Origin of the sequence: Methylophaga sp. UBA3192, assembly GCA_002363955.1 — a bacterium.
In the GTDB taxonomy this organism is placed as follows: Bacteria; Pseudomonadota; Gammaproteobacteria; order Nitrosococcales; family Methylophagaceae; genus Methylophaga.
Genome location: DEXE01000003.1, coordinates 424,316 through 536,579 on the forward strand (window position 1 = coordinate 424,316; position 112,264 = coordinate 536,579).

A 112,264-nucleotide genomic window follows, 5' to 3' on the forward strand; every position below is an offset into this window, starting at 1 on the left:
GGAATAGGGTAGCGTGATATGCAAATCCCCGCCGCCGCCATCCAGCTCAATATGAAAGGTGGAAATAACCACTACTTCGCTGGGGCTGACAATATTGGCAAACTGGGGATTAACCTCATGATTCACAAATTCGAATTTTACCGGCATCACCGGAGACCAGGCTTCAGTGAGATCGTTAAAGCATAAATTCAGCACCATGCGAATAACACGCAGTTCGGTTGCGGTGAACTCCCGGCCTTCAATACGTGCCTGAAAGCGGCCCTCGCCTCCAAAATAATTGTCTAATATAGTGAATACCAGTTTTGGTTCAAACACGATGAGTCCGGTACCACGTAACGGATGTAACTGAATCAGATTGAGACTGGTAGGTACAAACAGGGTATGCACATATTCGGAAAACTTCATCACCTGCACGCCACCTACGGAAATCTCAGCAGAACGGCGCAACATGTTGAATAAATTAATGCGAAGATAACGGGCAAATCGCTCATTGATCATTTCCAGCGTTGGCATGCGTCCACGGATAATGCGTTCTTCATTTCCGAAGTCATAACGCCGTGGTTTGCCATGTTCATCTAATTCTGGCTTATCTTGCTTGATCTCGTCGCCGCCAAGACCATTCAGCAGTGCATCGACTTCATCCTGCGACAATATATCGTGAACGGCCATAACTATTGCATTACCAAACTGGTGAAATAAACGGCTTCAAGGCCGGTGATGGCGTTGTCCTGCTGCTTGAGGAACGTATTGATGGTTTCCAGTGATTCCTGCTGCAAAGCCTGTGTTCCCTCAGTGGTACTGAGAACGTCATAATTTTGACTGTAAAACAACATTAATAACTCATGTACCAGAGCAGGTTCATGCAAGGCAAACAGATTAATAGATGCCTGATCGCGCGCCATTACTTTCATCTTGATTTGCAGATAGCGAACCTGATCATTACTTTGCTCTGCGAAGTTAACAATAAAAGGCGACGCCACTTCATGATAGATTGGCGTGGCTTTCGGCGCAGTCGTGGCTTCTGCCGAATCGGCTGATGCTGCATCTTTATTCAACCACCAGTAAACACCGGCACCAATCGCAGCCAGCAGTACTACAATGCCAATAATCAGAATGATTTTGGTTTTTTTACTCATACCCTGTTTCAGTTCGATATCTTTCTGTATTTCTGCCATGTTGTTTACGTCCTATCGATAAAATGTGTTAAGCAAATACCATGCCTGATCATTGCCAGAGAAAGGTGGTGAAATAAACCGCTTCAAGATTGCTGTTACCGGTTTCCTCTTCAAAAATCGCTTTGATACGTTCGTAGGCTTCTTGTTGAAGCCGGCTGCGACCTTCAATACTTTTCACGGTATTCATATTCTGCTCTGCAAATAGGATACGAAGTGAATCCTGAATCATCGGCAGATTACTATCTGCACTATTAAGAATGGCGGGGTCATTGGACTTTAATGCCACTTTGATTTGCAGGTAGCGAGCTTTTTCTTCACTTTGCCGCAAAAAGTTAATGGTGAAAGGTTCTTCAATAACGTAATACAACGGTTTCGTTGATTGGTCACCTGCCGCATAACTGGCAAAGCTGGTGAAACTGAGCAATGTGATCATCAATGCTTGCAGCAGATTCTTCATGACTTGGTATACTCCTATATACGATAGAGGCTAGTGATATCAGTGTTTGATTATGACAAGCTTGGGTAATGCGTGAAAGGGGGCAATTTGTCTAATAACAATCTACAGCGAACTGAGGCGGCCGGGACGAGTAAAAAAGATTTCTGGCTGACGTTGCCTCAATACTGTCTGCCACAACATTTATTATCACGATTGATGCACCGACTTTGTCGATGCCGGAGCACCTGGCTGAAGAATCGCATGATCTCAATCATTATTCGCCAGTACAAGGTGGATATGACAGAAGCCGTAAATCCCGATATCAATTCATATGAACACTTCAATGCTTTTTTCACGCGCAAGATTAAAGCTGAAACCAGACCCGTTGCGATTGGTAGCGATGTTATTGTTTCTCCGGTAGATGGCTGTATCAGCCAACTAGGAGCTATTGATTCAGGCAGAATAGTTCAGGCCAAAGGACATGATTATTCAGCACTGGAGTTACTCGGTGGAGATCAGGAGTTAGCCGAAAAATTTGATAATGGTAAATTCGCCACGATTTATCTGTCGCCACGTGATTATCATCGAATCCATATGCCGATTTCCGGAAAACTGACGCGGATGCGTTATGTCCCCGGTAAATTATTTTCTGTGAATCCACTGACTGTGCGTGGTGTTCCACGATTATTTGCGCGTAATGAGCGTGTGGTAAGTATTTTTCAGACAGATTTTGGGCCTGTGGCGTTGATTCTGGTGGGTGCTATTTTTGTTGGCAGTATGGAAACTTTGTGGCACGAAGGTGAGATTACACCGCCTTACACGAAGGATATTCTGGACTGGTATTATGCGAACGAGAATATTCGTCTGAATAAAGGAGAGGAGATGGGCCGTTTCAATATGGGCTCTACGGTGGTGTTATTGCTTCCAGCGGATGCACCGGCCTGGAAAGATGAATGGAAAGCTGAGATGAAGATAAAACTGGGTCAGGCTCTGACCTGAATTCTTTACAAAATTCAATGCTAAAAAAAACCGGACAATGTCCGGTTTTTTTGGCTTATCATTTAAACGTTATTACGCCATGCATGGCATGGATTGTCCTGTAAACATTTCACTTCTTCAGGGCCCCAGGTACCAGCTTTGTAAGTGTGGACAAAGTCCTGTTCTTCCGCCCATTTTTCCAGAATCGGATCAACAGCTTTCCAGGCCAGATTGACTTCATCGGCACGCAGGAACAGTGAACGGTCACCCTGGATAGCGTCCAGAATTAAGGCTTCATAAGCGTCAAGCTTGTGCTTGTTGTCGTCAGATTCCATTGTTTCCAGGCCAACGGTATGCGCCTTCATTTCCAGTCCGGGCTGTTTGGCCTGTAATTCAATACGCAAGGTGTTGTCCGGTTGCAGCCCCATGACAATCCAGTTGGCGTGACTTTCACCCACTTTGGTGTCTTTAAACAATTCCAATGGCGGTTTTTTAAAGCGGATGGCTATCATCGCTTTGGATTCAGGCATACATTTGCCGGTACGTAGATAGAAAGGCACACCATGCCAGCGCCAGTTATCAATATAGACTTTCATCGCAGCATAAGTCTCAGTCACACTGCCGGCCGGCGCATCATCTTCTTCCAGATAACCTTTCACCGGTTTACCGTTGATTTCGCCTGCTGCATATTGGCCACGGAAAGCATGCTGGTCGACGATATCTTTGGTAATTGGACGAATCGATTTCAGGACTTTTACCTTTTCATCACGTAACGATTCGTCATCCATATCGGCAGGAGGTTCCATTGCCACCAGTGCCATCACCTGTAACAAGTGACTTTGAATCATGTCACGCAATGCACCGGATCCATCATAGTAACCGGCACGTCCACCGACACCTTGCTGTTCGGCATGCGTGATTTGTACGTGATCGATATATTTATGATTCCATAAAGGCTCTAGCAACAGATTGGCAAAGCGGAATACAAAGATATTCTGAACCGTGCCTTTACCCAGATAGTGATCAATCCGGTAAGTCTGCTCTTCAGTGAAGTTTTTGCGCAGGATGCGTTCCAGTTCGGCCGCACTTTTCTGATCGTAACCAAACGGTTTTTCAACGACTAAATGACGCCAGCCATCAGTTTCCTGATTTAAACCAACGGCAGAGAGCTGATCGCCAACCACGCTGAATAAAGAGGGACTGATGGACAGGTAAAAAACGATATTTTGAGAGAAACCATTTTCCGGCGTAGTAATCAGCTTTTTCAGTTCGTGATAGCTGAAAGCTTCATTGATATCACATTTGAAATAGTGCACTTTCTTCAGGAAGTTTTGCAGTAAGTCGTCATTGATACCGCCGCGAACTCGCGGACTAACGTATTCTGTGACCAGGTCTTGCCACTCCTGTTGAGTGCTTTCTTTACGACCCATACAAATGATACGGGTATCATCCGTCAAACGATTTTCAGCTTGTAAATGATACAAAGCCGGAAGCAGTTTTTTCTGGGATAGATCGCCGGTGGCGCCGAAAATAACAATAGTACAAGGTTGCATGGTTTCTCCCGTTACAAGGCTGTGACTGTGCCTTTGAGCGTATATAATTGGGTAATTGTACAATTTTGGGAGCGCAACGTGCGAAAAATTCTGTTTGCCAGCAGTGAAGTCTATCCGCTGATGAAAACCGGTGGGCTAGCAGATGTGTCAGCCAGTCTGCCATTTGCCCTGTCACAAATGCAGCAGGATATTCGTATTATCATGCCGGCATATCGCGCTACGCTGAATCAGTTAGGGGAATGTCCGCTGGTCGCTACCCTGAAACTGGACGGTTATCACCAACCGATAAATATTCGACAAACACAACTACCCGACAGTGACGTAACCGTATTACTGGTGGATTCAGCCGAACATTTTGACCGCGATGGTGGACCTTATTGTGATGCAAATGGGGTGGACTGGGCTGATAATGCGGCGCGGTTTGCTTTATTTTGCCGTGCTGCTGCGGCAGTTGCTGCAAATCAGGCAGGATTGGACTGGCAGCCGGAAATAGTGCATTGCAATGACTGGCAAACAGGTCTGATCCCAGCGTTACTCAGTCTGCAGAGTCGTCGTCCTGCCAGCGTATTTACCATTCATAATATGGCCTACCAGGGCCTGTTTTCCCGCCAGGTCTTTGAGATGCTCGATTTACCGGAGCGTTTATGGCAGGTAGAGGGTATTGAGTTTTACGGCATGATGTCGTTTATGAAAGGTGGTTTGATCTATGCCGACCACATTACGAGTGTCAGTCCGACTTATGCTCAGGAAATCTGCCATTATGAATATGGTTACGGGCTGGAGGGGTTATTGACATTACGCGCAGATCAGTCACGGCTCAGTGGTATCGTGAATGGCATAGATACTAATGAGTGGAATCCCCAAACAGATAAGTTCATTAATCATCAATACAGTGTTAAGAACCTGAAGCCGAAGACACTCAATAAAAAAGCATTGCAGCAACATTTCTTTCTTCCCGAATCAGCTGACACCTTAATGTTTGGCATGATCAGCCGTTTGGTGTCACAAAAAGGGGTGGATCTGACTATTGATGCTGTTAATCGTTTATTAAATGAAGGTAAAGACATTCAATTGGTTTGTCTTGGCAGCGGTGAAGCAGGATTAGAGCAGGATCTGCGGGTTTTGCGGGCCAGATTCCCAGACAAAGTGGGCATACAATTTGGTTATGATGAAGTATTGGCACACAAAATCGAAGCGGGTGCAGATGCCTTTCTGATGCCATCCCGATTTGAACCTTGCGGGTTAAACCAAATGTATAGCCTGCGTTACGGCACCTTGCCCGTTGTCAGGAATACAGGTGGTCTGGCCGATACGGTGGTGGACGCCACCGAAGAAAATCGTAAGCAAATGCTGGCAACCGGTTTTAAGTTTAGCGAGCCCACAGTGGAGGACTTTTACGATACCCTGTTAAAAGTAAATGAATTATTTTCACATCCCCGTCTATGGCGACGGATGATGCTGACTGCAATGGTGCAGGATTTTAGCTGGATCAACAGCGCGCAAGCGTATCTGCATCTCTATCAGCAATTAGTGGATAACTCATGACAACAAAACAAGTTGACTTGACCAATGTAGTGGAACTGGAACTGCTCACCGATAAAGATCTGCGGGCGCATGTTCGTTTTCTGGTGAATTTATTGGGCGAAGTTATTGCGGAACAATCTGGCCAAGAGGTATATCAGGCGGTTGAACAACTGCGCAAGGGGTTTATCCGTCTGCGAAAGGAAGAAGATCCCGAACTGCGCCAGAGCCTCAAAGATAAAATTGAATCGCTGGATGAACTGACCTTACGGGAAGTGATTCGTGCTTTTAATTTATATTTCAGTCTGGTTAACACGGCTGAAGAGGCTTATCACCATCATAACCGTCAAATCCAGCTGCGTAATGGCGGCAATCTCTGGCATGGTTCGTTTCTGGATACGCTGACTCAGTTTAAAAATGAAGGTGTCTCGGTAGACCAGCTACAGGCTTTGCTGGAAAAACTGGTTTTTATGCCTGTGTTCACTGCCCACCCGACAGAATCCAAACGCCGTACCGTAATGGAAATGTTGCGCCGGGTGTTCTTGCTGGATGAGAAACTTACCGCAGGATTATTAACTCCCTTTGATCAGCAGCAGATTCGTACTGACTTGAAACGTCAGATACAGCTGCTCTGGTCAACCGATGAGGTGAGGGCGGTTAAGCCATCGGTGCGCGATGAAATCAAAAACGGTCTGTATTATTTTAATGTGAGTCTGTTTGATGCAGTGCCAAGAAGTTACCGTAATCTGGAAAATGCGTTGCGCCGCGTGTATGGCGATGAGCTGGATCCCGAAACCCCAATCGTCGTGCCGGATTATTTGCGTTTTGGTTCATGGATTGGTGGCGACCGTGATGGCAATCCCTACGTGACCGCTGAAACAACTGAAATGGCGATTGCTTTGCAGAAACGCACTGTTATCCGCCGCTATCTGGAGGATGTGACCAAGCTCAGTTTTATTCTGACTCAATCGCAACCACTCTGCCACATCAGTAAAGAGCTCTCTGCGGATATTGAACAGAGTGAACAGCGGTTTGCTGGTGCTTTTGTGACCAACCCACAACGCTTTGTGAATGAACCTTATCGTCGCAAACTTTATATGATGCGTTATCGGCTTAAGGATAATCTTGCCGTGCTGGAAGAGTTTTTCCGCCCGGATCTGCAAATTGAAAGTCTGGGTGTAGCTTACCACAATGAAGATGAATTTCTTGCTGATCTGCACCTGATACATAAATCACTGGTCGACAATGGTGATATAGCGATTGCAGCTGCTGAGCTTACTGATCTGATACGACTGGTCAAAACCTTCGGATTTTATCTTTATAATCTGGATATACGTCAGGAATCCTCCAAGCACACCGACGCGGTCGCCGAAATACTTGCTCTCACCGGACTTAATCGTCATTACCTGCAAATGAATGAAGCCGAGCGGCAGGCCTTGTTAAGTGATTTACTGGCGGCGCCAAGATTGCCAGAGATTTATGGCGATTTGCAGCCAGACTCTCTGGAAATACTCAATGTATTCAGACTGATTGCCCGACTGCGGGTAGAGGTCAGTGAAAAAGCGTTTGGCAATTATGTGATTTCGATGACGCACCAGGCCAGTCATATTCTGGAAGTGATGCTGCTGGCCAGATTTGCAGATTTGATTGGCGAAGATGAACACGGCTGGTATTGCCATATCCGGGTTTCACCATTATTCGAAACCATTGAGGATTTGGAACATATCGAGCCGGTAATGTCTGCCTTGCTGGAAAACAGCCAATATCGAACTCTGTTAAGCGCATCCGGCAATATGCAGGAAGTGATGCTGGGTTATTCAGACTCCTGCAAAGATGGCGGCATTCTGGCCTCGGCCTGGAATTTATATCAGGCTCAGAAAACCGTCAGTCGGCTATCCGAACAATATGCGATTGGCTGCCGCATGTTTCATGGCAGAGGCGGTACCATCGGTCGGGGTGGTGGCCCAACCCATGATGCGATCCTGGCCCAACCGGTAGATACTGTACACGGACAAATTAAATTCACTGAACAGGGCGAAGTATTGTCTTTCAAATATGGCAATACCGAGACAGCCGCTTATGAACTGGGTATGGGCGTGTCAGCCCTGATCAAAGCCAGCAGGGGACTGGTCACTGATTCAGCACAGGAAAAACCGGAATATTTGCATATCATGCAGCAACTGGCGCAGTTGGGCGAACAGCAGTATCGGCGACTCACTGAGCAGACTCCCGGTTTTCTGGATTATTTTTACGAAGCCTGTCCCATCAGTGAAATTGGTTTGATGAATATCGGTTCACGACCTTCACATCGCAAAGCCGGTGATCGTTCTAAATCCTCGGTCAGAGCAATTGGTTGGGTATTTGCCTGGGCGCAATCCAGACATACGTTGCCGGGCTGGTATGGCATAGGCAGTGCGATTGCTCAGTGGGTTGCTGATGATCCAGGTCGTCGCGATACGTTGCAAAAAATGTATTTTGAATGGCCGTTTTTCCGGGCGATGGTCAGCAACACCCAAATGTCACTGTCCAAGGCCGATATGGAGATCGCCGCAGAATATGCTGATTTGTGTATAGATAAACAACAGGCAGCAGAAGTCTTACAGGTGATTCGTCAGGAGTATCAGCAAACAGTCAATCAGTTATTGCAACTGACTGGAGCCGAAAAGCTGATGGCCGAAAATCCACTATTGGCATTGTCTCTGCGTCGCCGTCAGGCCTATCTGGATCCGTTAAATCATATTCAGTTGCTGTTATTAAAGCGTTACCGGTTTGGTGGTTATACCGAAACTGAAACCGCCAAATGGCGGGATCCGCTGTTACGCAGTATCAGTGCTATTTCTCAGGGTATGCGTAATACCGGTTAACTATCTTCTGATGGCTGGCGGTCTTTTTTCGGAATATAACGGGCTTTTTCATCTTTTGTTTTGGAGCGCGCCTTGTTGGCTTTGGCTTTAGGCGCTAATCCTTTTAATTTGCGAATCGGCAAACCATGTCCCAGGTGATATTCAATGCGTTCCAGATTTTTCAGATCATGCGGTTCGACCAGATTAATCGCCGTGCCGTGTTTGTCTGCACGACCGGTGCGACCAATGCGATGAATATAATTATCGCCGCGAAACGGTAAATCATAGTTAATAACGTGCGTGATATCAGCAACATCCAGTCCGCGGGCAGCGACATCGGTAGCGACCGTGACTTTGATTTGGCCAGCTCGGAATTTACGGATGCGTTCACGACGTATTGATTGATCAAAATCACCGTGCAGTAACTGAGCTGAGATATTTTGTGACTGTAACCAGTCGCAGACTTCTTCGGCGCGGATTTTTTTATTGCAGAACACTAAAGCGCGTTGACAGGCAGGTGCGTTGATAAAGGCCAGTAACAAGGCTTGTTTGTGTTCACGGTTATCCGCCAGATAAACCTGCTGCGTAACATTCTCTGCCAGTTGATTGGCCGCATTAATATGGATTTCCTGCGGATCGTTAAGCAGTTCTTCGGCAAAAATTCTGACACCACTGCCTGCTAAGGTCGCTGAGAAAAGTCCGGCCTGAAATTTGGATTTAATGGTGGCCAGCGCCATCAATACATCGGGCCCCTGACCCATATCCAGCATGCGATCGGCTTCGTCAATAATGACCAGTTCAACGGCCGATAAATCAACCGACTCATCTTCAACCAGACCTAAAAGTCGGCCCGGTGTAGCAATAATAATGTCGCATTGGGCTTGAGCATGTTGTACCTGGGCCCAGGGCGATGCACCGCCGGTCAACATGGCGATTGTTGGTTTGAACGCTTTACCTAATTGATGAAACACATGCTGGATCTGAAATGCCAGTTCTCGGGTGGGGGCCATAATCAGAATACGCGCCTGATCATGTTTATGCCGTTCATCATTGAGGCGTTGCAGGATAGGCAGAATAAATGCAGCGGTTTTTCCGGTACCGGTAGCGGCGCAGGCCAGTACATCCTGACCGGCTAATAATGCCGGAATGGCCAGTTGCTGGACTTCAGTCGGTTTTTCAAAACCGCTGTCGCGAACGGCAGCAATCAATTCATCATCAAGGAACAGATCGTCAAATGTCATGGTGTTTATCTTATCAGTCGAAAGCGCCTGAAGGATCACAACAGGCATAGAAGTGGCGGGCAATATACCACAATATTAATCGTTAGCCCGAAAGAGGCGGTAGTCAGTTAAGTGGTTAACACAAGCAAACAGCCCGCAATCATCACTCCACAGGCAGATAATCTTCGAAGTATATGTTTCTCATGAAAAATCCGATAGCCGAGAAAGACCTGTAACACCATGCTGAGTTGGAATAATGCCAGTGAATACGCCACCAGTAATTGTGAAAATACCAGCATGGTGGTGTATTGCATTAAAAAGATAAAACTGCCGAGCCAGAGAAAATGATGCCGATGTTGGTTGGCGGTTTGCCAGTCTTTTTGCCAGCGCTTACCACCAAACCGGTAATACAAGCCCACTGAGAGCGGTAAACCAAACAAACACCAATACAAGGTAGTTGCTAAGGCTCCGCCACTGAGCACGGCATTTTTTAGCGGTAAAGTACCAATTGAAAATAACAATATGGATAAAAACCGGTATTGCACACCGCGCTGTCTGAACAAATGCCACAGACGATTTGATGAGGTACTGGCAACCGGGGGAAATAATAAAAAGCTGCCGAGTAAGATGATGATAACACCGGTGAAACCCTGAAGGTTAGGTACTTCGTCCAGAAATATCAGCGCCAGTATCATCGAAAAAACGACTTTATAAGCATTAAGAGGCCCGAAAACAGACAGATCAGTTTTGGATAAAGACAGCACCAGAAACAGCGTACCGGCCATATCCAGCAACGCTGCCAGCAGAATATTGAGCCAGAAGCCGTCTTCAATAGCGTTATGTTCAACCAGTATTAATAACGGCAGGCTGATGGATGCTAAAACGACATAGGAAAGCATCACGATAAACAGTGAATGCAAACCTTTATGAGTGAATTGTTTCTGAAAAACGTTAGCTGCAGCGGAAGAAAAAACCCGCCCAAGGACGATCAGTAATTCCATTACTCAGCGTGGTTTAATGGCAGATAGTTATTTTCAGCGTTGGTTTGATAGGCATTAAACAATTGGTACTGCGTATCATCATCGAAGCTGAACACAATAAAATGATCTTTACGCAATCCCATTTCCATCCCCGGTGTGCCCACCGGCATCTGCGGTACTGACAAACCTTTGATGTGAGCCGGTTTATCGAGTAATAGTTGTTTTATATCATCTGCCGGCACATGACCTTCAATTACATAATCATTGACAACTGCGGTATGGCAGGACGCCATCATATTGGATACGCCCAGTTTTTCTTTAATTTTGGACATATCATTGCTGATGATGTCGATCACCTCAAACTGATGTATTTCAAGATGTTCAATCCATTTATGGCAACACTGGCAGTTGGCGTCACGATAAACGGTAATGGTTTGTGGTTGTTCCAGTTGCAGACGTGCATGATCCCATTCGCTGGCAAAGAGCGTGGATGCGAAAGCCAGATTCAGCAGTAAAGCCAGACCGAAGTTGATAGTCTTATTAAAGGCACTCAATCATTATCTCCTGATCGGGGCTGTTTTTTTCGACGTATTCCAAGGCCCACAAGGTTGACTTGTTGTTTTCAACATCAATTATCTGCGGTAATTCCAGACAATTGATGCCACGGTTTTGAAACAGCTCGCATTCAGCCTCTGTCAGCAGTTGCGGGTTATGCCAGATAGCTGAAATATCATCAATGATTTCGGCTTGAAACGCTTCCAGTCCTTCACGAGTGAAAATAATAAGTACCATGATTACGGGATATCCAGATAGGCTTTTTCAGAAATGGTCGCCCAATCTTCGTCCTGTTCACGGAAGTCTTTATAAGCTTCATGGACGCGTTTGAACTTGGGGTTCTGGGCCGCTTCGTCAGCCAACGTCTGCTCAGTAATTTGTTTAAGGGTATTAAGTACTTCTGCAGGGAAAGGGACAATGTTGATATCATCACGCTGACGTAATTCTGCCAGCGCTACCACATTTTTCTGTTCCATTTCCGATGCCATGAGCAGATTTTCTGCTTTAGCTGCGTTTTCAATAATAGCTTGCAAATCAGGTGGCAATAAATTCCAGGCACGTTTATTTATGCTGAGTTCCAGCACGGCGCCAGGTTCCTGCCAGCCGGGATAGTAATAATTTTTCGCAGCACGATGCAGGCCCAGACGTTGATCATGATACGGAGCAATCCATTCGGTGGCATCAATAGTATTGCGTTCCAGTGCGGTATAAACTTCACTGCCTGCCAGCAGGATAGGATTACCACCAGCCTTGGCAAATACTTTGCCGCCCAGGCCGGGGATTCGCATTTTCAGCCCCTGCAAATCGGCCATCGAATTTATTTCTTTATTAAACCAGCCGCCCATTTGAATACCGGTATTCCCCAGCGGGAAAGGTATGACATTGTAGGGTTGGTAAACTTCACGCCACAAATCCAGGCCACCACCATGATATAACCAGGCATTCATGCCTCGCGGCGTCATACCGAAAGGTACAGTTGAGAAAAACTGAGCTTCAGGGACTTTCCCCGCCCAGTAGTAGGCGCTGCCATGGCCCATTTCCACTGTGCCTTGTGAAACGGCGTCAAAGGTCTGTAAAGCCGGGATCAATTCACCGCCGGCAAATACCTTAACCTTGAGTCGTCCGTTGGACATGGCTTCCAGATTGGCGGCAAAACGTTCTGCACCTTCCTGCAAAACGGGAAAACCCGGCGGCCAGGCGGTGACCATTTTCCAGCGATAGACTTTGCTGGTATCAATTTCTTCGGAGAAAGGACTACTGTCATCTACTCCACAAGCTGACAGTAAAGCGATGCTGACCAAAAGTGCCAAGCGTCGTATAAATACGGATAAATGCATTATCGTTTTCCTGAATTACAAGGTTTCAAGCTTGGCATAGGCCAGGACCAGCCATTTACTGCCCGCTTGTTTGAAATTCACATGAACCCGAGCGTGACTGCCATTACCCTCGGTGTCAATAATGACGCCTTGACCGAATTTCTGATGCATCACCTGTTGCCCGGTTCTGAAACCCGTATCATCAGCTGATTGTGTTCGACTGGCAAGTGCTGTCAGCCCGGCGGCAGCCATATTTTGCTGTGAACGAACCTGATGCACTCGCTCGATGGGGAGTTCACTCAGAAAACGTGAAGGGCGGGGATGCATTTCCTGGCCGTATAAGTAACGTGATTCAGTATAAAGCAGGTACAGTGTTTTACGCGCCCGGGTCATGCCGACATAACAGAGACGGCGTTCTTCAGCGAGTCTGAGCGGATCGTCAGAGGATTTCTGGCCCGGAAATAAGCCTTCTTCCATACCGACCATAAACACAATTGGAAACTCCAGGCCTTTCGCTGAATGCAAAGTCATTAACTGAACACAATCCTGCCATTGATCGCCTTGATTTTCACCGGCTTCCAATGCAGCATGCGCAAGAAAAGCATCCAGTAGCGGCATTTCCTCTTCATCGTCAGCACGCATAAACTCACGGGTGGCGTTAATCAGCTCATCCATATTCTCAATACGGCCCTGACCTTTTTCAGTTTTATCCTTGGCGAAGTGCGTGCGGAGTCCACTCTCATCAATGACCAATGCCGTGAGCTCATGTAACGACATCGTGTTGTCTTCTGGTGTTAATGAATCAATCAAGGTCAGAAAAGCCGACAAAGCATTGGCAGCGCGTGCAGGTAAGATTTTTTGCTGCAGAAAATCCACGGCAGACTGCCACATGGTCTGGTTGGTTTCACGGGCATATTGGCGCAACTGGGTTAATGTTGCAGCCCCAATACCTCTGGTAGGCGTGTTCACTACCCGTTCAAATGCCGCATCATCACGACGATTACTAATGAGTCTTAAATAGGCAAGCACATCTTTAATTTCAGCGCGTTCAAAAAAACGCAGGCCGCCATAAACCCGATAGGGCACGGCAGATTGCATCAGCGCTTCTTCAATGACCCGTGATTGGGCATTGGATCGATATAACACGGCAACATCACTGCGTTGCCCCCCCTGATTCATCCAGTTGCGAACTTCCTGCACCAGATAGGCGGCTTCATCGCGTTCGTTATAGGCGTTATAGAGTTGTATCGGCTCGCCATCAGCATCTTCGGTCCACAATTCTTTGCCAAGGCGTTCACTGTTATTGGCGATAACCGCATTGGCGGCGGCAAGAATATTACCGGTAGAACGGTAATTCTGTTCCAACCTCACAGTGCTCGCATCAGGATAATCTTTATGAAATTTCTGGATGTTTTCAATTTTCGCGCCGCGCCAGCCGTAAATGGACTGGTCATCATCGCCGACAATAAACAGATGTCCGGTCTGACCGGCCAATACTCTGATCCAGGCATACTGGATAGTGTTGGTATCCTGAAACTCATCGACCAGGATCTGTGAAAACCGTTGTTGATAGTGCGCCAGAATATCCGGACGTTTCAGCCACAATTCATGACTGCGCAACAATAATTCGCCAAAATCCACCACACCGGCACGTTCACAGGCTTGTTCATATGCCAGATAAATGGCCAGCATGTTTTGTGAATAAGGATCTTCTCCAGCCTGCAGATGCGCAGCGCGCAGGCCTTCGTCTTTCTGGCCGTTGATATACCACTGCGCTTGTTTGGGTGGCCACTGTGCTTCATCCAGCGACATGCTGCGGATAATGCGTTTGATCATTCTGAGCTGATCATCACTGTCAAGAATCTGGAAACCTTGGGGTAAACCGGCTTCCTGCCAATGTGAGCGCAGCAGCCGATGCGCCAAACCATGGAAGGTGCCTACCCACATACCACCAATCGGGTAACCGAGCATCTGTTCAATCCGGCCACGCATTTCAGCCGCCGCTTTATTGGTAAAGGTGACGGCGAGAATATTGGCAGGTGATAAAGCTTCCGCCTGAATCAGCCAGGCAATCCGATGTACCAGAACCCGTGTTTTTCCGCTCCCGGCCCCGGCGAGAATACGAGTATGCCCCAGCGGTGCGGCAACAGCTTCACGTTGTGGTTTGTTCAGATCGTCAAGTAGTTCAGATACATCCATCAGTTTCGTAACAGTTCGGAGTGGTGGCCCACAGCAGTATTTGCCAGGAGGAGCGTGCGGCTTTGTCTTTGAGGCATCTCAGATACAACTATCCCCACGCGTGGTGGGGATAGTGCAGCAAGAATATTAGATGTTGCTGTCGAGAAACGCAGCCAATTGTGATTTGGTCAAAGCGCCGACTTTAGTCGCTTCCACTTCGCCGTCTTTAAACAGCATCAGAGTAGGAATGCCACGAATACCGTAGCGCGGTGGGGTATCTGGATTTTCGTCGATGTTGAGTTTGCAGACTTTTAATTTGCCTGCGTATTCAGCGCCGATTTCTTCCAGCACGGGTGCAATCATTTTGCAGGGACCGCACCATTCCGCCCAGTAATCAACCAATACAGGCATATCAGACTGTAGAACCAGGCTGTCAAAGTCGCCATCGGTCACACTAGTGACGTTTTCGCTCATGTTTTATCTCCAGTGGTATCTAAAGTATTGGACCGCTATACTCGCAAGCCAACATTGAGTAACATTTTTTCTTATCAGTAAAGGTAATGCAAGTATTTATATGAGTGCTCACCTCACCGACACGGCATTTTCATCGCTGCCACTTCATCCGCTCCTGCAGAAAGGCCTGCAACAAGCGGGCTTTGAATTCTGCACGCCGATACAGGCTAAATCTTTACCTCTATTGCTGGCAAACCACGATGTCGCGGGTCAGGCCCAAACCGGTACCGGTAAAACCATCGCCTTTTTATTAGCGACATTTCAGCGCCTGTTAAATACTCAGGATGCGCAAAATTCATCTTCAAAACAACCTCGCGCATTGATTCTGGCACCCACTCGAGAATTGGCAATTCAGATTGTTAAAGATGCCGAATTGTTAAATAGTCATGCCGGATTGCGCATTGTGATCGCGCATGGCGGTAAAGATTATCAACGTCAGCGTGATGCCATCACGGACGGTTGCGATGTGTTAATCGGCACGCCGGGACGGCTGATGGATTTTCATAAGCAACGGGTGTTTAACCTTAATAAAATTGAAGTGGTGGTATTGGATGAAGCCGACAGAATGTTTGATCTGGGCTTTATCAAGGATGTACGGTTTTTTCTGCGTCGCTTGCCGGAACCTGGAAAACGCTTGGGTATGTTGTTCTCCGCGACATTGAGTTACAAAGTATCTGAGCTGGCTTACGAGCATATGAACAACCCGGAAAAAGTGCAGGTCGAGCCGGAAAAAATGATGGGTGATCGAATCGAAGAGTGGGTCTATTACCCGTCTAACGAGGAGAAAATCCCATTATTGCTGGCATTGATTAAACGTATCCAGCCGCTGCGCAGTATCGTGTTTGTGAATACCAAACATGTGGCTGAACGGGTATGGGGATATCTGGAAGGCAATGGTTATAAAGCGGCGTTATTATCCGGCGATGTCCCGCAGAAAAAACGGGAAAGTTTATTGAAGCATTTTCAGGATGGTGAGTTTCCGTACCTGGTTGCCACTGATGTGGCGGCGCGTGGTTTGCATATCCCGGAGGTCAGTCACGTATTCAACTTTGATTTGCCACAGGATGCGGAAGATTATGTGCATCGTACGGGACGTACTGCACGGGCTGGTGCCAGCGGGATTGCCATTAGTCTGGCCTGTGAAGAATACGCATTTTCATTACCGGATATCGAGCAGTACATCAAACACAAGCTGCCGGTAGCACAAAGTTCAGATGAACAGCTGGAGACGCCCAAGCCGAGAATAAGAGCTGAACGTCATCCGGCTCCCCGCCACCAGAATAAGGCTCGCGGCAACAGCAAAGATAATCGCTCTCAGCGTAATAAACATTCCAAGGGCCCCAAAAAACCGGTAACTTCGGATGCAAATCAATAGCAATCTACCGGTACTTTTTACCCCAGTAAAGCCTCCGGAGGAGTTATCTGTTCGACTCCCGGTGGTGTTTGATAAACAATCAGAATTCAATAATGTAAACCGCCAACCGGTTATCAGTCGTCCGGTTATTGGCGTAAATGATAATAATGATAGTCAACAGGCCAGGTTCATACGTAACTTCAGCCTGACCAATCGTGAAACTGAGCGTGACGACACTCAAGCCAGACTGCCAGCTCAAGTTCAAGCCTATCTCCAGGTAGAAGGCTTAAAGGACGTTCAACCTCAGGAGAGATTATTTGATGCGATGGCATAAGCTTTTGCTGATATGCGGTGTTTTTTTTGTTTTACCAGGCTGTGCGACGGATTCGACTGCAGGATCACCGAATATTTCCAGCTTCGCCAAAAGTAATATTGACGATGTCATTGAACTGCACCAGCAGCGGCTGATGCAGGATCTTAAAACGTTGACCATCAAACTGTATCAGCGTAATCCCAATCAGCGTCATGATCGTCATTTGCGTACATTGGAAGATAGTGTAGCCAGATTATTCATCTATCCGGCGAATGTCGGTTTTGACAAATGGGATGGTTTTGAACCGACCGAGATCATTCGTCTGGCATTGACCGAAGATTACGATGGCGACAGGGTACTGGCATTTACTGTGGGTATGCGACGGATGTTAATGGCGTCGTATAACAATCAGTCCGAATTTTACTATCTGTCCTCTGTCGATCAGCAAAAGCTTTACAACAGTGCCCGTAACATTGAAATTGCTGCCTGGATGCTGGCGGAAAAACGTGATGAAAATGGTAAACGTTTATTGTTAAGTGACAGTCTGCAGGAAGAATCACGTAATTTAAGCTTTCAGCGCATTATCGGCGGCATGATTGCAACGCAGGATAATCTGGCGGCGATCATCGCGCAAAAAAATGGCCGTTTGGTGAAAACCGTAGTGGTACAGGCAGCATCGATGATGTTCCTGCCCATTTAACCACGAGTTTATTTAGTGCCAATCGCTTGAAGCATAAAGCAGTTTTTCAGCCATTGTGATTTATTCACCTGTTGCATACCGGTTGTTCTTAACCAGCTGATTGGGGAAGCTGATTGGGTAAACAGACGGTGAAAACCATCCATACTGAACTGCATCAGCAGGTTTTCTGCCAGTCTGCGTCGTTGATATTTTTTCAGTGTGTGCAGGCTGCCAATCTGTCGTTGGTTTGCTTCAGCCCAGACAATAACGTCAGCCAGTGCTTTGGCATCCTGTAAACCGATATTCACCCCTTGCCCTGCCAGTGGATGGATGGTGTGAGCTGCATCACCCAATAAGGCAAAACCGGGTTTAACGTATTCTTTGGCATGTGCCAGTGCCAGCGGAAAGCTGGCGCGTTCTGATACCAGTTCAACGTTGCCCAGGCGATATTCAAAAGCTTCAGCCAGCTGTAATTCAAAATCGGATTTATCCAAAGCTTTCATCTGTTTGGCTGCTTCAGTCGGTAAAGACCAGACAATCGAGCACAAATGCCCATCATGTAACGGTAAAAATGCTAATGGACCGCCCGGCAAAAAACGTTGCCAGGCGGTTTTTTGATGGGATTTTTCCGTACGGATGGTTGCAACCAGTCCATGTTGCTGATAGGCCCAGCCACGGCTTTGAATACCGGTTTGTTCACGTAACATGGAACGCGCACCATCAGCAGCCACAATTAATCCGGCAGTTAATTTTTTGCCATTTTCCAGTCTGATCTGACCGGCCTGATACTGTTCTGGCTGAGCAGGACAGATAAACGTAATTTGCGGATGTTTGCGGATTTCGGCAATAGCCTGTTGCTGAATATGCCGGTTTTCAACAATATGACCCAGATAGGCAGTACCAATCTCAGCCGCATTAAAGTACAGATTACTATCCGCTGTTTCCCAGACTTGCATCTTGTCAAATGGGCCGAGTCGGGAAGGGAAGAGGGATTGCCAGATATTGACTGCAGAAAGGATCTGTTGACTGGCAGGATTAATCGCACTGACACGTTGCAATGGTGCATCTTCAAGAGCGAGTTTTTCTGGTTGATGGGCTTCAATCAAAGCAATCTGTAACTGAGTCTGTTGGGCCAGTAACAGAGCAAAAGTGGTGCCGACCATGCCACCGCCGACAATAATCACATCATAATCATGTTTCATAATGGCAGGCCTCGGCTCAGTTTGCTTTGTTTACCGCTCAGACCCATACTGGTTTTAGCCAGACGACTTTTAACGGAAGGTAAACCGTTGAGCAAGGCCAGGCTTAAAGAACGACCATGACCCAGTAAAAAGGCGTTATTGCTGAAGGTCTTCACTAGGAAATCGGTTGCTCTGATTACTTTATCCTGATCCTGCTGCTGCCAGTCAGCATAATCATGTAACACCTGGGGGTGACCACAGTCTTCGGGATGCAGTGCTATCAGCTCTGCCAGAACCGCTGCATCACGTAAGCCAAGGTTAAAGCCCTGTCCGGCAATCGGGTGCAGGCTATGGGCGGCATTGCCAATCAATACAACCCGTTGCTGAACAGGTTGATGGGTTTGCATTAAGCCCAGGGAATAACTGCTGCGCTGGCCAACTTTTTGGAAATAGCCAAGGCGATAGCCGAAAGCTTGTTGTAATTGTTCAGTAAACTGTTGTTCATCGCATTCCAGTAAGGCTTTTTCTTCACCGGATTGAACGGTCCACACTAAACTGCAGCGGCCTTCAGACATCGGCAATAACGCTAAGGGTCCATTTTCGGTAAAGCGTTCATAAGCCCAGTTCTGATGGGCGCGTTCCGGAATAACATTCGTGGTAATGGCTGTTTGCTGGTATTCGCGTTGCCAGCTTGATAAACCTAATAACTGACGGATAGTGGAAAATTGACCATCGGCGCCGACCAGTAATTTGCAGGTGAGATGCTGACCATCAGACAATCTCACAGCCACAGCTTTATTATGTTGCTCAAGTGTCTGGACTTGCAGCGGTGTGAGAATAGCCAATGTCGGGTGAGAATGCAGGGCCTGATTTAACTGAATACCGAGATGTTTTGCGGTCATTACCTGACCCAGAGCTGGCACACTTTCTGTTTCGGCGTTAAGGCGGGTAACACCAAAATGACCCCGATCGGAAATATGAATGCCTTTAATCGCGGTGGCCTGATGAGCGAGCTGTGGCCACAGTTGCATGGTTTCAAAAATCCGCTGTGAACCATGCGACAGCGCAATGCCACGGTCATCAAACCCCGGTTGATGATCAGCAAGCAGATCCTGTGCTTCAACGATGGCAATGCGTAAGCCAGTGTTTTTGAGTGCGAGAGCCAGACTTGCCCCCACCATTCCGGCCCCGACAATCAACAGGTCAAAATCGGTTTCCACAGTCTTATAGGTTTCCCGCCATCAAGGTTTCAATCGCATCAATTTCTTTGGGCGCGCCAGCCGTTAATACCTCATGTCCATCTTTGGTGACCAGGACATCATCTTCGATTCGAATACCGGTGAAATGCCATTTTTTATCAATATGCTCCGGATCGCGGATGTATAAACCGGGTTCTACCGTCAACACCATACCGGGTTCCAGTAACCGCCATTCACCACCGACTTTGTAATCACCAACATCATGGACATCCATGCCCAGCCAGTGTCCGGTGCGGTGCATATAAAATTCACGATAGGCCTGATCTTCAATTAACTGATCGACATTACCCTGCAACAAACCCAGTCTGACCAGACCTTCAGTAAGTACCAGAACAGCTGCTTCATGCGGCTGATTCCAGTGATTTCCTGGTTTGACCGCCTCAATGGCGGCATATTGGGCATCCAGCACAATCTGATACAACGCTCGCTGAGCTGGCGTAAATTTGCCATTCACTGGAAATGTTCGGGTGATATCTGCCGCGTAACATTGATATTCGGCGCCAGCATCAATCAATAGCAAATCATTGTTTTTCAGTTTACTGTCGTTTTCAATATAATGCAGGATACAGCCATTTTCGCCACCCCCGACTATTGATGGATAGGCCGGGCTGCGGCAGCCATGTTTCATAAATTCATGAATCAGTTCGGCTTCGACTTCATATTCAAATTTACCCGGCTGGGTAAACTGCATTGCTCGGATATGCGCTTTGACTGAGGCTTCAGCAGCAAAACGCATGTTTTTGATTTCCTGGCTGCTCTTAAATAGCCGCAATTCATTAAGGCAATGTTCAAGTTCAATGATCTCAGTGGGCGAATGTTTACCCGAGCGGGAAGCCTGACGCAGATGATTGAGCCAGCCGACCATGTGCTGATCAAACGCGGGTTGATTTCCCATGGTGTAATAGACTTTTTCCTTGTCTTCCATCAATCCCGGCAAAATATCATCCAGATCGGCAATGGGGTAGGAGTCATCTGCGTCATACATGCCGATGGCACCTTCCTGACCTGCGCGGTAACCATCCCAGATTTCCTTATCCAGATCGCGTTCCCGACAGAAAATAATAAATTCACCATGTTCGCGGCCAGGAATCAGCACGAGTACTGATTCGGGTTCATCAAAACCACTCAGATAGTGAAAATTACTATCACTGCGAAATGGAAAGTCGACATCGCGGTTGCGCGGATGGACCAGAGAGTTTGGTAATACAGCAATGCTGTCCGGTCCCATGATATCCATCAGTTTTTGACGGCGTTTGGCGAATTCTTTTTTAGTCATCAATGCTCAATTTTTATGTCTTCAGGGGCGACGGGATGCAATTCGCCATAAAGTAAAAACAGACCCATTCGAAGATATTCCACTAATTCTTCATAATTATTGTCATCATCGTCACTGGTTTGCAGTTCAATATCATCGATTTGACTGATCTGTAATACATCGGTCAGATATTCCTGACAATCTGCGGCTAATTCAGTTTCATTGGTCAGACCTGAAACGCCCAGCCCAAATACCAGACCCTGACACCAATCGCTTAGCGCTGCAAGACGGGAGCCTATTGGCGCATCATCATCGGGCAGTTCCAGCTGGAAATCAAAGTCCAGGCTGTTGAGTGACTGAATGGTTTCATCAAACAGGCCCAGCAGGTTCTGTTTTTCCTCTTCACCGGGCTGGTAGTCTTCAAACAAGTCGCTATACCAGGTATTGCGATTGGCCTGAGCATCCATGCATAACAAACCACATAACGCGCCTTGCAGTTCGGCTGTGCTGGCAGGTCCGTCGGCGGTCACGTTTTCCGGTGACAGGGATGGAAAATATAATTGAGACATAGAGATACAACCTGAAATTAAAAAACACATCATGCAGTTGTTGACCGAGTCAACGGCGCACGTCTATAGTTAGGCATTATTCTCGCATAGCCAAGACGCATATTAATGGATAAAAACCCGATTCAACAATTGGAACAGCAGCTGGATGAGTTGCTAAGGGCCAGCAGACGCTTGCGTGAAGAGAATATGTTACTTCGTTCTCAGCAGGCAGCCTGGTTAAGCGAGCGCGCGCAATTAGTTGAAAAAACTGAAGTTGCTCGTAACCGTATCGAGAATATGGTCAACCGTCTGAAACAGCTGGATGAAGAACTATGAATGTACCTGTTCACGTCACGATTCTCGGTAAGGAATATCAGGTTGCTTGCCCTGAAGAGCAGCAAGATGCGCTAATGGCATCTGCACGCATGGTGCATCAGAATATGGAAAAGATCCGTAACAGTGGCAAAGTCGTGGGTGTGGACCGTATTGCGGTCATGGCCGCGTTAAATATTGCGCACGAGTTGCTCATATTGCAGCAGGATGAAAGCCACGACCTGGAGAAAGTGAACGAAAAAATTTCTCAGCTTAAAGAGCGGGTTAGTGCATTTATTAATGAAGATAGACAGTTGGAATTATAAAATTCTGGCGACTTGGCAAGTAAAGTTGCGTATCATTTAGTTAACCCTGCGGTGAGCGATAGCGACATGTGTTGTCTTGAGCCGATAAGCAAATGCTTTAGGAAACCAAATTTACGGGGTTGAAAAACAAGCCCGCTCCGACGGGAAGTTTGCCATCCCCTTGCGGTTTCCCACTTGAACCAACAGGTTCAAGAACCCCGTTCGTAACGCCACTGTGGGGCCTTTCTTTTTAATTGAAAACAATACTTTTCTTAGTGGCGAAGACCAGACTGATTTAATTTCATCAACAGCATATTGAGCGTCTCCCGCTCTTCTTTGTTTAAGGCATTGCTAAGTTGTTTTTCATGTCTTGCCAGCACTATCTCTAAAGCATCATTGATTAATTTTTTTCCGTTATCCGTCAGTTTGACCAGACGACTACGCTGATCGTCTGCACATTGACGACGACTGATTAGCCCGTTTTTTTCAAGGTTATTCAACACCTTGGTTAATCCACCTGAACTTACCAGATTCGCCTGACAGATGTTGGATGGAGTTTGCTCGTAGGGTTCCCCTTGCAGACGCAGAGAAGCCAGTGCATCAAATTCGCCTACACTAAGATCAAATTGTTCCATGACAATTTTTGCATCAGAGAAAAACAATTCCCGTGCACGAAACAGCCGCTTTACTGTTTCAGCTGCTGCAAGATCTCCCTGCCAGCAGCACCGCATCTGGTCGAGAATTTCTTCAATATTTTTCATCCGCTCTGCCAAGTTATATCCTCCAATGTGTCAGAATTATGACAAAAAAATTAACTTGCACCTAAAACAATCTTGCATTAATCTTTCCAGAAACCTTTCTAGAAAGAATTATAGTCTATTCCACTCGCTTTTATTGGCGATTAACAAAGGATCTGTCATGCGTGCTATTTCATTTGCCGCCAAACCCGCATTTCTGCCGGTTTTTGCAATTATCTTTTTTTTCTCGTTAAGTATTTTGGGTCAGACCGCCAGGGCTGAACAAAACCTGCCCAGAGTTCAGGTAATACAACCGGAAATCCGTGCATTGACGGAGTGGAAAGAATTTACCGGTCGTTTTGAAGCCGTTGAAATGGTTGAATTGCGTGCCAGGGTAACGGGATATCTGGATAAAGTTCATTTCCAGGATGGCCAGATGGTTGAAAAGGGCGATTTACTCTTTGAAATTGACCCACGCCCCTATGAAGCTGCAGTGGCCAGAGCGGAAGCCGAACTGGCCAGAATGGATAGTCAATTGAAACTGGCCGATTTGGATACCAAACGTGGTGAGCGTTTATTAACCCAGAGTGCGATTTCTCAGGAAGAAGTGGATACGCGTCGCGCCCGCTTTCAGGAAGCTAATGCTAATGTCGCGTCAGCTGCGGCAGCGTTGAAAACAGCCAAGCTGGATCTGCAATATGCGAAAATTACAGCCCCGGTCAGTGGACGGATTTCAAATCGACGAGTTGACGTTGGTAATCTGGTTGGTAGTGGTGATGCCGGTCAGGCACTGACCACCATAGTTTCTCTAGACCCGTTACATTTTGTATTTGATGTTTCCGAAACAGAGTATCTGGAATTGATACGATTGCCTGAAGGACAGGAGCAACTTGCCAATGGCAGAACCATGCCCACTCAGCTCAAATTAATTGATGAAAAAGAATGGACACGCGAAGGACGTATCGACTTTGTTGATAACCGACTTGATGAAAATACCGGTACGCTGAGAATGCGCGTGGTGGTGGATAATGCTGATGGTGTTTTACGACCCGGCCTGTTTGCCAGATTGCGGCTTCCGACCAGTCAGAATGATGAAGCCATGCTGATTCCGGATAAAGCCATTGTCACCGATCAGGCGGCCAAGGTGGTGATGATAGTAAATGATGAAGGCAAGGTTGTACCCAAACCGGTTGAACTTGGCACATTGCAGGGTGATATGCGGGTGATACGCTCCGGTTTGAGTCAATCAGATCGAATTATCGTTGAAGGTTTATTGCGAGCTCGTCCGGGAACAGAAGTCAATGCGGTTCCCTATCAGGCTGATGAGCTGGCACAAAACAATGGGCAAGACTCATGAAATTCACACATTTCTTTGTTGAAAGACCCATTTTTGCAACCGTAATTTCGGTTCTGATTGTACTGGTTGGTACGATTGCCTATAGCAATCTGCCTGTTGCACAGTATCCTGAAATTGCGCCACCAAGTATTTCTGTCACCGCCACCTATCCCGGTGCGACAGCCGAGACCGCTGGTAATACGGTAGCGACAGTGTTGGAACAGCAGATTAATGGTGTAGAGAACATGCTCTACATGAAATCTGAAAATACTGCAGATGGGCGTACATCGTTAAATATCACCTTTAAGCCGGGTACTGATTTGGATACGGCACAGGTTCTGGTGCAAAACCGTATTGCCATTGCTGAGCCGTTGCTGCCAGAAGAGGTCACCCGGCAAGGTATCGATATACGTAAAAACTCGCCCGACCTGATGATGGTTATCCATATCCTGTCTTCCGATGGCAGTCGCGATAACCTCTATGTTTCAAACTATGCCAGAACCCAGGTAGTTGATCGTCTGGCACGAATTGATGGCGTAGGTGAGGCACGTATTGTTGCAGAGCGGGCTTATGCCATGCGGATCTGGATTGATCCGGAACGGGCTCAGGCATTTGGTATGACAGCTAGTGAAGTTGTCGCAGCATTACGTGAGAATAATACCCAGATAGCGGCTGGTACTATCAATAGAGAACCGATTGAAACCAAAGGCGGTTTTGAATTGAGTGTGGAAACTCAAGGGCGTCTGCTGGAAGAGGATGAGTTCAGCAATATCATTGTCAAACGTGGTACGGATGGCCGAACCGTAAGGTTACGTGATTTAGCCAGAGTAGAGCTGGCAGCGCAGGACTATAACAACATCGGTTATTTGGATGACAACTTGGCATTACCGGTCGTTATCTTTCAGCGTCCCGGTTCCAATGCATTGGAAACCGCCCAGGCATTACGGGCAGAAATGAAAGATATCGCCCAGAGCATGCCTTATGGCGTTGAATATCAGATTATTTATGACCCAACCGAATTTATCGCCAAATCGATAGAGAAAATTTATCACACCATCCTGGAAGCCATTGTTCTGGTTATTCTGGTAGTAATGTTGTTCCTGCAAAGCTGGCGTGCTTCGATTATCCCGATTCTAGCCATACCGGTTTCGTTGATTGGTACCTTTGCAGTCATGTCGATGTTGGGCGTTTCACTGAATAACCTGTCGTTATTCGGTCTGGTATTGGCTATTGGTATTGTGGTGGATGATGCCATCGTGGTTGTTGAAAACGTTGAACGATACATCCGTAATGGTTTTAGTCCACGTGAAGCGGCGCATAAAACCATGGATGAGGTTGGCGGTGCATTGGTTGCCATAGCGATCGTACTAACGGCCGTATTTATTCCAACAGCTTTTATTACCGGTATTTCCGGAGCGTTCTATCAGCAATTCGCCTTGACCATTGCTACCGCAACCATTATTTCGCTGATCGTTTCATTAACCCTGTCACCGGCCTTGTCAGCACTGTTATTAAAACCGCACGTCGATGGTCACCAGCCCAGCGGAGTCTGGGGCAAAATAAGTTATCCATTTCGCGCTTTTGGTAATGGCTTCAACCGTGCGTTTGAATGGATGGGCGATCGCTATTCGGTGATGACACGCAAGTTGTTACGAATGCTGTCGATCATGCTATTGATTTATGTCGGCCTGATTATGTTCACGGGGTATCAGTTTAATAAAGTCCCAACAGGTTTTATTCCTGAGCAGGATCAAGGCTATTTAATCAACGTATTACAGTTACCCCCCGGGGCAACGCTGGAAAGAACAGATGCGGCGGCACGTGAAGCCTCTGCGCGTTTAAGAGATGTTCCGGGTGTGGCACATGCTGTGCTGTTTGTTGGCCTGGATGGCCCAACCTTCACTAATGCCTCGAACTCAGCAGTTATCTTTACACCGCTTGATTCATTTGAAGACAGGATCGCTGCCGGTATTAGTATTGACGATATTGTGGCAGGTTCACAGCAAGCCTTATCACAGGTGGATGCGGCAATGGCTTTTGCTATCAGACCACCACCAGTTCGAGGTATGGGTAACTCCGGTGGCTGGAAACTTTATGTTCAGGATCGTGGTGGGCTTGGTCTTGAAAGGTTACAGGCCGTCACCAATGAAGTGATCGGCGCAGCCAATCAAACGGATGGGTTATCGGCCGTGTTTACCTTTTTTAATTCTGGCACCCCCAGAATTTATGCCGATATTGATCGCACCCGTGCAGAAATGCTCAACGTACCGGTCGGTAATGTGATCGATACGCTGGAGATCTATCTTGGCTCTCGATATGTTAATGATTTTAACTTCCTGAATCGGACGTATCGTGTGGTAGCACAGGCGGATGGTCCTTATCGTGATGAGATTGAGGATATCGGAAAACTACGTACCCGTTCCAATAATGGCGCGATGGTGCCAATTGGAACTATCGCGACGTTTGAAAACATTACGGGACCAATCCGGTTGCCACATTACAATCTGTATCCGGCGATTGAAGTGCAGGGAAATACCGCTCCGGGTTATTCCAGTGGTGAATCACTGGCCATTGTTGAACAATTATTGAGTGATACGTTACCCGAAGGAATCAGTTTTGAATGGACTGAGCTGGCCTTACAGGAAAAACTGGCAGGTGATACGGCATTTCTCAGCTTTTCACTGGCAGTAGTGTTTGTCTTTCTGTTGTTGGCTGCCTTGTATGAAAGCTGGTTGTTGCCATTGGCCGTTGTGCTGATTGTGCCTATGTGTTTGCTGGCCGCAATTCTTGGGGTCAGTTTACGCGGTATGGATAACAATATTCTGGTTCAGATTGGCTTTGTGGTGCTGATTGGTTTGGCATCAAAAAATGCTATCTTAATCGTTGAGTTTGCCAAGCAGGCTGAAGATCGCGGTTTAAATCGTCTGGATGCAGCAGTTGAAGCCGCAAGAACGCGTTTGCGTCCAATCCTGATGACCTCGTTTGCCTTTATTCTGGGCGTGGTACCATTGGTACTGGCTTCCGGTGCTGGTGCAGAAATGCGTCAGGCTCTCGGTACAGCAGTGTTTTTTGGTATGTTGGGTGTAACTTTCTTCGGGCTGATATTTACACCGGTCTTTTATGTGTTTTGTCGCTGGCTGGCATCGTTAAGAGATAGGCGTAAAGTAGAAACAGGCAATGATACTGACCCTTCAGACAAGGATGATAAGCTGGTTGTTGATCATTGAAACTTCATGTATTCAACCGAGTCCGACCAGATGTCACCTTTATTCAGGAGTAAATGATGAAAATACTGACGAGCATCATAGTTGCGCTGGCTTCTTCTGCGGCAATGGCAGAGACCCAAATCGAGCTGTTTGAAGTCGATAAGCAGGGAACGGGTAAAAGTCTGGGCAGTGTAGAAGTACATCAATCTGCTTTTGGCTTAGTCTTTACGCCGGACTTAAAAGCCTTAACCCCGGGCTTGCATGGGTTCCACGTTCATGAGAACCCGAGTTGTGATGCGGCTGAAAAAGACGGTGAACTGGTTCCAGCCCTGGCTGCTGGTGGACATTATGACCCTTACAATACCGGTAAACATGATACTCCTTGGGGCAGCGGTCATGCAGGTGACTTACCGCCGCTATATGTCGCTGAAGACGGCACGGCGACACACCCTGTTTTGGCTCCGCGGCTTACATTGGCTGATTTACAGGGTCGTTCCTTGATGGTACATGCTGGTGGAGACAATCACTCTGATTATCCCAAACCACTAGGTGGTGGTGGAGCAAGAGTGGCCTGTGGGGTCACAAACTAACTTTTTAAAATAATTTACTCGGCTTCAGGCGGGAAGCACAATGGCTATTTTGAGTCCACCTTCCTGCCTGTTTGCTGCCGTAATTTCACCACCATGAATTTCAATTGCACGATGAGCGATGGTCAGTCCCAAACCAATGCCATTATGATGTTGGTTATCCCGGCTGCGAAAGAATGGCTGGAAAATCTGTTGTAAATCCTGCTCTGCAATGCCCGGCCCCTGATCTTCTATTTTGATTGAAATGTATTTTGATGATTTCTCAACAGTAAGTTGAATAATTCCGTTTTCCGGTGAATATTTAATGGCATTTCGTAATACATTTTCGATAGCGCTATGTATCAGTTCAACCCGTCCAAACAGGTTGATATGGTTAAACGTATTATGCTGGATTTGAATAGCTTTGTTTTGTGCCTCGAAACGCGCGTCTTCAATAATATCCGTTAGTATCCCGGTGAGATCGAAGTGTTGCCGCTCATCATTTTCACTGGTCGGATTTTCTATTCTGGATAAATTCAGCAGGTCACCAATTAGATGATCGATGCGTTCTGATTCACGTTCTACGCGATCCAGCATTTTGGCTGTTTTATCGGGGCTTTGCTGAGCCAGTCCAATAGCCGCCTGCATACGTGCCAACGGAGAACGCAACTCATGTGAAACATCATGTAACAAGCGCTTCTGGGCATTAAGTAACTGACCGATACGACTGGTCATGCGGTCGAAGTTTTGGCCGAGTTCCGCTAATTCATCACGACGTTTGCCCATTGCAGGACGGATACGGGTATCCAGTTTGCCATCAGCCACATCATCGAAGGCATTGCGTAGAATGCGGATCGGCTTGGTGAACCACCAGGCCAGCAAACTGCTGAATAACAATCCCGAAAGCAGCCACATACTCAATAACAATATAAATGGCGGCGGTTTGGGCCGTTTAGGCGGAGCAAACTGCTGGCCAAGTTTTTCTGGTGAAGGTATGAATATTAATATTGCCCGGCCATCTTCGGATATCGCCTGGCGAACAGAACGGATTCTCTGGTTTTCAAAGAGTAATTGTCGTGTCGATGCGAGCAGATTTTCATCAACTTCCCGGCCCAGAATATCATTATTATCTTGAGTGATTGCAAAGATAGTAATGTTATTAAACTGTTGATCGCGAAGATATTTCTTCAGAGGTTCGATGCCTGCATATCGCACTATATCGGAGGCGCTATCAACCAGATCTGCCGCTTTCCAGCCGACTTGTACCGGAATAGCTTCAAAAGACTGACGCTCTGCATTGTGACGTAACCACATGCCGCTGGCCACCCCGATACTGGTCAGCAGTAAGGCCAGCAAAAAAGCAAAAAAGAATTTCCAGAATAAACTACGCATTATTTAATCAGTTGATATCCTTTGCCACGAACTGTCTGAATATAGGAATGGCCATCTTCTTGCTGACCGAGCTTATGCCGGATACTGCTCATATGCACATCAATACTTCGATCAAAACGTGCTAATGGCCGACCCAGTGCCGCTTCCGATAAAGCATTTTTACTGACCACCTGTCCGGCATTTCTGGCCAGTGTTTCAAGCAGACTGAACTCGGTACTGGTCAGCTCCAGCGCACTATCAAACCATAATGCTTTACGAAGTTGCGGCCAAAGCTGTAAGGGCCCGGTTTGAATGACAGATTCATCCTGTTGCTGCTGTCGGGTAATTTCGCTGCGGCGTAAAATGGCCTTAATGCGGGCAATTAATTCTCTTGGTGTGCAGGGTTTGGGAACATAATCATCAGCACCTGATTCCAGTCCCATAATGCGATCCACATCGTCACCTTTGGCGGTGAACATCAATATAGGAACATGACTCTGTTTGCGTATGGCTTTTAATACTTCGGTACCACTCATATCCGGCAACATCACATCAAGAATCACAATGTCGAACTCACCTTGCAAAGCAAGCTGCAGACCTTCGGTTGCTGTATCTGCAGTACGAACCTGAAATTTTTCTTCCTCAAGATAGTCTTGAAATAGGCCAGAAAGAATCACATCATCATCAATTATTAATACTTTGCTCACAGATATTTCCTGTTATTTTTAACGTAATAATACGTTCACAAAATTTAATCAGCTATTTGTAAATCAGTGTTTTACCTGAATTTACATATCAAAACAGTCATTAACAGTTTATCCGTCAATACTGTCTGCAACCTGTCAGTTGACAGTATTTTTTAAACTAACCGTCTCAGGAGAAACTAAATGCGTATTAAATTAATAACGCTCAGCTTGATTCCAGTTTTATTTTTAGCAGCCCCTGCCATGGCCGATAAACATAAAAGTTGTGGTGAAGGAGAGAAATATGCCGAGATGAAGAAGCATAAAGAGCATGATGGCATACCACGCATGTTACAGGGCGTTGATTTATCTGAAGCACAAAAATCTGAAATTAAAGAATTAGTTGATGCCCAGCAGACAGATAAAAGAAATGAGATGAAGGCACACTGGGAGTTGCAAAGGAAATTAAATCGATTGGCCTTTAATGATCGTCTGGATCAAAACAAGCTTGAAGCCATAATCAACGATGCTACAGAATCTCATGCAGAAAAATTAGCTAAAAGAGCCAAATTAAATAATGCAATTTTCAATGTGTTAACAACAGAGCAAAAGCAGCAGTTGCAAGACAAAATAGCTGAGTACGAACAAAGAAAGCAGGATTAAAATATCAATCTATCCTCATCCTGTAAGTTTATGCAGGATGAGGTTTTAGGGAGCTTCTCTCAGCAGTGCTATCACGGAAGCTGTTTGTGGACGCACGCCACGCCAGATATGAAAAGCTTCTGCAGCCTGCTCAACCAGCATACCCAGTCCATCAATTGTTTTGGCGGCAGAATGTGCTTTGGCCCATTGAATAAATGCCGTGTCTTTATCACTGTACATCATGTCATAACAACAGGCGCCTTTTGCCAGCACTGAGTCAGGCAACGGTGGGACCTCGCCTTGCAGACTGGCGGCAGTGGCATTAATCACCACATCAAATTCACTTTGAATATCGCTGAATCCGCCACCTTTTACATTGCCAGCCTTATCAAACTGTTCTGCCAGATGTTTGGCTTTTTCCGCGGTTCGATTGGCAATAAATATAGTGGCAGGTTGAAATTCCAGTAATGGGGCAATCACGCCACGTGAAGCACCACCGGCACCAAGCAATAAAATCCTTTTACCATCAAGTGAAATCTGATGATTGACCGTTAAATCACGGCATAGGCCTACACCATCAGTGTTATCACCAAACAGAGAGCCATCAGTATTAAAGATAACGGTATTTACGGCACCAGCCAGTTCGGCTCGGGCTGAACGATGATCGGCCATTGCCCATACCTGTTCCTTAAATGGTACGGTGACATTGAGACCTTTTAATTTAAGAATATCACGCAGCTGTTGCAGACTGTTCTGTAAATTTTCCAGTGGGACTTCAATCGCCGTGTATTCAATATCTTCAGCCGTTTGTCTGGCAAACTCAGCATGAATCAATGGTGATTTACTGTGATGGATCGGGTTGCCGATTACCGCATATTTATCTGTCATGATTGGCGTTGTAATTTGTTCGCAATATCTTTGGCAAAGTAGGTGAGAATACCGTCGGCGCCAGCGCGTTTAAAAGCCAGCAGACTTTCCATGATCACCTCTTCACTGAGCCAGCCTTTGAGTGTAGCCGCTTTGAGCATCGCGTATTCACCGCTGACCTGATAAACAAAGGTGGGTTTCTGGAAGGTCTGTTTTACCCGATACAACACATCCAGATAGGGCATGCCCGGTTTGACCATTACCATATCTGCGCCTTCCTGAATATCCAACGCGACTTCATGCAGGGCCTCATTCGAATTGGCCGGATCCATTTGATAACTGAATTTGTTGCCACCGGCCAGGTTACCCGCACTGCCTACGGCATCACGGAAAGGTCCATAAAAACTGGAGGCATATTTGGCTGAATAAGCCATGATACGGGTATGAATATGACCGGCATTTTCCAAAGCATTACGGATCGCTCCGATTCGCCCATCCATCATATCGGAGGGAGCAACCACATCGGCTCCAGCTTCTGCGTGAGAGAGAGCTTGTCTGATTAATACGTCAACAGTCTCGTCATTCATAATGTAACCATTGTCATCTATCAGACCATCCTGACCATGAGTGGTGAAGGGGTCCAGTGCAACATCTGTCATCACACCTAAATCCGGAAAGGCTTCTTTCAGCGCTTTAACTGCGCGTTGTGCCAACCCATCCGGGTTAAATGCTTCGGCAGCATCAAGTGATTTTTGCTCCAACGGGGTTACGGGAAACAATGCCATCATTGGTATGCCCAATTTATGAATGGTTTCTGCTTCCTTAAGCAGTAAATCAATACTCAGTCTTTCCACGCCAGGCATTGAGGTAACTTTTTCCCGCTGATTTTGCCCTTCAAGCACAAAGCAGGGATAAATCAGATCATCGACAGTTAATTTATGTTCGCGAACCAGCCGCCGGGAAAAGTCATCTTTGCGCAAACGGCGCGGTCTTTGCTGTGGAAAACCGGAAAAATTAAAAAACTGTTGGGTCATAAGTTCTGCCAGGTGAATAAGCTGCGCTTCATACTACCGCTGGTAAGATAACTTGTCATCGTTTTTAGCGTGGACGCATTGGCAGCAGATGGGCTAAAATTGCAAAGATTTTGTCTGGGGAGAACGTCCTTTCCCCTGTTCCTTTTTTATCTGGTGGAGGTTCCCCTTGCGTACAACTGCGCTACTTGCTCTTGAAGATGGCACGGTCTTTCACGGCGAATCGATCGGTGCTGTGGGTCAGTCAGTTGGTGAAGTGGTTTTCAACACCGCGATGACAGGATATCAGGAAATTATTACCGATCCGTCATACTGCCGCCAAATTGTGACTCTGACTTATCCGCATATCGGCAACGTTGGAGTCAACAAAGATGATGAAGAATCTGACCAGGTGTATGCCAGTGGTCTGATTATTCGTGAACTGTCCCCGGTAATGTCCAGCTGGCGTGGTGAAGAGGCTTTGGATAAATATCTGGGGCGCCACAATGTCGTGGGATTAGCCGGTATTGATACTCGCAGCCTGACACGTCTGTTACGTGAAAAAGGTGCACAAAAAGGCTGTATCGTTGCCGGTGACAATATTGATGTCGATGCCGCTATTGCTGCTGCCAGAGACTTTGCCGGATTGAAAGGCATGGATTTGGCCAAAGAAGTTTCTACCAAACAGGCTTATGAATGGACTGAGGGTGTCTGGCATATCGACAACCAGTCGCGCAAAGCTGAATCGCGTTTTCATGTGGTTGCCTATGATTACGGTATCAAGAAAAATATTATGCGTATGCTCACTGAACGTGGCTGCAAATTGACCGTTGTACCAGCACAAATGCCAGCTGAAGAAGTGATGAAACTTAATCCGGATGGTATTTTCCTGGCCAATGGCCCAGGTGACCCGGAACCTTGCGATTACGCTATCAAAGCCATCCAGTATTTCCTCGACAAAGAGATGCCGATTTTTGGTATCTGCTTAGGTCACCAGTTACTGGCTTTGGCCTGTGGCGCAAAAACCGAAAAAATGAAATTCGGCCATCACGGTGCCAACCATCCGGTACAGGAGTTGTTGGCAGGATTGGTGATGATTACCAGTCAGAATCACAGCTTTGCAGTAGATGAATCCACCTTGCCGGATACGGTTGAAACCACGCACCGTTCTCTATTTGATGGTAGCTTGCAGGGTATCCATCATAAAACCAAACCGGCATTCAGCTTTCAGGGACATCCGGAAGCCAGTCCTGGACCGCAGGACGCATCCCCTCTATTCGATCACTTTATCGACCTACTCGAACAAGCGACAGGTAAATAACACACCATGGCGAAACGTACTGATATTCAAAGCATTCTTATTCTGGGTGCTGGTCCGATTGTTATCGGTCAGGCCTGCGAGTTCGATTACTCTGGCGCACAGGCTTGTAAAGCGCTGCGTGAAGAGGGGTACCGGGTTATTCTGGTCAACTCCAATCCCGCGACCATCATGACTGACCCCAATATGGCGGATGCGACTTATATTGAACCGGTTACCTGGGAGGCCGTCAGCAAGGTCATTGAAGTGGAACGTCCTGACGCCATTCTGCCGACCATGGGAGGTCAAACAGCCCTCAACTGTGCATTGGCCTTGGAAAAACATGGTGTGTTGGAAAAATACGGCGTTGAAATGATTGGCGCTGACAGTGAAGCGATCAATAAAGCCGAAGATCGTGACTTGTTCCGGGCCGCAATGCGCAAGATCGGCCTGGATATGCCGCAATCTGATATTGCACATTCATTGGATGAAGCGCTGGAAGTCCAACAGAAGTTCGGGTTTCCAGTCATTATCCGTCCGTCATTCACCATGGGTGGTAGTGGTGGCGGTATTGCGTATAACCGCGAAGACTTTATCGATATCTGTCAGCGTGGCTTATATCTCAGTCCGACTTCCGAATTGTTGATCGAAGAATCAATTATCGGCTGGAAAGAGTACGAGATGGAAGTGGTGCGTGACAAAAAAGATAACGCCATCATTATCTGTTCTATTGAAAACCTGGATGCAATGGGGGTTCACACCGGTGATTCAATCACCGTGGCTCCGGCACAAACATTGACCGACAAAGAATACCAAATCATGCGTAACGCTTCGCTGGCCGTTCTGCGTGAAATTGGCGTGGAAACCGGTGGTTCGAACGTACAGTTTGCAGTGAATCCGGAAACCGGGCGTTTGATTATTATCGAAATGAATCCGCGGGTTTCACGCTCTTCTGCATTGGCTTCCAAAGCAACCGGTTTTCCGATTGCCAAAGTGGCTGCCAAGCTGGCGGTCGGCTATACCCTGGACGAATTGCAAAACGACATTACCGGTGGTGCAACGCCTGCGTCGTTTGAACCGACAATTGATTACGTGGTGACCAAGATCCCACGTTTTACCTTTGAAAAATTCCCATTGGCAGATAATCGTCTGAGCACACAGATGAAATCTGTCGGTGAAGTTATGGCGATTGGCCGAAACTTCCAGGAATCCCTGCAAAAAGCGTTACGCGGTCTGGAGACGGATCGGGATGGCTTTAACGAAATTCTGGATCTGAAAGCGGAAAATGCCGCTGAAGTGTTACGTCGTGAGTTAAGCCTGCCGGGTTCGGATCGTCTCTGGTATGTCGGTGATGCGTTTCGTTATGGGATGAGCTTTGATGAAGTTCAGCAACTGACACATATCGATCCATGGTTTCTGATTCAGATTCAGGAGCTGGTGGAAATTGAAAATCAGCTTAAAGAACGTTCATTGAACGATATCGATGAAGTGGAAATGCGTGCGCTGAAACGTAAAGGTTTTGCGGATTCACGACTGGCCAAATTGCTGCATAAAACCGAAAAACAATTCCGCAGCCATCGTCATGCGATGGGCGTACGGCCCGTCTACAAACGTGTTGATACCTGTGCGGCAGAGTTCTCAACATCTACGGCGTATATGTACTCATCTTATGATGAAGAGTGCGAAGCCAATCCGAGCGATCGTGACAAGATTATGATTTTGGGGGGCGGACCAAATCGTATCGGTCAGGGGATTGAGTTTGACTATTGCTGTGTTCATGCGGCGCTTGCACTTCGCGATGATGGTTATGAAACCATTATGGTCAACTGTAATCCGGAAACCGTTTCCACCGATTACGACACATCAGATCGTCTGTATTTTGAATCGCTGACGCTGGAAGATGTGCTGGAAATTGTTGCACTGGAAAAACCTAAAGGTGTGATTGTGCAATTTGGCGGGCAAACACCATTAAAACTGGCTCGTGCTCTGGAAGCGGCAGGTGTGCCGATTATTGGTACGTCTCCGGATGCGATTGACCATGCGGAAGATCGCGAACGTTTCCAGCAAATGGTCGAAAAACTTGGTTTGCTGCAGCCGCCAAATCGTTTGGCGCATTCAGTCGATACTGCTGTTTCACTGGCTGCCGAGATTGGTTATCCGCTCGTGGTTCGTCCTTCTTATGTTTTGGGCGGCCGTGCGATGGAAATTGTTTACAACGAAGAAGAACTGCAACGTTACATGCAGACCGCTGTATCGGTTTCCAACGATTCACCGGTATTGCTGGACCGTTTCCTGGATGATGCGATTGAAGTTGATGTGGATGCGATATGTGACGGTAAGGAAGTGCTTATCGGCGGCATTATGGAGCATATTGAACAGGCTGGTGTGCATTCAGGCGACTCTGCCTGCGCGTTACCACCATTCAGCCTGAGCCGGGAAATCATGGACCAGTTACGGGTTCAGGTAAAACAAATGGCGCTTGAGCTTGGTGTAGTTGGTTTAATGAATACGCAGTTTGCTATACAGGGCGACCGCATCTTTATACTGGAAGTGAATCCACGTGCATCGCGTACCGTGCCCTATGTGTCAAAATCCATCGGTGTGCCTTTGGCGAAAGTGGCTGCACGTTGCATGGCGGGCATGAGTCTGGCAGAGCAGGGTGTTACTGAAGAGGTGATTCCGTCTTATTATTCTGTCAAAGAAGCCGTTTTCCCATTCATTAAATTCCAGGGTGTTGACCCGATTCTGGGGCCGGAAATGAAATCCACTGGTGAAGTCATGGGCGTTGGACGGACCTTTGGCGAAGCCTTTGCCAAATCACAGCTGGCGGCTTCTGTCAGCCTGCCAGTGGGTGGTAAAGCCTTTATCTCGGTTCGCGACGCAGACAAACAGGCGGTTATCAAGATTGCCAAAGATTTGTTAGGCTTAGGCTTTTCGTTGCTGGCGACTCGTGGAACACAGCAAACGTTGATGGAGGCTGACGTGCCTTGCGAACGAGTGAAGAAAGTCGCAGAGGGTCAACCGCATATCGTGGATATGATCAAAAACGATGAAATCGCTCTGATTGTGAACACAACTGAAGGTCGCCAGGCCGTAGCCGATTCCAGAGAGATCCGCCGCGCGGCATTGCAACATCAGGTGAATTACACCACGACTCTGGCTGCTGCTCGTGCCACGATTCTGGCCTTGCATTGTGAAGACAGCGTTTCGGTGAATCGTTTACAGTCATTACATGGAGAATTGATTTAATGGCCGTTCCAATTACCCAGCGTGGTGCCCAGGCACTGAAAGATGAACTACATGAACTGAAAACCATCAGGCGTCCAGCTATAGTCAATGCGATTTCTGAAGCGCGCGCTCATGGTGATTTAAAAGAAAATGCTGAATACCATGCCGCACGTGAGCAGCAAAGCTTCACAGAAGGTCGTATTCAGGAGTTGGAATCAACGTTGGCTGATTGTCAGGTAATTGATCCAACTGCCCTGCCAAAAGACGGTCGTGTTGTGTTTGGTGTGACAGTGGATTTGTTGAATATCGATACTGATGATGAAGTGCGTTATCAAATTGTCGGTGATTACGAGTCGGATATTAAATTGAACCGTATTTCCATTTCATCACCGATTGCCCGTGCTTTGATTGGTAAAGAAGTCGATGATATTGCAACCGTTCAGGCTCCTGGTGGGGCGATTGAATATGAAATTATCGGCATCCATTATCTGGATTAAATGTTGAACCTCTCTGAAACCATCGGCGAACGCCTGTTACTGACATTGTGGGTAGGTGCATTATGGTCTATTGGTTATCTGGCAGTTCCGCTTGCTTTTGTCAGCCTTGAAACACTGGTTGCTGCCGAATATGCCGCTAAACTGTTTTTTGCTGTCAATGTAATTGGTCTCATCAGTGGAACATTAATTTTACTCGGTAAACTGAGTATCCAGCGGGGCTGGGCGATACATTCATGGCGCTTTTGGGTATTGATTGTCATGCTGATGATTACGTTGATATTCAGTATGTATATTCAACCTGAAATGGCCAGTATCAAAACCATCGATAATTGGCGTATGAATACAGAGCTTGCCGGGAGTTTCGAACGTCTGCATATGCTGAGTCAAAATTTGTATCTGATGTTAAGCATTGCCGGTTTGTTGCTGGTATTGAGTACCGATAAACAACATACTGCACGGCAGACCTGATATGGCGCGAAGTAAATCCAGTCATAATTGGCTTAGAGAACATTTTGACGATCCTTATGTCAAAAAAGCTCAGCAGAAAGGTTATCGTTCCAGAGCGACGTTTAAGCTGGAAGAAATCGATCAGAAAGATAAGTTAATCCGTCATGGCATGTCGGTTGTCGATTTGGGTTCTGCTCCCGGAGGATGGTCTGATTATGCTTTGCATCGTGTCGGTGACAAAGGTAAAGTCATTGCATTGGATATTTTGCCAATGACGCCACTGAGCGGAGTGCATTTCATTGAAGGTGATTTTCGTGAAGACCATGTACTGGATCAGTTGAATGAAGTATTGGCCGGACAATCGATAGACCTTGTATTATCGGATATGGCCCCCAATATGACAGGTGTGGATGCGATAGATCAGCCAGGCAGTATGCATCTGGTTGAGTTGGCCTTGGATTTTGCAATTAATAACTTAAGTAAACAGGGCGATTTTCTGGTCAAAGTTTTTCAGGGTGAAGGCTTTGATGATTTTTTGAAGTCCATGCGTACTCACTTTACTAAAGTGACTACCCGTAAACCAGATGCCTCACGCGCACGGAGCCGTGAAGTATATCTACTCGGACGTGGATTGAAATGACAGTAAAAAGACTAACGTTACTAGGGGTAACAAACATTGAGTGACATGATGAAAAACATTGTTTTATGGGTCGTCATCGCGATGGTATTGATGTCGGTATTTAACAATTTCGGTCCGCAACAAACTAAGCAGAGCGAAATGGATTATTCGACATTTATCAGTAATGTGAAAAACGGTGCGGTCTCCAGTGTCGATATTCAGGGACGCACCATAACCGGTAAATTAACTGATGGAAGCCAATTTACCACCTTCAGTCCTGAATATGATCCCGGTCTAATTGGCGATCTGCTGGATAACGGTGTTGCTATCAAAGCAGAGCCAGTCGAAAAAACTGGACTGTTGATGCAGATCTTCATTTCCTGGTTCCCGATGCTTTTACTGATAGCCGTGTGGATTTTCTTTATGCGTCAGATGCAGGGCGGTGGTGGCAAAAACCCTATGTCATTTGGTAAAAGCAAAGCCCGCATGCTCAATGAAGATCAGGTTAAAGTGACCTTCAAAGATGTTGCTGGTGTTGAAGAAGCCAAAGAAGAAGTACATGAGTTAGTCGATTTCCTGCGTGATCCTGGTAAATTCCAGAAGCTGGGTGGTCGTATTCCTCGCGGTATTTTGATGGTGGGTTCACCAGGTACGGGTAAAACTCTGCTGGCTAAAGCCATTGCCGGTGAAGCAAAAGTGCCTTTCTTTACCATTTCAGGTTCTGATTTCGTCGAAATGTTTGTGGGTGTTGGTGCATCACGCGTTCGTGATATGTTCGAACAAGCCAAGAAACATGCTCCCTGCATCATCTTTATTGATGAGATTGATGCGGTTGGTCGGCATCGTGGTGCCGGTTTAGGTGGCGGTAACGATGAACGTGAACAAACCCTGAATCAGTTACTGGTTGAGATGGATGGTTTTGAAGGTAATGAAGGTGTCATTATTATTGCCGCAACTAACCGTCCTGACGTATTGGATCCGGCATTGTTACGTCCAGGTCGTTTTGACAGACAGGTAGTCGTGCCATTGCCTGATATTCGTGGCCGTGAACAGATCCTTAAAGTACATTTGGGTAAAGTACCCGCTGATGAAGATGTAAATCCAAGCGTCATCGCGCGTGGAACACCTGGCTTTTCCGGTGCGGATTTAGCCAATCTGGTCAACGAAGCCGCTTTATTTGCAGCACGCACCAATAAACGCCTGGTTTCCATGAACGATCTGGAGTTGGCAAAAGACAAAATCATGATGGGTGCAGAGCGCCGTTCCATGGTCATGAGTGATAAAGAGAAAGAACTGACCGCATACCACGAAGCTGGCCACGCTATTGTTGGTCGTAGCGTTCCGGGTCATGATCCGGTCTATAAAGTCAGTATCATCCCGCGTGGTCGTGCATTAGGTGTCACCATGTTTCTGCCAACGGAAGATCGTTACAGCTATACCAAACAACAACTGGAAAGTCAGATATCCAGTTTGTATGGCGGTCGACTGGCTGAAGAAATGATTTTTGGTGCTGAAGCGGTGACTACAGGTGCGTCGAATGATATTCAACGCGCAACCGAGCTGGCACACAATATGGTTACCAAATGGGGACTTTCTGACAACATGGGACCTTTATCGTATGGTGAAGATGAAGGCGAGGTGTTCCTTGGTCGTAGTGTCACTCAGCACAAAGCAGTATCTGATTTAACAGCCAAGCAGATTGATGAAGATGTTCGTGCCTTGATTACCCGTAACTATGATCGGGCAAAAAATATTCTGACGGAAAATCTCGATAAATTGCATACCATGGCCAAACTATTGATCACTTATGAAACCATCGACAGTGATCAGATCGATGCCATTATGGAAGGCCGTGAACCAGGTGCACCAAAAGGCTGGGATGACAAATCATCAACGCCGCCACCATCGGCCAAACCTGATGAAGATGGCCCGGAACCGACGGGTAAACCTGCTGATCAATTAAACTGAGATAGTTAAACCATGATCATGGACTTTGCGGGAAAATCACTGGATTTGTCCGCCCCGCAGGTTATGGGCATCGTCAATGTAACGCCCGATTCCTTTTCGGATGGCGGGCGTTTTTTTTCTGCTGACAAAGCCCTGGAACAAGCCCGCAAGTTAGTTGCTGATGGCGCCACCATTATTGATATTGGTGGCGAATCGACTCGTCCCGGCTCTGAACCTGTTGGCATTGAAGAAGAAATCCACCGTGTTGTTCCTGCAATAGAAGCTATTCATGCTGAGCTTGATGTGGTTATTTCTATCGATACTATGAAAGCCGATGTCATGCGAGCTGCAGTAGCGGCCGGTGCAAGCCTGATAAATGATGTCAATGCGCTGCGTGGCGAAGGTGCGCTTCAGGCCGCCGCGGACCTGGGAGTACCGATATGTTTGATGCATATGCAGGGCACACCTCAAACCATGCAACAACAGCCCCACTATGTCGATGTGGTCAATGAAGTGAATAACTTTCTGTCTGAGCGGGTTGCTGCCTGTGAAGCAGCGGGAATCTCGCGTTCAGGAATTATTCTGGACCCTGGATTTGGCTTTGGTAAAAATGCCCGCCATAATCTGCGCTTAATGAAACATTTATCGGTATTCACCGAATCGGACCTTCCGGTTTTGGTTGGTGTCTCTCGTAAATCCATTATCGGTGCTATGTTGAAGGTTTCGGTTGATGAACGCTTGGCTGGAAGTCTGGCTTTAGCCTCAATAGCGGTTTGGCAGGGTGCAAAAATTATTCGCAGTCATGATGTGCGTGAGACGCTACAGGCAATACGATTGTGTGAACATGTAATGCAGGTTAACGATTTTGATTGAACAAAAACGACGTTATTTTGGTACTGATGGCATCCGAGGCCGGGTGGGCGATGGTGCTATTACTCCGGATTTTGTATTAAAGCTCGGTTGGGCGGTGGGAAGGGTTCTCGCCAAAGAGCGAAATAGCAAAGTACTCATCGGTAAAGACACGCGTATTTCAGGCTATATGTTTGAATCAGCATTGCAGGCAGGGCTTTCAGCTGCCGGCGTAGACGTTTATCTGATGGGGCCGATGCCTACCCCGGCTGTGGCTTATTTAACCAGAACATTTCATGCCCAGGCCGGTATTGTGATCAGTGCGTCGCATAATCCTTATCATGACAACGGCATTAAGTTTTTTTCTGATCAGGGGACAAAATTACCGGACTCAGTAGAACTGGCAATTGAGGCGATGCTGGATCAACCTATTAAAACGGTGGATTCTGCTCATTTAGGCAAGGCACATCGGATAGCCGATGCGGCAGGTCGTTATATTGAGTTTTGCAAAAGTACTATCTCCACTGGCGTCGATTTATCGAATCTGAAGATTGTGGTGGACTGTGCTCACGGTGCCACTTATCACATTGCGCCAAATGTATTTCGTGAGTTGGGTGCCGAAGTTATTTTAATGGGGGCCGATCCGGACGGACTGAATATCAATCAGAATTGTGGCTCAACCGAACCACGCTTGTTACAAGCCAGTGTTTTAGAGCACAAGGCTGACCTAGGTATTGCCCTTGATGGTGATGGCGACCGTCTCATTATGGTTGACCATCAAGGTGAACTGGTGGATGGCGATGACATTCTGTTTATCATTGCACGTGGCAGACAGCGTATGGGATTGGGAAGAGGGCATGTCGTCGGCACCCAGATGTCGAATCTGGGGTTGCAACACGCACTTGAAAAACACGACATCACATTACATCGCGCCAATGTGGGTGATCGGTATGTCATGGAGAAGTTACAGCAGGTCGATGGCCTGATAGGTGGTGAAGCATCCGGACATATTATCTGTCTTGATAAAACCAGTACCGGAGATGGTATTGTGGCGGCATTACAGGTGCTGGCTGAAATCCAGCAGACTGGCAGCAGTTTGCATGAACTGCGTTCAGCGGTGATTAAATATCCGCAGCGACTGATAAATGTGCGGATTAATAAACTGGTGAATTTACAGGATTATCCGGAAATTCAAACAGCAGTAGAAAGTGTTGAGGCCGAGCTCGGTAATGAGGGCCGAGTGTTGTTGCGAGCCTCTGGTACCGAGCCGGTTATTCGGGTCATGGTCGAGGGACATGATGCGACACGCACAAACCAATTATCCAAGTCACTGGCAGAGCAGATTGAGACAATTCTGCAGGGATAATGCGGTAACGTTTCAGGCCAAAAAGATAACGGGCGATGACATTGCTTTATCAACGGCCAGTCGGTAACCTTTATGATTAATCCTTAAATAAGAGTAGGTGTCTGTGCGCAAACCGCTGGTCGCTGGTAACTGGAAAATGAACGGCTCTAGCGCAAGTAACAAACTGTTGCTTGATGCGATACTGGCGCAAAGAGACTCCTTTGCATCGGTTGATGTTGCCTTATTTCCACCCGCACTTTATGTACAACAGGTACAGTCTGCCTTAACGGGCACGGGCATGTATTGGGGCACTCAAAACGTCTCTCAGTTTGATTCCGGTGCTTATACGGGTGAAATCTCGGCGGCCATGTTGCGGGATTTTGGTTGTCAGTATGTCTTGATTGGTCATTCGGAACGACGTGGTTTATATGCCGAACTGAACCTGGATCAGGTATTTCTTGATCACATCATCGCAGAAAAATACGAGATGACGTTACGTCATGGGATCACCCCGATTATCTGTATAGGTGAAAGTCCTGAAGAACACTCAATGGGCCGCACAGAAGAGATGGTGGCACGGCTGATGGATATTGTGATTGCGCAACAAGGCGTCGAAATGTTGTCAAAAGCGGTACTGGCTTATGAACCTGTTTGGGCCATTGGTACCGGTAAGACAGCCAGCCCGGAATGGGCGCAGGATGTGCATTCTTTCATGCGTCAGCGAGTGGCAAAACATGATGCGAAAATTGCCGCATCGCTCAGAATACTTTACGGCGGCAGCGTAAAAGGTAATAATGCTGCCCCATTATTTGCCAAGCCGGATATTGACGGTGGATTAATCGGTGGCGGTTCACGTGATGCCGATGAATTTGTTCAAATCTGTCAGGCTGCAGCTCAAAATTAGGAAATTAAATGGATGCGTTGATTCTTGGGATTCACGTTGTGATCTCGCTATTGTTAGTAGGTTTGATTTTAATCCAGCACGGTAAAGGTGCGGATGCCGGCGCTGCTTTTGGCGGTGGCGGTGGCGGCGGTGCTTCTGCTAGTCTGTTTGGCAGTCAGGGGTCAGCTTCTTTTCTCAGCCGTAGCAGCGCGATTCTGGCGACAGTGTTTTTTATCACCAGCCTGACGCTGGCTTATCTGGCAGGTAACACCGATCGGGTACAAAGTGTTACGGATTCAGTGGTGATTGAACAACCGGTAGAAGAAAGCCCTGCGGATCTTCCAGAGTTTCCGTAAAATATCCCTCAGTTAATTGCCGTCGTGGTGAAATTGGTAGACACGCTATCTTGAGGGGGTAGTGCCTTAGGGTGTGCCGGTTCGACTCCGGCCGACGGCACCATATTAAGAAGTAAGCCCGTAAAGGGCTTATTTTTTATCTTAAATCAATAAGTTAACCAGTTAGCTGTAACCATGCTATATCATCAGGTGGTACAGCTGGGTGGTACATACTTTCTCTGTAAATTCTCCTGCTAAGTTTTTATTAAATATTTTCGTGCGCTCATTTGCATATATGTAAGCAGGGTATTTACCCCATCGACTTTGTTATTTCCTCTGTTAGAGTGTCTCCCCTTTGTTTGAATTTAAAGGAGACAATTACCATGGATGACAATCAAGTCGACAAGAGTCACCAGCAAGATGACAAGAAGCCAACAAGCTACTGGAAACTGTTCCTATACGCTATGGCTGGTATTGTGGTGGTGGAAGCTATCCAGCAGATAATGCGGATGGTTTAATTCTCACGGGGGACTTTTAAAGACTTATAGGTTTACTGCTTCATTGCTTTTTAACTTATGCAAAAGAACTCGCCTAGATGCTCATTTAAAGCTCACCGTTATATTGTATCGGGGTCTTATTCAGTCCGATGTCACGGCGCATAGAGTTGATTAATTTTAATGCGAGGCCTCGTATTGTGATCCAGTCAGTTTGCTTGTTTTGATGAACTACCTCTAGAAGTAAGTCCGTCAGATTGTCATTCGCATCCATGACTTCTTGAGGCGCTAACATTGCCAAATAAGCGTATATCCTCAGACGCTCAGCCTCGAATGTTTCCAGTTCAATATCTGTCAGTGGTGGACGTTTCTCCATCACAATTAGCTCCAACTTAGCAAGCATTGTGGCAACCAATTCCATAGCTGTTCGATAGATGATTAATTTATCGCTGTGTTCTCGTAGGTGGGTGTTTTTCAGTATCTCAAACTCGTGAGTGATTGAAGTCAGTTTCTCATCACTTTCCCTTTGTAACTCTTTCGTTATTTTTTCCAGTTCGATAGCGTGGTTGTGCTTCAACTTTTCAATTAGGTTATTGGCCCACATCTTGCCGATAGCACGAGAAAATCCAAATAGGATCATAACCGCGACTCCAGATGTAATGAGCGTGTCGCGTAAAAAAGTTACTAAAGCTTCATTCATTTTTTACCTTCCTTAGTTTTGATTTTGCCACAATTATATTAGCTCATTACCACCGCTACTGTTTCAGTTTGGATGTGTTTTCTTTTAACTACACCCTATGAACACAGTCGAGGTGAATACAATAACTGTGTCCAAATGAGTTGTTTTTGATTTATGAATACGGTAGCCTTTCCACTTCTTAAACTTAAATGAATACAGGAGCGTCTCCGAATGAAGCGGATTGGTTACATCAGGGTGTCGACAGTAGACCAGAACTCAGAGCGTCAGCTTGACGGTATTGAGCTTGATGAAGTGTTTGAGGATAAGTGTTCAGGTAAAGACACCAACAGGCCAAACCTTCAGGCATTGCTCAAGTACGTCAGAAAGGGTGATGAGGTACATGTCCATGATATAAGCCGCATGGCGCGGAACCTTGAAGACTTGATTAGCCTAGTGAAGCTGTTAAACAGTAAAGGCGTAAGCATCCAGTTTCATAAAGAGAGCTTAACTTTCACTGGCGAGCAGAATGCCATGCAGGAGTTATTGCTGGGTGTTCTTGGATCTGTCTATCAGTTTGAGCGTTCGATGCTATTAGAGCGCCAGAGGGAAGGCATTCAGAAAGCCAAGGAAGCAGGCAAGTATAAGGGCAGGCCTCAAGAAGTTGATCAAGCCGTCATATTGAAGCTGTTGGCGAGTGGTGTGTCGATTAGGAAAACAGCCGCAGAATTGGGCGTGTCAGTTTCCACTGTTCAACGGGTTAAGGCCAAAGCGCAAGAGAGTGCTGCCATACCTTGAACCAGCGGGGGATATTAACGGCAAGGAACAAGCAATGGCATCAGTCAACGGTGTCCAACCTTCTCAAGCGGTTAAACATGCAGTAACCACCAGCAAGCTCCTTGCCGTGAATCAGTTAAGCACCCCTTAAGTTATCGAATGTGAACTCACCGTCAGGAGATAGGCATAGCTCGAACCAGCCGGATAGGCTCATGAAGAAGTGTGACCTTCTTAGTTCGATGGTGAAGGTGTGTATGGTGATTGTCATTGGTTTGTCTCCTCAAGTTGGGAGACATAAGGTAATCAAAAGCTTCCCACTGTATAAACCCCCTGTTAATCTGGATTAGGTGGTGTCATGGGTGTATGTTCTCACTTGTGGGACTATTGATGCCCCCTCACTGCTACGGAAGGGTGTCTCTACAAGACTCTCTTAAGTTATCCCTTGTAGTCCATCTATAGATATCTCTTGTAGTCAACCTCTTGGAGTAAGTAATCTCACTCATTCCAGAATATGCTTGGATGGTCGCTTAATTGTGTCGACCTCATAGAAGGCTGTCTGGGCGCTTGTAAGACCATGGCGGGTACTATCGGGTATCTGTCGTGGCAAAGTCCTCTCAGAGGATCACACAGATCCATTGAGGATCATTCTCGCTGGTGGTCTTCTGTGGACTGGATGATTAGCAGAAATTTATGGTGTCGTTAGGTCGGCTGTATCTAGTCTTTTCGAAGTCATGTTAATGCACACAGGTTTGTTGATGTCGATCCCTGTAAAGCCGAATGAGCGCCTTTGTTACCTCACCCAGTACCATTGGGTATACATGATGCTGAAATCCCGTCAGAGGATCACACAGATCCATATAGGATTATTCGCGCTGGTAGTCTTATGTGAGCAGGATGATAGTCATCCGTTAATGATGTGGTTGCGAGGGGGACTGTATCTAGTCTTTTCGAATTCTAATTTTTTATCTTCTCAATGAGTTCACTCACCAATTCATTAACTTCTGTTCTGTAGTCCAACTTCTCGATGACTTTAATTGCCTCTGAGCTTTCCAGTTCATCTGCGTACGTGTGTACTGTGAAGTTCAAATCCTCGATGTGACCAATTGCTCCGCCTATCCGGTCAGGAGTTTCACCAGCATTACGTAAGCGTGTGACTAGCGTGTGTCTGAATGAATGGAAGACTTTAGTTCGATTGGGGAATCCCATCTTTTGTTTCATGTCACTGAATGCTTTCCCGATGTAATGAAAGCGCTTATTGTCTTGGCCTCCTGTTTTCAGTCCTGAGATTAGATATCCGTCTTTACTTGTCGCGGCTAGTTTCTCGACCAAGGGCTTAATGAGCGAGTGAATGGGCACATTCCTCTGGGAGTTTTCGTTTTTAGTTTCGCTACGAATCTTTAAAGACCAACTTGTCACGTCATCAGTTTTAAGCTGGGCGAGTTCTTCACTTCTTGCTCCCGTGAACATTGCCAGCAGTGTGATACTTGCGAGTTTGTTGTCGTTTTTCGACTTTATTTTTTCAAGGAGTTTGATTACCTCACTCTCGTTCCATGCTCTGACTTTTATCTCCGAGCCACCAGTAGTTTTCTTTGGGAGTCTGTCTGCTGTTTTATTGAATGGATTTTTATCCACTAAGCCCATGCTCTCAGCCCAGCTAAAGAATGCTTTAAAAATGTTTAAGTGTTTCTTTAGTGTTCCACTTGATACTGGCGTATCTAATTTTGTCGTTTGTCTCATCAAGTGGACGGTTAGGTAGTTTCCAGCGTCTTTGGCTGATATTTCAGCTATTAAAGTATGTCTTCCAATCCATCCAGCAAAGTGTTCAAGGTGGCGTTTTTTCTCGTGAAATGTGGACTCTTGAATTGTTCCATTCTTTTGATCAAGGTACTGGTTAATAGTGTCGCCAATGTTATTAGCGTCTGGGTCGATAGCCAGCTTGTGTAAATTCGCTATTTCCTCTTGGTGTTCATGGGGAACGCCGTATCCATTTGCATCTGGATGTAACCGGTAATAAAGACTATCAAGTGCAATGTCTGCTAATTCCTCGGGAGTAAGCTCCTGCTGCCATACTTTCCGTTGTTCTTCCCTTAGCCAACGAGCAGTGCCTCTGAATGATTCAAGCCGTTTGTCGCTCGGGTTTCTGATTTGTTCAAACTCTCGTTCAATCTCGCCTAGGATAATATTTCTTTTTGAAATAGCCAGCTTGAGGTCTCGTGTTCCTGTAGTCATGACGATGACTTTCTTGTTCAGTATTTGCTGGAGTTCTTTGGGGACTTTCTTTTTAACAAACCAAGTTTGGTGACGAAGGAAAAGGTATTCGGGGTAGCTCACTAATTAATGCCTGGGGATACATGTTGGTGGTACAGGTTATAGGCCGCTAAGCCTTGAAGTCAATGCGGTTGCGGTTTTATAGTGATCAAAGTACAGACTCCGGCCGACGGCACCAATTTCGAAGCCAGGTATTTGTAAAGCAGATACTTGGCTTTTTTGTATCTGGCTGCTTTGGAACAAATTACCGTTTACAGATCTCATGGGCTTTTACCCGTTGGTTAATCGGTCTTGTTTTGATGTGGAAACATTCTCAGTGACATTTGGTCACAGGCGTTACGAATAATACAGAGAAGGGACTTTTATGCTTAAGCTGTTTTTTCAACACTATCAAAAATTATCTGCTGCATTGTTGGCCAGTGGGATGTTGGTTACTTCCGGAATGAGTTATGCCGACTGGGATCTTGACCAAACCGATTCGCAACTGCATTTCATGTCAGTCAAGTCAACTTCCATTGCCGAGCTACATACTTTTAAAACCATCACCGGCAGTTTGTCAGATAGTGGTAAAGCCGAACTTGTCATTGATTTGAATAGTGTCAATACCAACATTCCCATCCGTGATGAACGTATGCAGGCTATGCTGTTTGATACCGTTAACTTTCCGCTGGCAAAGTTAGCGGCAGATGTTGATATTATTGCTGTAAAAGCTCTCGAGACTGGACAGACAATCACTCAGGATGTTGAGCTAAAACTCGATTTGCATGGTCAAACACAGACATTTCCCGCGCAGTTACAGGTTACGGTACTGGAGTCGGGTAAACTGATGGTCGCCACGACGGCGCCTGTGGTGATCAAAGCGGAAGATTTTAATTTGGTTGAAGGCGTCAATGCATTGCGCGATGTGGCTGGTTTGCCGTCAATTACACTTGCCGTACCAGTGACTGCTACTCTGTTTTTTAATCCGTAACAGAGTAAGGTCTGTAGACTTTTATATCGACACGGCTCGAAAGCATTGTTTTAAAAATTACCGGCCGCTAAGAGCGCTGTCGATGTTTTTTCCACATACCAGCGATAAAGAATATTAAAGCAATCCAGATCAGGCCAAAGGTAATCAGTCTTTCCGGCGGATAGGCTTCTTTGAGTACAAATACACCAATAACAAATTGGATGCTAGGATTAATGTACATGATGAAGCCCACTACGGATAAGTCGACTCGACTGGCCGCCATGGCAAACAATACAAGCGGTAAGGCGGTGAGCAGACCGGAACCAATAAGTAGTAGAGTTAATTGGGCAGAGTCACCAAACGCCAGGTTATAATCAGAGTTGGCTGCCTGCCACAAAATCCAGGCTAAGGCTACAGGTGCTAACCATAAGGTTTCTAACGTCAGGCCATTTACGCCATCCACCGGATGTTTTTTTCGGATGAGCCCGTACAAGGCAAATGCCAGAGCCAGTGATAACCCCACCCAAGGCAAACTACCCAAGCTGAACCATTCCCATAAAACAGCAATGGTCGCCAGAACCCCGGCCCACGCCTGTAACGGATGTAATTGTTCCTTGAGCAACCATCTGGCCAATAGCAGACTCATTACCGGTGTAATGAAATAGCCGAGACTGGCTTCCAGTACTCGGTGTTGTGAAACAGCCCAGATAAATATCAGCCAGTTTATGGCAATCAGGCATGAGGATAATGCCAGCCACAACAGCAATTTTTTATCTGCAAAGGTCTTGATCAATTTGCGTCCACGGCCGAGTAATAATCCAACCAGAGTGGTGGCAAGCAAAGACCATAGGATTCGGTGCGACAATACTTCAACTGCTGAAACGCTGTTCAGATAACTGAAATAAAGCGGGAAGCTACCCCATATTACATAAGCAGCAATAGCGAATATCAGGCCATACATAAATTACTTTGCTTTGAAAAAGTGTTATCGGAATCCATTGTAAATTGGCCAGGGTCTTGCGGCCTTGCACACAGTAATACAATAGCTATGCAAAATGGACAGTTTACGTAATTATTTTATGTAAACGATTTTTTAAAGCATTATTGTGTCAAAAGTTCATATCGATGAAAGTACTGGTTGGAGTAAACAGGGAGGTCAGGTGATCAGAACAAGGCTTAACCAATTGCAAAACCGGCTGGTTCAGTTGCGAAAAGCCGGCTTTTTTGCACCGCTGAGGATAGCCTTGAGTTATGCCCTTTTTGCCACACTTTGGATAATTTTTTCTGATCAACTGATGCAACGCATAACCGATGATAGCCAGTTGTTGTCTCGATTACAGACTTATAAAGGTTTGTTTTTTGTGACTATTACCGCCTTTCTGGTCTGGCTGTTGATACAACGTTTGTGGCTGTCGCAAAGCAAACTTATCGATGCTTTGCAGGATAGTCAGTCAAAGTTGTGCGTTATTTTCGATAATGTGCCGTGTGGTATTCAGGAATGTGATCTGCAGGGACGTGTAACTTTCAGTAATCAGGCACACCATCAGATCCTTGGCATTCAACCTGATAAGCTGATTGGACGATATATATGGGATTATCAACCCGATGAAAATGCCAAACAACAATTTAAACGTATATTTAATGATCTGGTCACGAATCAACCCAAGCCAGAGCTGTTAGTCACCATCAATCTTGCAGCTGATGGCCAGCAAAAAATCCTGGAATATAACTGGGATTATATCTATGACGATAAAGATGAGTTAGTGGGGCTTATTGCCGTCATATCTGACATTACGATGCGCCAGCAGCAGGAAGAAAGAATACTTCGTCTGGCGCATTACGATACGTTAACTGGCCTGCCAAATCGTTTCCTGTCCATGGATCGTTTAGCTCAATTATTGGAACTGGCTCGCCACAATAATGATCTGGTGGGGGTTTTATGTCTGGATTTGGATGATTTTAAAAAAATCAATGAATCAATGGGACATGAAGCTGGAGACGCCTTACTGATACAGATTGCACAGCGTATTCAATCACATATTCGTCATCGCGATATTCTCGGTCGGCTTGGTGGTGATGAATTTATCGTGTTACTGGCAGATATGCATTCTACGGAAGAGATTACGCCCATTCTGGAAAATCTGGTCCGACAATTCCGCCAGCCATTTATGATTGATGAACAGACAATAACACTGACCTTAAGCATCGGTGTGGCTACCTATCCTTTAGATGGCCATCATGCTTCACAATTGCTGCGACAGGCCGATACTGCTATGTTTTATGCCAAAAGCAGTGGCCGAAACACTTTCGTAAATTATACCGAATCGATGAACCGTGATGCGGCGCGAAAATTGCTCATAGAACAGTACATGTACGGGGCATTGGAGCGGGGTGAGTTTTATCTTCTCTATCAGCCGCAAATTGAATTGGCAACCGGCAAAATGACGGGGGCAGAGGCTTTATTACGTTGGCAAAATGAACAATTGGGACCTATTGGTCCGGATGAATTTATCCCGGTAGCGGAGCAGACGGGATTGATTGTTCCCATTGGTGAGTTTGTGATGCAGTCGGCGATAAAAAAGACTGCCGAATGGCAAAAACATCAGATGGGTTTCCGGATGGCTATCAATCTTTCTCCCTGCCAGTTTCGTGATCCGGGATTATTGGGGTTTGTTGAACAGCAATTACAGAAATACCCAGTTCATCCTCATACACTGGAACTGGAAATTACCGAAGGTGTGTTATTAAGCGGATACCTGATGACCGATGAGTTATTCAAGTCGTTTACGGCAATGGGCATTGATATGGCGATGGATGATTTTGGTACTGGCTACTCTTCACTCAGTTATCTTCGAAGCTATCCGTTTGCCATTGTAAAAATTGATCGTAGTTTTATTAACGATATGACTACTGATTCAGCGGATCGGGAACTGGTTAATGCCAGCATAGCCATGGCACATGGACTCGGTTTGAAAGTGGTGGCTGAAGGCGTGGAAACAGAAGAGCAGGCCATATCACTCAAGGCAATGAAATGTGATTACGTACAAGGTTATTATTACAGTAAACCCGTTCATCCTGACCAATTACTGTTGAAGCTCGTCGGGTAATCTGTAATAAACGATCTAAATACGCGCTTCAAATGCTGCACGTTAATGTGTACTATCGGGAGTTGATCAAATAAGTTTGAATGAACAAAAACAATAATAACTATCAGGTGTCACAAAGACACTAAATCTCGAGAGAGTGGAAGGGCGACATGTTAGAGGGATACCTCCCCATTTTGTTGTTTATCATTATCGGCATCGGCTTTGGTGTAATGCCGCTGATCGCAGGTTTTATTATCGGGCCGCAGCGGCCTGATGCCGAAAAACGCTCCAGCTATGAATGTGGTTTTGAACCTTTCGAAGACACGCATGGCAAATTTGATGTGCGTTATTATCTGGTCGCCATCCTGTTCATCATTTTCGATTTGGAAATAGCCTTTTTATTCCCCTGGGCCATTGTGCTTGATGAAATCGGGGTGTTTGGTTTGCTGGCCATGTTCCTGTTTCTGGGCATTCTGGTGGTGGGCTTTATCTATGAATGGAAGAAAGGAGCCCTGGAATGGGAATAGAAGGCGTTCTCCACGAAGGGATTGTGACCACCTCGGCAGATAAGTTGATCAACTGGGCGAGAACAGGCTCCTTGTGGCCGATGACCTTTGGTCTGGCCTGTTGTGCTGTTGAAATGATGCATGCCGGGGCTTCACGTTATGATCTGGATCGTTTCGGTGTGGTGTTTCGACCCAGTCCGCGTCAGTCAGATGTGATGATTGTCGCCGGTACGCTGGTCAACAAAATGGCACCGGCACTGCGTAAAGTCTATGACCAGATGTCAGAGCCACGCTGGGTCATTTCAATGGGCTCCTGTGCCAATGGTGGGGGCTACTATCATTATTCCTATTCGGTGGTTCGTGGATGTGATCGCATTGTGCCGGTGGATATTTATGTGCCGGGTTGTCCACCAACGGCTGAGGCCTTGCTCTATGGCATTATTCAGTTACAGAAAAAAATTCAGCGAACCAATACCATCGCTAAAAGCGTGCAGGCATAAGGTTGTTGCATGGAATCGCTTAAACATAAACTGGAACAGCATTTTGCCAATCAACTGGTGGAATGTGAGTTTAATCGTGGCGAAGTGACGATTCATGTTGAGGCGGAGCAGATTATTCCGGTATGTACAGCTTTGCGCGATGAGTTTGCCTTTACTCAGTTAATTGATTTATGCGGAGTGGATTATTCGGCTTACGGTAATAGTGGCTGGGAAACCAAACAGGCGACTGAACATGGTTTTAGCCGGGCTCGTGAAGCATTTTCGCAGATTGATAATGTTGACGAGGGCTTTCGTTATGCCGTGGTTTATCACCTGCTGTCCGTAAAATACAATAATCGACTGCGTCTGAAAGTGGATTTAATTGCTGAAACTCCGATTATCGATTCGGTGACCAGTATCTGGTATTCAGCAGACTGGTATGAACGCGAAGCTTTTGATTTATTCGGTATCCTGTTTAAAGGCCACCATGATTTACGACGCATTCTGACCGACTACGGTTTTGTGGGACATCCGTTCCGCAAGGATTTTCCATTGATTGGTAATGTGGAAATGCGTTATGACGCTGAGCAGAAACGGGTGATATATGAATCCGTCAGTATCGAGCCTCGAACTCTGGTGCCACGGGTGATTCGAGATGATAACCGGTATCTGCAACCTCATAATGAGGTCAAGAAATAATGGCTGAAATTAAAAATTACACCCTGAATTTTGGTCCACAACATCCGGCGGCACATGGTGTATTACGGCTGATTCTGGAAATGGACGGCGAAGTGATTGTGCACGCTGATCCACATATCGGTTTATTGCATCGCGGTACGGAGAAACTGGCCGAATCCAAACCCTATAACCAGAGCATCGGCTATATGGATCGGCTGGATTATGTGTCGATGATGTGTAATGAACATGCTTATGTCATGGCTATCGAAAAACTGTTAGGGATTGAACCTCCAGTCCGGGCACAGTACATCCGGGTCTTGTTTGATGAAATGACCCGGGTGTTGAATCATTTGATGTGGCTGGGAGCACATGGTCTGGATATCGGTGCCATGACTGTATTCCTGTATTGCTTCCGGGAACGTGAAGATTTGATGGATTGCTATGAGGCGGTATCCGGAGCCCGCTTGCATGCTACCTATTACCGTCCCGGCGGAGTGTATCGTGATTTACCCAACAGCATGCCGCAGTATCAAAAATCCAAATGGCATTCTGATGCCGAAGTCAAAAAGTTAAATCAAAGCCGTGAAGGCAGTTTGCTCGATTTTATCGAGGATTTTTGTCAGCGATTCCCAAAATGTGTCGATGAATATGAAACACTGCTGACCGATAACCGTATCTGGAAACAACGCACGGTGGGTATTGGTGTAGTGACACCGGAACGTGCATTGCAACTGGGATTCACCGGGCCAATGTTACGTGGCAGTGGCGTCGAGTGGGATTTACGACGTAAGCAACCTTATGAAGTTTATGAAAAACTGGACTTTGATATTCCGGTGGGCAAAGAAGGCGATTGCTATGATCGTTATCTGGTGCGGATCGAAGAAATGCGCCAGTCCAATAAAATTATGCAGCAATGTGTTGACTGGCTGCGAGCCAATCCGGGGCCGGTGATTATTGATAACGTTAAAATTGCCCCGCCCAGCCGTGCCGATATGAAAGATGATATGGAAGCTCTGATTCATCATTTCAAACTGTTTACCGAAGGCTATTGTGTACCGGAAGGTGAGGTCTATAGTGCTGTGGAACATCCTAAAGGCGAGTTTGGCATTTATATGGTGTCGGACGGTGCCAATAAACCCTACCGGGTCAAAATCCGTGCACCGGGCTTTCCCCATCTGGCCGCAATGAATGAAATGGCCAAAGGTCACTTGCTGGCAGATGTGGTGGCGATTATCGGCACCATGGATATTGTTTTCGGAGAGATTGACCGATGACAGCAGAATTGCAACTCACAGGCCACCGGGATCAATTATTCAATGAGACGTTACGTCAGCAGTTGGATAAATGGATCAGCAAATACCCGCCCGGGCAGTCCCAATCTGCGGTCATACCGGCGTTACATATTTTGCAGGATGCCCATGATGGCTGGCTTAGCGAGGGGGTGATGCGAGCGCTGGCTGAATACCTGGAACTACCCGCTATCAGTGTGTTCGAGGTTGCGACGTTTTATACGATGTTTGAACTCAAGCCAGTGGGTAAACACAAAATCAGCGTCTGTACCAATATTTCATGTTTGCTTTGTGGTTCTGAAGATATCGCCAATCATTTACAAAAACGACTTGGTATTGGTTTTGGCCAGACCACTGCTGACGGAAAATTCACGTTAAAAGAAGTAGAGTGTCTCGGTGCTTGTGTCGGCGCGCCGATGCTATTGCTGGATCGGGATTATCACGAACATCTGACACCGGAAAAAGTCGACGCGTTACTGGGCGGGGTAAAATGATGCAGCTGAATCAGGTTTGTTTTCGTACCATGCATCTCGACCAGCCCTGGTCGATGGAATCTTACCGCAGCGTTGGTGGTTACCAGATGCTGGAGAAAATCCTCCGCGAGAAAACCCGCCAGGAATCCATCATTGAGACCATCAAGAATTCCGCATTACGCGGACGTGGTGGCGCGGGCTTTCCTACCGGCTTGAAATGGAGTTTTATGCCGCGGCGTATGCCGGGTGATAAATATATCGTCTGCAACTCGGATGAAGGTGAACCAGGCACCTGTAAAGATCGTGACATTATGCGATTCAACCCGCATCAGTTGATTGAAGGCATGATCATCACCGGATATACCATTGGTGCCCAACGCGGCTACAACTACATTCGCGGCGAGTTTTTTGAACCGATAGAGCGGTTTGAACAAGCGTTAATTGAAGCGCATGAAGCGGGGTACCTCGGTAAAAATATCCTGGATAGCGGCTTTAATTTTGAACTGCATACCCACCCCGGAGCCGGTGCCTATATCTGTGGAGAAGAAACAGCATTACTGGAATCTCTGGAAGGCAAAAAAGGCCAGCCACGCTATAAACCCCCATTTCCTGCCGGTTATGGCTTATATGGTCGGCCGACAACCGTAAATAACACTGAAACACTGGCCTCGGTGCCGGTGATTTTGCAGCATGGTGCAGACTGGTTCCATGAGTTGGGAACGCCCAATAACGGTGGTCAGAAAATTTTCTGTATGAGTGGCCATGTTAACAAACCGGGGAATTATGAAGTGCCCCTGGGGATGCCGTTTGCCGAATTACTGGAACTTGCTGGTGGTGTGCGTAATGGTAATAAATTAAAAGCAGTGATTCCCGGTGGCACCTCGACGCCAGTGGTGCCAGCGGATGTGATGATGCAGACTGCGATGAGTTATGACGGTATCGGTAAAGCCGGCTCGATGCTGGGTGCTGGCTCGGTCATCGTGATGGATGAAACCACCTGCATGGTCAAGGCGCTGGAACGCATTGCCTATTTCTATTACGAAGAGTCCTGCGGTCAATGCACTCCCTGTCGTGAAGGTACCGGCTGGCTGTACCGGGTCATCAAACGTATTGAAGAGGGCGAAGGTCGCCAGGAAGACCTGGATCGATTAGTGGATGTTGCCAACAATATTAACGGCAATACTATTTGTGCCTTGGGTGATGCGGCTGCGGCACCGGTTATCAGTTTTATCAAGCATTTCCGTGATGAATTCCAATATCACATTGATCATAAATCGTGTCTGGTCACTGAACCGGAATTGAAGCTCAACTATGGTTAATATCGAAATTGACGGCATTCCACTGAAAGTGGATTCGGGCAAAATGATTATTCAGGCTGCTGATGAGGCAGGCATTGATATTCCGCGTTTCTGTTATCACAAAAATCTGTCGATAGTCGCTAACTGTCGTATGTGTCTGATCGAAGTGGATAACGCTCGAAAAGCATTGCCGGCCTGTGCCACGCCTGTTGCTAATGGCATGAAAGTCTTTACCCAATCAGAAACTGCGCTGGCCGCTCAGCGTGGGGTAATGGAATTTCTATTAATCAATCATCCACTGGATTGCCCGATTTGTGATCAGGGCGGGGAGTGTGAGTTACAGGATTTATCGCTGGGCTATGGCAGTGGTATCAGCCGATTCAGCGAGAAGAAACGTGTTGTCAAAGATAAGGATATCGGACCGCTGGTACAGACCGATATGACACGCTGTATTCACTGCACCCGTTGTGTAAGGTTTGGTCAGGAAATTGCCGGTATAAAAGAGCTTGGCGCGACGGGCCGTGGCGAACATATGGAAATTGGCACCTATGTTGAACACAGTCTGGCTTCAGAACTATCCGGCAATATTATTGATTTATGTCCGGTTGGAGCCTTAACCTCCAAACCATTCCGATACAAAGCCCGTGCCTGGGAAATGACTTCACATCCGTCAATTGCCCTGCACGATGCCGTGGGATCCAGTATTGACCTTCATACCCGGCAAAATGATGTGATGCGTGTAGTTGCCCGGGATAATGAATCCGTCAACCAGAGCTGGATCTCGGATCGGGACCGATTCAGTTATCTGGGATTAAAACACCCGGATCGCTTGCTGAATCCGATGATTAAACAAAATGGTGAGTGGCAGACCACTGACTGGCAGACAGCATTGGAATTTGCGGTTGATGGTCTCAAACACGTTAAAACCAAAAATGGTGCTGATCAGATTGCTGGATTGATCTCGCCAACGGCTACCCTGGAAGAGGCCTATCTGTTTCAGAAATGGTTACGGGCATTTGGCAGTCAGAATATTGATCATCGTTTACGCCAGCTGGATTTCAGTGATGCAGCACATGAGCAGTTCGCACCAATAAGTCTGGCTGATGTTGAAGACAGTGATGCAATTGTTTTGCTGGGCTGTAATGTTCGTAGTGAGGCGCCAATGCTGGCACATCGGATTCGTCAGTCCGCGTGTGCCGGTGGCTTGGTCAGTGATATCAACTTCTTCAAGACCGATTTATTGATGCCGGTAGACCGCCAGGTTGTGGTCAATTCAGCACAGTTATTTACGCTGTTAAGTGGCATTGCTAAAGCCTTGTTACACCTTGATGCCAATGCGGCTAAAACATGGCAGCATCTGATGCGGGAACAGGCGGCTTCAGCGACCGAACAGAATATTGCCATGCAACTGGCTAATGCCGAGAAAGCTTTAATTGTGGTTGGAGCTTTAGCCAATCAACATCCTCAGGCATCGATTATTCGTGCATTGGTAGCTTTGATTGCCAATCTAACAGGAGCACGTTTATTAATTCTGCCGGAAGCCAACAGCCGGGCATTGCATCAGGCGGGCGCTTTGCCACATCATGAAATGGCTAAGGACGTTAAGGATGGCCTCGATGCAAAAGCGATCTGGGAAGAACAGTTACGTGCTTATGTGTTATTTAATGTTGAGCCGGAGTTTGATTGTGCCAATCCGGCCGCTGCCCAGCTAGCATTGCAACGGGCAGGGTTTGTGGTGGCGATGAATAGCTTTCAGTGTGACAGCCTGCGTGAATATGCCGATGTGTTGTTACCCTTGGCGGCGTTTGCCGAGACTTCCGGTACGTTTGTCGGGCTGGATCATCAATGGCAATCTTTTACCGGCGCGGTTGCACCTCCCGGAGAAAGTCGTCCCGGCTGGAAGATTCTCCGCGTGCTTGGCAATATTTCGAAATTCACCGGTTTTGATTATGTTTCCTCAGAAGGTGTGCGTCAGGAATTGCAGGATCAGCTAAACCGTCAATCCACAGTCAGAAAGTCACTTTATATACCAGCTGAAATAAATACTTTCAAAGGTTTGCAGCTTATTTCAGAGGTACCGATTTATCGTACTGACAGTCTGGTCAGACACAGTAAAGCGCTTCAACTGACGCCGGAAAATCAGTTTCTGGATTCCTTACGTATACATCCGGCACAGGTTGAGAAATTCGGTTTGAATCAGGGAGATCAGGTACAGATTCAGCAAGGTGAACTCTGTATAACCGCGAGTGTATTGATTGATGAGCAGATTGCTGAAGACATGGTCTATCTGGCAGCTGCTTCACCACTTAGTGCTCGGTTGGGCCCGTCATTTGGCAATGTGGATTTATCCGCGATGCTGGAGACAGCTGATGCTTGATATTGTCACTCAGCATTTATTACCCAATATCGGCAAAATTTTGTTGATAGTGTCGGTATTGATGGTAGCCGTAGCTTATCTAACGTTGGCTGAACGCAAAGTAATCGGGTATATCCAGATGCGGATCGGCCCCAACCGGGTTGGACCAAGAGGCTTGCTGCAACCTATTGCCGATGGCCTGAAGTTATTGCTCAAAGAAATCATTGTACCAACCCGGTCCAATCTGTACCTGTTTGTATTGGCACCGGTATTGGCAATTGGCCCGGCTTTGGCAGCCTGGGCGGTGATTCCTTTTGATGCAGGCATGGTGCTGGCTGATATCAATGCCGGTTTGTTATATGTTTTAGCAATTACCTCAATGGGTGTTTACGGCATTGTGATTGCCGGTTGGGCATCAAATTCACGTTATGCGTTTTTAGGTGCGATGCGCAGTGCTGCTCAAGTTGTGTCTTATGAGATAGCCATGGGGTTTGCCCTGGTCGGGGTGTTGATTGCCGCAGGCAGTCTGAACCTGAGTGAGATAGTTCTGGCACAACAAGGCGGTATTTTTTACTGGTACTGGTTGCCATTGTTACCGTTGTTTGTCGTGTACTTTGTCTCAGGTGTTGCGGAAACCAATCGTGCGCCGTTTGATATTGCTGAAGGCGAGTCCGAAATTGTTGCCGGCTTTCATGTGGAATATTCCGGCATGGCATTTGCGATATTTTTCCTCGCCGAATATGCCGATATGATTTTGATTTCAATTCTGGCCGCTACCTTGTTTATGGGAGGGTGGCTGTCGCCCTTTGAAGGTGTTCCGGTGCTGGAGCCGATGTTTGCCTGGGTGCCGGGGTTGGTATGGTTATTACTGAAAACCAGCTTTTTCCTGTTTGTTTATCTGTGGATCCGCGCCACCTTCCCTCGTTATCGATATGATCAGGTTATGCGCCTTGGCTGGAAAGTATTTATCCCGGTGACGCTGGTGTGGTTGGTAGTGATTTCGACCATGCAAGTATTTGATATTGGTCCCTGGTTTAATGATGTTGTGGAGGTGTCCACCTCATGATGGATTCCATACGTCACTTTTTTAAAAGCTTTTTATTGTGGGAGCTGGTTCAAGGCTTACGCTTGACCGGCCGGCATTTGTTTTCCCGAAAAGTTACGGTGCAATATCCCGAAGAACAGACACCGCAATCCCCACGTTTCCGTGGTTTACATGCATTGCGACGCTATCCGAATGGCGAGGAACGCTGCATTGGTTGCAAGTTGTGTGAAGCGGTTTGCCCGGCATTGGCTATCACCATTGATACTGAACCACGCGAAGATGGTACCCGTCGGACCACACGCTACGATATTGATTTATTTAAATGTATTTATTGCGGGTTTTGTGAAGAATCCTGTCCTGTGGATTCAATAGTTGAAACCCGGGTATTCGCCTATCACTTTGAGAATCGTGGCGAAAATATTATCGACAAACAACAGCTATTGGCCATTGGTGATAAATATGAAGCTGAAATTGCTGCTGATCGGGAGGCTGATGCGCCTTATCGCTAGCAACTAGCCTTGGCCTGAGGATTATGGAAAAAATACTGTTTTACTGCTTTGCTGGAATTTTGTTATTTGCTGCCACCATGGTGATTACGGTAAGAAATCCGGTACGTGCTGCCTTATTTCTGGTACTGGCATTTTTTACCAGTGCGGCAATCTGGCTGATGCTGGAAGCTGAATTTCTGGCGATTAGTCTGGTGCTGGTTTACGTCGGTGCAGTACTGGTCTTGTTTCTGTTTGTAGTAATGATGCTGGATATTGATACCAGCACACTTAAGGAAGGTTTCACCCGTTATTTGCCGTTGGGCTTGTTTGTCGCGGTGCTGATTGTTCTGGAGTTAATTGCGGTTTTGGGCGCAGCGAATTTTGGTCTGGATCAATTTCCAGCCCCGGAAAGTTCAACAGAAAGTAATACCAAAATGCTCGGCCGATTGCTTTACACGGTGTATGTATATCCATTTGAAATTGCATCCGTGATACTGACAGTGGCGATTGTGGCTGCGATTATGCTGACCTTGCGACCCAATAAACGCAAAACTCAGGATCCGGCTGAGCAGGTCAAGGTGCGTAGTACCGATCGCGTGCGTCTGGTCAAAATGGCTTCGGAGAAACGTCAGGATGGGAAAGACAAATCATGATTGCTTTATCTGACTACCTGATTGTTGCGGCTATATTATTCAGCCTGTCAGTAGCGGGTATTTTTCTTAATCGTAAAAACATCATTATTCTGCTGATGTGTATTGAATTGATGCTGTTAGCAGTGAATCTCAATTTTATCGCTTTTTCCCACTATGCCGGCGACGCTGCAGGTCAGGTATTTGTATTTTTTATTCTGACTGTTGCTGCCGCAGAAGCGGCGATTGGACTCGCCATACTGGTGGTGCTTTTCCGTAATCTCAGCACTATCAATGTTGATGATCTCAATCGGTTAAAGGGCTGATGGCATGACGCAGTCCTTATTATTAACCATCGTTTTAGCGCCATTACTGGGCAGTATTATTGCCGGTTTGTTTGGCCGCAAGATTGGCCGTAACTGGTCACATCGTGTAGCAATTGCCGGAGTCAGTATTGCGTTCTTTTTATCACTCTGGGTTTTGAAGCTGGTGGTGATGGATGGCGCCAGTTATAACCAGGCGGTCTATCAGTGGCTACAGGTTGGCAGCCTGAGCATAGAAGTCGGTTTTATGGTTGATTCACTGACAGCAGTGATGATGACAGTGGTGACGTTTGTGTCGCTGATGGTGCATATCTACACGATTGGCTATATGCATGACGATGATAGCTACAGCCGTTTCTTCAGTTATATTTCGCTGTTCACTTTCTCCATGCTGATGCTGGTCATGGCCAATAACTTTATGCAGCTGTTTTTTGGCTGGGAAGCGGTTGGTGTGGTGTCATATCTGCTTATTGGTTTCTGGTATAAAAAGCCCACGGCAATTTATGCCAATCTCAAAGCATTTCTGGTCAATCGTGTGGGTGACTTTGGCTTTTTGCTGGGTATCGCTGCAGTACTGATGTATTCCGGTAGTCTGGACTATCTGAAAGTGTTTAATCAGGCACCGGTGATGGCTGGGCAGACCATCTCAATATTTGATAACTATACATGGTCGTTAATGACTGTTATTGGCATTCTGTTATTTATCGGTGCGATGGGTAAATCGGCCCAGGTGCCATTGCATGTCTGGTTACCGGATTCGATGGAAGGTCCGACCCCGATATCAGCCTTGATCCATGCGGCGACAATGGTCACGGCCGGTATTTTTATGGTGGCAAGAATGTCGCCATTATATGAATATTCTGAAACAGCACTGTCGTTTATTCTGGTGATTGGTGCGATTACCGCTTTGTTTATGGGCTTTCTCGGTCTGATTCAAAACGATATTAAACGGGTTATCGCTTATTCCACCCTATCACAACTTGGCTATATGACAGTGGCTCTCGGCGTATCAGCTTATTCTGCCGCAATTTTCCATTTATTCACTCACGCATTTTTTAAAGCTTTGCTGTTTCTGGCGGCGGGATCGGTGATTTTAGCTCTGCATCATCAGCAGGATATCCGGCAGATGGGCGGGCTGAAGAAATATCTGCCCATTACTTATTGGACCAGTCTGATTGGTACGCTGGCGTTAATTGGTTTTCCTGGTCTGGCAGGCTTTTTCTCCAAGGACGCCATTATCATGGCGGTACATGAATCGACCATCCCGGGCAGCAGCTTTGCGTTATGGGCGGTAATGATTGGAGTGTTTGTCACCAGTCTGTACAGCTTCCGGCTTTTGTTTCTGGTGTTCCATGGCAAGGAACGCTTTGATGCACATGGTCATCCGCCTCATGAATCCCCAAAAGTCGTTACCTGGCCATTAGTCCTGTTAGCGGTTCCGTCAGTCTTGTCAGGTTATCTGATTGGCAGTCTGGTGTATGACAAATTCTTTGGCGATGCAATAACGGTTATGCCGCAGCATGATGTATTGGCAGCAGCTGATTATCATGGGCTTGCTGGCTTTATTTTACATGGTTTGATGACAGCACCGTTCTGGCTGGCAATGGCCGGTTTGGTAACCGCTTGGTATTTGTATCTCAAACGTCCGGATCTCCCCGCCAGGATTCAGCAAAGATTGATGTGGTTGTGGCGAATTCTGGATAACAGATATGGCTTTGATACGTTTAATGAAAAAGTCTTCGCCGGTGGATCACGAGGATTAGGCTGGTTGTTTTCCCGCGTTGGCGATCGCGTGTTGATTGATGGTTTGGTGGTGAATGGTGCGGCGCGGACAGTGGGCTTAATTTCGCGGGTAGGCCGCAAAATGCAAACCGGCTATTTGTACCATTATGCCTTTGTGATGATTATCGGGGTGTGGCTACTGCTCACCTGGTTTGTGGTTTAACAGGAGCAACAGCGTCAGATGATGGATTTTCCACTTCTCAGTGTGTTGATTTTGCTGCCGATTATCGGTGGCGCTGCACTGTTGCTGTGCAAACAAAATAATAAGCTGGCACGGCAATTGGCCTTGCTTGTCAGTGTGGCGACCATGTTGTTGTCTTTTTTACTATATATCGGTTTTGACAGCACTACTCATCAAATGCAGTTTGTTGAACGCCTGTCATGGGTGGCGACATTTAATATTGAGTATTACCTGGGGGTTGACGGTTTTTCAATGCCGCTGATGATCCTCACAACAATTTCAACAGTGTTGGTTGTCATTGCCGGCTGGCAGGTGATTGAGGATAGAGCCGCTCAATATATGTCGGCTTTTCTGATCATGGAAGGACTGATGTTAGGCGTGTTTGCGGCACTCGACGCCATACTGTTTTATCTGTTTTTTGAAGCGATGCTGATCCCGTTGTTTCTGGTAATTGGTATTTGGGGTGGCCCTAATCGGGTTTATGCCACCATCAAGTTTTTCCTCTATACCTTTTTTGGATCGGTATTTCTGCTGATAGCATTGCTGTATCTGCAATTTCAGGCAGGTAGCTTCTCGATTCTGGATTTTCACAATGTCAGCTTGAGTTTGACGCAGCAAATCTGGATTTTCCTGGCTTTTTTAATTGCCTTTGCGGTGAAAATTCCGATGTGGCCGGTACATACCTGGTTGCCTGATGCTCACGTGGAAGCACCTACAGGTGGTTCGGTAATTCTGGCGGCGATCACGCTGAAAATTGGTGGCTATGGTCTATTACGTTTTGCTCTGCCGATTACCCCGGATGCCAGTATGACGCTGGACTGGCTGGTGATTGGTTTGTCATTGATTGCCATTGTGTATATCGGTTTTGTCGCTTTGGCACAGTCGGATTTAAAAAAGTTGATTGCCTATTCGAGTATCGCCCATATGGGGTTTGTCACATTAGGGCTGTTTATCGTGTTTCGTATTACTGCCAATGAAGCGATTACTATTGGTATCGGTAATGGACAGGTGTTGGCGATCGAGGGGGCGATGGTGCAGATGATTTCGCATGGTTTTATTGCTGCCGCGATGTTCCTCAGTGTCGGTGTGTTATATGACCGGATGCATACACGCGAAATCAGCGCCTATGGCGGAGTTGCCAACAGCATGCCGAAATTTACTGCTTTGGCCGTATTCTTTGCCATGGCCAACGCCGGTCTGCCAGGTACTTCCGGTTTTGTCGGCGAGTTTATGGTGATCCTGGCGGCATTTCAGGCCAACTTCTGGTACGCCTTTTTGGCGGCAACAACATTGATTCTGGGCGCGGCATATACTCTGTGGATGGTGAAACGGGTGTTTTTCGGTGAGGTTGCCAATGCTGAAGTGGCAAAATTGAAAGATATTACTGCACGTGAAATGTGGCTGCTGGCAAGTCTGGCAACCATCGTATTATTGATTGGCGTCTGGCCCGATCCATTGCTTAATGTGATGCACGCATCAGTAGATCATTTGCTGATGCAAATCAGCCATTCAAAGATTTAGGGGAAAACACCACATGGCGTTTGAGGTTTCGAATATGCTGTTTGCCTTGCCAGAGATGCTGATGCTGGCAATGTGCTGCATCGTGCTCTTGGTGGTGGCATTTACCGGTAACCGTCGAATTATGATGGTACATGCGTTAAGCCAATTAACGCTGTTGATGACCTTTCTGACCGTTTTCTGGATGATGGGGGACGGTGGTCTGACATTTTCTGAAAGCTATATCAAAGATCCGCTAAGCGACTTACTCAAGCTGGCGATCTGTCTGGTAAATATGCTGGTATTAAGCTATTCCTACCGCTATTTGCAGGACCGGAATTTATTACAGGGTGAGTTTTATGTGCTGGCTCTGTTTGCCACTCTGGGAATGCTGGTCATGGTATCCGCTCATCATTTTCTGACCTTGTATCTGGGATTGGAGCTGATGTCACTTTGCCTGTATGCGATGGTGGCGATGCACAGAGATTCTTTTGCCGCCACAGAAGCAGGTATGAAGTACTTTATTCTCGGGGCGTTGGCATCAGGCATGTTGTTGTATGGCATGTCGATTATCTACGGTGCCACCGGTGAGTTAGGGATAGAGGCTATTGCAGCTGCCTTGACTAATGAAGAACTGAATCAAACCGTATTGAGTCTGGGCATCGTATTTCTGGTGATCGGAATCGGTTTCAAATTTGGTGCGGTACCGTTTCATATGTGGTTGCCGGATGTCTATCAGGGCGCGCCAACGGCCATTACCTTATTTGTGGCCAGTGCCCCCAAGATCGCCGCATTTGCCATGCTGATACGCATATTGACTGAAGGGATGGGCGATATGCTCAGTGTGTGGCGCGATATGCTGATTATGCTGGCGGTATTGTCTATTGTTGTGGGTAACCTGCTGGCAATCGCGCAAACCAATTTGAAGCGCATGTTAGCGTATTCCACTATTTCGCATGTCGGCTTTTTACTGTTAGGCGTATTAGCTGGAAGTCAGGCGGGTTATGCCGCAGCCCTGTTCTATACTTTGGTCTATGCGCTGATGACATTAGGTAGTTTTGGCATGATTCTGCTGCTCAGCCGGGAAGGTTTTGAGGCCGAAGAGATCGATGATTTTAAAGGTCTGGGGCAGCGTCATCCCTGGCATGCATTGATGATGCTGTTACTGATGTTTTCCATGGCGGGCATTCCACCTTTGGCCGGTTTTTATGCGAAATTAAGTGTGATTAAATCGGTGGTCGATGTTAACTTACTGGCCGTGGCAATAGTTGCAGTCGTGTTGTCGGTGATTGGTGCTTATTATTATTTACGTGTCGTCAAAGTCATGTTTTTTGATAAACCAACACAACAACCGCATATTCAAGCGCCAGTCTCAGTGCAATATTTACTGAGTGGAAATGTGTTGGCGGTACTATTTCTCGGATTATTTCCGGGGGCTTTATTTGCGCTTTGCGCGAGAATATTCAGTTAGGTTATAAAGATGTCGATTTGGTTAATGCTGTTCATTATGTTTGTACTGGCGAATCTGCCCTGGGTAAATTCACGCCTGTTTTTATTTATACCGTTAAAAAATGGCAAAAATGCCTGGCTGAGACTGTTTGAAGTAGTGGTGTATTATTTTGTGGCATTATTGGTGGCCATTGCCTTTGAACAGCAGTATGCGGGGAATATTTATCCCCAGCAGTGGGAGTTTTTTGTCACCACCCTAAGCTTGTTTCTGGTGTTTGCCACCCCGGGTGTAGTGTATCGGCACCAATGGTTACCCTTACAGAAAAAGCTACGATAGCAATCGCAAAAATGCGCCCGCCGAATGCATTGTAATATTAGCCTGAAACTCTAAAGACCGCTATCAGGGCGCTTACAGGCCCTAACGTTAATTCAGGATGCATCCCGAAGGATAGTAGTTTAGAATTTGCGGGTTTAACTCCCTGATGATGTAAACAACATCAGTTATTCACACAATAGAGACAGGATTTATGGCTTCCGATTTATCCAAATACAGAAATATTGGTATTTTCGCCCACGTTGATGCGGGCAAAACCACCACAACCGAACGTATCCTTAAACTGACCGGCAAAATCCATAAGTCTGGTGAAGTACATGATGGTGAATCCACCATGGACTTTATGGATCAGGAAGCCGAACGCGGTATTACTATCCAGTCAGCGGCGACAACCTGTGAATGGAAAGGCCACCGGCTGAACGTTATCGATACCCCGGGTCACGTTGACTTCACTATCGAAGTTTATCGTTCACTGAAAGTGCTTGACGGCGGTATCGGTGTTTTCTGTGGTAGTGGTGGTGTTGAACCACAATCCGAAACCAACTGGCGTTATGCGAATGACTCAGAAGTTTCGCGTCTTATCTATGTCAACAAATTAGACCGCATTGGTGCTGACTTCTACCGTGTTGTTAAACAGGTTGAGACGGTATTGGCGGCAACTCCACTGGTCATGGTTCTGCCAATCGGTATTGAAGATGAGTTTACCGGTGTTGTTGATCTGCTGACCCGCAAAGCGTGGATCTGGAAAGATGATAAGAGCGCTGAAGATTACACCATCGAAGAGCCACCAGCAGATATGGCTGATGCTATTGAAGAATGGCGTGAAAAACTGATCGAAACCGCTGTTGAGCAAGATGACGATCTGATGGAAAAATATCTGGAAGGTGAAGAGCCTTCTGTTGAAGATCTGAAAAGATGTATCCGTAAAGGTACATTACAACTGGACTTCTTCCCGACTTACTGCGGTAGCTCATTCAAAAATAAGGGTATGCAGTTAGTTCTGGATGCCGTTGTTGATTACCTGCCAGACCCAACGGAAGTTGATCCTCAACCAGAAGTTGACCTGGAAGGTAACGAAACCGGTAAACACGCTATCGTTGATATCAAAGGCCCGTTACGCGCCTTGGCATTCAAAATCATGGATGACCGTTTCGGTGCTTTGACTTTCGTTCGTGTCTATTCTGGCGAGCTGAAAAAAGGCGACACCATCCTCAATACTTTCACCGGAAAAACAGAGCGTGTAGGTCGTATGGTGGAAATGCATGCCAATGACCGTAACGAACTGGATTACGCTCATGCCGGTGATATCATCGCCATCGTGGGTATGAAAGACGTACAAACTGGTCACACCTTATGTGACCCGAAAAATCCGGCCACATTGGAACCAATGGTATTCCCGGATCCTGTTATCTCAATCGCGATTGCGCCTAAAGATAAAGCCGCCGCTGAAAAACTCGGTGTTGCACTGGGTAAAATGATTAAAGAAGATCCTTCATTTCGTGTTGAAACCGACGACGATAGCGGTGAAACCATTATGAAAGGTATGGGTGAATTACATTTGGATATCAAAGTTGATATTCTGAAACGTACCCATAACGTTGATGTAATTGTTGGTGAGCCGCAGGTTGCTTACCGTGAAACGATTACGCAAAAAATCGAAGACAGTTACACCCACAAGAAACAATCGGGTGGTTCTGGTCAATTCGGTCGTATTGACTACATCATTGAACCAGGTGAACCAGGCAGCGGTTTCAACTTTGAATCAACCGTAACCGGTGGTAGTGTTCCTCGTGAATACTGGCCAGCAGTTGAAGCTGGCTTTAAGAAAATGATGGGCCGTGGTGTGTTGGCTGGCTTCCCATTACTTGATGTTAAAATTAACCTGTTCGATGGTGCATTCCATGCTGTGGATTCATCAGCAATGGCCTTTGAAATTGCTGCGATGGGCGCTTTCCGTCAAACGATTCCAAAAGCGGGTCCACAATTGCTGGAACCTATCATGAAAGTAGACGTGTTCTGCCCGGATGATAACGTCGGTGATGTTATCGGTGACTTGAACCGTCGTCGTGGCATGATCAAATCGCAGGACGCGGGCGCTACTGGCGTACGTATCAAAGCTGAAGTGCCACTGAGTGAAATGTTCGGTTACATCGGCACTCTGCGTACTATGACTTCTGGTCGTGGTCAGTTCTCTATGGAGTTCCTGCACTACCTGCCATGCCCACGTAACGTGGCAGAAGAAGTTATTAAAGAAGTTAAAGAGCGTGAAGCTGCTGCGAAAAAATAAGCAGTTTGCTAAAAGTTCGATTGAGAAAGGGGCGTTTATCGCCCCTTTTTTTTGGCCAGAATTTGACCTTAACTCAGGTTAGCCCTGACTTGAAATAAGTAGGCTATGCTGAGGTTTACTAATAGTGGTCAAGGCTGAAAAAAATGGATCTGAAAAGCGGTTATCCCTTCTGGGCGATTAAAAATGGATTAATGCGAACCTTTCCGGCACTGGACCATAATATTGTGTGTGATGTGGCCATTATCGGAGGGGGGATTACCGGCGCATTGATTGCTGATGATCTCAGCTCAAATGGTTATGCAGTGGCGATTATCGAACAGCGTGATATCGGCTGGGGCAGCACCGCTGCCAGTACGGCATTACTGCAATATGAAATAGATACCCATCTGACCGAGCTTGCCGCTTTATATGGCGAGGTTGATGCATTAAAAGCCTATCGGGCTTGTGCAGAGGCTATTACCGATCTGCAAACACTTGCTGAAACAGTCGGTGATGTTGATTTTGAAATGCAGGACAGTCTGTATTACGCCAGTCGCCGTCGTGATAAACAACCGCTCAAAGATGAATTTTTGTTACGACAAAAACATGGATTTGATGTTGAATGGTTGGAACCTGATGGCATTAAAAAACAATATGGTTTTAAATCTTCTGGCGCCATACTTAGTAAAAAAGCCGCTCGAATTGATCCTTATCGCTTAACCCATAAATTGCTCGACAGAATGCAAAGCAGTGGACATCACGTCTATGATCGGACGGAAATAAAAAATTTGAAGCCTTCTGCTGAGCAAGTTGAGTTAACGACTACATCGGGATTTAAGATTAGCTGCCAGTCTGTGGTGATGGCAACCGGTTACTCCAGCCAAAAATGGTTAAAACAAAAGGTAGCTTCAAATCGTAGCAGCTATGCTTTTATTACCGATCCGATAGATCCTGAGTTATTGGGCGAATTAAATAGAACCATGATGTGGGAATCCGCCAGGCCTTATCTTTATATGCGAACGACCGGCGATGGTCGTTTGCTGGTCGGTGGGGAAGACGATGATATCGATATTTCAGCAAAACGGGATAAACGGGTTGATAAAAAAGCCCGGACGCTGGCTAACAAAGTCGAAAAGTTGTTCCCCAAACTACCCATGAATCCAACATTTTCCTGGGCCGGCACCTTCGCTGAAACCGAAGATGGTTTGCCGTTTTTTGGTCCGCATAAGCAATATGGCGAGCGAGTTCAGTTTGCCATGGCCTATGGTGGTAACGGTATTACCTACAGCATGATTGGTGCTGGCTTGTTAAGAGCCAATATCGAACAGCGTGAGCATCCGCTGGCTGAGCTGTTCTCTTTTTCCAGATTAGATTAATGCAACAGCAACTGAGGCTGCGACACAGAACAGCACCGTCCATAAAGCGGAGCGTTTCAGCACAAAAATAATCAGAAAACCACCAAGTGCAATCAGTAAATCCAGCCAGTGATTCACACCTTCGGTAAAAATAGGATCGTATAAAGCCGCGGCTAACAAGCCCACTACTGCCGCGTTGATTCCAGCTACTACCGCACCGGCGTTTGGCAGATGAGCAAGTTGTTGCCACAGGGGTAACATCGCCAGCAGTAATAAAAATCCCGGGACAAAAATAGCGAGAGTAGCGAGCAGGGCATTCCAGCCCGGGGGCAATTGTGAAGGAATTTCAGCACCGAGATAAGTTGCCAGCGTGAACATTGGGCCTGGAACGGCCTGAGCAGCACCATAACCGGTTAAAAACTGATCGGTAGTGAGCCAGCCAGTGGCAACCGTCTGCTGTTCAAGCAGCGGCAGCACAACATGGCCGCCACCAAATACCAATGCACCGGCCTGATAGAAGCCGGCCAGCATATTAGTGGTATTAAGCTGACTGCCTGCAAACAGACTGAGAATAAGCAATAGCAGAAACAGGCTGAACAATAGCCAGGCAGTTTGTTTGCCGTAATTAACCGGAAATTTAAAATCTGCTGACAATTGTTGCTGACGACATAAAAACCAGCCGGCGAGACCACCCAAGATAATCACTGCGATTTGCATAATCGCTAATTTGAACAGCAGCAAGAGGGCTAAAGCCAATAAGGCAATCAGAATGCGTTGCCAGTCTGGAGTCAATTTCTGAGCCATGCTGATAACCGCATGCGCTACTACGGCAACGGCTACCAGTTTTAATCCATTAATAATGGCTATACCGATCGCATTATCCAGCTGGTGGGCAATGGCAGCAAAAGCAAACAACAGCAATGCAGAAGGTAGGGTAAATGCAATGAATGCCGCAATGGCGCCAGGCCAGCCGGCACGAAATAAACCAATGGAAAAGCCCATCTGGCTGCTGGCCGGGCCGGGCAGAAACTGTGTCACAGCAAGTAACTGAGAAAACTGTTGTTCAGAAAGCCATTGGCGTTTGCTGATAAATTCAGTTCGGTAATAACCAATATGAGCAATGGGGCCACCAAATGCCGTTACACCAAGTTTGAGAAAGGCCAGAAACACGTCCACTACGTTCTGCAGATTGTTTGTTGCCTTCACAGTTATTTCCTCTGGTTAATCGGTATGACTGGCCGCATCGATTCGTAACAGTTCCAGTAATCGTTGCATATCATCGGGTAAGGGAATCTGCCAGCTCACGGCTTCACCCGTAGTGGGATGATCAAAACCTAATAAACCGGCATGCAAAGCCTGGCGACGCGTATTCTGCAAAGCGGCCAGGCAGCTATCCGTCATACCTTTTGGTGTTTTAAACCGGCCACCATATAAAGGATCACCTAATAACGGATGTCGAATATGCGCCATATGCACTCGGATTTGGTGCGTGCGCCCGGTTTCCAGTTTGCAACGAAGATGGGTATGCGCCCGAAAACGCTCTTCAATCCGGTAGTGTGTCACGGCAGGTTTACCGTTCTGTGACACCGCCATTCGTTTTCGATCAATGTGATGTCGACCAATCGGTGCATCAACCGTTCCGCCTGCGGTAAACACACCACAGGCAATGGCCTGATATTCACGTACCACAGTACGTTCCTGTAATTGACTGATTAATGAATGATGCGCCTGCAAACTTTTGGCGACCATCAATAAGCCAGTGGTGTCCTTATCAATACGATGCACAATACCGGCACGTGGAATATGCGTCAGTTGTGGCGCATGCGCCAACAGCGCATTGACCATGGTGCCGTTCTGATTTCCTGCACCGGGATGCACCACCATGCCAGCCGCTTTATTGATGATTAACACATCGTCATCTTCATAAATAATATCCAGGGCGATGGATTCGGCCTGCCAGTTATCATCATGGATGATTTGCTGTGCGGCAATTTCAATCTGATCCCCGGTTCGTACCGCATCTTTTGGCCGACATGTTTGCTGATTCAGTAATACATCGCCAGCTTTAATCCATTTGGTCAGCTGGCCACGGGAGTATTCTGAGAACAGCTGTGCCAGAGCCTGATCAACACGCAGGCCAGTTAATGACTCGGGAATAGTGGCATCTAGTTTAATAATTTCAGTCATCAATGGCTTTGCATAAAATAGGGAGGGTATTATAACGTAGCTGGAATCATCGCCGTGAAACGGGCGAAAGGGAAATTATGAAACGATCACTGAGCTGCCTTATTTTACTGCTGGCTTCAACCACGGTTTACGCAGAACCGAATATGGCATTAATGGCATCATCCTGCGCAGGTTGTCATGGAACTGATGGACACAGCAAAGGTGATATGCCAAAGCTGGCTGGCTTAGCGCCGGAGTACTTTATTGAGCAGATGCAGGATTTTATCAGTGGAGAGAGAGAATCCAGCGTTATGCGGCATCATGCCGGGGCTTACAGCGAAACTGAAATTCGTTTACTGGCAAAGTATTTTTCGGAACAATAATCTAGATTTACCGTTTTTGGCATTGTGGGCAAAAATAGGTGGCTCGTTGTGACTGGCGAATCAGCTCAATCGGATGACCACATTGTTTACAGCCCATGTTCTGCCGCGCATATACCCATAATTCCTGCGCAAAATAACCTGGTTTGCCTTCACTGTCTCGAAAATCCCGTAAGGTTGTGCCGCCGGCGGCAATGGCTTTTTGCAGGGTCAGTTTAACGGCATCAACCAGTTTTTCAGCCTGTGATTTTTTTAATTTTGCTGCCATTAATTGTGGATGAATACCGGAAAGAAACAGCGATTCACTGGCATAGATATTTCCTACACCGACTACGATTTCGGCATTCATAATAAAGGTTTTGATGCTGACCTGACGTTTACGGCTGCGTTGTAAGAGATATTCAGCATCAAATGCATCCTCCAGAGGTTCCGGTCCTAAATGGTTTAACAGTGGATGTTGCATGGGCGGTTCACTGGTCCACAATACCGCGCCAAAACGGCGAGGATCGGTAAAGCGCAGAATAATGCCGTCGGCAAATACGATATCCACATGATCATGTTTTTCGGGTGGTTGGAAAACCGTCAAAATACGTAAGCGACCGGACATGCCCAGATGAATGAATAAAGTGCCAGTGGCCGTCGTGAACAGTAAATATTTGGCACGGCGGCTGACTGACTGAATAACCTGACCGGAAATTTTTTCATCGAGGTTATCCGTGATGGGCCAGCGCAGACGTGAGTCTCTGATGACTACCCGTTCTACAGTGTTATTTTCAACGTAAGGTGTAATACCACTGCGGGTGGTTTCAACTTCAGGTAATTCGGGCATATATCAGTCGTTTATTGAAAAAAGGGCGGAGATCATGGCTGCAGGAAATTGATACTGCAGCTGCACTTCTGGATCTGTCAGAGTGAGGCCATCATTATTGTGCGTTACGACAAAATTACGTTGTGTATTATCGGATAATTCCATCACTACCTGTGGCTGATTTTCAGTGACCATTTCATCTGGATCGACAATGATAACCACCTGCATGGCATAAGCCTGTTGCCAGTTCTGCAAAAGACTTAGCAGTTTGTCCTGTTCGTGGTTTGCCGGTTTAGAATGCCAGCTGGAGTTTTGCTGATAGACAGACAGTCCGGCAGATTGCAGTTGAGCATTTTTATCAAGCAACTCAGGTAAATGAATTGCCTGAATGGTGCTGGCAGGATCCAATAGGCGATTATCGACAAAACTGCTGGCGCTGGCACCGAGCAGCGGTGAAATATCATCGTTAATCAGATATATCTGCTGATGATGCAGAATATAACGATAACCACTGAGAGACTCAGTATTACCAAAAACAAAAGCTTGTTGATTAAACAGTAACGTTAAATTTGGCTGCTCTAAACCAAACTCAGCAAGATTAGTATTATCTGTTACCGGGATCGGCGATTGTACCGGTTGATCTAACAGGCTTAACAACAGCTTGATACGGGTTTGATTGGCTCGCGCTTTGACGGGCTGGACTAACTGCCATTGTTTATCCAGTTGCAGTTGAACGGTTTGTTGCTGGCGACGCTGAATTTCAATTTCGCTTACTTGAGATTGGGTAATACTGTCAGTGATATAGGTGTTTGGTTTTTGCACCTGTGACTCGGTCATCAGCCATACTAAAAAAACGGCGACCACCAATAACAACATGTTTGTCAGATAGGTACTTTTCATCGGCGTCTTCTAATCCACCACACACTAATGCCAATAATCAGCAAAGTTAACGGTAATCCCAGTAAAAAGCCGATACCGATAAACAATGATTGCCCATCCGATAATATCAGTTGATTATCGCGCGTTTTGATGAGCGGGATTTCTATTGAATCATCTTCAGCGACCAGCCAGTTCATCAGCGCCATGGCCAGCTCCAGATTAGCAGCTGTGCCGAGGTATGAGTTAGAGACAAAGTCGCCGTCACCCATGACGGCAATCCTCTGTCTGTGGTTGTCTGGAAATAATTTTTCCAGTAAGACATCCAACATTAGCGGGCCCGGAATATCCAGCTCATCATCAAACTGTAATGTATCCAGATTTGCAGCATTAATATCGCCCAGTTCGGACCAGCTTTCACTCTGGGACTGCATCAGTTGGGTAACTTGCCAGTCAGATTCTGCAGCAGAAAATTGGATGGCATGCGCTCCAGGCATCAGAGTGACGCTGGAGGTCGCGGCGGTAACGGGATGATTGGCGTAATCGGTCACAATCACAAAACGGGGATCTTCCAGGCCTAATTTGCCAGCATTCGGATCCACCATCGTACCGGGTACAAAGTTCAGATTTAGCTGCTCAGCAATAACGTTCAGACCAATATCCGTCTCCGGTTCGCTGAGCCAAAGCAGATTGCCACCTTGCTGTAGATAATCCTCTAACTGGACAATATCACTCTCTGGCCAAGGCTTTTGAGAGCTGGCAATAACTAACACAACGTTATCGTCAGGACTAATGTTTTGCATGGATTCAGCCATGGAAAGTGTCTGCACTTCAAAGCCGGTGATGGTCAGTTGATTGCGCCATTGCGCCATATCAAAGGCTGCATCACCCACAATATCGCGTTCCCCGTGACCGGAAATAAATATCAGTTTCGGCAAGCTGCTGCGACTGACTTTTATAATAGCGTTGCTAAGTGATTGCTCGGATAAATCAAATACATGCTGTTGGCCCTGCTGACCTGAAACCACCATTTCTGCCTGTTGTTGGATATTCAGTTCACGAACCCGCTGCGGCTGACTGACAGGATCAATAAAGGTGATCGTTAACTGCTCACTATATTGCTGATAGCGTTTTAATAAACTTTCAGCTGCGGGTTGGTATTGATGGCCCGGGCTGACAAATACTTCGACGGTTACCGGACTATCAAGAGACGTTAATAAGTTGGTGGTTGCAGAGGAGAGGGTATGTCGCTGATTGACCGTCCAGTCTGATTCAAAAGTGTAACGGTGTGACAAAACCGCTACGGCGATAATGATCACCAGTAATAAAATATAAAAGATGATCTGTTGCAGACGGTGCTGATATTTAAACTGTTTTGACATCTTCATTGACTCAGCCTCGCGGCATCAAGACGTCGAATAGTCATCAAGAGAAAGACAATACAAAACAAGGCAAAAAAACTCAGATCGACGCTGTTGACCTGTCCTGCCAGCATGGGTTGAAAATGCCCCAGCAGTGAGATCCAGCCCAGCCAGTTTATCTGACCGGAAAGCGTACTGGCGGCGGCAAAATCAATTATCCATAACAGAAACAGTAAACAGAACGTTATTACGGCCGCAATAATCGGCTGTGTAGTAAGCGAGGAAATAAAGGTTCCGGCAGCGACAAAACTGGCTACCAGAAATAATAAACCAAACATTGCGGCCCCAAGCTGGTAAAGATCGATAGCAGCGCCAGTCATCAGTGATAATGGCATGAATGCAATAAGCAGTAATTGCAGCAGAAAAAAACTGAGATAACCGAGGTATTTTCCTAAAACAATCTGACTGGCAGAAAGTGGTGCAGAGATTAATAATGGCAGACTATGATTACGATGTTCATCGGCAAAAGCCCGCATGGTGATAAACGGAGCGATTAATAGCATCACCAGAGCAGCATTATTTAATAACGGTGCGATAACCAGCTCCGTGACACCGGGGGCACCGGGTATAGCCGAAATCTGTCCCTGGATCTGCGCAAAATACTCAATATGACTGAGAAACAGATAAGCCAGTAAAAACTGTACTAAAGCCAGCATCACCCAGGCGAAGGGCGATAAAAACAAACGCGATAATTCCAGTCTTGCCACACACCACATCAGCTGTTGGCTCCCACTGTCGAAGGATCAGTATTTATCAACTGCATAAAAATATCTTCCAGCGAATCCTGTTCACGCACCAGTTCCTGCATTTGCCACTGTTGTGATACGGCATTGGCTAACAGACTTTCAGTAGGATCCTGCTCCGGGTGAAAGATGATTCTGAATTGGTTGGATGATAACGCTTCAACCGACGAAACCTTGTCCAGAGTATAAAGCTCATTGAGTGACGGAGGATTAGATAAAATGACACGGAGGCTGCTGTGATGTCGTTGCTGATGCAACGTGCTCAGACTATCAGCAAACACCACCTGACCCTTACTGATGATTTGTACCCGATCACAGAGCATTTCCACTTCCGGCAGAATATGCGTCGACAGGATAACGCTATGCTCGTTGGCGATTTCACGGATTAATTCTCTGATCTGACGGATTTGCTGCGGATCCAGACCGGAAGTGGGTTCATCAAGTATCACCACTGCCGGGGTATGCACAATGGCTTGTGCAATGCCGGTACGTTGTTGATAACCTTTCGATAATTGGCCGATCAAGCGACGACTGACGTCACCCAAACCACAGCGTTCGATCACGGTGGCAACTGCCAGTTTTAATGGTGTACCTGTCAAACCATTGAGTCTGGCGCAATGCTGCAGATATTCGCGAACCGTCAATTCGCGATACAAGGGTGGGGTTTCCGGCAGATAGCCCAATTGGGCTTTGGCCTGTTTGGGTTGGGACAATAAATCAAATCCATTAATACGGATTTCACCTTTATCCGGTGCCAGATTGCCGCTGAGCATTTTCATGGTGGTACTTTTACCGGCACCATTGGGACCAAGGAATCCAAGGACCTCTCCGCGTTTTACCGTGATATCAATATCCTGGACCGCGATATTGGGGCCAAAAAAACGAGACAGGTTTTGTGCTTCAAGCAATATAGTCATAGCGCACTATAATACGGTTTTGGCCGGAATCGGCCAATCTTGTTTCAACAAAAATTTCAATCGAATTTAATTTATTTTAGCCATAAAAAAACCCGCGTTAAATTGCGGGTTTTCTTAGAAGCAGTTATCAGTAAAATTATTTGATTTTTGCTTCTTTATACATCACGTGCTGACGGATAACTGGATCAAACTTTTTGATCTCCATTTTTTCCGGCATGGTGCGTTTGTTTTTATCAGTAGTGTAGTAGTGACCTGTACCTGCTGATGAAACTAATTTGATTTTATCGCGCATGTCCTGACTCCTTAGATTTTTTCGCCGCGGCTACGGAGATCAGATAAAACGGTATCAATACCTCTTTTATCAATGATACGCAGACCATGATTGCTGACACGCAATTTTACCCAACGATTTTCAGACTCAACCCAAAAACGGTGTGAGTGAAGATTAGGTAGGAAACGGCGTTTTGTTTTGTTGTGAGCGTGTGAAACGTTGTTACCGCTCATAGGGCGTTTGCCCGTTACCTGACATACTCTGGACATGTTAATCCTGCTCCTGATGCATTTTTAGTGACTGACGCGTCCTGCCAACGCATCATTCTGAATAACTAAGCCGGACTTTATACCATATGTGCTATCTGATGTGTAGCAGTTTTGCGCTATAAATCAGCTGAGGCCCATTTTGACAAGTTGTTCTGAAACGCTCTCTTTATTCAATACGCCGATTTTGCGCATCACAATTTTGCCCTCGGGTGAAATCAGGTAATGGGTAGGTGTGACTCGGACATTATTAAATGCACTGGAAATTTCACCTTCACTGTCCCAGATAAGTGTATAGGGCAAACCCCGGGCTTCACGCATTGCTTTAATATGTGATGGGGTATCATGCGGCAGTGAAACGCCGAGCATCACTAGCCCTTTTTCGGCATATTCTTCATGCAATGCAATCAGCTCCGGCAGCTCCTGCACGCAAGCAGGACAATCAGTCGCCCAGAAAATCATCAATATCGGCTGGCCGGCATAATCGGAGAAATGATGTATTTCTCCGTCGACATCTTCAAATTTTAGATCCGTATAGACAGGTGCAGTTGCGTTCTTGTATAAAAACACAATAAACAGTAACGCAAACAAAGCGGCTATAAAGGCAATAAAACGTTTTCCAGACTTCATTTTTACTCTCAGGTTGGCTGGGTCAATTGACTCAGAGATTCGGTCAGTTTCAGGTTTTCCCGATAATCCACCGGGCAGTCAATGACGGTAACGGTATGACTGTCTAATGCGGTTTTTAGCGCAGGCATCAGCTCTTCAGTCTTGTTGATTCTGACACCGGTAGCACCAAAAGATTGCGCGTATTGAATAAAATCAGGGTTATTGAATTTTACATTACTGGTACGGCCAAACTGGTTTTGCTGTTTCCATTCAATCAGGCCATAACTCGCATCATTCCATATCAGAATCACAATAGCGATATTCAAGCGCATCGCGGTTTCGATTTCCTGCGAGTTCATCAAAAAGCCGGCATCACCGGTAACGGCAACCACTTTGCGTTCGGGATGTGCCAGTTTGGCTGCAATTGCGCCCGGTACAGCAATGCCCATGCTGGCAAAACCATTGGAAATGATGCAGGTGTTTGGATATTCGCAACGAAACATACGCGACATCCACATCTTGTGGGCACCGACATCACAAATCACGATATCCTCAAGATGCATGGCCGTGCGCAGATCCCAGATAATTTTTTGGGGTTTAACCGGGAATTCGGTATCACGGCGGTGCTGATTCATTTCGGTAATCAAACTGTCACGTAAAGTACGCATGGCTTTGCCTTTATGGGGCGTAGTTAGCGCAGCGATGCGATTTAAACTGTGATTGATATTACCCACTACACCAAGCACCACACTGTAATAAGCATCAACCTCAGCGTGGGTTGAGTCGATATGAATTAAGATTCGATCCCGTGAAGGATGCCATAAGTAGGGATGGTATTCGACCATGTCGTAACCGATACAGATAATGACATCGGCATTGGCGAATCCGGTATTGACATAATCATTGGACTGCAAACCCACGCTGCCTAACGACATCGAATGACCAAACGGGATAACGCCTTTGGCCATAAAGGTATTAGCGACAGGAATCCCCAGTTTTTCCGCGAAATCGGTCAGGGCTGCTGAGGCATGCGCCCGCACCACGCCATTACCGGCCAGAATAATAGGATTCTGGGCATTGGAAATTAATTCCGCTGCCCGTTCAATATGCTCTGCGGCCGGTTCTGGAGGCGTGGCATGTTTAACTCGCAGCGGTGCATCGTCAATTTCCATTTCAGCAATATTCTCGGGAAATTCGATAAAGCAGGCACCGGTTTTTTCAGTCTGCGCCACTTTGAAGGCTTTACGCACAATTTCCGGAATCACCTCGGGGCTGACAATGCGGGTGGAGTATTTAGTGATGGGCAGAAACATCGCTTCCAGATTAAGCACCTGATGCGATTCTTTATGTAAACGATTGGTGGACGCCTGACCGGCAATAGCCACCAGCGGAGCATGATCCATATTGGCATCTGCGACACCGGTAATAAGATTGGTTGCTCCCGGTCCTAATGTTGCCATACAGACACCGGCACGGCCGGTTAGTCGACCATAAACATCGGCCATAAATGCTGCACCTTGCTCATGACGGGTGGTAATAAAATGAATTGGCGAACTGAGCAAAGCATCCATAACATCCAGATTTTCCTCACCGGGAATTCCGAATACATACTCGACACCTTCATTTTCCAGAGTACGGACAAATAGCTCTGCTGCTTTCATTTAAGATGACTCCGTTAAATTGCCTTGGCGCAAGCATACCCTGTTTTATTTGCGGCATGCGAGAGGCTGATTTGATTATTATTGAAGTGAATAATGACCATTAAATTTCTTGTGAGTTTTTTATAAAAAAACTCCCTAAAAAAGGGGCTTTCGCCCCTTAATTTTTACTGAAATGCTGTGGGAATTTGCTTATGCCAATCGGTAACCTGTTGATAGCGATGAGCAACATTAAGTAAACGTGCTTCATCAAAATAATTACCAATAATTTGCAGGCCTGCAGGTAACCCTCCGGCAAAACCTGCCGGAACAGACATGCCTGGCAGTCCGGCAAGATTGGTATTGATGGTATAGATGTCTGCCAGATACATAGCCACCGGATCATCTGTTTTATCACCCAATTTAAAGGCTGTTGTTGGTGCAGTAGGGCCCATAATGACATCTACTTCTTCAAAAGCCTGCTGAAAGTCATCACTGATCAAACGGCGGCATTTCTGAGCTTTCAGGTAATACGCATCGTAATAACCGGCAGACAGCGCATAGGTGCCGATCATGATGCGGCGTTTAACTTCGTCTCCGAAACCTTCACCGCGTGAACGTTGATAGAGATCCAGCAAGTCTTTTGGATCGTCACAGCGATGACCGAACCGTACCCCATCCATTCGCGATAGATTGGATGAACATTCCGCTGGAGCGACAACATAATAGGTTGGTATTGCCAGCGCTGTATTCGGCAGGCTGATTTCTTTAACGGTTGCGCCGAGTTTTTCAAATTCTTTAATGGCAGCCTCGATAGTTACAGCCACTTCAGGTGACAGGCCTTCGCCAAAGTATTCTTTCGGCAGGCCAATGCGCAAACCTTCCAAAGAATCATTCAGATTGGCGGTGTAATCTGGAACATCGCGTTCCACACTGGTGGAATCACGCTCATCAAAACCGGACATCACGTTTAATAACAATGCCGCATCTTCGGCATTGGCCGCCATCGGTCCTGCCTGATCCAGACTGGAGGCAAAGGCAATCATGCCGTAGCGGGAAACGCGGCCATAAGTTGGCTTCAATCCGGTTAAATTACACAAAGAAGAAGGTTGACGAATCGAACCACCCGTATCTGTTCCGGTAGCAACCGGCGTTAAACGTGCAGCGACTGCTGCTGCAGAACCACCTGATGAACCACCCGGAACACGCTCGATGTCCCAGGGATTTTTTACCGGACCATAGAAGCTGGTTTCATTGGATGAACCCATGGCGAATTCATCCATATTGGTTTTACCCAGCATGACCATGCCGCTGGCAGCAATTTTTTCAACCACGGTGGCATCATAGGGCGCGATAAATTTATCAAGCATTTTCGATGCACAGCTGGTGCGGACACCTTTGGTGCAGAAAATATCTTTATGCGCCATCGGGATGCCGGTCAATTTACCGGCGGTTTTTTCCGCAAACTGTTTATCGGCAGCGGCGGCCTGCGCCAGCGCACTTTCCTCAGTAATGCTGATAAAGGCATTCAAATTACCGTTATGCGTTTTGATGCGATTTAAGAAATGTTTGGTCAGTTCCACACTGGTGATATCACCGTTGTGCAGCAACGCCGAAAGTTCAGATAAAGTTTTGTTATGCATGAGCTTGCCTGTGTTGGAATTTATTCGATGACTTGCGGAACCAGATAAACGCCAGCCTCGGTTTTGGGTGCGATAGACTGGAATAATTCACGCTGATCGGTTTCTGTCACAACGTCTTCACGAAGTCTCTGGTGAGCATCCAGAGGGTGTGCCATCGGACTGACCTCATTGGTATCCACAGCGCTCATCTGTTCAACCAGAGTAAGGATATTGTTCAGATCCCGTGCATAATCAGGAATGGTGCTTTCATCAATGGCGAGTCGCGCAAGATGCGCGATTTTTTCAACATCGGATTTATCTAAACTCATCAGTCGTCCCGTAAGTTAATTGATTTCACAAAGTTGAAGTTTAAATCATTAGTTGCTTGCCCAACAGACCTGAGCATTGCTAAAGTACTCATTTTACCTCTTCCGGATGTGGTTTCTTAAATGTTTGAACGTTTACGCGGGATATTCTCTAACGATCTGTCTATCGATCTGGGTACAGCCAATACGCTGATATATGTGCGGGGACGGGGCATCGTTTTAGATGAACCTTCCGTAGTGGCAATTCGACAGGATAAGGGGCCGGGCGGTCCTCGCTCGATTGCCGCCGTTGGTGCAGAAGCAAAAAGAATGTTGGGGCGAACCCCTGGAAATATCACGGCGATTCGACCATTGAAAGATGGGGTGATTGCTGACTTCACTGTCACCGAAAAAATGTTGCAGCATTTTATTCGCAAAGTGCATGAAGGGCGCTTTTTAAAACCAAGTCCGCGCGTTTTAGTCTGTGTTCCTTGTGGATCCACTCAAGTTGAACGTCGGGCCATTCGTGAATCCGCTGCCGGTGCCGGAGCGCGTGATGTGTTTTTGATTGAAGAACCGATGGCAGCAGCCATTGGCGCTGGTATGCCAGTTGAAGAAGCCAGTGGTTCGATGGTATTGGATATCGGTGGTGGTACGACGGAAGTGGCCATTATTTCATTAAACGGTATTGTTTATTCAGCTTCTGTTCGTATCGGTGGCGATCTTTTTGATGAAGCAATTGTGAACTATGTGCGTCGTAATTACGGCACATTAATTGGTGAAGCCACTGCGGAAAAAATCAAAAAAGAAATTGGTTCAGCTTACCCGGGAAATGAAGTCAGAGAGATGGAAGTGCGTGGTCGTAATCTGGCCGAAGGCATACCTCGCAGTTTCACTTTGAACAGTAATGAAATACTCGAAGCTTTGCAGGATCCGCTTGCCGGTATTGTGGCTGCAGTGAAGACTGCTCTGGAGCAGACACCACCTGAACTGGGTGCTGACGTTGCTGAACGCGGTATTGTTTTAACGGGTGGTGGGGCGCTGTTAAAAGATTTAGATCGCTTGCTGATGGAAGAAACTGGCTTGCCAGCCATTGTCGCAGAAGACCCGTTGACTTGTGTTGCCAGAGGTGGTGGCCGGGCGTTAGAACTTATCGACGAACGCGGGAGCGATGTATTTACGTTTGAATAGCCTTCAGTAAGATTGATGTTGGTATTTGACCTTTACAAATAACACGCTTGTTTGTGAAGGTCTTTTCATTTTCGGAACTGAGCCATTAAACCGCTATTTACCCATACACCGTCGTTAAATACACGAATGCTACTTGCCGTAGTCGCTTCTGTATTGCTGTATTTTCTCGATACCCGGCTGGATTATTTCAAGCCCGTCAGAGCCACACTATCGACTGTTGTCTATCCGGTGCAGAAACTTGCCTCGATGCCGGATGATTTCGTCACTTGGTTTAGTGAGTTATTTCAGGGACATCAGCAGCTTCGCGAAAAAATCATGACACTGGAAGCGCAAAACCTTACCAATAGTGTGCGGATGCAAAAAATGCAGGCACTGGAAAGTGAAAATATGCGTTTGCGAGAACTGCTCGGCTCATCATTTCGTTTACAGGAACGTGTTCAGGTCGCTGAATTGTTGAGTGTCGATTTAGATCCTTTTTATCAACATGTCATTATCGATAAAGGCGAATCGTTCGGTGTTTATGAAGGACAGCCAGTACTCGACTCATTAGGGGTCATGGGGCAGGTCGCTGAGGTGAGTCAGTTTTCCAGTCGCGTCGTATTGCTGACGGATCCAAGTCATAGTATTCCGGTACAAATTGTCAGAAATGGTTTACGTGCCGTGGTCACGGGACGGGGTTTGGGCGAAGCCTTACAGATGGAGTTTTTACCCCACAATGCCGACGTGCGTGTCGGTGATATGCTAGTGACTTCCGGTTTAGGTGGCCGTTTCCCGGTGGGGTATCCTGTTGGAACGGTAACCGCCGTTGATTTCCCACAAGGTAAATCTTTTGCTGAAATTGCGGTTGCACCAGCCGCACGTTTGTCGACCAGTCGAGAAGTCATGCTGGTATTGCCCGGTGAAAAAATTGACTTCGGCATTACTTACCCTTTGCAGATTGAAGAAGATGATCTGCCACTATTGGAACAGCCGCCTGCCACTGATGAAGTGGTGACGCCAGCAGAGGGAAATGACTGATGGTATTGGTGAGACCACAGCATAGTAGTGTGATTTACATTACCTTATTATTCGCCATATTGTTAATGCTGGTGCCAATACCGGATAGCCTGCGTTATGCACGGCCGGAATGGGTAGCAATGACATTGATTTATTGGGCTATGGCGTTACCGCAACGCGTTAGCATTGGTGTTGCCTGGTTAACCGGGCTGGTCATGGATTTGATTACGGGTGGTGTTCTCGGCATTCATGCGTTTGCCTATGCTCTGGTGATTTATCTGGTAGGCCGACTGCATTTACAGCTCCGCCAATACCCCCTATGGCAGCAAGCATTCACCATATTATCTCTGGTTTTTCTGGTGCACTTTATCGTCATGTTAAATGCGCCCAGCAGCTTTAGTTTGACTAATTGGATGACTGTTCTGACAAGTACGCTGGTCTGGCCGCTGGTATATGCCGTATTAAGGAAAATACGTCGTAGTTTTCAGGTGAGCTGATCGTGATCGATCCACGGCACCGACTTAAAGATCATTTTCGTGAAAGTCGTCTGGTGAGCAACCGGCTGATAATTGCCGGGCTTTTCTTTCTGGTATTGTTCGGCATTATCATTTTTCGGCTGGTGATGTTGCAGATTGTTGACTTTGAACATTTTGATTCACTGTCAAATCGTAATCGTGTTGCTATTGAACCCTTACCACCTCAACGTGGACTGATTTACGATCGTAATGGGGTATTGCTCGCTGAAAATATTCCAACTTTCAGTTTGGAAGTCATTCCTGAAAAAGTGACGAATCTGGATGAGACCATCGCCGAACTGGCGGAGTTACTGTCTTTAACCGAAGAGGATGTTGCTGCTTTTAACGAGCGACGTAAACGTCACAGGGCTTTTGAAGAAATCGTTGTTCGTAATCAGCTGACGCAAAAAGAAGTTGCGCTGTTTTCAGTGAATCGGCATCGATTCCCTGGAGTTGATGTTGTGGGCCGACTGATTCGTCATTATCCCCAAGGGACACTTTTCGGCCATGCGGTGGGCTATGTTGGCCGTATCAATCAACAAGAGATGCAGGTTATTGATCGGCAGAATTACAAAGGCACCCTGCAGATTGGTAAAAATGGTGTTGAAAAGCAATATGAAGATCTGTTGCATGGCACAGTAGGCTATCGGCAGGTGGAAACGAATGTTCAGGGACGTACAGTCAGAGAACTGTTCAGTGAACCAGCCACGGCGGGCCAAGATCTCTATCTGCATTTAGATATACAGCTGCAAAAAGCCGCTTCAGAAGCATTAGGAGAATACAATGGCTCTGTCGTGGTGCTGGACACGCGCAATGGTGGTGTTCTGGCCATGGTCAGTAAGCCTGAGTACGATCCCAATGCATTCGTGACCGGGATTAGCACCACAGACTATGCAGCGTTAAGAGATAATCCTGAGCAACCTTTATTTAATCGTGCCTTGCGCGGTCATTACCCTCCGGGTTCTACATTTAAACCCTTTGTTGCATTAGCGGGACTGGAGTTGAATGTGGTCACTGAGCAAAGCCGGACTTATTGCCCCGGTTTTTACAGGCTTCCAGGACATGAGCACCGTTATCGTTGCTGGCGGCGACAGGGACATGCCCATGTCGATCTGAAAAGCGCCATGGCAGAATCCTGTGATGTCTATTTTTACGATTTGGCTCATGCCCTGGGCATTGATCGGCTGCATGGCTTTCTGGATTATTTTGGTTTTGGTAAACGCTCAGGAATTGATGTGCCTGGGGAGAGTGCGGGACTGTCACCTTCAAGGGAGTGGAAACGGGCCCAACGAAATCAGGCCTGGTTTCCGGGGGAAACGTTGATTTCAGGCATTGGCCAAGGCTTTAATCAAACAACACCTTTGCAGTTGGCTCATGCCACTGCGACATTGGGTATGTTAGGTACTGTATATAAACCGCAGCTGGTACGTGCCACAAAATCAGATAGTGATGATGGTATGCAATTGATTGGGGGACAACAGACTGACAGTCTGCCAATTCAGAAATCGAGTAATTGGCAGGCTGTCATTGAATCCATGGTTGAAGTGGTGCATGGCAAACGCGGAACGGCACGGCATATTGGAGAAGACTTGCCATTCAAAATTGCGGGTAAAACCGGCACAGCTCAGGTATTTGGGATTGCACAGGATGCAAAATATGATGCAGAAACCCTGGCGAAAAAACTGCATGATCATGCTTTGTTTGTCGCTTTTGCCCCTGCAGATGCCCCTGAAATTGCTATTTCGGTTATTGTCGAAAATGGTGGCAGTGGCAGTGCCGTCGCAGCACCCATCGCCCGAAAACTGATTGATGTGTATTTTGGTATAGAAACAGAGAAAGAGAGCGATGAGCCAATTACTGAATGATCGTCGCAATCCACCCAGAACGATAAGCCCGTTGTTGCAGGATCGTCGCAAGGTCTCCAGAGTTCACTGGACTTCTATACTGCAGCGTATTCATCTGGATGGTTTATTGGTGCTGGGAATCGTGGCGCTGATGGTATTTAGTGCTGTGGTATTGTACAGCAGCGGCGGTGAAGATATCAGCTTGTTAATTCGCCAGGGTGTGCGTATGGCGATCGCCATTGCTGCCATGATTATTCTGGCACAAATCCAACCTGACAGATTTAAGGATATGGCTTTTTGGGTGTATGGCATCGGCGTTTTAATGTTGGTTGCAGTATTGCTGTTTGGCACGATTGGCAAAGGTGCACAACGCTGGCTTGATTTAGGATTTTTTCGCTTTCAGCCATCTGAAATAATGAAGTTGGCAGTGCCTCTGGCTGTCGCCGTTTATCTGGCCGAGCGACCTCTGCCCCCCAGTTTTGCAAGATTGTTTATGGCTTTGCTGATGATTGCCATTCCGGTGGTGCTCATTGGTAAGCAACCGGACTTGGGAACTGCATTGTTGATCGCCAGCTCAGGCCTGATTGTGGTGTTTTTGTCGGGTATGTCGTGGCGATTGCTCATGAGTTTTATAGTACTTTGCGCTTCCGCTGCCCCGGTATTATGGTATTTCATGCATGATTATCAGCGGCGACGGGTGATGACCTTGTTTAACCCTGAGTCAGATCCACTTGGCGCCGGGTATCACATTATCCAGTCAAAAATTGCGATTGGTTCCGGTGGTTTGCATGGACGGGGGTGGTTGCAGGGAACACAGTCACATCTGGAGTTTTTACCGGAACGATCCACCGATTTTATTTTTGCTGTGATTGCAGAAGAATTCGGTTTGATTGGTCTGGTGATGTTAATCACAGTTTATCTGTTGATTACGGCAAGAGGTCTATATATTGCCGCTCAGGCGCAGATGAGTTACATGAAATTATTGGCGGGCAGTATTGCCATTACTTTTCTGGTCTACGTATTTGTTAATGTAGGAATGGTTACTGGTTTATTACCCGTTGTCGGGGTGCCGCTGCCACTTATCAGCTATGGAGGCACATCAATGGTGACCTTGCTGGCAGGCTTCGGTATCCTGATGTCTATACACACCCATCGGAGGATGATGTCACCGTGAAGAAGCATATTGTAGCCACACTTATGGGCCTGATGCTGACGCCAGCTTATGCCAATCCAGAGTTACCTGATTTGGATAAATTTATTGACGAAATGGTGCAGGAGCACGATTTCAATAGAGCTGAACTTGAAGCATTGTTTGACCAGGTGGAAGTCAAGGACAGTATCCTTAAAGCGATTTCAAGACCAGCGGAGAAAAGTAAGCCGTGGTATGAATATCGCGAAATTTTTCTGGACCAGGCGCGTATTAATGCCGGTGTTGCCTACTGGAAAAAACACGAAGCGGCTTTGACGCGGGCGGAAGAAGAGCTGGGTGTGCCGGCAGAGATTATCCTGGCTATTCTTGGTGTAGAAACGCGTTTTGGTGGCAATATGGGAAGTTTCCGGGTGGTAGATGCTTTATCAACACTGGCGTTTCGTTACCCGCCGCGTAGTCCGTTTTTCCGTTCGGAATTGAAAAACTTCTTAATCCTGACGCGTGAGGAGGAAATGTCACAGCTGGAGCCAGTAGGGTCTTATGCCGGTGCGATGGGTCTTGGGCAATTTATGCCAAGCAGTTTCCGAGAGTATGCAGTGGATTTTGATGGTGATGGTCATCGCGATATCTGGAAAAACCCGACGGATGCCATTGGCAGTATTGCCAATTATTTACGTCGCCACGGTTGGCAGCCTGGCCAGACAATAGTTCACGCGACACAATATCAAGGTAACGATTTACCTCAGGATTTGGTTGATCGTGGGTTAAAGCCCAGCATAACCCGTGAAGAATTACGCAAGTCAGGATTGTCGACTGCCGATTTACCAGAAGGCGATGATGCTATTACTGTTTTCAGTCTGACTCAGCCGGGTGGCGAAGAACTCTGGTTAGGACGGCAGAATTTTTATGCGATTACCCGTTACAATCACAGTCGTATGTATGCCATGGCGGTTGTGCAACTGTCCGAAGAGATTCGTAATACTTATGAGTCCTCAAAATGAAACGCCATATAGTTAGGCATTTAAGTTTATCGTTGGTGCTTGTTAATCTGTGGTCCTGCGGAACGATCACAGAACAACAGGATGGTGCGCCCAGAGTCAAACCGGATGTGGCAAATATTCCGGATGCCGTACCGCGAGATGAGCCCCGCAGTAAATATGGAAATCCCGCTTCTTATGAAGTATTTGGCAAACGTTATTACACACTTGCCAGCAGTGAAAATTATGTGGAACGAGGTAAAGCGTCATGGTACGGCACCAAGTTTCATGGCCGGCGAACTTCCAGTGGCGAGCCTTACGATATGTATGCCATGACAGCAGCACATAAAACCTTACCATTACCAAGTTATGCTGAAGTGACCAATCTGGATAATGGACGTAAAATCGTGGTTAAAATTAATGACCGAGGTCCATTTCATGATGATCGGCTGATTGATTTATCCTATAGTGCTGCCACGAAATTAGGCATTATCGATAAAGGCACTGGCAATGTTGAAGTCCGCGCAATCACTAAAAAGAATGTGACGGCATCTGCTAACATCAGAGCGACTGAAAATGTTGCCAAAGCCGCCTCTGTTTCCAATGCGGTGGCACCAACCAGCACAATTGGAAAAGTAGTATTGTTCCTGCAGGTCGGGGCTTTCAGCACGATGAGTCGTGCGGAACAAATCAGACAGCAAGTTCAACAACAGATCGAAGAACGGGTGCATATTTCCCCTGTTGAACGTGCTCAAACGCCACTATATCGAGTCAGAGTCGGACCACTGGAAAGTGCTGAGTATGGCGAACGCATTGCCAGCAGGCTAGTGGATATGGGATTTTCCGATACCCGTATTGTGACCGAATAACGTTTTTACACTTGAGAGTAACTAATGATTAAATTGTTAAAAATGAGTCTGGCAGGTTTGCTATTCAGTGTTTCAACACTGACAGCAGCCGGCATGATTACACCGAATCCAACTGCACCATCTATCGCTGGCACTGCTCATATTTTGCAGGATTATGACAGTGGTCATATTCTGATGTCAGAAAATGCTGACGAACGCCTTCCACCCGCCAGTATTACCAAACTGATGACATCTTATGTGGTGTCACAGGAAATTCATGACGGCAACATTAATCTTGATGATGAAGTGTTAATTAGTGAAAAAGCCTGGCGAATGATTGGTTCGCGGAGTTTTATTGAGGTGAATACCAGAGTCACTGTAGAAGCTTTATTAAGAGGCATGATCGTACAGTCTGGCAATGATGCTGCGGTAGCACTGGCTGAACATGTCGCAGGCAGTGAAGAAGTCTTTGCCCAGATGATGAATCAATATGCTCAAAAACTTGGTATGTTCAATACCAATTATGAAAATGCCACCGGGTTACCCGGGCCGGAGCACTATACTACAGCCCATGATATTGCGATCCTTTCTGCGGCATTGATTCGCGATTTTCCCGAGCATTACAAATGGTATGCCGAAAAGGAATATACCTATAACGGTATCACCCAACACAATCGTAATAAGTTGCTATGGCGTGATAATACTGTCGATGGTTTGAAAACCGGTCATACCGAAGAAGCCGGTTTTTGTTTGTCTGCATCAGCCAAGCGCGATGGTATGCGTTTAATTGCTGTTGTAATGGGAACTGCCAGTGAGAACGCTCGTGCTCAGGAAATCCAGAAGATGTTTAATTTTGGATTTCGTTTTTTTGAAACGCATCAACTCTATGCTGCCGATGAAGCGATTACTCAGACTAAAGTCTGGAAAGGTGAAACCAAACAATTGAACCTGGGTTTGGCTCAGCCGTTATCGATTACTGTTCCGCGCGGCCGCTATAAAGATTTACAGGCCTCCACTAATATTCAGCAACCGGTTGTAGCACCGATAGTCAAAGGTACTGAGCTGGGTGAAGTTGAGATCCGTCTGGGAGACGAAGTGGTTGCTCAGCAAAAGCTGGTGGCTGTAGAAAATATTGAAAAAGGCAGCTGGTGGAGAAGAATCCTGGACAGCTTGTTAATGCTGATCTGGGGTTAATAAGACGTGGCAATTGTTTATCTTAATGGCGAGTTTCTATCCGCCGATAAAGCACAGGTTTCTGTTTATGATCGCGGGTACTTACTAGGTGATGGTGTTTATGAGGTGATTCCGGTGTATGCCGGAAATGCCTTTTTACTGGATCGTCATTTGCAGCGATTGCAGAACAGTCTGGATGGCGTTCGCATTGAAAATCCGTTCTCCGGTAAGCAATGGACTGACATTGTAAATGAGCTGATCGCCCGGAATAATGCGGGTAATCAATCCTTATATTTACAGGTTACCCGTGGCGTTGCACCCCGCGATCATATTTTCCCAATCGGTGTTGCGCCTAGTGTGTTTATGATGAGTAATCCTTTGCATCCGGTTGCTGAAAGCTGGAAAACCGAAGGCATCAAAGCGATTACTACAGCAGATATTCGCTGGATGCGTTGTGACATCAAAGCGATAACCTTGCTGGCAAATAGTTTGATGAAGCAATTGGCGCAGGATGCGGGGGCGCAGGAAGCATTACTGATTCGTGACAATTATCTCACTGAAGGCTCGGCCAGTAATGCCTATGCGGTGATCGACGGCGTTATTTTCACGGCACCGAAAGATGAAAAAGTCTTGCCCGGTATTACCCGTGATCTGCTCATCGAATTAGCAGCGAAAGCCGATATTCCCTTACATGAAAGAGCGATCAGCGAATCCGCTTTACGTATTGCTGATGAAATATGGATCAGCAGTTCGACGAAAGAAGTTGTGCCAGTCACATTATTGGACGGTGAGATTGTCGGTAGCGGTAAGCCCGGTCCGGTCTGGCAGCAAATGGATGCGTTGTTTCAGCAATATAAAAATGAGGTAGCTTGATGAGTGAAGCAAGCGGAGAAGATACTTTACTGGAGTTTCCCTGCGAATTTCCGGTAAAGGCAATGGGGGAGACACACCCGCAGTTGGATAATATTGTGGTGGAGATCGTGCGCAAGCATGCTGGTGATATTGCTGAGGGGGCAGTCACCAGTAAACAAAGTTCGGGTGGCAAATATACTTCCATCACCGTGGTCATTGAGGCGACCAGTAAAAAACAACTGGACGCCATCTATCAGGAACTCAGTAGTCACGAAGCGGTTAAATACGTGCTCTGATGAAAATTCATGATCTCGGTCTACGAGATTACCTGCCTACATTGATCGCCATGCAGCAGTTCACGCTGCAACGAGATAACCGCACGGAAGACGAGCTTTGGTTGCTGGAACATTTTCCTGTCTACACACAGGGTTTTAATGGTCAGGATGCACATCTGCTGCATAAGAATGCTATTCCAGTCGTAAAAACCGACCGTGGCGGACAGATTACCTACCATGGCCCGGGACAATTAATTGTCTATCCATTGATTGATTTACGCCGCCATAACCTGGGGGTGCGCAACATGATCAGTTGTCTGGAAAACTCAGTCATCGCATTATTAGCCCAGTATGGTATTGATGCTTATGCACGTAAAGATGCTCCGGGGGTATATTGCAATGACGCTAAAATTGCCTCGCTGGGATTACGAGTTAAACGCGGTGCCTGCTATCATGGGCTGAGTTTGAACATTGATATGGATCTGCAACCTTTTGCCGATATCAATCCCTGCGGTTATCCGGGAATGCAAATGACCGACATGAAAACATTAGGTGTAAAGGTAAATATGGCCTCAGTAAAACAACAATTTGTGTCTGTTTTTCTGTCACACATGCAACTGGGTGATAAGTAATGAACGACACGGTTGAAACAGTAAAGCGTGATGTAAAAGCCCTGAAAGGCGCTTCTAAAGTTGCGCGGATTCCGATAAAAATCGAGCCCAGTGATCCGAAACGTAAACCGGAATGGATTCGTGCCAAGTCTCAAGGTGCTCCAGAGGTACAGCGCATCAAACAAATGTTGCGTGATCACGATCTGCATACCGTCTGTGAAGAAGCCTCCTGTCCGAATCTCGGTGAATGTTTTGCTCATGGCACGGCGACGTTTCTGATTATGGGTAATATCTGCACCCGGCGTTGTCCTTTCTGCGATGTGGCACATGGCCGGCCGGATGCGTTGGATGAAAATGAACCGAATCATCTGGCCAAAACTATTGCTGCAATGCAGCTCAAACATGTGGTGGTAACCTCGGTAGATCGCGATGATTTACGCGATGGTGGCGCGGCGCATTTCAGTCGCTGTATCAGTGAAATTCGTCAGCAATCGCCGCAAACCCGTATTGAAGTGCTGGTGCCTGACTTTCGTGGGCGTATGGATGTGGCACTGGAGATTCTGGCGGACAATCCACCGGATATCTTTAATCATAATCTGGAAAGTATTCCACGGCTTTATAAGGCCGTTCGACCGGGTTCGGACTACCAATGGTCACTGGACTTAATCAAACGTTTTCAGCAAATGCATCCTGAAGTGCCCACCAAATCCGGATTGATGCTGGGTCTGGGTGAAACGATTGATGAAGTCAAACAGGTGATGCAGGATTTACGGGACCATGGTTGCCGTATGCTGACACTGGGCCAGTATCTGCAGCCCAGCCGCCATCATCTGGCCGTTGAACGGTTTGTTACTCCTGCTGAATTTGATGAACTCGCTGTGGCAGGCAAAGCAATGGGCTTTGATCATGTGGCCAGTGGACCCATGGTGCGTTCTTCATATCACGCTGATTTACAGGCACAGGGTGAAAAAGTATCTTGAGTCAGTGAATTAGCCGCTGAGGACTTTGATATGACTATCAAACGGCGTCAATTGTTAAAAAATGCAGCCTATCTATCTGCAGCAATGGCCATGCCTTTAGGCTTATCTACCGCGTGTTATCGCGGACAGAAACAGCGTGTTGTCATTGTAGGTGGCGGGTTTTCCGGTGCGACTGCTGCCCGATATCTGTCACTGTGGGCTCCTGATATTGATATCACTTTGATAGAAAAAAACAGTCAGTTTATTTCCTGTCCGCAAAGTAATCTGATGCTTAGCGGTAATCGTAATCTGCAGCAGCTTACCCATGAATATGTGAACTTACAGGCAGATAAGGCTATTCGATTTATTCAGTCTGAAGTAACCGCTGTTGATGTGGATAAGCGTCAACTGTGGCTGGCGGATGATAGCCGTGTAGATTATGACCGGTTGATTATTGCGCCGGGAGTGGATTTTATTTATGACCAGTTTCCTATTTTGGCTACGGCAGAAGCTCAACAACATGTCCCCCATGCCTGGAAAGCGGGTGCCCAGACCGAATTGATGGCTAATCAGTTAAAGTCGATGCGCCAGGGCGGGCTGGTCATCATGACGGTGCCTGCAGCCCCTTTCCGGTGTCCACCTGGCCCGTATGAAAGGGCCTGTCAGATTGCGTTATATCTTAAAAATCATAATCCATCTGGCAAATTACTGATATTGGATGCCAATCCGGATATTGTTTCCAAAAAAGCGTTATTTACCGAGGCCTGGCAACAGCTTTATGATGGCTTTATCGAGTATCAACCGATGAATCCAGTTGAATCGGTCAACGTCGCTAATCTTGAAGTTGAAAGTTTTTTCGAAAGTTACAAAGCTGATGTTTTAAATGTTATCCCCCCTCAGAGAGCCGGGAAAGTAGCTGCGATGGCGGGGGTGATTAATATTGATAACCGTTGGTGTGATGTTGATTATCTGACTTATGAATCCACGGCGGTTGAGCGGGTGCATGTGATCGGTGATGCAGTGGCAGCTAAAGTCCCCAAATCGGCACATATTGCCAATCAGCAAGCCAAGGTCTGTGCGGCTGCGGTAATTGCTTTGTTACGCGATGAATTACCCGAACAGCAACCCGTATTCAGCAATACCTGTTACAGTTTTGTTGATGGACAGCAAGCGGGGCATGTTGCCGCTGTTTATCGTTATGATAAAGATAGCCGGGATATGCTGCCTCATCCCAGCGGCGGGGTTTCCGAATCCGCCAGTGAACAGGAAGGTCTCTATGCCCAAGGCTGGGCGGAAAATATCTGGGCTGATACATTAGGCTGACATTCAGCTTTCTCTGCACTGGCCTGGTCGGGGTTTCGGTCTTTTCCCTTTGCAGTATAATGAGCCGCATTTTCAATAACTCCACCAGCTGGATTTAAACACGAGGTAGTAGATGAGCGATTTTTTACCCGGCCTGGAAGGTGTGCCTGCCACGAAGTCAGCCATTTCATTTATTGATGGCGAAAAAGGCATCCTTAGTTACCGTGGTTATCCACTGGAAACACTGGCAACCAACAGTACTTTTGAAGAAACCACGCTATTGTTACTCGATGGCGAATTACCTACCAAAGCTGCACTGAATCGCTTTTCCAAACAACTGCGCAGCAGCTACCGTATCAAATATCATATCCGCGAAATGATGCGGCATTTTCCGCATACCGGTCATCCGATGGATATGTTACAAACTGCGGTTTGCAGTTTGGGCATGTTTTATCCCGGAACCGAATGTCTGACCGATGCGGATAGCTGTAAAGATATCGATTATGTCCGCAATATGACGGTCAATATCATTGCGCAGATGGCGCCTCTGGTGGCGATGTGGGAACACATGCGTCAGGGCTACGATCCAATCAATCCTCGCGATGACTTATCGGTAGCCGAAAATCTGTTGTATATGTTTACCGGTAAAGAACCGGATAGTCTGATGGCGCGCATTATGGACGTCTGTCTGATTCTGCATGCTGAACATACGTTGAATGCGTCAACCTTTGCCGCCCTGGTTGCGGGTTCCACATTGGCATCACCTTACAGCGTTATTTCGGCAGCAATTGGTACACTTTCTGGCCCGTTACATGGTGGAGCTAATCAGCGTGTCGTCGGCATGCTGCAGGAAATTGGTTCGCCTGATAATGTTGAAGCCTGGGTTGATAAGAAACTGGCCAATAAAGAAGTTATCTGGGGCATGGGGCATCGGGAATATAAGGTTAAGGATCCCCGCGCCACTATCCTGCATAAACTGGTGACCAAGCTGGTGGAAGAACGCGGTGGTTCACTGGATAAGATGTTTTCTACCGCAATGAAGCTGGAAGAAGTCTGTGTGGATCGTCTGGGCCATAAAGGCGTGTATCCGAATGTAGATTTCTATTCCGGTATTCTGTATTCGGAAATGGGCATTCCAGAAGATCAGTTCACTGCCTTGTTTGCGGTTGCTCGTTCAGCCGGTTGGCTGGCACATTGGCGCGAACAGATTTCCAATAACCGTATTTATCGTCCAACGCAGATTTATGTGGGACATGAACAGCGTGAATATATTCCGATGTCTGAACGGAAAAAAGCGCCTAAGCAATAATGGTTTTACTGGCTTCACCTTGTTGCTCGCGTACCAGCCGCGGCACAAGGTAGCCGGGTAATTCACGGCGCATCTCAGCGGTTAAGGCAATGCCTTTAGCTTCGTCTACATCAAAATGACTGGCACCTTGCACTTTATCGAGTAAATGCAGGTAATAGGGCAAGACCTGAACCTCGCTTAATTTTTCACTTAGTGCGATTAAGCTCTCAGCATCATCATTAACTCCCCGTAACAGCACCGCCTGGTTCAACAACTCACACCCGGCATCGCGTAACAGTGATAGTGCATCAGCGGTTTCAGCATCAATTTCATTGGCATGATTAGCATGGATGACCATTACTACACGTAAGGAGGATTTACTGACCCAGCTCAATAAGCTTTTATTGATTCGCTTAGGCAGCACTAATGGTAATCGGGTATGAATTCGCAGCCGTTTGATATGGGGGATTTTTTGTAAGTTTTCTACCATAGCGGCTAATTTTGCATCGGTTAACGCCAGCGGATCACCGCCACTGAAAATAACTTCACGAATACTGTTATCACTTTGCAGTGCAGCGATTGATTGTTGCCATTGACTCGCTAATGGATTGCTTTCACTGTACGGAAAATGCCGGCGAAAACAGTAACGGCAATGAATGGCACAGGCTCCGGTTGTCAGCAATAATGCCCGGCCCTGATATTTATGCAAAATACCGGGTGAGCTGATTGCCAGATGATCTCCCACCGGATCCGCTGAAAAACCTTCGACCTCAATATTTTCATCAATCAGCGGGAAAACCTGACGCAAAAGGGGATCCTGAGGATCGCCATAGCGCATTTTATTGATATAACTTTGCGTTACGCGTAGCGGGAAGTTTTTTAAGCTCTCGGCATCAATCGCTTGCAGACGATTCTCCAGCCCCAGCATTTGCAGCAAGACTGTTGGGTTTTTAATGGCATGACTTAATTCATCCTGCCAATCAGCAAAGATTACGTCAGCTTGCGATTGCGGTATCATAGTGGGCTTTGATTTTGTGAACAGGCGACGATCGTCCCCCAAAAGAGGTAAGCATGGCAAGTTATAGTACAAATGAGTTTAAAGCCGGACTGAAATTCATGATGGATGGCGATCCTTGCAGCATCATCGAAAATGAATTTGTGAAACCCGGTAAAGGCCAGGCGTTTAATCGCGTAAAATTCCGTAACCTGAAAACAGGTCGTGTTAACGAACGTACTTTCAAAACCAATGAATCCGTTGAAAGTGCCGATGTCGTTGAGATTGATTTGGAATTTTCTTATACCGACGGTGAATTCTGGCACTTTATGGATCCGACCAGCTTTGAACAATATGCTGCCGATGCCAATGCCATTACGGACAGCAAAGACTGGCTTAAAGAACAATATACCTACACAGTAACTTTGTGGAATGGCACGCCGTTGCTGGTCACACCACCTAACTTTGTTAATCTGACTGTGGTTGAAACCGATCCAGGTGTGCGTGGTGACACCTCTGGTGGCGGCGGTAAACCGGCAACGTTAGAAACTGGCGCTGTGGTTCGTGTACCGTTATTTATCGAAATCGGTGAAGTGTTACGGGTTGATACCCGTTCAGCATCTTACGTTGAACGCGCCAAGAAAGATTAAAACAATTTTGTTTTTTGCGCTGTTGATGTGCCATTTGAATGATGACAGGCCCTAGAGCATAACTCATGCTGCAAGGCCAACAATTACAGAGCATATTAAAACGGCGGGCAGAGCTTTTAGCAAATGTCCGCCGTTTTTTTTCGACACGTGAAGTGTTGGAGGTCAGTACACCGATCCTGTCTTCGGCGGCACCAACGGCGCCTTATCTCGATAGTTTTCATACGCTGTTTGAAGCTGGAAATCGTTCGAAAACGCTTTATCTGCATACCTCCCCTGAATTTGCGATGAAACGCTTGCTAGCGGCCGGTAGTGGTGGGATTTATCAGATTGCCACGGTATTTCGCAATGGCGAGCTAGGACGGCAACATACACCCGAGTTTTCTATGTTGGAATGGTACCGCCCAGGATTTACGCTGGCGGATTTAATGGCAGAAGTTAATGCCTTTATACAGCAGGTTATCGGAACGCCTCCAGCAGTAACCTGCGCTTACAGTGATTTATTCGCCAGGTATCTGCAGCTGGATATTTATCAAACTGATGTTGATACACTCAAAGCCGTGGCTTTAAAGCATATTTCAGCTTTACCTGCCGATTGGCAGACGGATTATGATGGCTGGCTGGAAATGCTGATGAGTGAAGTGATTGAACCAGAGTTAAAAGCTTTAAATACGCCGGTGCTGGTCACCGAATTTCCTGCATCACAGGCACAGCTTGCCAGAATTCAACCAAATGCAGCCGGTCAGCCAGTGGCAATGCGTTTTGAACTGTACGCTGGTGGTATGGAACTGGCGAATGGTTATGACGAGTTATGTGATGCCACTGAGTTAAGGCAACGCTTTGAACGCGATAATATCGCACGTCAGCAGCAGGGAAAACCTGTCATGCCCATAGATGAAAATCTGCTGGCAGCGATGCAGTCCGGTTTGCCCCAATGCAGTGGTGTGGCTTTAGGGCTGGATCGTTTAATGATGCTGCACCTGGCTGAAGATAATATCTCCAAGGTACAAAGCATCAGTTTTGCAGATAACTGATTTATTCCATCATCCCCGGCAACCACAACGTAATGCCCGGAACCGCAATCAATAGTCCCAGAACCAGCAACTGAATCATCACAAACGGTCGAATTCCACGGTAAATATCCATTAGTTTTAATGTCGGTGGTGCACTGGCTTTCAGATAAAACAATGAAAAACCAAATGGTGGCGTCAGAAACGAGGTTTGCAGATTAATCGCGATCAGCAGGGCAAACCACAACGGATCAATTCCCATATGTATTGCCACTGGCGCAATAATTGGCACGACGATAAAGCAGATTTCGATAAAATCCAGAAAAAATCCTAAAACAAAAATCAGTAACATGCTGAGGAGCAGAAACGTCCATTTGCCTCCAGGCAGTTCGGAAAATATATCCAGAATCAGACCATCACCACCCATGCCGACAAAGACCAGACCAAACGCCGTGGCACCGATAAATATTAAAAACACCATGCTGGTCAAGCGTGCTGTTTTTTGCATCGCATCATTAAGATTAGCGATACTCAGACGGCGATGCAGGGCGGCCAGAATCAACGCCCCTAATGCACCCACTGCAGCAGATTCAGTAGGTGAGGCAATACCGTAAAAAATCGATCCCAAAACGGCAATGATAAGAAATAAAGGCGGCAGCAAGCTTTTTATAACACTGATCCATAGTGCAGCAAGTTCAGGATTGTCATCACGCACGGCGGGTGCCAGATGCGGGTGGCGCCATGCAACAAACGCAATATAAAGCATATAGGCCATGATCAACATCATGCCCGGGACCACGGCACCGATAAACAATTCACCTACCGGTACGCCAATTACATCGCCTAATAGAATCAGAATAATGCTTGGTGGAATAATCTGTCCCAATGTCCCGGAAGCAGCAATGGTGCCACTGGCTAATGACGGTGCATAACCGCGTTTGAGCATGGTAGGTAAAGCAATGACGGTCATGGTCACCACCGACGCACCCACGACTCCGGTTGTTGCTGCCAGCAGCGCACCAACCATGACAACTGAGATAGCCAGGCCTCCACGAATACGGCCAAATACCCGGCCCATGGTATCGAGCAATTCTTCCGCGACACCGGATTTTTCCAGCACAACCCCCATAAACACAAAAAGAGGGACAGCCAGCAAGGTGAAGTTGGTCATGATGCCCCAGATGCGAAACGGCAACAGCTGGAAGAAATCAAAACCCAGATAGATACTGCCAAATAACAACGAAATGGCACCCAGCACGAAGGCGACCGGATAACCGGTCAGTAACAGCAGGATTAACAGTCCAAACATCAGCAGAGCAATATATTCCATTACTTTTGCTCCTGATGACTGCGAATAATGCGGATATTACGAATTAGCTCAGCCACCGCCTGAATCATTATCAACAGGAAGCCCAATAACAGTGCTGATTTGAGAATAAACCGATAGGGCAGGCCGCCCGGGTCTGGTGAGCCTTCCTGATAGAGAAACGAATTGTAGGCAAATGGCCAACTGCTGATCAGAATCAGCAGACAGAACGGCATCAGAAACAATACAATGCCAAGCGTATCTATCCAGGCGCGATGCTTATCCGTCAGGCGCTGACTGCGATATAAAATATCCACCCGCACATGGGCGTCGTGCTTCAAGGTATAAGCGCTGCCGAGTAGAAATATGAGCGCGAACAGGTGCCATTCCAGTTCTTGCAGTCCTACAGAGCCTTGTTGAAACAGATAACGCATCATCACGTCGTAACAGGTTAACAATACCAGCAGTAATACCAGCCAGCTACTGAGTTTGCCTGTGTATTCGGTAAAACGGTTTATCGAGGTTTCCAAAGTGATAAAAAATCGGTCCATGGTGGTTTCGGTCATCAACAGGAATAAACGCCAAAGTTTCCCACAAACCAGCTGATTGCTCCAGTAATTGCTCAGTTTATGAAATTTATGTTTTGACTATCCGCAATGCGTAATGGAAGTGTTAAAGTGATATGGACTTATCATTAATCAGGAGACACGACATGGATAACACTGGTCTTAAAGATAGTGGTGAAAAGCAGCAACTAATCCGCTTACTGTATATGTTGCTTTATGGTTTTGTGCTGTATCTGACCATGACTGTTTTAGCCATAGTGGTCATTGTGCAGTTTGTCTTTGCATTATTTAGCGGTAGTGCCAATGAATCAATCCGGGGTTTTTCAAAAGATTTGGCCCGCTTTATCCAGCAAATTGTTTTATTTCTGACATACAATGATGAAAGAAAACCTTTTCCGTTCAATCCTTTATATGATGAGGTAGAGGTTGAAGCGGTGTATGATAACGATGATTATATTGCGGATTATGAAGATATTAGCGACCGAGATGATCCGAACAAACCTAAACCATAAATCTGACTGAAGGAACCTTAAATTTCTTATGCTCACTGTAATCTCACCAGCGAAGACGCTCGATTTTGATACACCTTCGCATACCGATAAATACACTGAACCACGGTTTCTGACACAATCACAGCAATTGATAGATCAATTGAAAAAGCTGTCTTCTCAGGAAATTGCCGGCCTGATGAAGATCAGTGACAAGCTGGCTGGTTTAAATATGGCACGGTTTCAACAATGGGAAACGCCTTTTACCGAGAAGAACGCCAAACAAGCGATCCTGGCATTTAAAGGAGATGTGTATACCGGTCTGAACGCTGAAACCCTGAATGAAAATGGGTTGGCGTTTGCACAGCAACATTTACGGATCTTGTCCGGCCTGTACGGTGTATTAAGACCTTTGGATCTGATACAGCCCTATCGTTTGGAGATGGGTACGCCATTTCAGAATGATGCTGGCAGAGATCTCTACAGTTTCTGGGGAGAGAAATTGCAGGAATCGTTGCAAGCAGAACCGGCGTTAAGTGATGGCGTGTTAATCAACCTTGCATCGAATGAATATTTTAAAGCAGTGAATGCTAAAAAACTTAATGTGACCATTATTACACCGGTTTTTAAAGACTGGAAAAATGGTCAGTATAAAATGATCAGTTTTTATGCCAAAAAAGCACGGGGACTGATGAGCCGTTACATTATTGATCAACAAATTAATTCGCCGGAAAAACTCAAGCAATTTGACTTGGATGGTTATCGATACAGTGACGAAATGAGTCAAAAAAATGATTGGGTATTTATCCGGGATCATGATTAACTAAGGTGAGCTAGTGAAGGCAATGGAGCCAAGGACGGTATGTCGATACATAGCATTTATGCTGGTTTGGATTGGCTTTTTGGTGTGCCTCCCTGTTAGAGCAGAAGTGGTTCTGAGTTCAGACGAGCAGGACTATCTCACCAAAAAACAATCGATAACGCTATGTACGGATCCCGACTGGCTCCCGTATGAAGGTATCGATGAAAAAGGCCGGTTTACCGGCATCATGTCTGACTTTTATGACTTATGGTCCGACAAAATAAAGACACCAATAGAGTTGGTTACCACATCAAGTTGGGAACAGTCACTGCAATTTGTGCAGGCTGGTCAGTGCGATATTCTTGCCAGTGCTCAGGATGTTCCCAGTCGGCGTGAATGGCTCAACGTAACGCGTCCCTTTATTTTTTATCCATTGGCTGTTGCCACACAGCCGGACCATGAGTTTGTGGTGAAATTCGAACAGATTCGCGAGCGTGATTTTGTCATGGTGGAGGGGTATGCCGGTGTTGAAATGCTGCGTAATCGTTATCCGGATATCAATATCCGCATTGTCGATACGCCACGGCATGGTTTGAAACAGGTCGAAACGGGTCAGGCTTATGGATATATCGATACCGTCCCGACGATAAATTACCAGATGTTACGCTGGGGAATTTCCCACCTGAAAATCAGTGGGGTGCTGGATCAGCAATATGCAATGTCGGTGGGGGTGAGCACCAGAGAGCCGCAATTGCTTGATATTTTCAACAAGGTGATTACTGATACCACTGAGATGGAACGTCAGAGAGTGCTGGCTAACTGGTTGTCAATCGATTATCCGCAACCCGCAGATAATGCTTTGTTCTGGCAGTTACTGGCTGGCATTTTGTTGGTACTGCTGGTGCTGGTTTATCGTTATTGGCAGATGCATCACCATAACCGGAATTTATTGCATTTAAATACCAGGCTTGAACAAATTTCCCAGCATGACCATCTGACAGGGCTGGCCAATCGCTATGCATTGTATCAGCGGTTTACTCTGGAACTGGATGCGGCCAATCGATCACAACAGGCCTTTTCGTTAATCCTGTTGGATGTGGATTATTTTAAAACGATTAATGACGAGTATGGCCATGATGTGGGTGATGACGTTATCAAAGAGTTTGCCTTGCTGTTGAAGTCGATGGTGCGTGAAAATGACTTGGTAGGTCGATGGGGCGGTGAAGAATTTTTGATCCTCTGTTCACAAACCTCACAAAATGGCGCTTTGCGATTGGCTGAGCAAATGCGTCTTCAGATACAACAATATGTTTTTAATGTTGATCAGCTTATTACAGCCAGTTTCGGAGTAAGTGAATTCAGGCACGGTGAAATGATTAATGATACGATTAAACGTGCTGACGAGGCATTATATCGGGCCAAAGATAATGGGCGAAATCAGATTGTAACGGCGGATTCTGATTAATATGAATTTAAAACAAAACAGGGAGTTAACGCCGGGAAGATATTTTTTTGCCCTGTCTCCAGACTTAAACTCCCGCATGCAGATTCAACATATAATGAAACGTCTGCCAGATGACCCTTCTCTCAAGTTACAAACTACTGATAACTTACATCAGACTTTATTATTTCTCGGACAACTGGATCAACAGCAAATCAATGCATTGTTAAAACATGTCGACTCAATACGCTGTCCGGCAATAGATATGCAGTTTGATCTTGTTTCCTACTGGGAAACGCCGGGTATTTTCTGTCTGACCAGTCGCACGCCCAGAGCGGTATTGTTTGATTTAGTCAGTAAGCTGGAACAGATTGCCAGGGAAGCAGAGATAAAAGTAGATGAAAGACCCTACCAACCCCATATTACATTGGCACGTAAAGCCAGCGGAGCAGTATCTGTGCCGATTGCTCCGGTGTGTTTTAAAGCAGAACAACTGGTACTAATGAAGTCGGTATCAACAGAACAAGGGCCGCAATATCAACCAATCATGCACTGGCCAATCACCGCTGCCTGAATGGCTCTATTTTGGTCAGTGAGAACACAGTAAATCTGTTATAAATATAACAGTCTCCTATTGGCCAGCCTGTTCATGATCTCAAAAGCCAAACCAATCAATTTAAGTTCGTTATTGATGCTGGTATCAGCATTGTTAACCAGCGGACAATTATTGGCAGAGCAAACCACCTTGCGGGTCGGTGTCTATGAAAATCCACCCAAGCTGTTGACGGATTCAAAAGGACAGCTAACGGGCATTCTGGGTGACATTCTGCAAGTGATCGCAGCTCAGGAAAACTGGCAGTTGATTGCCGTGCCATGTTATTGGAATGAATGTCTGCAGCAGCTCGCCAATGGTGAAATTGATTTGTTACCGGATGTAGCAGCGAGTTCGGCACGCAGTGAATTATATGATTTTCATTCCACTGCAGCATTACTCAGCTGGTCACAGATTTATGTCAATCGCAGGCATACCCTGAGCAGTTTACTGGAGCTTGATGGTAAACGACTGGCGTTACTTCGAGGTTCGATTCAATACGATTATTTACGTCAATTGGCAGAAAATTTCAGTATTGATGTCACCTTTGTTCTGGTTGATACACAGGAAGCAGCTTTTGCAGCGTTAATGAATGGCATTGCCGATGCCGTAACAGCAAATAACTTTATTAGTGAACTTAAAGCTGCCGAACTGAACTTAAAACCCACACCGGTTGTTTTTCAACCCAGCCGTTTGTATTTTGCAACGACTCGCGGTCAGCATGGCGAAGTGTTGCAGGCCATTGATAAGTATTTGCAACAATGGCAAGCAGACACTGAGTCGCCCTACTTTTCCATTTTGAATGATTGGAATAGTTCTGAAACCAAGGCAACCATTCCAAAAGAAATCTGGTGGTTAGTTATTGCCCTGATTGCAGGTTTTGCCAGCGCAATACTATTTTCACTGTTAATGCGGCGTCGCGTTCATGAAAAAAATATTTCGCTGCGTCAAACTCAGCAAAATTTGAGTGTCATTCTGGATAGTGTCGATGCCCATGTTTATATCAAAGATCTGCAATTGCATTACCAGTATGTCAATCAAAACCTGTGCAAACTGATTGGCCTGGAAGATAAAGATATATTAGGTAAAACCGATGAAATACTGTTTGACCGTGAAACCTGCCAGACTTTGCGTGAAAATGATCTAAGAGTTATCGAAAAAGGTGAACGTATTGTAGAGGAAGAAACCATTAAGGTTCATGGCTCTGCTAAACCTCTAACCTTCTTATCGGTCAAAATGTCGTTGCGGCGTGAAGACGGCACTATCTACGCCTTATGCGGCATCTCGACAGACATCACGGATCATCTTTTGATTCAAAAGCAGCTTCGTAAACTGGCGTTATATGATTCGTTGACGGGATTGGCAAATCGTCGGTTACTGATGGAATTTCTGGATGATTCACTGGCAGAAAGTCATCAATCGAAAATGGAAGGCGCATTATTGATAATCGATCTTGATGCGTTTAAAACCTTGAATGACACGTTAGGACATCACGCAGGCGATTTATTACTCCAGGGGGTTTCCAAACGCCTTCAATCACGGTTGGCACCCAATGATTTAGTTGCCAGATTGGGATCGGACGAGTTTGTTATCGTCAAGCCGAACATGGGAGCAAATCGAGTTGAGGTGGAAGCGGCCGCACAACAGCTAGCTGAAGAGATCCTGCTGGATTTTGTGTTGCCCTTTATATTGGATCAGACACAGTATATTGCCTCTGCCAGTGTGGGTATTGCCTTATTTTCTGATGCAGAAGGCGATGTTGAACGTTTACTGCAAGAGGCTGATATGGCGCTATACCGGGCCAAAGCATCAGGCCGTAACAGCCTGAGGTTTTTTGACCCGATCATGCAGAAAGAAGTGAACCGTCGCAGTGAATTGGAACGCAAATTACGAGAAGCTATTTCACTGCAGCAGTTAGAATTGTACGTGCAACCGCAAATCAGTAGTGATCAGCAATATGTTGGAATGGAAGCGTTATTACGCTGGCATGATCCCGTAGAAGGGTTTATTTCACCTGCTGACTTTATCCCGGTCGCTGAGTCGAGTGGCCTGATCATCCCATTGGGTGCATGGGTGTTGAGAAAAGCCTGTGAAATACTGGCTGAGTGGTCAACGCTACCAGGCATGGAGAATCTGACTTTATCGGTCAATATCAGCCCCAGACAGTTCCGTCATTTGCAGTTTGTTGAGTATATAGACAGCTGTATCGACGAATTTGGTGTGAACCCCAACCATCTGGAACTGGAAGTCACAGAGAGTTTATTGATTGAAGATATTGATCTCACTATCGAGCGAATGAATATGTTACGTCAGCGAGGATTACGCTTTGCCCTGGATGACTTCGGTACCGGTTACGCGTCATTGAGTTATTTAAAATTACTGCCGTTAAACAAATTGAAGATTGACCAGTCATTTGTGCGGGATGTGCTGACAGATATTAACGATGAAGCCATTGTCAGTACTATTATTGCGTTGGGACAAAGTCTGGATTTAGCCGTGATTGCCGAGGGCGTGGAAACGGCTGAACAGGCGACCCTGTTGGAAAGATCCGGTTGTCACGTATATCAGGGGTATCACTTCGGTAAGCCCGCACCGGTTGCCGAGTGGCAGCAGATTATTGGCGAAATTCGTTTAAAGCATAAAGCCCATTAATTGTTTGTCGCTGAACTTGGTTAAAGCTTGCGCAACTCAATGCCACCTGGTTTTGGTATCAACGTGTTTGTTGTAAAAAATTGTATGGCTTTATCAGTAGTGACCTGATGAAATAAGCTGTATTTCCATACAATATGTCAGTTCAATAAAAGGCATGCCATACATTGTCGTTTTTTGTATGCAGATATGCTTGTTTTTGTCGGGAAAAATGCCTAGCGTGTGCCTATCTATTCATAGGATTCAGCCATGCCTTTGTGGAAACCCCGAATTGAAGCGGATGCCAAATCCAAGTATCTCGGCATCGTCGAAGCATTAGAAGCCGATATCTATTCCGGTTATGTTAAAGCCGGTGATCGTTTACCGGCACAGCGAGCCGTTGCTGAAGCATTGAATGTGGATCTGACTACGGTAACCCGTGCTTTCAATGAAGCACGCCGTCGTGGATTGATTGATGCCACCACGGGACGAGGCAGTTATGTCAGGCATCATGTTGAAAGTAAACTGATTTCCCATATTTCAGAAGCCCGCCCATTGCTCGACCTGAGCATGAATAATCCGCCACAACCAGAATCTGCTGGTTTACAGCAACATATACCACAGGGTATTGCCCAGCTTATTGCCGGAGCGGACAGGGTGTTGCAGCTGCATTATCAGGACAGCGCCGGTAATCCGCATGATCGGAGCGCTGCAGCTGGTTGGCTGAGACAAACAATAGATAGTGTTACCGTCGAACGCACCTTGATTACCGGTGGAGCACAGTCTGCGTTGTATGCCATTTTGCATTGTATGGCTCAACCGGGCGACATTATTGCCTGTGGTGAATTTGTCTATCCCGGCTTGAAATCGGCCGCCGAGCAGCTTCGGCTAACTTTGCAACCATTGACTATGGATGAAGAGGGGGTGTTGCCGGATGCTTTTGAGCAGGCTTGTCGGCTACATGCCATGAAAGCGATTTATCTGGTGCCGAGCATGGACAACCCGACAACAGCCACCATGTCATTACTGCGACGCCAGCAAATCGTAACCATCGCCGATGAATATGACATCACCATCATAGAAGATGATCCCTATTCGCCGCTGCAAACTGAGCCTGTTAAAGCATTAGTTGATTTAGCCGCTGAACGCACATGGTATATACGCACACTGTCCAAGTGTATAACTCCCGCGCTGCGTCTGGCCTATGTTATTGCTCCCAGTAACTCAAAGGCATTGGGACTGACCAATGTCTTGCGTGCGATGAGTGTCATGGCGTCACCGCTGATGGCCGCCCTGGTTTCACGCTGGATTTATGATGGGCGTATTAACCGGTTTGCTGAAGCCATTCGAGAAGAAAACCGTCTGCGCCAGCAAATTGCCGGGCAAGTATTAACGGGTATGGAGTTTTACAGCCATGAAGAAGGACACCATATCTGGCTGCAATTACCCACTTACTGGCAGGCCAGTGCATTTGCCGAACAGGCCACAGTACTAGGTGTATCGGTAGTCGCATGCAACAGTTTCGGCTTCAGCGAGAATCAACGACAGGCTGTTCGATTGTCGTTGGGTCTGTCACCGGATCATGCAACGCTTTCTCAGGCATTAACCATTTTGCGCGGCTTGCTGACTCAGCCCGCAAGCTCCCTGCATCACATTATCTGACCCCAGAGGTGAAGAAATATGACTGAACAACCGATTCACTTTATGGAAAAAAACGGCGATATCTATGAGGAAATGGCCGATTGGGATGTGAATGCCGGTGGCGAGAAAATCGTCGCCAAACGTATGTCTGGACGGTTTCGTAATCTGAAATGGTTTGGTATGTCGGTGTGGCTTTTTTACTTTCTGGTACCTTACATTCGTTGGAATGGTGAACAAGCCGTATTACTGGATATCCCCAATCGTCAGTTTCATTTCTTTGACTTGACTATTTTCCCTCAGGATATCTGGATGTTATCGCTGACCTTATTGTTTTTTGCCATTCTGCTGGCGGCAGTGACCAGTGTTGCCGGGCGGGTTTTCTGTGGTTATTTCTGTTTCCAGACGGTTTGGACAGATATATACACATGGATTGAAGGCAAGCTGGAAGGCGATACACCTCAGAAACAATTGCGCTTTAAACAGGCGCCATGGTCGGCAGGAAAACTGCTGAAGAAAATCAGCAAACACAGTTTATGGATGGCAATTGCATTGCTGACGGGGCTGACATTTTCGGCCTGGTTTATGGATGCTTTTGAATTGTGGCGGGATGTTTTCAGCCTGCAGGCACATATTGCCGTGTGGATTGTGATGGCGGTATTTACCACTTTCACTTATGTATTCGCCGGATTTATGCGCGAACAGGTGTGTTTCTGGTTATGTCCGTATGCACGTTTACAGGGCGTTATGTATGACCAGAATACAATTTTGCCTGCGTATGATGCCGAGCGGGGTGAACCTCGTGGCAAACTGAAAAAAGGTCAGACCGATCCCAGTAAAGGTAGCTGTATAGATTGCAAACTTTGTGTCAACGTCTGCCCGACAGGTATTGATATTCGTAAAGGCCAGCAGGAAGGCTGTATTACCTGTGGTATGTGTATCGATGCCTGCGATTCGGTGATGGACAAAATAAATGAGCCGCGCGGCTTGATACGCTATGCCTCTTATGCTGAGTTACAAGGGCACAGTAAACCGCAGCCTTTATACAAACGTCCGCGAGTCATTATTTACAGTCTGATCCTGCTGGCTTCTCTGGCTGGTATTGCTTATGGCTTTTTATCCCTGTCAGCGACCGATTTCAGTGTCAGACCTGATCGTCAGCCTTTATACGTTCAACTCAGCGATGGTTCGATTCAAAACCGTTACTCGCTCAAATTACTGAACAAACAGAATGTGCCGATTGAGGTGCAATATCAGATTGAGGGGCTTGCTGGTGCAAGCCTGCATGGTTTGGATGAAACCTACATTATCGAACCGGCCAAGGTAAGTGTGGTTACAGCGCTGGTTCGTGTAGCCGAATCTGATCTGCAGGGTGGCATCAGCAAACTCAGGTTTAAAGTTAACGTAATTGAAGGACCACAGTCAGAAATTACCTATGAAACTATCTTTATCGCACCCGAATAATGTCGGGTGCGATAAGCTGTTTAATCCTTTTGTTTGACAAACAGCTCATACAGATCGGCCCGGCGATCTTTCAGATTGGTGACTGCACCTTCGTTTCGCACCAGTTTGAGTTTATCCAGATCCAGATCGGAAAACATGATCATTTCGCTGTTCGGTGTGGTTTCAGCCATTATCGCATCGTGCGGAAAAGCAAAATCGGAAGGAGAAAACACCGATGACTGGGCATACTGTACATCCAGGTTTTCAACTTTCGGCAAGTTGCCCACACTGCCGGTAATTGCCACATAACATTCATTTTCGATAGCGCGTGCACGGGCACAATGACGAACGCGCAGATAACTGTTTTTGGTGTCAGTCCAGAACGGTACAAAAATAATATCCACTTCCTGATCTGCTGCAATTCGGCCCAGTTCAGGGAATTCAATGTCATAGCAAATCATAATGGCAACTCGCCCGGCATCGGTTTCGAACACCTGAAACTTGTTGCCGCCTTCAATGACCCAGTCACGGCGTTCATGGGGTGTGATATGGATTTTGCGTTGTTCGTCAACCCGGCCATCACGATGACAAAGATAGGACACGTTATAGACCCGGTCATTTTCCAGTAGCGGCATTGAACCGGTAATAATATTGATATTGTAACTGACCGCCATGTCAGACATTTCATTACGGAACTGCTCGGTAAAGCCTGCCAGATAACGAATTGCCCGGGTTTGATCCATTTGATCGGTGAGCCCCATCAAAGGTGCATTAAAAAACTCGGGAAACAGTGCAAAGTCACTTTTATAATCCGATAATGCATCGACAAAATACTCGACCTGTTTAAGTACTTCCTCTACCGAATGAAATTCACGCATCTGCCATTGCACTGCACCTAATCGAACCTGAGTTTTTTTTACATCCAGCAATGACGTTGGCGGGGTATAAAGAATATTATTCCAGTCCAGTAACGTGGCATGTCCCAGTGATTTTTTATCTTCTGGTAAATACTTATGCATCAAACGCATCACCTGAAAATCATTGGAGAGCTGAAACGTCAAAATGGGGTCATAAATTTCTTTTCGTGAGACCTGCTCAATGTACTCGGCAGGTGAAAGCTTGTCGGCAAATTTGTGATAATTGGGGATTCTCCCGCCGGCCAGAATAGCGCGCAGATTCATTGAACGGCACAATTCCTTACGTGCTTCATACAAACGGCGGCCCAGCCGGTAGCCACGATATTCAGGGTGGATAAAAACATCCAGTCCATACAATGAGTCACCTTTTGGGTTATGCCAGATTTTGTCATTTTTCAGGATTAAATCATCATAGGTATGCGGATTGCTGAATCGTTCATAACTGACCATGACGGTTAGCGCTACAGCAATTAATTCCCCTGAGTCTTCTATGCAGATTTGCCCATCCTGAAACTGATTGATCAATCCTTCAATGGTGGGTTGAGGCCAGGCGCCACCAATATCATCGTACACAGTGTCCATCAGATTTTTGAGCTGATCGTAATCCTCTAATGTTAGATTACGTAAATTCAGGTGCAGCTCTTCGTGGGCCATAAACGCTCCGTAGTTCAATAATGAAATATCGATTGAGTCTAGCAGATGCAGACAGGCATGTTTTAATGTTGAGATTAATCCGCACTAGGGCGTGTTTATCTTTCATATCCACCACTGCT

General features: G+C 46.5%; 108 protein-coding genes, 1 tRNA gene and 1 other RNA gene (1 of these 110 only partly in view). 70 read left to right on the forward strand and 40 right to left on the reverse strand.

Annotation, left to right across the window (positions count from 1 at the left end; translation table 11 throughout):
- The 3 genes in view from fliM to B2337_RS03675 are tightly spaced (at most 49 nt apart) and all read right to left on the reverse strand, a layout consistent with a single transcriptional unit that may run on beyond the window.
- On the reverse strand, positions 1-669 hold the 5' portion of the coding sequence (gene fliM, locus B2337_RS03665) for a flagellar motor switch protein FliM (protein WP_292362330.1). 354 nt of this gene lie to the left of the window's left edge; only the first 669 of its 1,023 coding nucleotides appear in the window; it begins with the start codon at positions 667-669; the stop codon falls past the left edge of the window.
- Positions 670-671: 2 nt separating this feature from the next.
- The gene (locus B2337_RS03670; protein WP_292362331.1) at positions 672-1,175 is read right to left on the reverse strand and encodes a flagellar basal body-associated FliL family protein; all 504 of its coding nucleotides are present in this window, start codon (positions 1,173-1,175) and stop codon (positions 672-674) included.
- 49 nt (positions 1,176-1,224) lie between these two features.
- Complete coding sequence (locus B2337_RS03675) at positions 1,225-1,632, reverse strand: flagellar basal body-associated FliL family protein (RefSeq protein WP_292362332.1); 408 nt, start codon at positions 1,630-1,632, stop codon at positions 1,225-1,227.
- 240 nt (positions 1,633-1,872) lie between these two features.
- Here B2337_RS03675 and asd point away from each other — a divergent pair, with 240 nt between their 5' ends.
- Positions 1,873-2,610, forward strand: a complete 738-nt coding sequence (gene asd, locus B2337_RS03680) for an archaetidylserine decarboxylase (RefSeq protein WP_292414016.1) — start codon at positions 1,873-1,875, stop codon at positions 2,608-2,610.
- Between the two features lie 62 nt (positions 2,611-2,672).
- On the opposite strand, the gene zwf is transcribed toward asd, so the two are convergent.
- A complete protein-coding gene (gene zwf, locus B2337_RS03685) occupies positions 2,673-4,142 on the reverse strand; it encodes a glucose-6-phosphate dehydrogenase (RefSeq protein WP_292362334.1) in 1,470 nt (489 codons plus the stop codon).
- 78 nt (positions 4,143-4,220) lie between these two features.
- Between zwf and glgA the strand changes: the two genes are divergently transcribed.
- Entirely contained in the window at positions 4,221-5,687 is a 1,467-nt protein-coding gene (gene glgA / locus B2337_RS03690; protein ID WP_292414017.1) for a glycogen synthase GlgA, read from the forward strand.
- Positions 5,684-8,527 carry a phosphoenolpyruvate carboxylase gene (ppc, locus tag B2337_RS03695; RefSeq protein WP_292414018.1) on the forward strand — a complete coding sequence of 948 codons (2,844 nt, stop codon included), beginning with the start codon at positions 5,684-5,686 and terminating at the stop codon, positions 8,525-8,527. The genes glgA and ppc overlap by 4 nt, the downstream gene beginning before the upstream one ends.
- Here ppc and B2337_RS03700 read toward each other — a convergent pair.
- The 7 genes from B2337_RS03700 to trxA all read right to left on the reverse strand — a co-directional run bounded on the left by B2337_RS03700 (position 8,524) and on the right by trxA (position 15,229).
- Entirely contained in the window at positions 8,524-9,747 is a 1,224-nt protein-coding gene (locus tag B2337_RS03700; RefSeq protein ID WP_292414019.1) for a DEAD/DEAH box helicase, read from the reverse strand. The two genes, ppc and B2337_RS03700, sit on opposite strands and share 4 nt — an antisense overlap.
- A 107-nt stretch (positions 9,748-9,854) precedes the next feature.
- Complete coding sequence (locus B2337_RS03705) at positions 9,855-10,727, reverse strand: EamA family transporter (RefSeq protein WP_292362338.1); 873 nt, start codon at positions 10,725-10,727, stop codon at positions 9,855-9,857.
- A complete protein-coding gene (locus B2337_RS03710; protein ID WP_292362339.1) occupies positions 10,727-11,260 on the reverse strand; it encodes a DUF411 domain-containing protein in 534 nt (177 codons plus the stop codon). Before B2337_RS03710 ends, B2337_RS03705 begins: the two co-directional genes overlap by 1 nt.
- Positions 11,247-11,498, reverse strand: coding sequence for a hypothetical protein (locus B2337_RS03715; RefSeq protein ID WP_292362340.1), 252 nt, complete (start codon positions 11,496-11,498; stop codon positions 11,247-11,249). Before B2337_RS03715 ends, B2337_RS03710 begins: the two co-directional genes overlap by 14 nt.
- Positions 11,499-11,500: 2 nt before the next feature.
- Positions 11,501-12,598 carry a TRAP transporter substrate-binding protein gene (locus B2337_RS03720; RefSeq protein ID WP_292362341.1) on the reverse strand — a complete coding sequence of 366 codons (1,098 nt, stop codon included), beginning with the start codon at positions 12,596-12,598 and terminating at the stop codon, positions 11,501-11,503.
- A gap of 15 nt (positions 12,599-12,613) precedes the next feature.
- Positions 12,614-14,776: a DNA helicase II gene (gene uvrD, locus B2337_RS03725; RefSeq protein ID WP_292414020.1), complete on the reverse strand. Its 2,163-nt coding sequence runs from the start codon at positions 14,774-14,776 to the stop codon at positions 12,614-12,616.
- 126 nt (positions 14,777-14,902) lie between these two features.
- Positions 14,903-15,229: a thioredoxin TrxA gene (gene trxA / locus B2337_RS03730; RefSeq protein ID WP_226075402.1), complete on the reverse strand. Its 327-nt coding sequence runs from the start codon at positions 15,227-15,229 to the stop codon at positions 14,903-14,905.
- A 100-nt stretch (positions 15,230-15,329) separates the two neighbouring features.
- On the opposite strand from trxA, the gene rhlB reads away from it, so the two are divergent.
- Genes rhlB through B2337_RS03745 form a run of 3 tightly spaced genes read left to right on the forward strand, consistent with a single transcriptional unit; the run spans position 15,330 to position 17,635 of the window.
- The gene (gene rhlB / locus B2337_RS03735) at positions 15,330-16,643 is read left to right on the forward strand and encodes an ATP-dependent RNA helicase RhlB (RefSeq protein WP_292362343.1); all 1,314 of its coding nucleotides are present in this window, start codon (positions 15,330-15,332) and stop codon (positions 16,641-16,643) included.
- Entirely contained in the window at positions 16,630-16,956 is a 327-nt protein-coding gene (locus B2337_RS03740; RefSeq protein WP_292362344.1) for a hypothetical protein, read from the forward strand. The genes rhlB and B2337_RS03740 overlap by 14 nt, the downstream gene beginning before the upstream one ends.
- A complete protein-coding gene (locus tag B2337_RS03745) occupies positions 16,943-17,635 on the forward strand; it encodes a hypothetical protein (protein ID WP_292362345.1) in 693 nt (230 codons plus the stop codon). The genes B2337_RS03740 and B2337_RS03745 overlap by 14 nt, the downstream gene beginning before the upstream one ends.
- Before the next feature lie 8 nt (positions 17,636-17,643).
- Here the strand turns inward: B2337_RS03745 and B2337_RS03750 are convergent, their stop codons facing one another.
- Genes B2337_RS03750 through B2337_RS03765 form a run of 4 tightly spaced genes read right to left on the reverse strand, consistent with a single transcriptional unit; the run spans position 17,644 to position 21,878 of the window.
- Complete coding sequence (locus B2337_RS03750; protein WP_292414021.1) at positions 17,644-18,816, reverse strand: UbiH/UbiF/VisC/COQ6 family ubiquinone biosynthesis hydroxylase; 1,173 nt, start codon at positions 18,814-18,816, stop codon at positions 17,644-17,646.
- Positions 18,813-20,015, reverse strand: a complete 1,203-nt coding sequence (gene ubiH / locus B2337_RS03755; protein WP_292414022.1) for a 2-octaprenyl-6-methoxyphenyl hydroxylase — start codon at positions 20,013-20,015, stop codon at positions 18,813-18,815. The genes B2337_RS03750 and ubiH overlap by 4 nt, the downstream gene beginning before the upstream one ends.
- 4 nt (positions 20,016-20,019) lie before the next feature.
- Entirely contained in the window at positions 20,020-21,330 is a 1,311-nt protein-coding gene (gene pepP, locus B2337_RS03760; protein ID WP_292362348.1) for a Xaa-Pro aminopeptidase, read from the reverse strand.
- Complete coding sequence (locus tag B2337_RS03765; RefSeq protein WP_292362349.1) at positions 21,330-21,878, reverse strand: UPF0149 family protein; 549 nt, start codon at positions 21,876-21,878, stop codon at positions 21,330-21,332. The genes pepP and B2337_RS03765 overlap by 1 nt, the downstream gene beginning before the upstream one ends.
- Positions 21,879-21,983: 105 nt before the next feature.
- Here B2337_RS03765 and B2337_RS03770 point away from each other — a divergent pair, with 105 nt between their 5' ends.
- The 3 genes from B2337_RS03770 (at position 21,984) to ssrS (ending at position 22,720) form a co-directional block, all read left to right on the forward strand.
- Positions 21,984-22,193 carry a TIGR02449 family protein gene (locus tag B2337_RS03770; protein ID WP_292362350.1) on the forward strand — a complete coding sequence of 70 codons (210 nt, stop codon included), beginning with the start codon at positions 21,984-21,986 and terminating at the stop codon, positions 22,191-22,193.
- Positions 22,190-22,495: a cell division protein ZapA gene (locus tag B2337_RS03775; RefSeq protein ID WP_292362351.1), complete on the forward strand. Its 306-nt coding sequence runs from the start codon at positions 22,190-22,192 to the stop codon at positions 22,493-22,495. Before B2337_RS03770 ends, B2337_RS03775 begins: the two co-directional genes overlap by 4 nt.
- A 40-nt stretch (positions 22,496-22,535) precedes the next feature.
- Positions 22,536-22,720, forward strand: a non-coding RNA gene (gene ssrS, locus B2337_RS03780) — 6S RNA.
- A 26-nt stretch (positions 22,721-22,746) separates the two neighbouring features.
- On the opposite strand, the gene B2337_RS03785 is transcribed toward ssrS, so the two are convergent.
- Positions 22,747-23,235 (reverse strand): MarR family winged helix-turn-helix transcriptional regulator, encoded by a 489-nt coding sequence (locus B2337_RS03785; protein WP_292362352.1) that lies wholly within the window; start codon positions 23,233-23,235, stop codon positions 22,747-22,749.
- A gap of 157 nt (positions 23,236-23,392) precedes the next feature.
- On the opposite strand from B2337_RS03785, the gene B2337_RS03790 reads away from it, so the two are divergent.
- Genes B2337_RS03790 through sodC form a run of 3 tightly spaced genes read left to right on the forward strand, consistent with a single transcriptional unit; the run spans position 23,393 to position 28,343 of the window.
- Positions 23,393-24,568 carry an efflux RND transporter periplasmic adaptor subunit gene (locus B2337_RS03790; RefSeq protein ID WP_292414023.1) on the forward strand — a complete coding sequence of 392 codons (1,176 nt, stop codon included), beginning with the start codon at positions 23,393-23,395 and terminating at the stop codon, positions 24,566-24,568.
- Positions 24,565-27,774 (forward strand): efflux RND transporter permease subunit, encoded by a 3,210-nt coding sequence (locus tag B2337_RS03795; RefSeq protein WP_292414025.1) that lies wholly within the window; start codon positions 24,565-24,567, stop codon positions 27,772-27,774. The genes B2337_RS03790 and B2337_RS03795 overlap by 4 nt, the downstream gene beginning before the upstream one ends.
- 56 nt (positions 27,775-27,830) lie before the next feature.
- Positions 27,831-28,343 (forward strand): superoxide dismutase [Cu-Zn] SodC, encoded by a 513-nt coding sequence (gene sodC, locus B2337_RS03800; RefSeq protein WP_292414123.1) that lies wholly within the window; start codon positions 27,831-27,833, stop codon positions 28,341-28,343.
- 24 nt (positions 28,344-28,367) lie between these two features.
- On the opposite strand, the gene B2337_RS03805 is transcribed toward sodC, so the two are convergent.
- Both B2337_RS03805 and B2337_RS03810 read right to left on the reverse strand, forming a co-directional pair.
- Complete coding sequence (locus B2337_RS03805; protein WP_292414026.1) at positions 28,368-29,711, reverse strand: ATP-binding protein; 1,344 nt, start codon at positions 29,709-29,711, stop codon at positions 28,368-28,370.
- Positions 29,711-30,397 (reverse strand): response regulator transcription factor, encoded by a 687-nt coding sequence (locus tag B2337_RS03810; protein ID WP_292362357.1) that lies wholly within the window; start codon positions 30,395-30,397, stop codon positions 29,711-29,713. The genes B2337_RS03805 and B2337_RS03810 overlap by 1 nt, the downstream gene beginning before the upstream one ends.
- A 180-nt stretch (positions 30,398-30,577) precedes the next feature.
- On the opposite strand from B2337_RS03810, the gene B2337_RS03815 reads away from it, so the two are divergent.
- Positions 30,578-31,036, forward strand: a complete 459-nt coding sequence (locus B2337_RS03815) for a Spy/CpxP family protein refolding chaperone (RefSeq protein WP_292362358.1) — start codon at positions 30,578-30,580, stop codon at positions 31,034-31,036.
- Positions 31,037-31,081: 45 nt separating this feature from the next.
- Here the strand turns inward: B2337_RS03815 and aroE are convergent, their stop codons facing one another.
- Together aroE and hemB are read right to left on the reverse strand one after the other, a co-directional pair.
- Positions 31,082-31,903 carry a shikimate dehydrogenase gene (aroE, locus tag B2337_RS03820; RefSeq protein WP_292414027.1) on the reverse strand — a complete coding sequence of 274 codons (822 nt, stop codon included), beginning with the start codon at positions 31,901-31,903 and terminating at the stop codon, positions 31,082-31,084.
- A complete protein-coding gene (gene hemB / locus B2337_RS03825) occupies positions 31,900-32,916 on the reverse strand; it encodes a porphobilinogen synthase (RefSeq protein WP_292414028.1) in 1,017 nt (338 codons plus the stop codon). Before hemB ends, aroE begins: the two co-directional genes overlap by 4 nt.
- Positions 32,917-33,082: 166 nt before the next feature.
- On the opposite strand from hemB, the gene carA reads away from it, so the two are divergent.
- The 12 genes from carA (at position 33,083) to B2337_RS03885 (ending at position 44,857) form a co-directional block, all read left to right on the forward strand.
- The gene (gene carA / locus B2337_RS03830) at positions 33,083-34,213 is read left to right on the forward strand and encodes a glutamine-hydrolyzing carbamoyl-phosphate synthase small subunit (protein ID WP_292414029.1); all 1,131 of its coding nucleotides are present in this window, start codon (positions 33,083-33,085) and stop codon (positions 34,211-34,213) included.
- Positions 34,214-34,219: 6 nt separating this feature from the next.
- Entirely contained in the window at positions 34,220-37,438 is a 3,219-nt protein-coding gene (carB, locus tag B2337_RS03835; protein WP_292414031.1) for a carbamoyl-phosphate synthase large subunit, read from the forward strand.
- A complete protein-coding gene (greA, locus tag B2337_RS03840) occupies positions 37,438-37,914 on the forward strand; it encodes a transcription elongation factor GreA (RefSeq protein WP_292414032.1) in 477 nt (158 codons plus the stop codon). Before carB ends, greA begins: the two co-directional genes overlap by 1 nt.
- Positions 37,915-38,382 carry a DUF4149 domain-containing protein gene (locus B2337_RS03845; RefSeq protein WP_292414033.1) on the forward strand — a complete coding sequence of 156 codons (468 nt, stop codon included), beginning with the start codon at positions 37,915-37,917 and terminating at the stop codon, positions 38,380-38,382.
- 1 nt (position 38,383) lies between these two features.
- Positions 38,384-39,001, forward strand: a complete 618-nt coding sequence (gene rlmE, locus B2337_RS03850; RefSeq protein WP_292362365.1) for a 23S rRNA (uridine(2552)-2'-O)-methyltransferase RlmE — start codon at positions 38,384-38,386, stop codon at positions 38,999-39,001.
- 45 nt (positions 39,002-39,046) lie between these two features.
- Positions 39,047-40,948, forward strand: a complete 1,902-nt coding sequence (gene ftsH / locus B2337_RS03855) for an ATP-dependent zinc metalloprotease FtsH (protein ID WP_292362367.1) — start codon at positions 39,047-39,049, stop codon at positions 40,946-40,948.
- 12 nt (positions 40,949-40,960) lie between these two features.
- A complete protein-coding gene (folP, locus tag B2337_RS03860) occupies positions 40,961-41,800 on the forward strand; it encodes a dihydropteroate synthase (protein ID WP_292414034.1) in 840 nt (279 codons plus the stop codon).
- On the forward strand, positions 41,793-43,142 hold the full coding sequence (gene glmM / locus B2337_RS03865; RefSeq protein ID WP_414673256.1) for a phosphoglucosamine mutase: 1,350 nt from the start codon (positions 41,793-41,795) through the stop codon (positions 43,140-43,142). The genes folP and glmM overlap by 8 nt, the downstream gene beginning before the upstream one ends.
- Before the next feature lie 103 nt (positions 43,143-43,245).
- Positions 43,246-44,025, forward strand: coding sequence for a triose-phosphate isomerase (gene tpiA / locus B2337_RS03870; protein ID WP_292362369.1), 780 nt, complete (start codon positions 43,246-43,248; stop codon positions 44,023-44,025).
- A gap of 8 nt (positions 44,026-44,033) precedes the next feature.
- A complete protein-coding gene (secG, locus tag B2337_RS03875; RefSeq protein WP_292362370.1) occupies positions 44,034-44,360 on the forward strand; it encodes a preprotein translocase subunit SecG in 327 nt (108 codons plus the stop codon).
- Positions 44,361-44,378: 18 nt separating this feature from the next.
- Positions 44,379-44,463, forward strand: a tRNA-Leu gene (locus B2337_RS03880).
- A 259-nt stretch (positions 44,464-44,722) separates the two neighbouring features.
- Positions 44,723-44,857, forward strand: a complete 135-nt coding sequence (locus B2337_RS03885) for a hypothetical protein (RefSeq protein ID WP_292414035.1) — start codon at positions 44,723-44,725, stop codon at positions 44,855-44,857.
- Between the two features lie 85 nt (positions 44,858-44,942).
- Here B2337_RS03885 and B2337_RS03890 read toward each other — a convergent pair whose 3' ends face one another.
- Entirely contained in the window at positions 44,943-45,533 is a 591-nt protein-coding gene (locus B2337_RS03890; RefSeq protein ID WP_292414036.1) for a hypothetical protein, read from the reverse strand.
- A gap of 210 nt (positions 45,534-45,743) precedes the next feature.
- On the opposite strand from B2337_RS03890, the gene B2337_RS03895 reads away from it, so the two are divergent.
- On the forward strand, positions 45,744-46,307 hold the full coding sequence (locus B2337_RS03895) for a recombinase family protein (protein WP_292414037.1): 564 nt from the start codon (positions 45,744-45,746) through the stop codon (positions 46,305-46,307).
- The gene (locus tag B2337_RS14425; RefSeq protein ID WP_363105268.1) at positions 46,304-46,393 is read left to right on the forward strand and encodes a hypothetical protein; all 90 of its coding nucleotides are present in this window, start codon (positions 46,304-46,306) and stop codon (positions 46,391-46,393) included. Before B2337_RS03895 ends, B2337_RS14425 begins: the two co-directional genes overlap by 4 nt.
- Positions 46,394-47,240: 847 nt before the next feature.
- Here the strand turns inward: B2337_RS14425 and B2337_RS03900 are convergent.
- The gene (locus B2337_RS03900; RefSeq protein ID WP_292414039.1) at positions 47,241-48,617 is read right to left on the reverse strand and encodes a DUF6538 domain-containing protein; all 1,377 of its coding nucleotides are present in this window, start codon (positions 48,615-48,617) and stop codon (positions 47,241-47,243) included.
- 301 nt (positions 48,618-48,918) lie between these two features.
- Here B2337_RS03900 and B2337_RS03905 point away from each other — a divergent pair, with 301 nt between their 5' ends.
- Positions 48,919-49,524 carry a YceI family protein gene (locus B2337_RS03905; RefSeq protein WP_292414040.1) on the forward strand — a complete coding sequence of 202 codons (606 nt, stop codon included), beginning with the start codon at positions 48,919-48,921 and terminating at the stop codon, positions 49,522-49,524.
- A 67-nt stretch (positions 49,525-49,591) separates the two neighbouring features.
- Here the strand turns inward: B2337_RS03905 and rarD are convergent, their stop codons facing one another.
- Entirely contained in the window at positions 49,592-50,464 is an 873-nt protein-coding gene (rarD, locus tag B2337_RS03910) for an EamA family transporter RarD (RefSeq protein ID WP_292414041.1), read from the reverse strand.
- Positions 50,465-50,663: 199 nt separating this feature from the next.
- Between rarD and B2337_RS03915 the strand changes: the two genes are divergently transcribed.
- The 18 genes from B2337_RS03915 (at position 50,664) to B2337_RS04000 (ending at position 71,038) form a co-directional block, all read left to right on the forward strand.
- A complete protein-coding gene (locus tag B2337_RS03915) occupies positions 50,664-52,610 on the forward strand; it encodes a sensor domain-containing protein (protein WP_292362373.1) in 1,947 nt (648 codons plus the stop codon).
- 149 nt (positions 52,611-52,759) lie between these two features.
- Entirely contained in the window at positions 52,760-53,116 is a 357-nt protein-coding gene (gene ndhC, locus B2337_RS03920) for an NADH-quinone oxidoreductase subunit A (protein ID WP_041354701.1), read from the forward strand.
- Positions 53,107-53,595 carry a NuoB/complex I 20 kDa subunit family protein gene (locus B2337_RS03925; RefSeq protein ID WP_292362374.1) on the forward strand — a complete coding sequence of 163 codons (489 nt, stop codon included), beginning with the start codon at positions 53,107-53,109 and terminating at the stop codon, positions 53,593-53,595. Before ndhC ends, B2337_RS03925 begins: the two co-directional genes overlap by 10 nt.
- Before the next feature lie 9 nt (positions 53,596-53,604).
- Complete coding sequence (locus B2337_RS03930; protein ID WP_292362375.1) at positions 53,605-54,273, forward strand: NADH-quinone oxidoreductase subunit C; 669 nt, start codon at positions 53,605-53,607, stop codon at positions 54,271-54,273.
- Positions 54,273-55,526, forward strand: coding sequence for an NADH-quinone oxidoreductase subunit D (locus tag B2337_RS03935; RefSeq protein WP_292362376.1), 1,254 nt, complete (start codon positions 54,273-54,275; stop codon positions 55,524-55,526). The genes B2337_RS03930 and B2337_RS03935 overlap by 1 nt, the downstream gene beginning before the upstream one ends.
- Positions 55,523-56,035, forward strand: coding sequence for an NADH-quinone oxidoreductase subunit NuoE (nuoE, locus tag B2337_RS03940; protein ID WP_292362377.1), 513 nt, complete (start codon positions 55,523-55,525; stop codon positions 56,033-56,035). Before B2337_RS03935 ends, nuoE begins: the two co-directional genes overlap by 4 nt.
- On the forward strand, positions 56,035-57,333 hold the full coding sequence (gene nuoF, locus B2337_RS03945; protein ID WP_292362661.1) for an NADH-quinone oxidoreductase subunit NuoF: 1,299 nt from the start codon (positions 56,035-56,037) through the stop codon (positions 57,331-57,333). Before nuoE ends, nuoF begins: the two co-directional genes overlap by 1 nt.
- On the forward strand, positions 57,326-59,689 hold the full coding sequence (nuoG, locus tag B2337_RS03950) for an NADH-quinone oxidoreductase subunit NuoG (protein WP_292414042.1): 2,364 nt from the start codon (positions 57,326-57,328) through the stop codon (positions 59,687-59,689). The genes nuoF and nuoG overlap by 8 nt, the downstream gene beginning before the upstream one ends.
- Positions 59,682-60,734 carry an NADH-quinone oxidoreductase subunit NuoH gene (gene nuoH / locus B2337_RS03955; protein WP_292414043.1) on the forward strand — a complete coding sequence of 351 codons (1,053 nt, stop codon included), beginning with the start codon at positions 59,682-59,684 and terminating at the stop codon, positions 60,732-60,734. The genes nuoG and nuoH overlap by 8 nt, the downstream gene beginning before the upstream one ends.
- A complete protein-coding gene (gene nuoI / locus B2337_RS03960) occupies positions 60,734-61,222 on the forward strand; it encodes an NADH-quinone oxidoreductase subunit NuoI (protein WP_292362662.1) in 489 nt (162 codons plus the stop codon). The genes nuoH and nuoI overlap by 1 nt, the downstream gene beginning before the upstream one ends.
- Positions 61,223-61,245: 23 nt before the next feature.
- Positions 61,246-61,854 carry an NADH-quinone oxidoreductase subunit J gene (locus B2337_RS03965; RefSeq protein ID WP_292362380.1) on the forward strand — a complete coding sequence of 203 codons (609 nt, stop codon included), beginning with the start codon at positions 61,246-61,248 and terminating at the stop codon, positions 61,852-61,854.
- Complete coding sequence (nuoK, locus tag B2337_RS03970; RefSeq protein WP_069296551.1) at positions 61,851-62,156, forward strand: NADH-quinone oxidoreductase subunit NuoK; 306 nt, start codon at positions 61,851-61,853, stop codon at positions 62,154-62,156. The genes B2337_RS03965 and nuoK overlap by 4 nt, the downstream gene beginning before the upstream one ends.
- A gap of 4 nt (positions 62,157-62,160) precedes the next feature.
- Complete coding sequence (gene nuoL, locus B2337_RS03975) at positions 62,161-64,098, forward strand: NADH-quinone oxidoreductase subunit L (RefSeq protein WP_292414044.1); 1,938 nt, start codon at positions 62,161-62,163, stop codon at positions 64,096-64,098.
- An 18-nt stretch (positions 64,099-64,116) separates the two neighbouring features.
- Positions 64,117-65,637, forward strand: coding sequence for an NADH-quinone oxidoreductase subunit M (locus B2337_RS03980; protein ID WP_292414045.1), 1,521 nt, complete (start codon positions 64,117-64,119; stop codon positions 65,635-65,637).
- Positions 65,638-65,650: 13 nt separating this feature from the next.
- A complete protein-coding gene (gene nuoN, locus B2337_RS03985; protein ID WP_292414046.1) occupies positions 65,651-67,084 on the forward strand; it encodes an NADH-quinone oxidoreductase subunit NuoN in 1,434 nt (477 codons plus the stop codon).
- A 9-nt stretch (positions 67,085-67,093) separates the two neighbouring features.
- Positions 67,094-67,399 (forward strand): DUF2818 family protein, encoded by a 306-nt coding sequence (locus tag B2337_RS03990; RefSeq protein ID WP_292362384.1) that lies wholly within the window; start codon positions 67,094-67,096, stop codon positions 67,397-67,399.
- A gap of 190 nt (positions 67,400-67,589) precedes the next feature.
- Positions 67,590-69,683 (forward strand): elongation factor G, encoded by a 2,094-nt coding sequence (gene fusA / locus B2337_RS03995; RefSeq protein WP_292414047.1) that lies wholly within the window; start codon positions 67,590-67,592, stop codon positions 69,681-69,683.
- Between the two features lie 143 nt (positions 69,684-69,826).
- Entirely contained in the window at positions 69,827-71,038 is a 1,212-nt protein-coding gene (locus tag B2337_RS04000) for an NAD(P)/FAD-dependent oxidoreductase (RefSeq protein WP_292414049.1), read from the forward strand.
- Here B2337_RS04000 and chrA read toward each other — a convergent pair.
- Positions 71,030-72,223 carry a chromate efflux transporter gene (gene chrA, locus B2337_RS04005; RefSeq protein ID WP_292362387.1) on the reverse strand — a complete coding sequence of 398 codons (1,194 nt, stop codon included), beginning with the start codon at positions 72,221-72,223 and terminating at the stop codon, positions 71,030-71,032. The genes B2337_RS04000 and chrA overlap by 9 nt on opposite strands.
- Before the next feature lie 15 nt (positions 72,224-72,238).
- Complete coding sequence (gene rluD, locus B2337_RS04010) at positions 72,239-73,204, reverse strand: 23S rRNA pseudouridine(1911/1915/1917) synthase RluD (RefSeq protein WP_292414050.1); 966 nt, start codon at positions 73,202-73,204, stop codon at positions 72,239-72,241.
- Positions 73,205-73,281: 77 nt separating this feature from the next.
- Here rluD and B2337_RS04015 point away from each other — a divergent pair, with 77 nt between their 5' ends.
- Positions 73,282-73,566, forward strand: coding sequence for a c-type cytochrome (locus B2337_RS04015; RefSeq protein ID WP_292362389.1), 285 nt, complete (start codon positions 73,282-73,284; stop codon positions 73,564-73,566).
- Positions 73,567-73,573: 7 nt separating this feature from the next.
- Here the strand turns inward: B2337_RS04015 and mutM are convergent, their stop codons facing one another.
- The 11 genes from mutM to gatC all read right to left on the reverse strand — a co-directional run bounded on the left by mutM (position 73,574) and on the right by gatC (position 83,062).
- Positions 73,574-74,392: a bifunctional DNA-formamidopyrimidine glycosylase/DNA-(apurinic or apyrimidinic site) lyase gene (mutM, locus tag B2337_RS04020; RefSeq protein ID WP_292414051.1), complete on the reverse strand. Its 819-nt coding sequence runs from the start codon at positions 74,390-74,392 to the stop codon at positions 73,574-73,576.
- 3 nt (positions 74,393-74,395) lie between these two features.
- Entirely contained in the window at positions 74,396-75,271 is an 876-nt protein-coding gene (locus tag B2337_RS04025) for a DUF4340 domain-containing protein (protein WP_292414052.1), read from the reverse strand.
- Positions 75,268-76,635 (reverse strand): GldG family protein, encoded by a 1,368-nt coding sequence (locus B2337_RS04030; protein ID WP_292414053.1) that lies wholly within the window; start codon positions 76,633-76,635, stop codon positions 75,268-75,270. The genes B2337_RS04025 and B2337_RS04030 overlap by 4 nt, the downstream gene beginning before the upstream one ends.
- The gene (locus B2337_RS04035; protein ID WP_292414054.1) at positions 76,632-77,384 is read right to left on the reverse strand and encodes an ABC transporter permease; all 753 of its coding nucleotides are present in this window, start codon (positions 77,382-77,384) and stop codon (positions 76,632-76,634) included. Before B2337_RS04035 ends, B2337_RS04030 begins: the two co-directional genes overlap by 4 nt.
- Positions 77,384-78,328 carry an ABC transporter ATP-binding protein gene (locus B2337_RS04040; RefSeq protein ID WP_292414055.1) on the reverse strand — a complete coding sequence of 315 codons (945 nt, stop codon included), beginning with the start codon at positions 78,326-78,328 and terminating at the stop codon, positions 77,384-77,386. The genes B2337_RS04035 and B2337_RS04040 overlap by 1 nt, the downstream gene beginning before the upstream one ends.
- A gap of 136 nt (positions 78,329-78,464) precedes the next feature.
- Entirely contained in the window at positions 78,465-78,620 is a 156-nt protein-coding gene (rpmG, locus tag B2337_RS04045) for a 50S ribosomal protein L33 (protein WP_014707985.1), read from the reverse strand.
- Between the two features lie 11 nt (positions 78,621-78,631).
- The gene (rpmB, locus tag B2337_RS04050) at positions 78,632-78,868 is read right to left on the reverse strand and encodes a 50S ribosomal protein L28 (protein WP_226070964.1); all 237 of its coding nucleotides are present in this window, start codon (positions 78,866-78,868) and stop codon (positions 78,632-78,634) included.
- Positions 78,869-78,991: 123 nt separating this feature from the next.
- Positions 78,992-79,495, reverse strand: coding sequence for a peroxiredoxin family protein (locus B2337_RS04055; RefSeq protein WP_292362395.1), 504 nt, complete (start codon positions 79,493-79,495; stop codon positions 78,992-78,994).
- Between the two features lie 8 nt (positions 79,496-79,503).
- Positions 79,504-81,135, reverse strand: coding sequence for an acetolactate synthase large subunit (locus B2337_RS04060; protein ID WP_292362396.1), 1,632 nt, complete (start codon positions 81,133-81,135; stop codon positions 79,504-79,506).
- A gap of 164 nt (positions 81,136-81,299) precedes the next feature.
- On the reverse strand, positions 81,300-82,754 hold the full coding sequence (gene gatA / locus B2337_RS04065; protein WP_292414056.1) for an Asp-tRNA(Asn)/Glu-tRNA(Gln) amidotransferase subunit GatA: 1,455 nt from the start codon (positions 82,752-82,754) through the stop codon (positions 81,300-81,302).
- Between the two features lie 20 nt (positions 82,755-82,774).
- On the reverse strand, positions 82,775-83,062 hold the full coding sequence (gene gatC, locus B2337_RS04070) for an Asp-tRNA(Asn)/Glu-tRNA(Gln) amidotransferase subunit GatC (RefSeq protein WP_292362398.1): 288 nt from the start codon (positions 83,060-83,062) through the stop codon (positions 82,775-82,777).
- Positions 83,063-83,182: 120 nt separating this feature from the next.
- Here gatC and B2337_RS04075 point away from each other — a divergent pair, with 120 nt between their 5' ends.
- The 14 genes from B2337_RS04075 to B2337_RS04140 all read left to right on the forward strand — a co-directional run bounded on the left by B2337_RS04075 (position 83,183) and on the right by B2337_RS04140 (position 97,040).
- Complete coding sequence (locus B2337_RS04075) at positions 83,183-84,229, forward strand: rod shape-determining protein (RefSeq protein WP_292362399.1); 1,047 nt, start codon at positions 83,183-83,185, stop codon at positions 84,227-84,229.
- A gap of 84 nt (positions 84,230-84,313) precedes the next feature.
- Entirely contained in the window at positions 84,314-85,246 is a 933-nt protein-coding gene (mreC, locus tag B2337_RS04080) for a rod shape-determining protein MreC (RefSeq protein WP_292414124.1), read from the forward strand.
- On the forward strand, positions 85,246-85,722 hold the full coding sequence (gene mreD, locus B2337_RS04085) for a rod shape-determining protein MreD (RefSeq protein WP_292362400.1): 477 nt from the start codon (positions 85,246-85,248) through the stop codon (positions 85,720-85,722). The genes mreC and mreD overlap by 1 nt, the downstream gene beginning before the upstream one ends.
- Before the next feature lie 2 nt (positions 85,723-85,724).
- A complete protein-coding gene (gene mrdA, locus B2337_RS04090; protein ID WP_292362401.1) occupies positions 85,725-87,605 on the forward strand; it encodes a penicillin-binding protein 2 in 1,881 nt (626 codons plus the stop codon).
- A complete protein-coding gene (gene rodA, locus B2337_RS04095; RefSeq protein WP_292414057.1) occupies positions 87,586-88,758 on the forward strand; it encodes a rod shape-determining protein RodA in 1,173 nt (390 codons plus the stop codon). Before mrdA ends, rodA begins: the two co-directional genes overlap by 20 nt.
- On the forward strand, positions 88,755-89,735 hold the full coding sequence (gene mltB, locus B2337_RS04100; protein WP_292414058.1) for a lytic murein transglycosylase B: 981 nt from the start codon (positions 88,755-88,757) through the stop codon (positions 89,733-89,735). Before rodA ends, mltB begins: the two co-directional genes overlap by 4 nt.
- Entirely contained in the window at positions 89,732-90,580 is an 849-nt protein-coding gene (locus B2337_RS04105; RefSeq protein ID WP_292362404.1) for a septal ring lytic transglycosylase RlpA family protein, read from the forward strand. Before mltB ends, B2337_RS04105 begins: the two co-directional genes overlap by 4 nt.
- Positions 90,581-90,604: 24 nt before the next feature.
- On the forward strand, positions 90,605-91,753 hold the full coding sequence (locus tag B2337_RS04110) for a D-alanyl-D-alanine carboxypeptidase family protein (protein WP_292362405.1): 1,149 nt from the start codon (positions 90,605-90,607) through the stop codon (positions 91,751-91,753).
- Between the two features lie 6 nt (positions 91,754-91,759).
- Positions 91,760-92,605, forward strand: coding sequence for a D-amino-acid transaminase (gene dat, locus B2337_RS04115; RefSeq protein WP_292414059.1), 846 nt, complete (start codon positions 91,760-91,762; stop codon positions 92,603-92,605).
- Positions 92,605-92,880: an HP0495 family protein gene (locus B2337_RS04120; RefSeq protein ID WP_292362407.1), complete on the forward strand. Its 276-nt coding sequence runs from the start codon at positions 92,605-92,607 to the stop codon at positions 92,878-92,880. Before dat ends, B2337_RS04120 begins: the two co-directional genes overlap by 1 nt.
- A complete protein-coding gene (gene lipB / locus B2337_RS04125; protein WP_292362408.1) occupies positions 92,880-93,491 on the forward strand; it encodes a lipoyl(octanoyl) transferase LipB in 612 nt (203 codons plus the stop codon). Before B2337_RS04120 ends, lipB begins: the two co-directional genes overlap by 1 nt.
- Positions 93,491-94,450: a lipoyl synthase gene (gene lipA / locus B2337_RS04130; protein WP_292362409.1), complete on the forward strand. Its 960-nt coding sequence runs from the start codon at positions 93,491-93,493 to the stop codon at positions 94,448-94,450. The genes lipB and lipA overlap by 1 nt, the downstream gene beginning before the upstream one ends.
- A gap of 30 nt (positions 94,451-94,480) precedes the next feature.
- Positions 94,481-95,752 (forward strand): NAD(P)/FAD-dependent oxidoreductase, encoded by a 1,272-nt coding sequence (locus tag B2337_RS04135; protein WP_292362410.1) that lies wholly within the window; start codon positions 94,481-94,483, stop codon positions 95,750-95,752.
- Between the two features lie 112 nt (positions 95,753-95,864).
- The gene (locus B2337_RS04140; protein WP_292414060.1) at positions 95,865-97,040 is read left to right on the forward strand and encodes a citrate synthase; all 1,176 of its coding nucleotides are present in this window, start codon (positions 95,865-95,867) and stop codon (positions 97,038-97,040) included.
- Here the strand turns inward: B2337_RS04140 and epmB are convergent.
- A complete protein-coding gene (epmB, locus tag B2337_RS04145) occupies positions 97,030-98,037 on the reverse strand; it encodes an EF-P beta-lysylation protein EpmB (protein WP_292414061.1) in 1,008 nt (335 codons plus the stop codon). The two genes, B2337_RS04140 and epmB, sit on opposite strands and share 11 nt — an antisense overlap.
- Positions 98,038-98,090: 53 nt before the next feature.
- On the opposite strand from epmB, the gene efp reads away from it, so the two are divergent.
- Positions 98,091-98,663 (forward strand): elongation factor P, encoded by a 573-nt coding sequence (gene efp, locus B2337_RS04150; protein WP_292362412.1) that lies wholly within the window; start codon positions 98,091-98,093, stop codon positions 98,661-98,663.
- Positions 98,664-98,728: 65 nt separating this feature from the next.
- Positions 98,729-99,694, forward strand: a complete 966-nt coding sequence (gene epmA, locus B2337_RS04155) for an EF-P lysine aminoacylase EpmA (protein ID WP_292362413.1) — start codon at positions 98,729-98,731, stop codon at positions 99,692-99,694.
- Between the two features lies 1 nt (position 99,695).
- Here epmA and B2337_RS04160 read toward each other — a convergent pair whose 3' ends face one another.
- Both B2337_RS04160 and B2337_RS04165 read right to left on the reverse strand, forming a co-directional pair.
- Positions 99,696-101,000: a TRAP transporter large permease gene (locus tag B2337_RS04160; protein ID WP_292362414.1), complete on the reverse strand. Its 1,305-nt coding sequence runs from the start codon at positions 100,998-101,000 to the stop codon at positions 99,696-99,698.
- A complete protein-coding gene (locus tag B2337_RS04165; protein ID WP_292362415.1) occupies positions 101,000-101,542 on the reverse strand; it encodes a TRAP transporter small permease subunit in 543 nt (180 codons plus the stop codon). Before B2337_RS04165 ends, B2337_RS04160 begins: the two co-directional genes overlap by 1 nt.
- A gap of 146 nt (positions 101,543-101,688) precedes the next feature.
- On the opposite strand from B2337_RS04165, the gene B2337_RS04170 reads away from it, so the two are divergent.
- From B2337_RS04170 to ccoG, 7 genes are all read left to right on the forward strand, one after another.
- Positions 101,689-102,054: a DUF4389 domain-containing protein gene (locus tag B2337_RS04170; RefSeq protein WP_292362416.1), complete on the forward strand. Its 366-nt coding sequence runs from the start codon at positions 101,689-101,691 to the stop codon at positions 102,052-102,054.
- Positions 102,055-102,082: 28 nt separating this feature from the next.
- Positions 102,083-102,853 (forward strand): peroxide stress protein YaaA, encoded by a 771-nt coding sequence (gene yaaA / locus B2337_RS04175; RefSeq protein ID WP_292414062.1) that lies wholly within the window; start codon positions 102,083-102,085, stop codon positions 102,851-102,853.
- A gap of 106 nt (positions 102,854-102,959) precedes the next feature.
- Positions 102,960-104,297, forward strand: a complete 1,338-nt coding sequence (locus B2337_RS04180; RefSeq protein ID WP_292414063.1) for a diguanylate cyclase — start codon at positions 102,960-102,962, stop codon at positions 104,295-104,297.
- A gap of 1 nt (position 104,298) precedes the next feature.
- A complete protein-coding gene (gene thpR, locus B2337_RS04185) occupies positions 104,299-104,847 on the forward strand; it encodes an RNA 2',3'-cyclic phosphodiesterase (RefSeq protein WP_292362419.1) in 549 nt (182 codons plus the stop codon).
- 75 nt (positions 104,848-104,922) lie between these two features.
- Positions 104,923-107,517 carry an EAL domain-containing protein gene (locus B2337_RS04190; protein ID WP_292414064.1) on the forward strand — a complete coding sequence of 865 codons (2,595 nt, stop codon included), beginning with the start codon at positions 104,923-104,925 and terminating at the stop codon, positions 107,515-107,517.
- A gap of 246 nt (positions 107,518-107,763) precedes the next feature.
- Positions 107,764-109,155, forward strand: a complete 1,392-nt coding sequence (locus tag B2337_RS04195) for a PLP-dependent aminotransferase family protein (RefSeq protein WP_292414065.1) — start codon at positions 107,764-107,766, stop codon at positions 109,153-109,155.
- An 18-nt stretch (positions 109,156-109,173) separates the two neighbouring features.
- A complete protein-coding gene (gene ccoG / locus B2337_RS04200) occupies positions 109,174-110,595 on the forward strand; it encodes a cytochrome c oxidase accessory protein CcoG (RefSeq protein WP_292414066.1) in 1,422 nt (473 codons plus the stop codon).
- A 20-nt stretch (positions 110,596-110,615) separates the two neighbouring features.
- On the opposite strand, the gene B2337_RS04205 is transcribed toward ccoG, so the two are convergent.
- Positions 110,616-112,145: a bifunctional GNAT family N-acetyltransferase/carbon-nitrogen hydrolase family protein gene (locus B2337_RS04205; RefSeq protein WP_292362423.1), complete on the reverse strand. Its 1,530-nt coding sequence runs from the start codon at positions 112,143-112,145 to the stop codon at positions 110,616-110,618.
- Between the last annotated feature and the right edge of the window lie 119 nt (positions 112,146-112,264).

Bases quoted from the DNA above. Each gene is read 5' to 3' on its own strand.
- B2337_RS03670 (WP_292362331.1), bottom strand. From the start codon at position 1,175: ATGGCAGAAATACAGAAAGATATCGAACTGAAACAGGGTATGAGTAAA.
- B2337_RS03675 (WP_292362332.1), bottom strand. From the start codon at position 1,632: ATGAAGAATCTGCTGCAAGCATTGATGATCACATTGCTCAGTTTCACC.
- asd (WP_292414016.1), top strand. From the start codon at position 1,873: ATGATCTCAATCATTATTCGCCAGTACAAGGTGGATATGACAGAAGCC.
- zwf (WP_292362334.1), bottom strand. From the start codon at position 4,142: ATGCAACCTTGTACTATTGTTATTTTCGGCGCCACCGGCGATCTATCC.
- ppc (WP_292414018.1), top strand. From the start codon at position 5,684: ATGACAACAAAACAAGTTGACTTGACCAATGTAGTGGAACTGGAACTG.
- B2337_RS03700 (WP_292414019.1), bottom strand. From the start codon at position 9,747: ATGACATTTGACGATCTGTTCCTTGATGATGAATTGATTGCTGCCGTT.
- B2337_RS03705 (WP_292362338.1), bottom strand. From the start codon at position 10,727: ATGGAATTACTGATCGTCCTTGGGCGGGTTTTTTCTTCCGCTGCAGCT.
- B2337_RS03715 (WP_292362340.1), bottom strand. From the start codon at position 11,498: ATGGTACTTATTATTTTCACTCGTGAAGGACTGGAAGCGTTTCAAGCC.
- B2337_RS03720 (WP_292362341.1), bottom strand. From the start codon at position 12,598: ATGCATTTATCCGTATTTATACGACGCTTGGCACTTTTGGTCAGCATC.
- uvrD (WP_292414020.1), bottom strand. From the start codon at position 14,776: ATGGATGTATCTGAACTACTTGACGATCTGAACAAACCACAACGTGAA.
- trxA (WP_226075402.1), bottom strand. From the start codon at position 15,229: ATGAGCGAAAACGTCACTAGTGTGACCGATGGCGACTTTGACAGCCTG.
- rhlB (WP_292362343.1), top strand. From the start codon at position 15,330: ATGAGTGCTCACCTCACCGACACGGCATTTTCATCGCTGCCACTTCAT.
- B2337_RS03740 (WP_292362344.1), top strand. From the start codon at position 16,630: ATGCAAATCAATAGCAATCTACCGGTACTTTTTACCCCAGTAAAGCCT.
- B2337_RS03745 (WP_292362345.1), top strand. From the start codon at position 16,943: ATGCGATGGCATAAGCTTTTGCTGATATGCGGTGTTTTTTTTGTTTTA.
- B2337_RS03750 (WP_292414021.1), bottom strand. From the start codon at position 18,816: ATGAAACATGATTATGATGTGATTATTGTCGGCGGTGGCATGGTCGGC.
- pepP (WP_292362348.1), bottom strand. From the start codon at position 21,330: ATGACTAAAAAAGAATTCGCCAAACGCCGTCAAAAACTGATGGATATC.
- B2337_RS03765 (WP_292362349.1), bottom strand. From the start codon at position 21,878: ATGTCTCAATTATATTTTCCATCCCTGTCACCGGAAAACGTGACCGCC.
- B2337_RS03770 (WP_292362350.1), top strand. From the start codon at position 21,984: ATGGATAAAAACCCGATTCAACAATTGGAACAGCAGCTGGATGAGTTG.
- B2337_RS03775 (WP_292362351.1), top strand. From the start codon at position 22,190: ATGAATGTACCTGTTCACGTCACGATTCTCGGTAAGGAATATCAGGTT.
- B2337_RS03785 (WP_292362352.1), bottom strand. From the start codon at position 23,235: ATGAAAAATATTGAAGAAATTCTCGACCAGATGCGGTGCTGCTGGCAG.
- B2337_RS03790 (WP_292414023.1), top strand. From the start codon at position 23,393: ATGCGTGCTATTTCATTTGCCGCCAAACCCGCATTTCTGCCGGTTTTT.
- B2337_RS03795 (WP_292414025.1), top strand. From the start codon at position 24,565: ATGAAATTCACACATTTCTTTGTTGAAAGACCCATTTTTGCAACCGTA.
- sodC (WP_292414123.1), top strand. From the start codon at position 27,831: ATGAAAATACTGACGAGCATCATAGTTGCGCTGGCTTCTTCTGCGGCA.
- B2337_RS03805 (WP_292414026.1), bottom strand. From the start codon at position 29,711: ATGCGTAGTTTATTCTGGAAATTCTTTTTTGCTTTTTTGCTGGCCTTA.
- B2337_RS03815 (WP_292362358.1), top strand. From the start codon at position 30,578: ATGCGTATTAAATTAATAACGCTCAGCTTGATTCCAGTTTTATTTTTA.
- aroE (WP_292414027.1), bottom strand. From the start codon at position 31,903: ATGACAGATAAATATGCGGTAATCGGCAACCCGATCCATCACAGTAAA.
- hemB (WP_292414028.1), bottom strand. From the start codon at position 32,916: ATGACCCAACAGTTTTTTAATTTTTCCGGTTTTCCACAGCAAAGACCG.
- carB (WP_292414031.1), top strand. From the start codon at position 34,220: ATGGCGAAACGTACTGATATTCAAAGCATTCTTATTCTGGGTGCTGGT.
- greA (WP_292414032.1), top strand. From the start codon at position 37,438: ATGGCCGTTCCAATTACCCAGCGTGGTGCCCAGGCACTGAAAGATGAA.
- B2337_RS03845 (WP_292414033.1), top strand. From the start codon at position 37,915: ATGTTGAACCTCTCTGAAACCATCGGCGAACGCCTGTTACTGACATTG.
- rlmE (WP_292362365.1), top strand. From the start codon at position 38,384: ATGGCGCGAAGTAAATCCAGTCATAATTGGCTTAGAGAACATTTTGAC.
- ftsH (WP_292362367.1), top strand. From the start codon at position 39,047: ATGATGAAAAACATTGTTTTATGGGTCGTCATCGCGATGGTATTGATG.
- folP (WP_292414034.1), top strand. From the start codon at position 40,961: ATGATCATGGACTTTGCGGGAAAATCACTGGATTTGTCCGCCCCGCAG.
- secG (WP_292362370.1), top strand. From the start codon at position 44,034: ATGGATGCGTTGATTCTTGGGATTCACGTTGTGATCTCGCTATTGTTA.
- B2337_RS03885 (WP_292414035.1), top strand. From the start codon at position 44,723: ATGGATGACAATCAAGTCGACAAGAGTCACCAGCAAGATGACAAGAAG.
- B2337_RS03890 (WP_292414036.1), bottom strand. From the start codon at position 45,533: ATGAATGAAGCTTTAGTAACTTTTTTACGCGACACGCTCATTACATCT.
- B2337_RS03895 (WP_292414037.1), top strand. From the start codon at position 45,744: ATGAAGCGGATTGGTTACATCAGGGTGTCGACAGTAGACCAGAACTCA.
- B2337_RS03905 (WP_292414040.1), top strand. From the start codon at position 48,919: ATGCTTAAGCTGTTTTTTCAACACTATCAAAAATTATCTGCTGCATTG.
- rarD (WP_292414041.1), bottom strand. From the start codon at position 50,464: ATGTATGGCCTGATATTCGCTATTGCTGCTTATGTAATATGGGGTAGC.
- ndhC (WP_041354701.1), top strand. From the start codon at position 52,760: ATGTTAGAGGGATACCTCCCCATTTTGTTGTTTATCATTATCGGCATC.
- B2337_RS03925 (WP_292362374.1), top strand. From the start codon at position 53,107: ATGGGAATAGAAGGCGTTCTCCACGAAGGGATTGTGACCACCTCGGCA.
- B2337_RS03930 (WP_292362375.1), top strand. From the start codon at position 53,605: ATGGAATCGCTTAAACATAAACTGGAACAGCATTTTGCCAATCAACTG.
- B2337_RS03935 (WP_292362376.1), top strand. From the start codon at position 54,273: ATGGCTGAAATTAAAAATTACACCCTGAATTTTGGTCCACAACATCCG.
- nuoE (WP_292362377.1), top strand. From the start codon at position 55,523: ATGACAGCAGAATTGCAACTCACAGGCCACCGGGATCAATTATTCAAT.
- nuoF (WP_292362661.1), top strand. From the start codon at position 56,035: ATGCAGCTGAATCAGGTTTGTTTTCGTACCATGCATCTCGACCAGCCC.
- nuoG (WP_292414042.1), top strand. From the start codon at position 57,326: ATGGTTAATATCGAAATTGACGGCATTCCACTGAAAGTGGATTCGGGC.
- nuoH (WP_292414043.1), top strand. From the start codon at position 59,682: ATGCTTGATATTGTCACTCAGCATTTATTACCCAATATCGGCAAAATT.
- nuoI (WP_292362662.1), top strand. From the start codon at position 60,734: ATGGATTCCATACGTCACTTTTTTAAAAGCTTTTTATTGTGGGAGCTG.
- B2337_RS03965 (WP_292362380.1), top strand. From the start codon at position 61,246: ATGGAAAAAATACTGTTTTACTGCTTTGCTGGAATTTTGTTATTTGCT.
- nuoK (WP_069296551.1), top strand. From the start codon at position 61,851: ATGATTGCTTTATCTGACTACCTGATTGTTGCGGCTATATTATTCAGC.
- nuoL (WP_292414044.1), top strand. From the start codon at position 62,161: ATGACGCAGTCCTTATTATTAACCATCGTTTTAGCGCCATTACTGGGC.
- B2337_RS03980 (WP_292414045.1), top strand. From the start codon at position 64,117: ATGATGGATTTTCCACTTCTCAGTGTGTTGATTTTGCTGCCGATTATC.
- nuoN (WP_292414046.1), top strand. From the start codon at position 65,651: ATGGCGTTTGAGGTTTCGAATATGCTGTTTGCCTTGCCAGAGATGCTG.
- B2337_RS03990 (WP_292362384.1), top strand. From the start codon at position 67,094: ATGTCGATTTGGTTAATGCTGTTCATTATGTTTGTACTGGCGAATCTG.
- fusA (WP_292414047.1), top strand. From the start codon at position 67,590: ATGGCTTCCGATTTATCCAAATACAGAAATATTGGTATTTTCGCCCAC.
- B2337_RS04000 (WP_292414049.1), top strand. From the start codon at position 69,827: ATGGATCTGAAAAGCGGTTATCCCTTCTGGGCGATTAAAAATGGATTA.
- rluD (WP_292414050.1), bottom strand. From the start codon at position 73,204: ATGACTGAAATTATTAAACTAGATGCCACTATTCCCGAGTCATTAACT.
- B2337_RS04015 (WP_292362389.1), top strand. From the start codon at position 73,282: ATGAAACGATCACTGAGCTGCCTTATTTTACTGCTGGCTTCAACCACG.
- mutM (WP_292414051.1), bottom strand. From the start codon at position 74,392: ATGCCCGAATTACCTGAAGTTGAAACCACCCGCAGTGGTATTACACCT.
- B2337_RS04025 (WP_292414052.1), bottom strand. From the start codon at position 75,271: ATGAAAAGTACCTATCTGACAAACATGTTGTTATTGGTGGTCGCCGTT.
- B2337_RS04030 (WP_292414053.1), bottom strand. From the start codon at position 76,635: ATGAAGATGTCAAAACAGTTTAAATATCAGCACCGTCTGCAACAGATC.
- B2337_RS04035 (WP_292414054.1), bottom strand. From the start codon at position 77,384: ATGTGGTGTGTGGCAAGACTGGAATTATCGCGTTTGTTTTTATCGCCC.
- B2337_RS04040 (WP_292414055.1), bottom strand. From the start codon at position 78,328: ATGACTATATTGCTTGAAGCACAAAACCTGTCTCGTTTTTTTGGCCCC.
- rpmG (WP_014707985.1), bottom strand. From the start codon at position 78,620: ATGCGCGATAAAATCAAATTAGTTTCATCAGCAGGTACAGGTCACTAC.
- rpmB (WP_226070964.1), bottom strand. From the start codon at position 78,868: ATGTCCAGAGTATGTCAGGTAACGGGCAAACGCCCTATGAGCGGTAAC.
- B2337_RS04055 (WP_292362395.1), bottom strand. From the start codon at position 79,495: ATGAAGTCTGGAAAACGTTTTATTGCCTTTATAGCCGCTTTGTTTGCG.
- B2337_RS04060 (WP_292362396.1), bottom strand. From the start codon at position 81,135: ATGAAAGCAGCAGAGCTATTTGTCCGTACTCTGGAAAATGAAGGTGTC.
- gatA (WP_292414056.1), bottom strand. From the start codon at position 82,754: ATGCATAACAAAACTTTATCTGAACTTTCGGCGTTGCTGCACAACGGT.
- gatC (WP_292362398.1), bottom strand. From the start codon at position 83,062: ATGAGTTTAGATAAATCCGATGTTGAAAAAATCGCGCATCTTGCGCGA.
- B2337_RS04075 (WP_292362399.1), top strand. From the start codon at position 83,183: ATGTTTGAACGTTTACGCGGGATATTCTCTAACGATCTGTCTATCGAT.
- mreD (WP_292362400.1), top strand. From the start codon at position 85,246: ATGGTATTGGTGAGACCACAGCATAGTAGTGTGATTTACATTACCTTA.
- rodA (WP_292414057.1), top strand. From the start codon at position 87,586: ATGAGCCAATTACTGAATGATCGTCGCAATCCACCCAGAACGATAAGC.
- B2337_RS04105 (WP_292362404.1), top strand. From the start codon at position 89,732: ATGAAACGCCATATAGTTAGGCATTTAAGTTTATCGTTGGTGCTTGTT.
- B2337_RS04110 (WP_292362405.1), top strand. From the start codon at position 90,605: ATGATTAAATTGTTAAAAATGAGTCTGGCAGGTTTGCTATTCAGTGTT.
- B2337_RS04120 (WP_292362407.1), top strand. From the start codon at position 92,605: ATGAGTGAAGCAAGCGGAGAAGATACTTTACTGGAGTTTCCCTGCGAA.
- lipB (WP_292362408.1), top strand. From the start codon at position 92,880: ATGAAAATTCATGATCTCGGTCTACGAGATTACCTGCCTACATTGATC.
- lipA (WP_292362409.1), top strand. From the start codon at position 93,491: ATGAACGACACGGTTGAAACAGTAAAGCGTGATGTAAAAGCCCTGAAA.
- B2337_RS04135 (WP_292362410.1), top strand. From the start codon at position 94,481: ATGACTATCAAACGGCGTCAATTGTTAAAAAATGCAGCCTATCTATCT.
- B2337_RS04140 (WP_292414060.1), top strand. From the start codon at position 95,865: ATGAGCGATTTTTTACCCGGCCTGGAAGGTGTGCCTGCCACGAAGTCA.
- epmB (WP_292414061.1), bottom strand. From the start codon at position 98,037: ATGATACCGCAATCGCAAGCTGACGTAATCTTTGCTGATTGGCAGGAT.
- efp (WP_292362412.1), top strand. From the start codon at position 98,091: ATGGCAAGTTATAGTACAAATGAGTTTAAAGCCGGACTGAAATTCATG.
- epmA (WP_292362413.1), top strand. From the start codon at position 98,729: ATGCTGCAAGGCCAACAATTACAGAGCATATTAAAACGGCGGGCAGAG.
- B2337_RS04160 (WP_292362414.1), bottom strand. From the start codon at position 101,000: ATGGAATATATTGCTCTGCTGATGTTTGGACTGTTAATCCTGCTGTTA.
- B2337_RS04165 (WP_292362415.1), bottom strand. From the start codon at position 101,542: ATGACCGAAACCACCATGGACCGATTTTTTATCACTTTGGAAACCTCG.
- B2337_RS04170 (WP_292362416.1), top strand. From the start codon at position 101,689: ATGGATAACACTGGTCTTAAAGATAGTGGTGAAAAGCAGCAACTAATC.
- yaaA (WP_292414062.1), top strand. From the start codon at position 102,083: ATGCTCACTGTAATCTCACCAGCGAAGACGCTCGATTTTGATACACCT.
- thpR (WP_292362419.1), top strand. From the start codon at position 104,299: ATGAATTTAAAACAAAACAGGGAGTTAACGCCGGGAAGATATTTTTTT.
- B2337_RS04190 (WP_292414064.1), top strand. From the start codon at position 104,923: ATGATCTCAAAAGCCAAACCAATCAATTTAAGTTCGTTATTGATGCTG.
- B2337_RS04195 (WP_292414065.1), top strand. From the start codon at position 107,764: ATGCCTTTGTGGAAACCCCGAATTGAAGCGGATGCCAAATCCAAGTAT.
- ccoG (WP_292414066.1), top strand. From the start codon at position 109,174: ATGACTGAACAACCGATTCACTTTATGGAAAAAAACGGCGATATCTAT.
- B2337_RS04205 (WP_292362423.1), bottom strand. From the start codon at position 112,145: ATGGCCCACGAAGAGCTGCACCTGAATTTACGTAATCTAACATTAGAG.